Below are 115343 nucleotides of genomic sequence, written 5' to 3'. Positions count from 1 at the left end.
ATGGAAGTGGGTCCGGGCACGCTTGGTCTGAACTCGACCTTCAACTACCTGTTGAACCTGAAGTCGTCGCCGTTCTTCTCGAACGTGCCGGAAGCTTCGCAGACGCCGTTCCGCGATTTTGCGGGCACGTTTGCTGCTCCGGACGCTGGCTTGAATGCCAATGGTGCCTTCCGGTACAAGGCGCTGACCAATGTCAGCTACTCGCTTGACCAGTTCCGCCTTGGTCTTCAGTGGCAACACTTGCCCAGCATCAGGTCGGGAACGACCAACACTGGTTACGGTTCGTACAACCTGTTCAACCTGAACAGCTCGTTCGCGGCAACGGATAGCGTCACTTTCCGCTTCGGTGTGGACAACCTGTTCAACAAGGCTCCCCCGTTCGGCAACACCAACCCGCTTGCCAACGCGGCTGCATTCCAGCTGACTGGCGGTGGCTATAACGCTTCCAACTACGACATCGTTGGTCGCCGGGCCTACATTGGCGCGAACATGCAGTTCTGATCGCGCTACGTATGACAAGATCGGGGCCGTTCCTTCGGGAGCGGCCCCTTTCTTTTGTCTCTGGCACGCTGGACAGCGAGGCCCCGCGCGCGCAGGAATGCGTGGCAAAAGGGAGACTTGCGATGACCAGGGTAATACGATTCCACGAGACCGGCGGCCTCGAGAAGCTGGTGATCGAGGAACTGGACATCGGCCCGCCCGGCCCCGGCCATGTCCGCATCAAGGTGGAAGCCGTCGGTCTCAACCGCGCCGAGGCGATGTACCGCGCAGGCCACTATCCCACCCGGCCCCAGTTCCCCAGCCTCATCGGTTATGAAGGGGCCGGAACCATCGTGGCACTGGGCGACGGGGTGAGTGACTACGCCGTGGGCCAGCGAGTCTGCGTCCTACCGATGATTTCACAGGGCGATTACGGGATCTGGGCCGACGAAGCCATTGTTCCCACTCGCATACTACAACCCGCGCCCGATCACATGGACCCCGTAACCGCCGCAGCCATCTGGATGCAGTACATGACCGCCTATGCCGTCTATGAAGTGGCCGAAGTTGGTCCGAACGATGCGGTGATCATTCCCGCCGCCTCATCCAGCGTGGGCCTCGCCGCGATCCAGCTGTGCAACTGGGCGGGCGCCATCCCCATCGCCGCCACCCGAACCAGCACCAAGGCTGGCGCGCTGAAGGACCATGGCGCGGCCCACGTTATCGCCACCGAGGAGGAGGACCTGGTCGAACGGGTGATGGAGATCACCGGCGGAAAAGGCGCGCGCTGCGCGTTCGATCCGGTCGGCGGCTCCTATGTTGACACCCTGGCCCAGGCCCTCGCCCCGCGCGGCATCCTGTTCGTCTATGGCGGCCTCAGCGGCCAGCCCACGCCCTATCCGCACTGGCCGATGGCATTCAAGGGCGCGTCGATGCGCGGTTGGGTGGCCAGTGAGATATGGAACCACCCCCACCGCTTCGCCGCCGCGCGCGAGAAGGTACTGGCCGGCCTCGCCCTGGGCAAGCTCGATCCGGTAATAGCAAAGGTCTTCAACGGTCTGGAATCCCTGCCGGAAGCGAACGCCTATCTCGAATCGAACCAGCAGATCGGCAAGGTCGTCGTGCGGTTCTGATCTAAGTCGTGTCAATCGCAGGCGCAGCAGGCCGGGGCACGCGCTTGCCCTTGGTGCGGCTGGTCAGGTGGAACCGCCCGCACCGGTCACAGCGGTAGGTCCGCAGCTCCCAACCCGATAGCTCGATCGCCGCCGCCGCTTCGTCCTGTGCGGCATAGCGTGCCTTTTTCACGCAGATGCTCAGCCGTGTACGCACGAACCGCTCAGCGCTGCTTCTTGGTGATCGTGGCGGTAAAATCGGGATCCTTCTTCGCTACCCAGTCCACGAACTTGCGCACGTTGGGATTGTCCAGCAGCGCCGCCACGTCGGTGCCGTGGCGCTGCAATTCGGAATTGGTGAAATTGGCGATCACCGTCTGCTGGCAGATCGGATGCATCGGCACGACATCGCGCCCGCCCCGGCTTTTGGGGACCGGGTGGTGCCAGACAATCGTCTTGCCGGTCGGCCGTCCGCACAGCCAGCAAGTGACCGGTTCGGTCGGCGTTTCATCGCTCTCGGGGTAAAGGTCTTCGCCGCGACCGCTTTTCGAATGCTTCCTGGCCATGCGCCCTGCCCTTTCGGTGTGTGCCTCCCGCTTAGGGCCACGCGATCCACTTTGCTACCTCTGCCTCAGGCCGACGCTGCGCGGCCAATGCGCTGTTTGACGTATTCCCTCCGCGCCCGTTGAGGCGCTGTTTCCGGGGGCCTTCCGGCTGGAGCGGAGTACCTCATGGAACAACCAAGCCCCTCGCGTCGCCAATTCCTGATAGCAGTCGGCAACCTCGCCAGCGCGAGCTGGATCGCCGTCAACTGGCCGCAGATTGCCAGCGCCGCCGAACATGGGCATCACGGGGATGGCGCCGGACATGCCAGCCTGACACGGCTCACTGTGCCGCAGGCCGCCGAGGTGGACGCCATCATGAACCTGATCGTGCCCGGGGGCGCCAAGCCCGGGGCGCGTGATGCGCAGGTGCTCTACTTCATCGACAATGCCCTGGGCAGCTTCTTCGCCGCCCAGTGGCCCGAATTCGAGCTGGGCCTGGCCGAATTCCAGAGCGCTTTCGCAGCGCACACGGGCTCGGCAACGCCGTTTTCCGCCGCACCCGAAGCGCAGCAGGTCGAATGGCTGCACGAGGTGGATGAGACTCCGTTCTTCCTGGCTATCCGCCGCCTCACCGTCCTCGGTCTGATTGCCCTGCCCAAATATGGCGGCAACCACGAATACAAGGGATGGGACCTGATCGGCGTGGAGAACCGCCACTTCTGGACCTCGCCCTTCGGATTCTACGACCGGGATTACCCCGGGTTTGTCCCCTACCCCGGCACCCAGCCCTTCACCGCCTGACGGAGCGCGATCATGGAACGCAAGACATTTCCGACCAGCGAGACGGTCGATTTCATCGTGGTCGGGTCCGGATCGGCAGGCGGCATCGTGGCGCGGGAGCTGGCCCTGGCCGGCCACAGCGTGGTCATCATGGAGCAGGGGCCGCGGCTCGATGCCTGGGAGTTCGAGCACGACGAACTGAAATACCGCCACCTCTCGGGCATCACGAACAACCCGGCCACCAATCCGCAGACCTTCCGCCGCGACGAAAGCGAGGTGGCGGTGCGGCGCAATTCGATGACCTATGCCCGCGTCGTGGGTGGGAGCAGTTCACACTTCAATGCCAACTTCTGGCGGCTCCACGAGATCGACTTCATCGAACGCAGCGTCCTCGGCCCGATCGAGGGCGCGGACCTGGTGGACTGGCCGATCACATATGCCGAGCTGGAACCCTATTACTGCAAGGTGGAATGGGAAGTCGGCGTATCGGGCCTGGCGGGCGCCAGCCCCTTCGCCTCGTTCCACTCTAGGCCCTACCCGATGCCGCACCTGCCGATCAAATCGTCCGGCGTGCTGTTCGAACGCGGTGCGCGGGCGCTGGGGCTGCACCCCTTCCCTTCGCCGATGGCAATCAATTCGACCGTTTACCGGGGTCGCCCGGCCTGCGTGCAATGCGGGCTGTGCGGCGGCTTTGCCTGCGAGGTGAAGGCCAAAAATTCGTCGGTCTGGACCGTCATCCCGGAAGCGGAAGAAAGCGGCAATTGCGAGGTCCGCTCCAACAGCTATGTGTTCCAGATCGGCATGAATGATGCCGGCCGCGCCACCGGCGTACACTATTTCGATGGTGATCGGGTGGAGCAGTTCCAGCACGCCCGCGCCGTGGTGGTCTGCGCCAATGGCTCCGAAACGCCCAAACTGCTACTCAATTCCGCCACCAACGCGCAACCCACGGGCCTTGCCAATTCCAGCGACATGGTGGGCCGCAACCTGATGCTCAACAAGGGCGGCGGCGCACAGGCGCGGTTCGAGGAGCCATTGAACGAGTACAAGGGTGCCAACGTCACCATGATGCTGCACGATTTCTACAATTCCGATCCGGCGCGCGGCTTCTATGGCGGTGGCGGCTTTACGGCGCGATCCGGCGGCCCGCTGACCTGGGGCCAGAACGTTCCGGAAGGCACGCCGACCTGGGGGCCGGAGTTCAAGGACTATCTCGAAAGCTACACCCACTGGATGAATTGCGCGGGCCACGGCACGTCGCTGGCGCAGCCGACCAACCGGATCGACATCGACCCCGACCTGAAGGACGACTGGGGTGTTTCGGCCATGCGGGTGACCTACAAGGACCATCCGGACGACATGAAGCACGCTCAGTTCATGGTCGATCGGGCGGTCGAGATCATGGATGCCGCCGGCGCAGTCCAGATCGTGCCAAGCGAGGTTGGCCCGGCCAATGGCGGTGTCCACCTGCTGGGCACATGCCGCATGGGCGACGACCCGACGACCTCGGTAATCGACAAGTACCATCGCACGCACGATGTGACGAACCTGTTCCTGTGCGACGGTTCCAGCCTGCCGACTTCCACACGCGGCCAGCCAACCCACACCATCGAAGCCCTTGCCTTCCGCGCTGCCGAGCACATCAACCGGTTCGCCGCGGCAAACGAGATTTGACGCATGCACTCAAGCAACCGGTGAAAGCAGCGCACAGAATTGGCGCACCCGACGGCATGAAGATGAGAACTGGGTGATTGTCTCGCCTGGGCCGGCATGATGGCGGCTTTTCACCCTCATTGCGGTTCTGCGAGCTGATCAGTCGACCTCCCGAATCCGGACAAAACGTGGATACTGCTTGAATGGGCGCAATGCCTGGCCTTGGCAGCTGGTAGGCTTCGACAGTAACGTGAGCGAATCTGCCCCTCACTAAGGGCCGTTTGCGGGTGGCAAGAAGCGATGGGGCCGCTAAGCATACAATGGCATGAGCGGTGGACTGACATTTGACAGCTCGCGGATAGGACGGGCCGCGCGACGCGGCGTTCCCCTCGCGGTGATCTGGCTCGTGCTCGCGGGGGGTGGCGGAGAGGCGCTGGTTGTCGGCGCGATCATCGTACCACTCGCAACCTGGCTCAGCCTCTTCCTGTTGCCGGGTGGTGTGCCGCTGCGGTTTGGCCCCCTTGCCGCCTTGTTCCCGCGATTTGTCTGGCAATCGCTCATCGGCGGGATCGACGTCGCACGGCGTGCCTTCCACCCGCAGCTCCCGATCCGGCCGGGCAGACTCCGGATCGCCGTCGCTCTTCCCGAGGGCGGCCGGGTGGCGCTTGGCGGTGAATTGTCGCTGATGCCCGGGACGCTTGCTGCGGGATGCGACGGTGATCACCTGCTGGTCCATGTGCTCGATCTCGATCATGATATCGAAGCTGCCGTGCGGGAGGAGGAGCGCCGCGTCCGGGGAACGATCAACCGGGCAAGGACCAGCGGAGGCGTTACATGACTGCCTGGCTGCTCGCGCTGGGAGCTTTGCTCCTGCTCAGCCTCGCGGGCGCGATGTGGCGCATCTGGCGCGGGCCACAGGCAGCCGACCGGATGATGGCGGCGCAACTGGTCGGCACGGGAGGCGTCGGCACGGTTCTGCTGCTGGCGGCGGCAACCGACTGGGCGATGGTTGATGTGGCGCTGGTTCTGGCGCTGCTCGCCGCCTTCGCTGCAATTGCTTTTGTGAAGGCACAGAGCAGCGACGGCAGCGGGGATCCCGAGGAAGGGCCCGAGGAAGAGGTAGCCGGCTTGTCTGACGGCGCGCGGCGCCCGAGTGTACGAGCAGCCGATGCTGGCTGACGCGCTGACGATAGTGCTTACGGGCACAGGAATGCTGTTCTTTTTTGCCGGGACTGCGGGGATCATCCGCTTTCCCGACACGCTCAGCCGGTTGCACGCGCTGACCAAGGCAGACAATGTCGGGCTTGGCCTGCTGATCCTGGGGCTGGCGTTCCAGGCACCCGACTTGCTGACACTTGGCAAACTGGCGCTTGTCTGGGCCCTGGCGCTTGTGGCTGCGGGCACAACCGCGCAGCTTGTCGCCCGCTCTGCCTGGCAAAGCGGCGAGCAATCCGCAGAACGTTCGGCCGATGCACATGACCCGGCGGAAAGCACTCTGCGGGGTGACCCTTGACCGGAATATCAGCCCTCGGCTTCGACCTGATCCTGGCCGCCCTGATCCTGGGGGCCGGACTGTTCGCGATCACCGTGCGCGATCTGTTCGGGGCGGTGGTGTTCTTCATTGTCTATGGCGTGTTCGTCGCCATCGCATGGTTGCGGCTGGGGGCGATCGATGTGGCACTGACCGAGGCCGCGCTCGGCGCCGGACTGACCGGAGTTCTGCTGATCGGGGCCGTTGCCCGGCTCTCAAGGGTCACTACGCCTGCCGGGAACAACACAAGCGACGAAATGCGCAGACCGCCCGCAGGCGCCCGGCTTGCGAGCATGGTCGTGGCAGGCTCAATCAGCGGCGTGCTTGGCTGGGCCTTTCTGTCGCTGCCGGACTCCACCGGCCTGCGTGATGCGGTGGCGGATAACCTGGCTGTATCGGGATCCGCCAACCCGGTGACCGCGGTGCTGATCAATTTCCGCGGCTGGGACACGTTGCTCGAAAGTGTGGTGCTGTTGGCGGCATTGGTCGGGCTGTGGTCACTGGCGCGCGATCGTGACTGGGGCCGCCGCGCAGGGTTGCGCCAACATGCGCGCCCAGGCGGGGTGATGGCCACTTTCGGACGGCTTTTGCCACCCTTCGGACTGCTGCTTGGGGTCTATCTGGTCTGGGCCGGCTCCTCCTATCCGGGCGGTGCCTTCCAGGGCGGAACCGTGCTTGCGGCGGTCTGGCTGCTGATCATGATGGCCGGGCTGATGCCCGTCCCGCGCATGGTTTCGGTTGGACTGCGGGCAGTGTTGGTCGCCGGGCCGCTGGTGTTCCTCGGCATCGGAATCGCCGGCGCGATGGCGGGCACATTTCTCGGCTTGCCGCCCACCTATGCCAAGCCGCTGATCCTTACCATCGAAGCTGCATTGACCCTGTCGATCGCTGCCACGCTGGCGCTGCTGGTGCTCGGTACTCCGGATCCTTCGCCATGATCGCCCCGTTATGATCACCTCTGCAACGATATTCGGGCTATGCGGCGCGGCGCTGATCGGCCTGGGGCTCTACGGCTTCGTCACGCAGGTGCACCTGCTGCGCCGCCTGCTGGCGTTCAATGTCATCGGATCGGGCATTTTCCTGCTGTTCGGAGCGACTGCCGCGCGTACGCCAACAGGGGCCACCGACCCGGTGCCGCAGGCGCTGATCATCACCGGCATCGTGGTCGCGCTGGCGGCTACCGCGCTCGGCGTCGGTCTGGTGCTGGCCTATGTGCGGATCAGCGGAAAGGCCTGCCTTCCTGAAGACGCCGATACGATTGATGGGGGTCCGCACCCGTCATCACACGAAGACCCGCCCGAATGATCCTCTCGCTCGCCCTTGTCGCACTGGTAGCAGTGCCGCTGCTTGCGGCACTGCTCGCGGTGGTGGTGCCCCGGCGCGGGGCGCTGATCGCGCTGCTGGGTGTGGCAGGGATCGCTACCGCGCTGGTGGTGCTGGTGCCCGCCCTGGTCCGGCAAGGCGTGCTCTCCCTGAGCATTGGCGGCTGGAATGCCCCGCTGGGGATCACCTTGCGCCTCGACGGGCTTGGACTGGCCTTCCTGTCCATGGTGGCGACAGTGATGGCGGCGGTGCTGGTCAGCGCGCGGCCGCAATTTGCCGCTCGGGCCGGTTCCGGGGAGACGCGCAGCCAATGGGCCTTCTGGCCTCTCGCCCTGCTCTTGTGGAGCGCGCTGAACGTGGCCTTCCTGTCGCGCGATCTGTTCAATCTCTACGTCGCGCTCGAACTGCTTACCGTCGCGGCGGTGGCCCTGGTGGCGATCGAGGGCAAGGCCGGCTCGCTTGCGGCGGGGCTGCGCTACATGATGTTCGCGCTGGCAGGATCGCTCGCTTACCTGCTCGGGGTCGCGCTGCTCTATGCCGGGCACGGAACGCTCGACCTGACGCTGCTGGCAGCCCAGGGGATCGGCTCCGGGCGTTCTGGCGGAACCGCTGCGGCGGATCTGATCGCGGCGGGCCTGATAACTGCCGGGCTGGCAGTGAAGACGGCGCTGTTCCCCTTTCACGCCTGGCTCCCGCCCGCCCATTCGGGTGCGCCTGCCCCGGCTTCGGCGATGCTTTCGGCGCTGGTGCCCAAGGCTTCGTTCCTGATCCTCATCCGGTTGTGGTTCGAAGCCCTGCCCGAACTGGCCTCGCCCGTTTTGCTGACGCTGCTCGGCGCGCTAGGTGCCGCTGCGGTGCTGTTCGGATCCGTTCTGGCGCTGCGCCAAAGCCGGCTCAAGCTGATTGTCGCCTATTCGACCGTGGCGCAGATCGGCTATCTTTTCCTGGTGTTTCCGCTGGCAGGGGGCGATTCATTCGCGCAGCCCTGGGCGGCAGGTGCGTGGACCGGGGCCGTGTTCCAGGCGCTCAGCCACGGACTGGCCAAGGCAGCGATGTTCCTGTGCGCAGGGGTGTGGATCATCGCGGTGGGGCACGATCGACTGGATGGCATGCGCGGGCTGGCGACAGCCACGCCGATGACCGCGTTTGCCTTTGCATTGGCCGCCGTATCGCTGGTCGGGCTACCACCTTCGGGTGGCTTTACCGCGAAATACCTGATGCTGACCTCCGCTTTTGCCTCGGGGCAGGTGGTTTGGGGGGCGGTGCTGGTTGTCGGGGGACTGCTGTCGGCAGCCTATCTCTACCGACCGCTCGCGCTGGCCTTTGCCAAAGCTGACACGCCGACTTTCGCCCCGGTTTCGCGCCGGCTGCAGTTGGTTCCGCTGCTGCTTGCGCTCGCCGCGATCACGCTCGGCCTGGCATCGCAGACTCCGTTCAGCCTGATCCAGATCGGGCGCCCGGCGAGCGCGGTCGAGGGCCTGGAATGAACGCCGCGCTGCCAGTCCTGCTCCTGCTGACCTCGCTGGTTGCAGCGACCGCTACCTTCTTCCTGCCACAAGAAAGCCATCGCTTGCGCAACCTGCTCAATCTGGGCGGGGCAGTGCTCAAGTTGGGGTTGATCGCGTTCATGCTCATCCAAGTGGTGCAAGGCACGATCTACGAAACGCGTCTGGAGTTTGCTCCGGGGCTATACCTGTTGCTGCGTGTCGATGCACTGTCGCTGCTGTTCGTTTCGCTGTCGGCGTTCCTGTGGCTGCTGACCACGATCTACGCCATCGCCTATCTTGGCAACAAACCCGACCTGTCGCGCTTTTTCGGCTTCTTCAGCCTGTGCGTGGCGGCCACGACAGGGATCGCGCTGTCGGGCACGCTGATCTCGTTCTTCATCTTCTTTGAATTGCTGACGCTCTCGACCTGGCCGCTGGTGGTCCACAAACAGGACGCCAAGTCGATCGCGGCAGGCCGCAGCTATCTGACCTATGCCCTGCCCGCCAGCGCGCTGCTGCTGATCGCCATAGTATGGCTGGAAAGCACGGTGGGCCCGGTCGAATTCGCCATGCCAGCCGATCTGCGGCAACTCGACGATACCAGCCTGAGGATCATCTTTGCGCTGTTCATCGCCGGACTGGGGGCCAAGGCTGCGCTGGTGCCGCTGCACGGCTGGCTACCCGCCGCAATGGCCGCGCCCGCACCGGTCAGCGCGCTGCTCCATGCCGTGGCAGTGGTCAAGGCGGGGGCCTTCGGGGTGATGCGGATTGTGCTCGACGTATTCGGGCTTGATCTGATGGCCGAGCTTGGGCTTGCCTTGCCTTTGGCGCTGCTTGCATCGGTCACCATCCTGTGGGGTTCGGCGCGCGCCTTGCAACAGACCGAAATCAAGAAGCGGCTGGCCTTCTCCACCGTCAGCCAGGTGTCGTATATCGTGCTTGGGATCGCGCTGGCATCACCCTTTGCAGTGATCGGCGGGCTGGCGCATCTGGTCCACCAGGGGTTGATGAAGATCACCCTGTTCTTCTGCGCCGGAATCTTTGACGAGCGGGCGGGCATTACCCGGGTCGATCAACTGGATGGCATCGGCGCGCGTATGCCCTGGGCATCGGTGTGCTTCTCGCTGGGCGCGATCGGGATGGTCGGCCTGCCGCCCACGGCCGGGTTCATAACCAAGATCTATCTCGGCATCGGGGCGGTGCAGGCCGGGGCACCGTGGGTGATCGCGGTGCTTGCCGCCTCGACCTTGCTCAACGCCGCCTATTTCCTGCCGCTGGTCTATCGCATCTGGTTTCTCGAACCAGGAGCAGCGATCACGGCTGGAGATGCTCCGACAGAACGCCCGCTGGGCCTGATTGCGCCTGCGGTGATCACCGCCTTCGCATCGGTGGCGGTTGGCCTGCTGGCGGCGGCGACATTCAGCCCGCTGGGTTGGGCGACGCTGATCGCCGAACGGGAATATCTGCGATGATCTGGGCGAGCGGCCCGCTGCTGCCGCTGGTGGCACTGATCTGGCCCCTGCTGTTGGGGGTGTTGGCATCGCTGCCTGCGATCCGTCCGCACGCCTTGCGGCTGCTGCCGCTCGCGCCGCTGCCCGCCCTGTGGCTTGCCCTTACCGGAGTGGAGGGCCTGACGCTGGCGCCCAATTTGCTGCTCGGCGTGATGCTGGCCGCCGGGCGGCCCGCTGCACTGCTGCTGGGGATGACTGCAGCCTTGTGGTTCGCGGCGGCGCTTCATGCTCAGGGCTCGATGGCCGGGACGCGCAAACCGGCGGTGTTCAGCGGGTTCTGGTGCCTGACGCTGGCGGGCAATCTCGGAGTGTTTCTGGCGCAGGACGTGGTGACCTTCTACGTCGCCTTTGCTGCCGTCTCGCTATCGGCCTATTTCCTTGTCGTCCACGAGGGAACGCCGGCAGCGCTGCGTGCGGGGCGGGTCTATGCCGCGCTGGCGATTGTCGGCGAAGTCTGTCTCCTGGCCGCCTTCGTGATCGGCGCGGCTTCTGCCAACGGGCTGCTGATTTCAGACATTCGCGCGGCGCTCCTGTCCGCCCCGCTCGGCGGAGTGGCAACGGTGCTGCTGATCGCAGGGTTCGGGATCAAGGCAGGGTTGATGCCGCTGCACCTGTGGTTGCCGCTGGCCCATCCTGCCGCCCCGACTCCTGCCTCGGCCGTGTTGTCCGGCGCTATCGTCAAGGCGGGGATCATCGGAATGATGATGTTCGTGCCGCTCGCCACCATGGCGGGATCGGTGTTGCTGGTGATCGGCCTTGGCACCGCATTTGTCGCAGCATTGACGGGGCTGCGAGTGCGCGCTCCCAAGGCCATCCTCGCCTATTCGACCATCAGTCAGATGGGGCTGGTGATCGCGCTGGTCGGTGCGGCAACCCAGGCAGATGGCTCGGACATGGCGCCCGCCGCATTTTACGCATTCCACCACGGCCTGGCCAAAGGCGCGCTGTTCCTGAGCGTCGCGCTCGTCGCGCTCTCGACCGGGCGCTGGCGGAACGCGGCCCTGGTGCTGGTTGTGTTGGTCGCACTTTCGGTCGCGGGTGGGCCGCTGACAGGAGGCGGACTGGCCAAGGCGATGGCAAAGAGCGGTCTCGGGTCATTGGCGGAATTCGCGTTGACCATCTCTGCCGCCACGACGACATTGCTGCTCGGCTGGTTTGTGCACCGTCTTTCCGCCAGCGCCGGGAAAGCCAAGGCTTCCGGGGGCGGTCGTCCGACGATGCTCGTGGTACTGCCGACCGTGGGGCTGGCCCTGGCAGCCTTGGTCATGCCCTGGTGGCTGTGGAGCGAATGGAGCACCCTCGCGCCCGACTACCCGCTTCGACTGGCGGCAGTCTGGTCCGCGCTGTGGCCGGTTGTGCTAGGCATGGGCCTGATCGGAGTCATGGCTGCGAACCGCTGGCCGGTCGGAACGCTCGACGAAGCAGACCCCCTGCCCGTTGCACGCTGGTTGGCACGCCAACTCAGCCCGCTCCGCGCCGTCCCCAAGCATCTGGCCAGGACCCGAAGTCTGGCGGCTGACCAGATCGTGGCGACAGTCCATAAAGGCTCGAGATGGCTGGCCCAGGAAACTGGCGCAATGGAAGGTGGATTTTTGCGTGGACAGATAAGCGGTCTGGCCTTCCTCACCTTCATCCTGCTTGTCGCGGCCGTTTCTGTCCCTTGAAGCAACTGTTCTACATCGGGGTTGAGTAGGGACAGATTGCGGCAGAAGCGCGCAATTCTCGAGGGCCTGATGGATACCACCGACGCCAACCTTCGCAAGCGCATGGTCAGTCTGAGGTTTCGTCGCGACGAATTGGGCGCTGAAACTTCTGTCCTCAGCCAGCGCCAGTCGGTCATCACCACGTTGAAGGTGGAACTGCTCGCTGTTGTGCTGCGTGATCGACTCCAGAATGGCTCACCTGACCTGCCTCAGTTCTACGCACGGCTCCTGCTCACTTAGGTGGCCGTAAGGGAAGATGATGAAGAGTGTCAGCCGATCGAAAGCCATCTGTCAGGGAGCGCCGTCGATAGGCCCAGCGACGCATCACCTGCAGTTCTCGCATCTGTTCGGCAGTGGTGCACCCGACAGGATTCGAACCTGTGGCCCCCGGATTAGGAATCCGATGCTCTATCCTGCTGAGCTACGGGTGCGCGCCGGTGGCTTTAGTCGGACGGCTTGGCGGGCGCAACTGCCTCGCGGCGATCAGTTGAGCGCCTTGGGCGGGGCGACGGGGAACGGCAGCGGGGCGATCTCGATGCCTTCGTCGAGCAGGCGCTGGGCCTCGGCTGGTGTCGCTTCGCCGTGGATCGGAGCGGCATCCTGCTCGCCGTAATGCATGGCCCGCGCATCGTCGGCGAATTTCTTGCCGACCCAGGTGCTGTCCTTCAGGGCGCGGGCCTGGACCTCGGCAAGCTTGGCCAGGGCCTGGGCAACTTCGGGTGGCATCGGGGCATTGCTGACACCCTGGACCGGCGGTGCTTGCCGGGCAGCCAAGGGGCGTTCGACCGAACGGTTACCCTTGCGTGGCACGGCCGGTGCCATGGGCGCCTTTTCCACATCGATGCAATCGCACTGCGGACAGGCGACGAGGTCGCGATCCTTCTGCTGCGCAAAGTCCTCCGACGAGGCAAACCAGCCTTCGAAGCGGTGTCCATTGGCGCAGGCGAGATCGAACACAATCATGATCGCGCCGACTTAGGCACTTCGCGGCGGTTGGCAAGGCTGGGCAACTGGCGGCGAACGGCCGCAATGCGCTCCATTTCGAGTTCGGCAAAGCCCAGCCCCGGCTCGTCGCCGCCCATGTCGAGCAGCACTTCACCCCAGGGATCGACTACCAGTGAGTGGCCATAGGTCTCGCGTCCGTCCTCGTGCCGCCCGACCTGCGCCGCGGCCACGACATAGGCGCTGGCCTCTACCGCGCGGGCGCGCTGCAACAGGTGCCAATGGGCTGCTCCGGTCGGTCGCGTGAAGGCGGCGGGAATAGCGATAACATCGCAGGAAAGGCGGCCAAGCTCCTCAAAAAGAGCTGGAAAACGGATGTCGTAGCAGATGGCAAGTCCCAGCCTGCCGAACCCCGGGAGGTCCACAGCCACCACCTGGTCACCAGGAGCATAGGCCGCGCTTTCGCGCCAGCTCTCTCCATTCTCCAGTGCAACGTCGAACATGTGGATCTTGTCGTAGGTAGCCAGCACTGAGCCATCTGTCCCGATCATTAAGCTGCGGTTGGCCCATCGCCCGTCCTCCCGCGCCACGGCCAGCGACCCGAGCGCCACGGCCACGCCATGACGCGCCGCCGCCTCGCGCGTGGCGGCGAGCACGGGACTATCCTCGGGCAGAACGATATGCCTGGCCCCGCGCGTCCGGTCGCGATCGAGCAAGCCGCTCGTCTCGGGTGTGAACAGCACCTGCGCCCCGCCCTCCCCCGCCCGCGCCACGGCATCCACGATGGTCGCGGCATTGGCGGCGGGATCGATCCCGCTGGTCATCTGAAGAACGGCGATGCGCATTGTTGCCACTAGAGGCCGAGCAAAGCGTCGAGTTTGCCTTCGCGCTCGAGCCGGGCAAGATCGTCCGACCCGCCTATCGCCTGGTCGTTGATGAAGATCTGCGGCACGGTGCGCGCATCGGGCTTGCGTTCAAGCATCTCGCGCTTGTCCGGCCCCCCCATGGTGATGTCGAATTCGGTATAATCCACGCCCTTTGCGTCCAACAGGCTCTTGGCGCGGGTGCAATAGCCGCAGAACATCTTGGTGTAGATTTCGACTTTCGCAGTGCTCACGTGTAGAAATCCTTCTTTTTTAATGACTTGTAGCCAAATTGCCAAACCTTGACAGGGCAAGCCGACAACCTATCTGAATTGCACCTGCTGCACGAGGTGCAACAGGTCAACGGCGGGGCGCCAGAATTGGGCCCGGCCAGGTGTCAAATTGCTCAAATGAGGATTTGTGAGACATGAACCGAGTTGACCTTACCCCTTATCGCCGCTCCACCGTGGGCTTTGACCGGTTGTTCGACCTGCTGGAAAAGCAGGCCCGCGGCCAGGCCGGCGACAACTACCCCCCCTTCAATATCGAGCGACGCAGCGCCGACGAATACCGCATCACGCTGGCCGTGGCGGGGTTCCGCGCAGGCGATCTCGATATCACCGCCCAGGCCAACATGCTGGTCGTCCAGGGCCGCAAGCGCGACGAGGAAGCCGATGGCGAGCTGCTCCACGTGGGCATCGCCAACCGCGGCTTCGAACGGCGCTTCGAACTGGCCGACTATGTTCGCGTACAGAACGCAGACCTTGCCGATGGCCTGCTTGTGATCGACCTGGTGCGCGAAGTGCCCGAAGCCATGAAGCCGCGCAAGATTGCCATTGGCGGCCAGACCAAGCTGGAAGTGGTGAAGGACGAGGCTGACGAGAAATCGGCCGACGCGGCTTGAGCCTGCACCAGGCACGGGCGTTAATGGGGACGGCACCGTTGCCGGTGCCGTCCCCTCGACGCAGAGCGCCGACAAGCCTGGATGACGGCCCTTCGGGTCGCAGAGAAGGGCTACCAGTCCCGACAAGTCCTGGGTGGAATGACAGCGTCGCCGCACCTTAACTTACATCATCGTTAGTCGGAGCGCCGTCGGGAAAGCAAGGGATTTTTCCTACGCTTTAGGGCCCATATTAACCAACGGTACGAGCCGCACCCAAACCAGTCAGACGAGGCGTGACTGCTTCACGGCAGCAGCGATGAAACCGGCGAATAGCGGATGCGGATCGAACGGCTTGCTCTTCAATTCCGGATGGAACTGCACACCGACGAACCAGGGATGATCAGGCCGCTCGACAATCTCGGGCAGCAGACCATCGGGTGACATCCCGGAGAATACCAGGCCGCCCTGTTCGAGCGGCTCCTTGTAGGCCGAATTGACCTCGTAGCGATGGCGGTGACGTTCGGAAATCAGCGTCGCCCCGCCGTAGATCTGCGAGACATGGCTGTTGCCCGACAGCACCGCGTCGTAGGCGCCGAGCCGCATCGTGCCTCCAAGGTCGGTATCGGCCGACCGCTGCTGCAAGCCTTCAGCGCTCATCCATTCGGTGATGATGCCAACCACCGGCTCGTTCGTCGCGCCAAATTCGGTCGAGGAGGCGTCGGCAATGCCTGCCGTGTTGCGCGCCCCTTCGATGCAGGCCATCTGCATACCGAGGCAAATGCCGAAGAACGGTACCCCGCGTTCCCGCGCGAACCGGACACTGGCGATCTTGCCTTCCGATCCGCGCGTGCCGAAGCCGCCAGGCACCAGTATCCCGTGCATCGGTTCTAGATGGGCGGCGATGTCGTTATCCGGCAACTCGAATATCTCGGCGTCGATCCAGCGGATCCGCACCTTGACCCGGTTGGCCATGCCGCCGTGGACCAGCGCCTCGTTCAGGCTCTTGTAGGCGTCGAGCAGGCCGACATATTTGCCGACAACACCGATTGTCACTTCGCCCTCGGGGTTCTCGTAGCGATCGGTGATGTCGTCCCATACCGACAGGTCGGGCGCGCGCGACTGGTCGAGCATGCCGAAATGGCGCAGCACCTCGGCATCGAGACCCTCGCCGTGATATTGCAGCGGTACGGCATAGATGCTGGAGGCATCAAGCGCCTGGATCACCGCTTCCTTGCGCACGTTGCAGAACAGCGCGATCTTGGCGCGCTCGGTCTCGGGCAAGGGATGTTCGCAGCGACACAAGAGCAGGTTGGGCTGCACGCCAAGGCTGGTCAGTTCGCGCACCGAGTGCTGCGTGGGCTTGGTCTTCAGCTCACCCGCTGCGCTAATGTAGGGCACTAGCGTGACGTGGATCAGGCAGGAGTGGTCGGCCGGCAAGTCGTTGCGCAACTGGCGGATCGCTTCGATGAACGGCAAGCTCTCGATATCGCCGACCGTTCCGCCTATCTCGCACAGGATGAAATCGTGGTCGCCCTGGTCGTCCAGCGCGAACTGCTTGATTGCATCGGTCACGTGCGGGATCACCTGGACCGTGGCGCCGAGGTAATCCCCGCGGCGCTCACGCGTGATGATGTCGCGATAAACCCGGCCCGAGGTGATGTTGTCGCTCTGCCGCGCGGATACGCCGGTGAAGCGTTCGTAATGGCCCAGGTCGAGGTCGGTCTCGGCACCGTCGTCGGTCACATAGACCTCGCCGTGCTGGTACGGACTCATCGTGCCGGGATCGACATTGAGATAGGGATCGAACTTCCGGATGCGGACTTTGTAGCCACGCGCCTGGAGGAGGGCAGCGAGGCTCGCTGCCATCAGTCCCTTGCCAAGCGATGAGACCACGCCGCCGGTGATGAATATGTACCGCGCCATGGGATTAGAGCCGTAGGGTCCAAACCGGATTCGTGGCAAGCCACGAATTGCCGATATTCACGATTGATCCACCGATCCCGCATCGCGGCAGGATCGGACTGCGGAATTTATGGGTGGAGTTACTCGGCTACGCCGCTCAGCGCGCCATCATCGGCCGGGGCCTGTTCTGCCGGAGCAGCGCCGACACCTTCGACCGGCTGCGATGCCGGAACGACCGTGCGATCGAGGCTGTCATCGATCGACCGGCCGGACGTTGCCCCGATTGCCACGGCGGCCAGGGCAATCGACAGGCCGACGAACAGGACGGCGAGCCACTTTGTGGTGCGGGTCAAGAAATCCGCCGCGCCGCGTGCGGACATCAGGCCGCCAGGGCTGCCGCCACCACCAATTCCCAGTCCGCCACCTTCCGAGCGCTGCATCAGCACGACGACCACCAGCGCAAAAGCGACGATGGCCTGGACGACGGTCAGGAAGAGGAAAAGGCTCATGTGGTATTATCCGGCAAATTGAAGCGACTATCTAGGGACTGCGCGCGCCCGAGGCAAGGTTGCCCCGGGTTTGCGCAAGGCCGATCAGTTTTCCTGCATCTCCGCTGCCACGGCGATGATGCCGAGGAAGGCTTCAGCGGTAAGACTCGCTCCGCCTACCAGCGCCCCGCCCACATCGTCGGCCGCGAGCAGCTCGGCAGCGTTTTCGGCCTTGACCGAACCGCCATAGAGGATGCGCACTTTGGCACCGGCTTCGTCGCCGAACAGGTCCACCAGCACCTGGCGGATCGAACGGTGCATCGCACTGACATCGTCCACCGTGGGGGTGCGGCCGGTGCCGATGGCCCAGACCGGCTCGTAAGCTACGGTCAGCTTTTCGGCAGCGCCGTCACCAGCAGGCAGCGAGCCCTTGAGCTGGCGGGCGACAACGCTTTCAGCCTTGCCCGCATCGCGCTGTTCCTCGGTCTCGCCCACGCAGACGATCACGCTCATGCCGACAGCCAGGACCGATTCGGCCTTGGCCCTGACATCGGCATCCTTCTCGCCGTGGTCGGCGCGGCGTTCCGAGTGGCCGACAATCACGAAACCGGCGCCCGAATCCTTGAGCATCGCGGCAGAGATATCACCGGTATGCGCGCCACCTTCGGCAGCATGGCAATCCTGCGAGCCGACGCCGATCAGGCCGGCTTCCTTGCGGGTGGCGTGGATCAGGGTGAAGGGCGGCGCCAGGGCCACTTCCACCTTCATCAGCCGTTCGGCCGCACGGTCGATCGCCCGCGCCTCCGACAGCATCGCACGGGTTCCGTGCATCTTCCAGTTACCGACAATGTAGGGGCGCACGGCCATCATGTTACCTGACAACATCCAATAAAAACGAATTGCGAGGGGGATATCCCGCGCAGCGCGGAAATGTCCTTGCCCGCTAAAGCGCCCTGTCCCGCTTGTCAAAGCCGCTTTTGCCGCCGGTCCCCGGTGAAGCGACAATCAGCCATCACCTGTTGCGGGCGCGCCGCAGGGGCGATAAAGCGCGGTCGCTGACGCCATCCTGAACCGCGGCTGCGCCCTCTTCGGGCATAGTGGCACACCCCTATTTCGAGAACCCGCTTCACCATGATCCAGTTCTTCCGCAGATTCTTCCAGTCGAAGGTTGGTGTCGCCATCACGCTGGCATTCCTTGGCCTGATCGCCTTCGCCTTTGCCAGCTCGGATGTGGCCAACACCGGTACTTTCGGCGGTGTGGCCGGGGGCGACCGGGTAGCGGTGGTTGGGGATACGCGGATCGACGCGATCGACCTGTCGTCCCGCACCAGCGATGTCCTTAACAATGTCCGCCAGCAGAATCCCACGCTGACGATGGAAGCCTTCATCGCCAACGGCGGTCTGGCCGATGTGCTGGAGGAGATGATCAGCCGCACTGCCCTGGCCGACCTGGGCCAACGTTTCGGCCTGCGCGCGGGCAGCCGGCTGGTGGACAGCGAGATCGTTGGCATGGCCAATATGCGGACGATCACCGGGGAATTCGATACCGAGGCGTTCCGCGCCGTCCTGCGCCAGCAGGGTATCAGTGAGGACATGTTCCGCGACGATCTGGCCATGGGCCTGTTTGCGCGCCAGATGGCTGGCCCTGTGCAACTTGTCCCTCGCATGCCGCAGTCGGTTGCCGCACGCTATACCCGGCTGCGCCTCGAAACCCGCCGGGGTGAAGTGGCGGAACTGCTCGCCAGCAGGTTTGCCCCAACTGGCGCGCCAAGCAACGCGCAGCTGCAGGCCTATTTCGACGCCAACCGCGACGACTATATCCGCCCTGAACGCCGCGTTGTGCGCTATGCCGTGTTCGGTGAAGATGCCTTCGGTGCCCGGTCAACCCCCACGCCGGACCAGATCGCCGAGCGGTACGAGCGTGATGCCGAGCTTTATGCCGCGCGCGAAAGCCGCAGCTTTACCCAGCTTGTCGCCCCCACCCAGGCGGCTGCACAGGCTATCGTGGAAGAAGTGCGCGGCGGCATGACCATGGAAGCCTCTGCCCGCAGCAAGGGTCTGGTTACCACCAATATTCCCGCAACGACCGAGGCCGACCTTGGCCGCCAGGCGAGCGCGGCCGTGGCCACTGCTGCCTTCGCTGCCAATGAAGGCGCCGTGACCGCCCCCGCACAGGGCGGCCTTGGCTGGTATGTGTTGCGGGTCGATAACATTGACCGCCAGCCTGCCCGCACCCTGGCACAGGCAACCCCGGAGATTACCGAGGCCCTCGGGGCCGAATTGCGCCGCGCAGCGCTGAGCGAGGCAATCGGCTCTATCGAGGACCAGTTCGCCGAAGGGCGCAGCCTTGCCGATGTAGCGGGCGAGCTGGGCGTGGAACTTTTGTCCACCCGGCCGATCACGGCCGCAGGACAGGTTTACGGAACGCCGGAGCCGGCCCCGGAAGCCATAGCCCCGGTGCTAGCCGTGGCCTTCGAAATGGACGAGGGCGAACCACAGCTGGCCGAGGCTGTGGCGGGCGAAAGCTTCATCGTGTTCGACGTAGCCGATATCACCGCTTCTGCCGTGGCGCCGCTGGCCGAAATCCGCGACCAGGTGGTGACGGCATGGCGCCGCGATGAAGGCATGAAGGCAGCCGGTGCAGCAGCCGAGCGGATCCTGGCCCGGATCGACGCCGGGTCAACCCTGGCCCAGGCCGTAGCCGCCGAGCAGGTTTCCCTGCCCGCACCGGCCGCGCTTGTCCTCAACCGCGCCGAAGTGGAGCGCACCGGGCAGATCACCCGCCCGGTTGCCCTGTTCTTCTCGATGGCTTCGGGCACGACCAAGACGCTGGAAACGCCCGAGTCGGAGGCCTGGTACCTGTTGGCCCTGAACGAGGTGACCGCGCCAGAAGTGGAAGCCGACGACCCCCTGGTTGCCACCACGGCGAGCCAGCTCCTGCCGTTCGTCCCCGAGGAATACACCGCGCAATTCGTCTCGGCAGTGCGCAGCGAAGTGGACATCGACATCAACCAGGTGGCGGTGGACGCTGTAGCGGCCCAGCTGACCGGGCGGACCCGCTAGGAACAGTCCGCTGACCGTCGTCGCAATCCTTGCTTCCGCGCCCGAGAACGCCGCCGAAGCCCGCGCCAGCCTGGCCGCGGGCAGGCACGCGCTTGTCTGGCGCAAGCTGGTGGCTGACACAGAAACGCCGGTCGGTGCGGCACTCAAGCTGATCGAGCCTGGACGCGGTGATTTCCTGCTCGAATCAGTGGAAGGCGGCGAAGTTCGCGGGCGCCATTCGCTGCTCGGGATCGATCCCGACCTGATGTTCCGCGCCACCGGCGCTACGTGCGAGGTCAACCGCAAGTGGCAGCACGATCGCGATGCGTTCGAGCCGCTGGCGGGCAACAGCCTGGAAGAGTTGCGCAACCTGGCCGAAGCCTGCAGGATTGACGTGCCCAAGGCCCTGCCATCAGCTCTGGCCTGCCTGGTCGGCTATTTCGGTTATGAGACCATCGGCCTTGTCGAGAGGCTGCCGCGCGCCCCGCAGAGCGAACTCGCCCTGCCCGACATGCTGTTCGCCCGCCCCACCCTGGTGCTGGTGTTCGACAACCTGACTGACAGCCTGTTCTGTATCGCGCCTCTGTGGGCGGATGGCAGCGATGCCGACCGTGCGATCGAGCGCGCGGGCGAGCGGATCGACGAGGCCTTGCGCAAGCTGGGCCATGCAGTCCCGCCACAGCAGCGCGCCAACGACTTGCCGGAAATGGACCTCAACGCCGTGATGGACCCGGCGGATTACGAGGCCATGGTGCTTAAGGCGAAAGACTACATAACCGCAGGCGACATTTTCCAGGTGGTGCTGGCCCAGCGCTTCACCTGCCCCTTCCCGCTACCGCCGTTCGATCTTTACCGCGCGCTGCGGCGGGTAAACCCCTCGCCGTTCCTCTATTTCCTCGACCTTCCGGGCTTTGCCGTGGTGGGGTCCAGCCCCGAGATTCTCGTCCGCGTCCGTCCCGATGGCAAAGGGGAGCGCGAGGTGACGATCCGGCCCATCGCCGGTACCCGCCCTCGCGGCAAAACGGACGAAGAGGACCGCGAGAACGAGCGCAGCCTGCTCGATGATCCGAAGGAATGCGCAGAACACCTGATGCTGCTGGACCTTGGCCGCAACGATGTCGGCCGCGTGGCGTCTGCCGGATCGGTCAACGTCACTGCCAGCTTCACGGTGGAACGCTACAGCCACGTGATGCACATCGTCAGTAACGTCGTGGGCAAGCTGGCGGCCGGCAAGGATGCGATTGACGCGCTGTTCGCCGGCTTCCCGGCCGGCACGGTCAGCGGGGCGCCCAAGGTGCGGGCCTGCGAAGTGATTGCCGAACTCGAACCGGAAACGCGCGGGCCTTACGCCGGCGGCGTCGGCTATTTCGCGCCCGATGGCTCGGTTGATAGCTGCATCGTTTTGCGCACCGCCGTCGTCAAGGACGGGGTCATGCACGTCCAGGCAGGTGCCGGGATCGTGGCTGATTCCGTGCCGGAATACGAAGCGGCCGAATGCCGCCACAAGGCCAGCGCCCTGGTCGCCGCCGCCCGCGAAGCCGCGCGGGTTGCGGGTGAAGCCGGTTTCGGCCAGTGAGCAGCGCCATGATCGCCCAACCCTTCATCCTTGTCATCGACAACTATGACAGCTTCACTTTCAACCTGGTCCATTACGTGATGGAACTGGGGGCCGAGGTGAAAGTGGTGCGCAACGATGCCCTCACCGTGGCCGAGGCAATGGCCATGCAGCCTGCGGGCGTGTTGCTTTCGCCCGGACCTTGCACGCCCAACGATGCGGGCATCTGCCTCGATCTGGTGGCCGCCTGCGCGGAAGCGAAAATGCCCTTGCTCGGCGTGTGCCTAGGCCACCAGTCGATCGGCCAGCATTTCGGCGGCAAGGTCGTGCGCGGCGGACTGATGCACGGCAAGACTTCACCGGTCGATCACGATGGCACCGGCGTGTTTGCCGGCCTGCCCTCGCCCTATACCGCAACCCGCTATCACTCACTGATCGTGGAACAGATTCCCTATTGCCTGGTGGTCAACGCCAGCAGCGAGACACCGGGCCTCGATGGCACCGCCGTGATGGGCTTCCGCCACCGCGACCTGCCTATCCACGGCGTGCAGTTCCATCCGGAAAGCATCGCCACCGAACACGGCCACGCCCTGCTGGCGAACTTCCTCAAGATCTGCGGGATCGAGACGAAGGTGCCCGAAAGGGCTGTGGCATGAGCCTGTCGTTTTCCGAAGCCGAGGCGCTGTTCGCTCGCATGCTGGATGGCGGCATGGCGGAAGACGAAATCCGCGACCTGTTGATTACGCTGACGGAACGCGGCGAGACCGCGCAGGAAATCGCCGGGGCGGCCAAGGCCATGCGCGAACGGATGATCCGCATTGCCGCGCCTCCCAATGCCATCGACGTCTGCGGCACTGGCGGAGACGGGCAGCACAGCCTCAACATCTCCACCGCCGTGGCGCTGGTCGTGGCGGCCTGCGGGGTGCCTGTGGCCAAGCACGGCAACCGCGCTGCGAGTTCCAAGGCCGGTGCGGCCGATACGCTCGAAGCACTCGGCCTCGACCTGGTGAAGGCGGGAGAGCTGGCCGAACAGACCCTGCCCGACCTCGGCATCGCCTTCCTGTTTGCCCAGGCGCATCATCCCGCACTCAAATGGGTCATGCCGATCCGCCGGGCCATCGGTCGCCGCACGATCTTCAACCTGCTGGGCCCCATTGCAAACCCCGCCGGGGTGAACCGCCAACTCATCGGCATCGCCAGCCCGGACTATGTGCCGATCTACCGCGATGCGATGAAGCTGCTGGGCATGGAGCGGGTGATGATCGTGGCGGGCATGGAAGGGCTGGACGAGCTGTCCATCGCCGGTCCGTCGCGGGTGGCGACCATCGGGCTCGACGGTATCGGCGAGGAGGTTTCGCCCGAGGATGCCGGCCTGCAACGCCATCCGCTGGAAGCGATCCGCGGCGGCGATCCCGCTTTCAACGCCGCAGCGCTCCGCCGCCTGCTCGATGGTGAGCGCGGTGCCTATCGCGATGCCGTGCTGCTCAATGCAGCAGGCGCGCTGATCGTGGCGGGCGAGGCGACCAACTGGGCCGAAGGTGCCGAGGAAGCGGCCGAAGCGATCGACAAGGGCCTGGCCAAAGCCCTGCTCGATTGCTGGGTGACAGCCACGAAATGAGCAACAAGCTGATCGAAATCTGCGCCACCAAGCGCCTCGAAGTGGCGGACCGCAAGGCCCTTGCCACGCTGGACGATCTCGATCGCGCCGCCGCCACGCAAACCGCCCCGCGCGGGTTCGAGGCGGCCCTGCGTGCCAGGGCAGCCAGCGGATTTGCCCTCATCGCCGAAATCAAGAAGGCCAGTCCTTCCAAGGGCCTGATCCGCCCGGATTTCCGCCCCGCCGAACATGCCCTGGCATACCAGCAAGGCGGCGCCGCCTGCCTGTCGGTCCTCACCGATGCGCCCTATTTCCAGGGACACGAGGACTACCTGATGGATGCCCGCGCCGCCTGCGACCTGCCGGTTCTGCGCAAGGATTTCATGGTCGATCCATGGCAGGTGGCCGAAGCTCGCGCCATCGGGGCCGATGCCATCCTCATCATTGTCGCCGCGCTGCAGGACAGCGAAATGGCCGAGATCGAGGCGGCAGCGCTGGAGCGCGGGATGGACGTGCTGGTCGAAGTCCACGACGAGGCCGAGATGGAGCGCGCGGCGCGCCTCAAGTCCCGCCTCATCGGGGTCAACAACCGCGACCTGCGCACATTCGTCACCGACCTGGGCACGACCACCCGCCTCGCCCCGCTCGCGCCCGAAGGCACCCTGCTGGTGGGCGAAAGCGGGATCAACAGCCATACCGACTGCCTCGTGCTGGCGGAAGCAGGCGTGCGCACCTTCCTGGTGGGCGAAAGCCTGATGCGGCAGGACGATGTCGCCGAGGCCACGCGGAAGCTTCTCCAGGGCTGATCGCCCGCACAGTCTGTCCAATCGCCCGCCGTTCTGGCATGGGCGGGGCATGAGCAAACTGACACATCTCGATGAACACGGCGCCGCCCGCATGGTCGATGTCGGCGGCAAGAACGCCACCCGGCGCAGCGCCACGGCCGCAGGCTTCATCCGCATGGCACCTGACACACTTGCCGCCGTGCGCGACGGTTCCGGCCCCAAGGGCGATGTCCTGGCCGCCGCCCGCATCGCCGGGATCATGGCCGCCAAGAAAACCGGCGACCTCATCCCGCTGTGCCATCCGCTGGCGCTCGACACGGTGAGCGTGGACTTTGCATTCGAGGACCATGGCATAGCCGTGACCGCCCGCGCCGCCCTATCGGGCAAGACCGGGGTGGAAATGGAAGCCCTTGTCGCTGCCTCGATGGCGCTGCTCACCGTCTATGACATGGCCAAGGCGCTGGAAAAGGGCATGGTCATCGAACAGGTCCGCCTGCTCGAAAAGACCGGCGGCAAGAGCGGGGACTGGCGCGCGGAATGAGCCTGCCGCAGCCAATCCCGCTCGACGAGGCCCAGGCGCGGCTGCTGTCCGGTGTCGTGCCGCTCCCGCCCGAGGAACTGCCGGTCGCCACGGCCAGCAGGCGCTATCTGGCGCAGGACCTTGCCGCCCGCCGCACCCAGCCTGCCGCCGATCTTTCGGCGATGGATGGTTATGCCATGCTGGCCGACGATAGTGTTGGGCCGTGGCAAGTTGTTGGTGAGAGCGCGGCGGGCCATCCCTTTACCGGTAACCTTGCGCCGGGCCAGGCCATCCGCATTTCCACCGGCGCGCACATGCCGCCGGAATCCTGCACAGTCCTCCTACAAGAGAATGTGAGGCGCGAAGGCAACCGGCTGGAAATGGCCCGCGATGACGGCCCCACCCCCCGCCATATCCGCCGTGCCGGGTTCGATTTCTCGAGCGGAGACATCCTGCTGGCAAAGGGCGTGGCGATGGACCCGGCACGTATCGCGCTGGCCATATCCGGGGGGCACGGCTCTGCCCTGTTCGGGCGGATGCCCCGGGTAGGCGTGATCGACAGCGGCGATGAACTGGCGGCAGACCCGGTAAATGTCCTGCCCCACCAGATTCCCGCCAGCAACGGCGCAATGCTCGCCGCAATGGCCGTACCTTTTGCCGCAGATGTGCGCCGGGCCGGTCCGATTGGGGACGAGCTGGAGGCGTTGGTCGCCGCCTTCGAATCGCTCTCCGATGCCGATGTCATCATCACCAGCGGCGGGGCATCGGTCGGCGACCACGACCTGATGCGCCCGGCGCTGGAGGCATGGGGCGCGGACCTTGATTTCTGGCGCATCGCCATGAAGCCCGGCAAGCCGCTGATGGTGGCGCGCAAGGGCGCGACGACCGTGCTCGGCCTGCCCGGCAATCCGGTGTCGAGCCACGTCACCGCTTTCCTCTTTGCCCTGCCGCTGCTGCGTGCGCTGGCAGGTGCGGCCCGCCCCCTGCCCCGCGCGATCACCCTGCCACTGGCGGGCGAATTGCCCGAAGTCGGCGGTCGCACGGAATTCGTCCGCGCGGTGCTGGCAGATGACGGTGCACGCCCGGTCAGCCAGCAGGATTCCAGCGCACAGGTCGCCTTGTCGGGTGCCGACGCACTGATCCGCCGCGAGATCGGTGCCCCGGCTGCCAGGAAGGGCGACCTCCTGCCGGTCTATCTGCTCCGAAATGGCGGTATCGCTTGACTTAAACGAATCTGTTTCATAATTGTTCTTTGTTCGTTCCCGTATTGGAACGGAAGACAATTAGGGGAACATACCCATGCTTACCGCCAAACAGCGCGAATTGCTGGTGTTCATCGATCGTCGGCTGGAAGAAAGCGGCATCTCGCCCTCGTTCGAGGAGATGAAGGATGCGCTTGATCTCAAGTCCAAGTCCGGTGTCCACCGGCTGATTTCCGCGCTGGAAGAACGCGGCTTCATCCGCCGCCTGGCCAATCGCGCCCGCGCCCTCGAAGTGCTCAAACAGCCTGACGACGTTTCGGCATCACGCGCGGCGGCCCCGGCCAATGACGCGGTCGGCGGCGTGGTCACCCCGCCCCGCGCCGTGCCTGCTCCTGCGAATGACATAATCGACGTGCCGCTTCACGGCCGCATTGCCGCCGGTGCCCCGATCGAGGCTTTCGAAGGCCACCAGTCCATGCCCGTTCCTGCCGCACTGCTCGGCTCGGGCGAACATTATGCGCTGGAAGTTTCAGGCGATTCGATGCTCGAGGCCGGTATCCTCGATGGCGACTATGCCCTGGTGAAGAAGACCGATACCGCCCGAGACGGCGAGATCGTGGTCGCCCTGATCCGCAACGAGGAAGCGACTCTGAAGTACCTGCGGCACGAACACGGCAAGATCCGCCTCGATCCGGCCAACGGCGCTTATGATCCGCAGATCTACGATGAAAGCGATGTCGTGGTGCAAGGCAAGCTTGCCGGGCTGCTGCGCCGCTACCACTGATCCGGTTTGCGCGGGCGGGTGGATCAGTCTCCCGCCCGCCCGCGCCACCAGCCATGTTTACCCTGCTCATGGGCCACGCTGTCGATTCTTTGGCCATCCAGCACGATAGCCAAACCCCCGCTTTCCTCCAGGTATCGCCGGTCAGCCTTCAGCCAGCGGGGTCGGCATGATTGCGGCAGCCAGCGTTCGGACACCACGATATCGACCCGCTCGCAGGCGGCAGCCAGATCGCGCTCGGCCACCAGGGCGCGGCTCCTGCTCATCAACACGTGCCAGTCACGCCCTCCACGGTAGAGTGTCAGCACGCAGAAATCGGGGTTGCAGACGGCACCCGGCCAGTTTTGCAGCGAGACTTGCTCTCCTGTCACCCCGGCCAGTTCCATCAGATTGTCGGTCACATAACTGCTGCGGCTCTCGCGCAGGACCAGCAAGCCTGGGGCCTCCCCGGTTACGCCAACATGGCGGCCGTCGCTCGAAATTAGGATGTCGGGCACTGGTGTTGCGGCAAGCAGGAAACAACCCAGCGCAACCGGGACGAAACCCAGTAGCCGCGAGCGCCCCTTCCACAACGCCAGCCAGAGTCCGCCGAACAGGAACAGCGCATAGGTCCCCTGCCCCATCTGCGGCATGAGCTTCACCGCGCCCGGCTGGCTGGCGGTGAAGTGGGCGATCCAGAGCAACAGGTCGAGTGACTTGCCGGCCAGCCACCAGGTTGGCCCCCCAAGGCCCACGATGTCGAGAAACAGGCTGATCGCGATCAGCGGCATCGATATGAATGTAACCAGTGGAATTCCCACGACATTGGCCAGGGCGCCATAGAACCCGCCGCGATGGAAATGGTACAACACGGTTGGCATCAGGGCCATTTCGATCACGAAGCCTGTCAGCAATAGCACCAGAGTGCGCCGCCCGTAGCGGTGCAGCAAGCTCTCCTCGCGCGGAGCAAGGAACCGTCGGACAGGTTCGGCCCCGCTCAGGGCGATGATGGCAATGACTGCTGAAAAGCTCATCTGGAAGCTCGGCCCGGCCAGCGATTCGGGCCACAGGAGCAAGACTGCTACGGCTGCCACTGCCACCATCCGCAGGGACAGCGGCTCGCGTCCCATGGCCAATGCGCCCAGCACCAGCAGGGCGGCCAGACAACTACGTACGGTGGGCACCTCGGCCCCCGTCAAAAGTGTGTAGCCGATCCCGGCCGCCGCACCCATCACCGCCGCGAGCAACGGCAGGCGGACCCGCAGGACTAGCCAGGGCCAAAAAGCCAGCAGGCGCAAGGTCAGCAGGTAAGTCGCGCCGATCAGCGCGCTGACATGCAGTCCGCTGATCGACAGCAGGTGGGTCAATCCCGAATCACGCATCGCGTCCTCGTCCGCTGCGCTGATTGCGCCGCGATCGCCGCTGGCCAGTGTTGCCGCGATCGAGCCGCCCGCCCCTTGAACCTGGCTGCGCACATGGGCCGAAAGCCGCCGCTGGGCCTCTGCCAGCAACGGCTCGCCCTCACTCGGCTGGATAAGGACCGGTTGGTCTGTCACCGATCCTGTTGCAGCCAGCCCGTTGAACCAGGCCGTGCGGGCGAAGTTGTAGCTGCCCGGCAGCATGGGCGGCGCAGGGGGCATCAATCGGGCGGACAGGCGGATCACCGCTCCGGTGGAGAACTCCTGGTCATCCGACTCAATCGGCAGGTTGACACGCACCCGCATCGCCTCTCCCGTTTCTGGGTGGCGCATCGCCAGCACCAGGCGGGTTCGAGCTTCGGCTGGCTGTTCGATGCGGTCCAGTATTCGCGCGTCGAACTCTCCGTAAAATGGACGTTCGATCCCTGGCACACCCACGAGGGTGGATCTCGCCCAGATCACGCCCACCCCGGCGGCAAAGACGAATGCCAGTGACAGGCAAGCGACCATCAACCGCCCGCGATCATCCCGCCCTTTCCACAGCGCCACCGCACCCAGGCCCACGAACAGTGCGCCTGCCAGTGCTGTTACCCACCAGATCGGATCGGCGAGCACGAACCATGCTGCAATTCCTGCAACCAGCGCCACCACCAGCCATGGTCCGCGATCAAACCCGGCCTGCTCGAGAAATCGTTCTGCCGCGTCCGCCATGCTGGACAAAGAGGCGCGCTTTCGCCAAGGCGATTGCCGCAGTGCAGCATCACCGGTCTCCTCCCCCAGCGGGACCAATGGCGTCAGGCGTGTTGCCATAAGTGGACAGGACAGGAATTTCAGACCCATGGCAAGCCGCAGCGGATCAGCACCTGGCATTGCAGGCCCGAGCGCCGGTCAGGTCGTCACGCGCTTCGCCCCGTCGCCGACCGGCTACCTGCACATTGGCGGCGCGCGCACAGCGCTGTTCAACTGGCTCTATGCCCGCCACAATGGCGGCAAGTACCTGCTCCGCATCGAAGATACCGACCGCGCCCGCTCCACCGAACCAGCCATTGCCGCGATCTTCGACGGGCTCGACTGGCTGGGCCTGGGCGGCGACGAGGAGCCCGTATTCCAGGCCGCGCGCACCCCACGCCATGCCGAAGTGGCCTATGCCCTGCTGGAAAGCGGCCACGCCTACCGCTGCTACCTAACGCAGGAAGAACTCGCCGCCCGCCGCGAAAAGGCCCAGGCCGAGCGCAAGCCCTTCCGCATCGACAGCGAATGGCGCGATGCCGGACCGGATACCTGGCCCGCCGACCAGCCCTATGTCGTGCGGATCAAGTCCCCCAAGGCCGGCCAGACCATGATCGCCGACCAGGTGCAGGGCGATGTCACAGTCAGCAATGCCGAACTCGACGATTTCATCCTGCTGCGGTCCGACGGCACGCCGACCTACATGCTGGCCGTGGTGGTGGACGATTACGACATGGGCGTAACCCATGTGATCCGCGGCGACGACCACCTCAACAACGCCTTCCGCCAGCTCGTCATCATTCGCGGCATGGGCTGGCCGGAGCCGGTCTATGCCCACGTCCCGCTGATCCACGGCAACGATGGCGCCAAGCTGTCGAAGCGGCACGGCGCGCTGGGCGTGGACGCCTATCGGGACGAGCTGGGCATCCTGCCCGAAGCCCTGTTCAACTACCTGCTGCGCCTTGGCTGGGGCCACGGCGACAAGGAAGAATTCACCCGGGACGAGGCGGTCGCACTGTTCGACATCGCCAATGTCAACAAGGGGCCAAGCCGCTTCGACATGAAGAAGCTGCTCAACATGAACGGCCACTACATCCGCGCGGCGGACGATGCGCGGTTGGCGGAAATTGCCGCCCGGCGCATCGGTCCAAGCGCGGACGTTGCCCTGCTGACCCAGGCCATGCCCGTACTCAAGACCCGTGCGCGTGACATGAACGAGCTGGCCGATGGCGCCACCTTCCTGTTCCGCCAGCGCCCGCTCGATCTGACCCCCGAAGCCGCCGCCCTGCTCGATGGCGATGCACGGGCCCGTCTGGCAACCATTAGCGCCCGCCTGCGGGATGAATCGGACTGGACAATCCCCGCGCTGGAGGCCAATCTGAAAGCCTATGCAGAGGGGCTCGGGCTCGGCTTGGGGAAGCTGGCACAGCCGCTTCGCGCAGCATTGACGGGGCAGACCACCTCACCGGGGATTTTCGATGTTCTGGCCCTTCTCGGCCGCGTGGAAAGCCTGGCGCGTATCGACGCGCAGGCAGCGGACTGACCGGAACAGGATTTCGCGCACGATTGCTTATTTAGGAGACAGGATTTGACGGACAAGAAAGCGCAGCTGACCGTCGGCGGCCAGGATCACGGATTCCCCGTCATGGCGGGAACCACCGGGCCTGACGTGGTGGATATCCGCAAGCTCTATGCCCAGACGGGCATGTTCACCTATGATCCGGGCTTCACTTCCACTGCCAGCTGCGAGAGCGCGCTTACCTTCATCGATGGCGAGGAAGGCGTGCTGCTGCACCGTGGCTATCCCATCGGCCAGCTGGCCGAGCATTCCAGCTTTATGGAAACAGCCTACCTGCTGCTGAACGGCGAACTGCCCGATGCCGCCACGCTCGAGAATTTCGAGACCACGATCACCCGCCATACCATGCTGCACGAGCAGCTGGCCCAGTTCTATCGCGGTTTCCGGCGCGATGCGCACCCGATGGCGATCATGTGCGGCGTGGTTGGCGCGCTGTCGGCCTTCTACCATGACAGCACCGACATTTCCGATCCGGTCCAGCGCAAGATCGCCAGCCACAGGTTGATCGCCAAGATGCCGACGATCGCGGCCATGGCCTATAAGTATTCGGTCGGCCAGCCCTTCATCTATCCCGATAACTCGCTGAGCTACACCGGCAATTTCCTCAAGATGACCTTCGGCGTCCCGGCCGAGCCTTACGAGGTGATCCCGGCAGTGGAAAAGGCGATGGACCGGATTTTCATCCTCCACGCCGACCACGAACAGAATGCCTCGACCAGCACCGTGCGTCTTGCAGGGTCCTCGGGTGCAAATCCGTTTGCCTGCATCGCGGCGGGCATTGCCTGCCTGTGGGGTCCGGCCCACGGTGGCGCCAACGAAGCGGCGCTAAACATGCTGCAGGAGATCGGCACGCCCGACCGCATCCCGCACTATATCGAGCGCGCCAAGGACAAGAATGACCCGTTCCGCCTGATGGGTTTCGGCCACCGCGTGTACAAGAACTACGATCCGCGGGCCACGGTGATGCAGAAGACCGTGCGCGAAGTGTTCGACGCGCTGAAGGTCAGCGATCCGGTGTTCGAGACCGCGCTGCGGCTGGAGGAACTGGCCCTGTCGGACGACTATTTCGCCGAGAAGAAGCTGTTCCCCAACGTCGATTTCTATTCAGGCATCATCCTGTCGGCCATCGGCTTCCCGACCACCATGTTCACCGCCCTGTTCGCCCTGGCGCGCACGGTGGGTTGGGTGGCACAGTGGAACGAGATGATCTCGGATCCCGGCCAGAAGATCGGCCGCCCGCGCCAGCTCTACACCGGGCCGACCCAGCGCGATTACTTGCCCGTGGGCAAGCGCTAGGCGCTCACCGCCTGTCTCCGTTCGCATCGAGCGAAGTCGAGATGCCACTCAAGGGTGTCTCGACTTCGCTCGACACGAATGGCCCAGGGTGAGAGATGAAGAGTTACTCGTTCGCCCCGCTGTCCGCCGGCAGTTCGAGAATGAACCGCGCGCCATGGCCGCGTGCGCTTTCCACCGTCAAGCTGCCCTGCATGGCTTCGGCTAGGCGGCGGCTTATATATAGACCAAGGCCTGAGCCCCCATCGCCGCTGCGGCCGAGCCGTTCGAACTTGCCGAACACGCGCTCCTGCTGCGCCTGGTCGAGCCCTTCGCCCTGGTCGGCCACGATCACTCGCGCCCGCGCGCCGTCATGCTCCACTCGCAGCCACACACTTGAACCTTCGGGTGAATAGCGGATGGCATTACCCAGCAGGTTGAGCAGCACCTGCAGTACCCGGCGGAACTCGCCGATGGCCGGAGCGCTCTCGCCGTCCTTGGGTGCATCGACCACGATGCCCCGTTCGCGTGCCCGCACACCCAGGATTCCGGCAGCGCGGCGCGCAAGGTCAGCCAGGTCGATCTTGTCTGGCGCGGGGCTGAATTCCTCATCTTCGACCATTTCCAGCGTGGTCAGATCGTCAATCAGCGCCAGCAGGTGCTCGCCCGCGCTGGCGATATCGGCGGCATAGGTGGCATATTCGTCGGCCAGCGGCCCTGCCATCTGCGTGCGGATAGTCTCGGCATTGGCGATGATGCGCGAGACCGGCTGGCGCAGGACCGGAGCGATCTCCAGTCCGATGCCCGGACCTCGCTGGCGAGGGGGATGAGCCTCGGGGATAACCCGCTCATCACTGTCGGGCATCGGCTGTTCGGCACATAGCAGCAGTTCGAAGCCGCTGTTGCCCACCGGTTCGCGACCTTGTGGAACCAGAGCAGCTCGCCATGTGCGCGAAGATCCCGCCAGCTTCAGCCGCGCTCCATCGAGCAGGCGCCAATGGACCGGCTGGTGATGTTGTGTACCGTCCAGCGTTACAAAATCGATCCACGGCTTGCCGACCCCTGCACGCATTGTGGCAACCACGCCCTGCAATTCGGGGCAATCACTATCCGCACTGAGCAATTCCTGTTTCGGACCGAGGCGGGCGGTCAGTTCGGCAAGCTGGCGGGCCATGGCGACCTGACGATCACGCTCTGCCTGCGGGCCGGGATCGCCTGCTGTCTCGACAAGCCAGTCGGACATGGCGACACGGCAGCCCTCGCCGTCCTCGTCGGGGACGACTTCGACCCAGGCTGTCACCCTGTCCCCCTCGTCGCGCGCCTCGATCGCGCGGGCCACCTTGAACCGATAGGCGCGCGCCTTGCGCACCAGTTCCAGCAGCGCCGGGGTGACAATCGCGCCCGGCATCTCGCCGCCGTTGCGCATCTGCAGGCCCACGATCGGCTCGTCGGCCTCGACCAGCCAGTCGCGGGCGTCCGTTCGCGCCAGGGCCTTGAGAGGAGCGCCCCCGGCCATCGGTCAGTTCGCCTGACCAGCCAACAGGGCGGAAGCGCGGTCGGCCGTCACGCGATCGAACCCTTCGGGCAGCACTGCATCGGGATGGAGATAGACGAACTGTTCCTCGACCGCATCCTGGGCAAGGCCCGCTGCCCGCAAGGACAGCGCCAGTCGAGCGAGCTGGTTTTCGCCGAAAGAGAGCACCGTCGTGTCGCGATCCTGCCCGGCGGCCATGGCCAGTGCCGTGGCAAACAGGGCAAGGCCCGCATGGTCAATCGCCAGCGCGCGCGGTGCCTTGCGGCCCATGGCCATGACCAGGCGGGTCATCTGGCCAAGACGGCCCTGGCTTTCATCGAACTGCGAGCGCAAGCGGGCTTCGGCCTTTTGCGCCCCGGGGTTGTCATCGGCGTGGCGGCGCATGGCCAGCAGGGCCTTGTGGAACAGATCCGCTGGCAGTTCTGCCAGCGGCAGCTCCATCCGCCGCTGCGCCTGGAGGAAGCGCGCCTGCACCGCGATCACGCGCATTGCGGCAGCGGCCAGTTCTCCGTCTGCCGAGGCGGTCAGTTCCTGCAGCAGTGGGGACAGGACGCCGTCAAACCCGCTGCGGCGCTGCAACTGCGCCGCCAGTTGAGCTTCCAGCGTGAGCACATGGGCATGGGCAAGGAAGGCCGCATCGTCGATCAGCAGCGCCGCCAGCGCATCCTGTTGCCGGTCGGCAAAGGCGGCGGGGTTGGCCAGGCCATCTGCCTCGGCGCGGGCGAACAGCAACTGTCGGGCGACGTGGACATTCATCCCCCGCACCCGCGCAATCACTTCATCACTGAACAGCGCCTGGTCGCGGTTGGCGAGCAGGTGACACAGGATCGTGCGGGTCGAGGCCAGTACCATGTCGCCACCCGCCAGTCTCTCGCGCAGCACCTGTTCGACCGCCTGCGGGCGGAAAGCCGTCTTGATCTCGTCGCTCATAGGCCTGCCATAGCCACTTGTGGTTAAGCCCGCGTTATCCGCCACCCTTGCGTGATTGCGCGATATTCAGCAGCAAAAGTCCCAGCGCCGCCACCATTACCCCCACCTGAGCGGAATGGGCCAAGGCTCCCGCGGCAATGATCGCTGCCACCAGCCCGCGGTCGCGCAAGGTCGCCCAGCGTGCTTTCTCGGCGAAAGACCCGGCGTAAAGGGCGGCGAGCAGAACCAGTGGGGCGAACAGGCGTTCGCTCCAGGCGCCGTCGATTGCCAGCACTCCGCAGACAAGTATCGCCAGATCGATCAGCCAACGCAGAGGTGCGAGCTTCTCACGAACTTTGAACGCGCCACTGCGTGCGCGCTGCAACCGTCCTAGCCCCAAACCCAGTTCGAGCATTGGCGCGGCAATCGCCAGGGCCAGGAACCCCGCAGCGTCAAAATCTGCCCGGCACAATGCGATTGCGCCGATTGCAAGCAACAGCGCCAGCCCCAGCACCAGAGGCCGCGCTTCGCGCCGCTCGAGCAATTTGCCGCCTCCGCGCCGCAGGACTGCCCCTGCAAGGCGCTGCGATAGCGGTTCCCCCGGCTCGCCGCCGACCTGTCGCGCCAACCACTTGTCTTCGGCGAGGCGCGCATCCTCGACCCCGTGCGGCAATGTCCATGTCGCATCGGCCAGCGCGGCAGGATCGAGATCGGCTTCGGGCAGGCTTGCTTGCAGGGCAATACGCAGCAGGGCCGATGGCGCCTCGATATCCTCCGGCAGAGCCAGCAGGCGCGGCAACAGCGCGCCCGGCAGAACCAGTGCGCCGGCCCAGGCCCGCGTCAGGTCGATCCGCTCGAACCCGGCCTCCACGCCCACGCTCGACGGCAGGGTCAGCACGATGCCACGTTCGCTGTCGGCACCGCGCGGCCAGGCCGATGGATCGGGCAGCAGTCCCGGCTCCAGCACCAGCAGCCGCTCGCCCGGCTGGCCGGACCGGGCCAGCGCATGGGGGCCCGACACTTCGCGGAATTTCATGCCCAGGCTCTCGGCCAGGTGACGCAGGGCAACGGCCTGGGCCCCGCCACCGCCGCCCAAGGCGATAACCTCCGAACAGCCGCAGGCGGCGGCAAATTCCACCTGCCGTTCGGGCGCGGTTCGGCCGAGCACGCGCGGCCCCGATGCGGTCCAGGCGGGGATGGTGACGAGGACGCCGGTGGCAAGGGGGTGGGATGCAATCACGCCGCGCTTCTAGGGCGGGCGCGACCTTGTGCCAAGCGCGCTTGGTGACAGATCAGCCCTGTCGGGCGACCTCGTCGGCAAACTGCGCAAGTTTGCGCAGGACGACCGGATCACCCGGGGCGGTATCGAGCGCTTCCTGCGCCAGATCGACCAGTTGCCGCGAATGGAAACTGGCCCCGAGGCCGCGCAGCCTGAGCGCAGAGACCTCCCAGTTTCCGTCGCACCGGGCGCGGGCCAGCAAGTCGCGCTGGGTTTCAAGGCTGGCACAGAAGCACGCCAGGAGTTCCGCGCGCAAGGACATGTCATGACCCGCGGCAGCCGCCAGGTTGGCTTCAAAATCCGCCTTGTCGAGTGTCATGTCCAGCATCATCCGCCTCCCTTACCACTAAAGCGGTTAAGGTGGCTTTAAACGCGGCTTTCAACCCCAGCCCAGTCCTGATATCCAGCGGGGATGACCAGGCGGAAGAATTTGGTGGCGCTGGGCTCTCCCGGGGGAGAAGGCCACGACCATGAGGAGGGCACGCAGAACGTGACCCAGACACAATCGCATGTGGAGGCGCAGGGCGAAGCCGGGCACGCCTTTGCCCAGGATTGGGAGGACGAGGAAGAGCAGCCCCGCCACCGCGCCGCTTTCGCCCTGCCTGCGATCGCCATCATGGCAATAGTCGGTTGGACCGGCTTTTTCGGCTGGGCCATGCAGCGCGAGATCATGGCTGACGGCACTCCGCAACAGTGGATCGGGTGGATCGGCAGCTGGTCCCTGCCTGTGCTCCTGGTTGTTGCCCTATGGCTGCTTGCCATGCGCAACTCCGCCCGCGAAGCGGCGCGTTTCGGCGATGCTGCGCGCCTGCTGTCCGCCGAATCGATTGCCCTTGAACAGCGGCTGTCGGTGGTCAACCGCGAGCTCAGCCTGGCGCGCGACTTCATTGCCGACCAATCCCGCGACCTTGAATCGCTCGGTCGCCTGGCGGCGGAACGCCTGTCGCAGAATGCGGCAGAACTGCAGCAACTCATCATCGACAACAGTGCGCAGGTCAGCACCATTGGCTCGGTCAGTGACAGTGCAGTGGCAAACATGGATCGCCTGCGCGACCAGATGCCGGTGATTTCCAACTCCGCGCGTGACCTTGCCAACAGGATCGGAAACGTGGGTCATTCCGCGCAATGCCAGCTCGATGCGATGGTTGCGGCATTCCAGCGGCTCAACGAATTCGGCGAAGTCAGCGAAAAGCAGGTGGAAGCCCTGAGGGTCCGTGTCGGTGCCATTCTCGATGATTTCGACAGCCACCTGGCGCGCCTGCGCGATGAAGGCGATAGCCTTACCGCGAGCCTGTCCGAAGGGCACGACAATGCCCGCAACCGGTGGGAAGAAGCCATCGCGGGCTTCCAGCAGAACATGGCCGATGCCATCACCCGCGTCAGCCAGCTTGACGAGGCCGCCATCGGCAATGCCCGCAAGCGGATGGATGCGCTGCACGAAGCCGGCTCGCGGGTTGACCAGTCGATCATCGACAGCGCCAACGCCTTCGAAGCCGAAGTTGCCCGTCGACGGGAGCAAGCAGCCGAAGCGGAGGCGGAAGCCCTCGCCGCCCTGCAAAGCCGCCTTGCCGCATTCGACGAACAGTCCCGCGAACGGCAGGAAGCGCACCTTGCCCACCTTGCCGCAGTCGCTGAGCGCGGTGACCAGCTGGCCCAGCGCATTGCCGCTTTCGATGCCGACATGAGCAGGCTGGCGGGTCAGGGCCGCGAAGAAGGCGAACGCCTTGGCGAAACGGTCGAAATGCTGGCCGAGAAGCTCTCGCAAAGCCGCGTGATCATGGAAGAAAGCGGCATCTTCGTATCGCGGCTGACCAATGACAGCGTGCGGCTGCTGGAAATCATCCGCGCCAGTTCAGATCATTCCGAAGGGGCACTGTCGGATTCCATCGGCAAGGCCGAGGCACGCCTCGCGCAGTTCGAAACGCGCGCCAATGCCCTGCGCGAGACGATCGCCGAGGCAGAAAGCCGTGGCGGCATGCTGGCCGAACACGTCAACCAGGCGACCGACCAGTCGGCCGCCTCGCTCGAAACGCTTTCCTCGCTCGAAGCGCGACTGGCGGCTATCGCGGAACAGGCCAGCGCCCTTGCGCTGCAGGCGCAGGAGGAGCTTCAATCCGCTCTCGGCCTGCTCGAACAGGCCTCGACCGAAGCCGTGGGCAAGCTGCGCGCCGAACAGGCCGAGGCAGTGGGCGATATCGCGCGGTCAATCGGCAGCGATGCCAGCAAGACTATCGAGGCGGCCCTGCGCGACAACACCCGCGAAGCCATCGACGAATTGGAAGAAGCCGCGCGCAATGCCGGTGAGCGGGGACGCGACGCAGCGGCCCAGTTGCGCGACCAGCTGGCCAAGGTGAACCAGTTGGCCGGAAACCTGGAAAGCCGGGTGGCCCAGGCCCGCACCAGGGCGGAAGAACAGGTCAACAACGATTTCACCCGTCGCATGGCACTGATCACCGAGAGCCTTAATTCCAGCTCGATCGATATCGCCCGCGCGCTCGACGCCGAGGTGACCGACACCTCGTGGGCCAGCTACCTGCGCGGCGACCGCGGCATCTTCACCCGCCGCGCCGTGCGGCTGCTCGACAATGCCGAGGCGCGCGCAGTGAGCGAGGTGTACGAACAGGATCCCGAAGTGCGCGAGGCGATCAACCGCTACATCCACGACTTCGAGGCGATGCTGCGTACGATCCTTTCCACCCGCGACGGCAATGCCCTGGCGGTGACAATCCTGTCGTCGGATATCGGCAAGCTCTATGTCGCCATGGCCCAGGCTATCGAGCGGCTGCGGGACTAGGGTTCTAGTCCTCGAACCCCTAATCCTCAAATCCAGGCGGAGTGCCGAACAGGTTGATGTCGTCCACCGTGATCCAGCCCTGGAAGTAATTGGCGATATAGAGCGCGGTCAGAACGGCAGAGATACCGGTCGCGCGCAATGCCAGCCTGCCTGGGCGGAAATCGGCCGGCGCGCTGTCAGCCTGGCCGGGGACTTTCTCCAGTCCTGCCTCCTCATGGGTTTTCACGCCGAAAGGCAGCAGCAGGAAAGCCGAAATCACCCAGAACAGGGCATAAATGGCGATGATGGAAGTGATCTTCATCGGACAGGCTGCTCCAGTGGGAGAATCACGCGGGTCTGTGGCTTCTTGCCCGACCAGCGCTGCGCCGCGCGGCGGGCGGCGAGGCGGGCAGCTTCGGTGATGGCCTCGCGGTCACGCGCTGCCGGGCCGCGCAGGGCCGACAGCGCCTTCTTCACATCCTCCACCGCTTCGGCCACGAATGCCGGATAATCCTCATCCAGCGGCAGGCCGATCCCTTCAACCTGCACCGCCCCGCCCTTTTCCAGCACGACCAGCAACAGCCCATCGCGCGCCAGGCGGCGGCGCATGACAATGGCCTCGCCATCGGCAGGCACGATGATGTCCCCATCCAGTACCAGGCGGCCATTGGTCACTTCGGCGATCTTGCCGGGAGCGCCGGGCGCGAGGCGAACGATATCGCCGTTCTTCTGCACCACGCTTTTGGGAATGCCGCAGGCCTTTCCCAGCCTGCCCTGCTCCATCATGTGACGTATCTCGCCGTGAACCGGCACGAGGATCTCGGGCCGGAGCCACGAATAGAGCGCTTCCAGCTCGGGTCGGCCGGGGTGCCCGGATACGTGGATGAAGCTCTGCTTGTCGCTCACCATCACCACGCCGCGATGGGCCAGGATGTTCTGGATGCGGCCGATGGCAAGGTCGTTGCCGGGAATCACCCGGCTGGAAAACAGCACCACATCGCCTTCCACCAGCGACAGCGGGTGGTTGTCCTCGGCAATGCGGGCCAGCGCAGCACGCGGCTCACCCTGCCCGCCGGTGGCGATGATCATCACCTGCCCGCGCGGCAATTGCATGGCTGTGTCGAAATCCACCGTGTCAGGGAAATGTTCGAGATAGCCGCTATCCTTGGCAACCTCGATAATGCGGTCGAGCGAGCGGCCCGCCACGCACAGGCGCCGCCCGGTTTCCTCGGCCACTTCGCCCAGCGTCTGCAATCGCGCCACGTTGGAGGCAAAAGTGGTGACCAGCACCCGCTTGCCCTTGTGCTTGTGCACTTCCTCCAGCAGCCCGCGGAACACCGCGCCTTCCGAACCGGAGGCCGAGGCGTTGAACACGTTGGTGGAATCGCACACCAGTGCCAGCACGCCTTCGTCGCCGATCTCGCGCAGTTCTTCCTCGGTGGTGGGCTCGCCGATGATCGGCTCCTCGTCCAGCTTCCAGTCACCGGTGTGGAACACGCGGCCGTGCGGGGTTTCGATGAGCAGCGCATTGCCCTCTGCAATCGAGTGGGCGAGCGGAAGGTAGGTAATGTCGAACGGACCGATCTGGATCGATCCGTGATCCTCCTCGATCACGATCAGTTCGATCTGGTCGGTAATGCCCGCTTCTTGCAGCTTGCGCATGATGAGATCGGCGGTGAACGGCGTGGCATAGAGCGGCACGTCGAACTCGGCGGCGAAATAGGGGATCGCGCCGATGTGATCCTCGTGCGCGTGGGTCAGCACGATGCCGATCAGGTCGTCGCGGCGGTCCTCGATGAACTGCAGGTCGGCGAACATCAGCTCGGTGCCGGGATATTCCTGCGCCCCGAAACTCATCCCCAAGTCCACCATCAGCCACTGGCCCTGGCAACCGTAGAGGTTGACGTTCATTCCGATCTCGCCCGATCCTCCGAGCGCGAGGAACAGCAATTCGTCTTCGGGGGTGAAATCCTTCTTCATGCCGCTCCTGCCCGCCGGGCGAGCATGGCCAGGCCCTGAAGGGTCAGGTCACCGTCAACTTCGTCGAAAATGTCGCTGTGGGCACCGAACAGCACGGCCAGGCCCCCTGTAGCAATGACCCGCGCGGGGCGGCCGATTTCGGCCTTGAGGCGGGCGACCAGCCCTTCCATCATGGCGACATAGCCCCAGAACACACCTATCAACATCTGATCCTCGGTATTGCGGCCTGTCACGCTGTTACTGCGCGGAGCCTCGATGGCGATACGCGGGAGTTTGGCCGTATTGTTGACCAGCGCATCGAGCGACAGGTTGATGCCCGGCGCGATGATGCCTCCCTTATAGGCCCCGCCCGAATCCACCACGTCAAAAGTGGTCGCCGTGCCGAAATCGATAACGATCAGGTCGCCCGGATACTTGGCATGGGCGGCCAGTGCATTGACCGCCCGGTCCGCGCCGAGCGAGCGTGGTTCGTCCACATCGATCTCGAAATCCCACGCCGCCGCTCCCTCGCCCGCGAACAGCGGCGTTACGCCGAAATACTTCTGCGCCAGCACTTCCAGGTTGTGCCGCGTGCGCGGGACGACGCTGGAGACGATCATGGCAGTCACGTCGGCCCGCTCGATCCCTTCGATCTGCATCAGCTGGATCAACCAGACGGCATATTCATCGCCCGTGCGGCGCGGATCGGTGGCGATGCGCCAGCGGGTGCGCATGTTCTCACCATCGAACATGGCGAAGACTACGTTGGTATTGCCGACATCGATCGCGAGCAGCATCAGCCTGCCTCCAGCATTACATCGCCTGCATGGATGACACGGGTCGATCCGTCATCCAAGCGCAAGGATAGCGCTCCATCATCGGCCAGGCCGGTGTAAGTGCCGGTTAGCCGCTCGCCAGATCCATTATGGACACTGAGCAGCGCGCCGGGTTGGTGGGCTGCGGCCTGCCAGCGGCTGAACATCGGACCCACACCGTAAATTCGCCAGCGTTCCAGTTCTTGGGCAAAGCACTGCGCGAGATCGGCGGCGAACAGGTCGCGATCGGGCGCGCTGCCGAAGTCTGCCAGGGCCAGTGTCTCGCGATCCGCCAGCTTCGGCGCGCCCGCCAGGTTTACGCCCACCCCGATCACCGCGTGCCTGCCTTCGCGTTCGAGCAGGATGCCGCAGAACTTGGCACCGGACAGCAGCACGTCGTTCGGCCATTTGAGCTGCAGGGCAGCAGGCTGCGCGATCCTGCCTGCGGTAGCGCCATAGACAGCCAGTGCGGTAAGGAACGACAAGCTGGCGGGTGGCGGATCGGATGCGCCGAGAGTGACCACGGTGGAGCCCATGAAGTTGCCCGGCCCGTCGAGCCATTGGCGCCCCTGCCGCCCGCGCCCGGCGTTCTGCCGGTCCGCGACCAGCCAGTATCCCTCGGCAATCACCTCGCCTGCGGCAAGCCGGGCAAGCAGGTCTGCATTGGTCGAGCCGGTCTCGGCGACAGTGTCGATCCGGCCCGCCAAGTCAGGCAGCGAAGAACAGCGCGGCTGCGGCCCCGTCAGCCAGCGATGCAAGCCAGCCCGTCAGCAGCCAGGCGAACGGGGAGATCGCCAAGGTTGCGAGCGCCAGGAGCGCCCACTGCGCCTTGTCGGCCTTACCCTGCACACGGTCCACCGCTTCGTCGAAGAACATCACCTTGATGAACTTGAGGTAGTAGAACGCGCCGATCACGCTGGCGGCGATACCGATGGCGGCCAGCGCGATCAGGTCCGCTTCGACTGCGGCCTGGAACACCACCAGCTTGCCGTAAAAGCCCATCAGCGGCGGGATACCGGCCAGGCTGAACATGATCAGCAGCAGGCACCAGGCGAGCGCCGGGCGCGTGGTGGAAAGGCCCTTGATGTCGGCGAAAGTCTCCAGCGGCTTGCCCTCGGCATCGGTCAGCATCAGCAGGGCGACGAAGCTGCCCACAGTCATGGCAACGTAGAACACGAGGTACAGCAGCATCGAGCTGGCACCGGCGACCGTCGCTGTAGCGAGGCCGATCAGGATGAAGCCGACGTTGTTGATCGACGAGAATGCGAGAAGTCGCTTGAGGTTCTCCTGCCCGATCGCCCCAAGCGCGCCGACTACGATAGAGGCGATGGCGGCAAAGGTGACGATCTGCTGCCATGCGTCGGGCTGGCTGCCGAAGGCCTCCAGCGAGACCCGGGCAAGCAGGGCCACGGCGGCCACCTTGGGCGCGCTGGCGAAGAACATGGTGACGGGCGTCGGCGCGCCTTCATAGACATCCGGCGTCCACATGTGGAACGGCACGGCACTGATCTTGAAGGCGAGGCCCGCCATCACGAAGATCAGGCCGAACAGCATGCCGCCCGACAATCCGCCCGCCATGCCTGCGCTGATCCCGGCAAAGCTGGTCGATCCGGTAAATCCGTAGATCAGGCTGGAACCGAACAGCAGGATGCCGGAGGCAAGCGCGCCCAGCACGAAGTACTTGAGGCCCGCTTCGGCCGACTTGTCATCATCACGCAGGAAGGATGCCAGCACGTAGGAGGCAAGGCTGGTCAGTTCGAGGCCGATATAAAGCGAGATCAGGTCCGCTGCCGAAACCATGATGCTCATGCCCAGAGCCGAAAAGATCACCAGCACGGCGAATTCCGGCTTCATGGCGTTCAAGCGGTCGAAATAGCGCGGCGCGACGACAAGGGCGGCACCGGCCGAGGCATAGATCATCAGCTTGGCGAAACCGGCAAAGGCATCGATCCGGAGCTGGCCATAGAACGCCAGGGTGCCGGGCCCGGAATATCCGCCGCAGACCGACGGCGCGACCAGGGCAAAAGCCCCGCCCAGCGCCACGCAACAGGCGATGGACACAGGCTTGCTCGCCTCGTTGCCGCCCCATGCGGCGAACAGCAGCATGATGAGGCCGGATACGGCAAGGACCAGTTCGGGAACGATCAGCCCGAGGGAGGTGGTGAGTTCCATCAGTGCGCTCCCCCGTGCGCTTCTTCTTCAACTACGGGTGCCGGCTCGCCAATCCATAACCGCGCGTCGCCTTCGGGGCGGGCGCTGGCAAGGCGGGCGTCGAGCGCAGCAATATCGGCACGCATCGGGGCCATGAAGCTTTCCGGATAGACGCCCATCCACAGCACGGCAGCGGCTATCGGGCCAAGCATGACCCATTCGCGCACCGACAGGTCGGGCATGGCGGCGGCATCGGCATTCTTCTGTTCGCCAAAGGCCACGCGGCGGTAGAGGTAGAGCATGTAGGCCGCGCCAAGAATGATGCCGGTGGTGCAGACAAACGCGACCCAGCTCGACGCTTGGTAGATACCCGCAAGGCTGAGGAACTCGCCAACGAAGCCGCTGGTGCCCGGCAGACCGATGCTCGCCATGGTGAAGAGCAGGAAGAACAGCGCATATTTGGGCATGTTGATCGACAGGCCGCCATAGCGGTCAATCTCGCGGGTGTGCAGCCGGTCGTAGATCACCCCGACGCAGAGGAACAACGCGCCCGATACCAGTCCGTGGCTCAGCATCACGATCATCGCGCCTTCGAGGCCCTGCACGTTGAAGGCAAACAGGCCCGCAGTCACGATCGCCATGTGGGCGACCGAGCTATAGGCGATCAGCTTCTTCATGTCGTGCTGGACCAGCGCGATCAGGCTGGTGACGACCACGGCCACCATCGACAGCGCAAACACCAGCCAAGCCAGCTGCGCGCTCGCTTCGGGGAACATCGGCAGGCTGAAACGGATGAAGCCATAGCCGCCCAGCTTCAGCAGCACGCCCGCCAGGATCACCGAACCGGCGGTCGGCGCCTGCACGTGGGCAGCGGGCAGCCAGGTGTGGACCGGCCACATCGGCATCTTCACCGCAAAGCTGGCGAAGAAGGCGAGCCACAGCCATGTCTGCGCATCAACCGGGAAATCGTACTGCATCAGCGTGGGGATGTCGCTCGTGCCTGCGACATTCACCATCCACAGCATGGCGATGAACATCAGCACCGAGCCGAGCAGCGTATAGAGGAAGAATTTGTAGCTGGCGTAGATCCGGTCTGCGCCGCCCCAGATGCCGATGATCAGGTACATCGGGATCAGGCCGGCCTCGAAGAAGATGTAGAACAGGAACAGGTCCTGCGCGGCAAAGGTGCCGACCATCAGCACTTCCATGAACAGGAAGGCCGCCATGTATTCGCCGACGCGCTTTTCGATGCTGGCGCTCGCGAGGATGCAGATCGGCATGAGGAATACGCTGAGCATGATCAGCATCAGGGCGATGCCATCGATGCCCAATGCCCACTGGAAGCTGCCGAACAGGTCCGCCCGCTCGGTAAACTGCCACTGCGCGCCGCCCACGTCGAAACTCGCCCACATGGCAATGCCAAGCGCCAGGTTCACCAGCGTCGCGACCAGCGCAATGGTGCGCGCCAGCTTTGCCTCGGCGAAGAAGCAGGCAACCGCGCCCAGCAGCGGGACGAGCAGCATCAGCGAGAGAATGGGAACACCGCTCATCGGAAGATCACCCAGCTGATCGCCGCGACAAGGCCAAGCAGCATCACCAGCGCATAGGAATAGAGGTAGCCCGACTGGACCTTCTTGGCGAAGAGAGCCCCCTTCTCGACCACCAAGGCAGAGCCATCGGGGCCGAACCGGTCGATCAGCCCGATATCACCGCGCTGCCAGAACACCCGGCCGAGCCAGAAGGACGGCTTTACGAACACATAGTTGTAAAGCTCGTCGAAGTACCACTTGTTGAACACGAACTTGTAGATCGGGCCAAGCTGGTCGGCCACCTGCGCTGGGAAGCGCGTGTTGCGGATATAGCCGTACCATGCGGTCAACAGGCCGAGCAGCATCACCAGCAGCGCCACGTTCTTCACCCACCACGGCACTTCGTGCATCGCGTGCATCAGCGCTTCGTTATAGGCGATCGAACCGTTCCAGAAGGCCGCTTCATCGAGGAAGGCCTCCTTGAACACATAGCCTGCTGCCACAGCGCCGATGGACAGGATCACCAGCGGAATCAGCATGACCCACGGGCTCTCATGCGGGTGATAGCCGCCGGTGCCTTCGCCGTGGTCCGGATCCGGCGCATGGTGATGCGCGTCCTCGCCGGCGTGTTCCTGCGCAGGGGCATTGTCTTCCTCGTGGCCGTGGCCGTGGGTGTCATGAACCCCGTCATGGCCGTGGGCGTCATGAATGGCGTGCTGGATATGCTCGCTCGCCGCCCAGCGGGGCTTGCCCCAGAAGGTGAGGAACATCAGCCGCCACGAATAGAAGCTGGTCAGCAGCGCCGCGAACACGCCCACCCAGAAGGCGAACAGGCCCATTTCGGATCCGCTGGCAAAGGCAACCTCGATGATCGCATCCTTGGAGAAGAAGCCCGCGAAGCCCACGCCAAGGTCGTAAACGCCCACGCCGGTGATCGCCAGGGTGCCGGCCATCATCGCCCAGAAGGTGATCGGAATCTTCTTCCTCAGGCCGCCATAGAACCGCATGTCCTGTTCGTGGTGCATGGCATGGATCACCGCGCCCGCGCCAAGGAACAGCAGCGCCTTGAAGAAGGCGTGGGTGAACAAGTGGAACATCGCCGCGCCATAGGCACCGACGCCGGCGGCGAAGAACATGTAGCCGAGCTGCGAACAGGTCGAATAGGCGATGACCCGCTTGATATCCCACTGCGTGGTGCCGACCGTGGCGGCAAACAGGCAGGTGGCAGCGCCGACGAATGTCACGACGTACAGCGCAATCGGCGCGGCTTCGAACATCGGCGACAGGCGGCAGACCATGAACACGCCCGCGGTCACCATGGTGGCGGCGTGGATCAGCGCGGAGACCGGCGTCGGCCCTTCCATCGCGTCGGGCAGCCAGGTATGCAGGCCAAGCTGCGCCGACTTGCCCATCGCGCCGACGAACAGCAGCAGGCACAGGATGGTCATCGTATCGAGCCGCATCGACATGAAGGTGATGTGCGATACGCCAGCCATGGCCGGGGAAGCGGCGAGAATTTCGGGGATGCTTGTCGTCTGGAACACCAGGAAGGTGCCGAAGATGCCGAGCATGAAGCCAAGGTCGCCCACGCGGTTGACCACGAAGGCCTTGATCGCAGCGGCATTGGCGCTTGGCTTCTTGAACCAGAAACCGATGAGGAGGTAGGAAGCGAGGCCCACGCCTTCCCACCCGAAGAACATCTGCACCAGGTTGTCCGCCGTCACCAGCATCAGCATGGCGAAGGTGAACAGCGACAGGTAGGCGAAGAAGCGCGGCTGGTCCGGATCCTCGTCCATATAGCCCCAGCTGTAGAGGTGGACGAGCGCCGAGACGCTGGTGATAACCACCAGCATGACGGCGGTCAGCGTATCGACCCGCAGCGCCCAGTCGAACTCCATCGTGCCCGAACGCACCCAGTCGAGCACGGGAACGACCGTGGCTGTCTCGGTCCCTGCGACGAAGCCGAGGAAGATCGGCCACGACAGCGCGCAGGCGATGAACAGCCCGGCCGTGGTCACCAGCTTGGCCGGCAGATTGCCGATCATGCGGTTGCCGAGCCCGGCGATGAGCGCAGCCACCAGCGGCGCAAAGACGATGATCAGGATGGAGGTGGACACCGGCTCAGCCCTTCATCCGGTTGATGTCATCGACGGCAATCGTGCCGCGGCGACGGAAATAGGTGACGAGAATGGCAAGCCCGATGGCCGCCTCTGCCGCAGCAACGGTCAGCACGAACATGGCGAAGACCTGACCCGTCAGATCGCCGAGGAAAGCGCTGAAGGCCACCAGATTGATGTTCACCGACAGCAGGATCAGCTCGATCGCCATCAGGATCACGATCACGTTCTTGCGGTTGAGGAAGATGCCCAGCACGCCCAGCACGAACAGGATCGAGCTGACGACGATATAATGTTCGATGCCGATCACAGCTCAACCCCCTGCCCGACTTCGGGACGCTTCATCTCGGTCGCATCCTCCGGCCGGCGCATGTTCTGCTTGGTGATGTCCTGGTGCGCGCGGACCGCGCGGCTCTCGCGGTGGGTCAGCACGATCGCGCCAATCATGGCGACCAGCAGGATGATGCCCGCCATTTCGAACAGGAACAGGTAGCGGCTGTAGAGCAGGATGCCGATGTTCTCGATATTGCTCTCGCCCAGGATCGGAGCGGCCGTGCCATCGGGCGTGCCGAGCTCGATCAGGCCCACGCGATAGGCACCGATGCCGAGCACGATCTCGGCCAGCAGGATCACCGCCACGGCCACGGACAGCGGAGCGTTCTTGACGAAGCCCGCGCGCAGTTCGGCGAAATCGATGTTGAGCATCATGACGACGAACAGGAACAGCACCGCCACCGCGCCGACATAGACGATCACCAGCAACATGGCGATGAACTCCGCCCCCACCAGGATCATCAGGCCCGCGGCGTTGAAGAAGGCCAGGATGAGCCACAGCACCGAATGCACGGGATTGCGCGCCAGCACGACCAGCGCGCCGGAGGCAATCACCATGATGGCGAAGAGATAAAAGGCGAGTACCTGAATCATGATGCCCCGTTCACTTGCCCGCGCGCTTAACGATAGGGCGCATCGGCTTCAAGGTTCGCGGCAATCGCCCGCTCCCACTTGTCCCCGTTCGCCAGCAGTTTTGCCTTGTCATAGAGCAGTTCCTCGCGCGTTTCGGTCGCGTATTCGAAGTTCGGCCCTTCGACCACGGCATCCACCGGACAGGCTTCCTGGCAGAAACCGCAGTAGATGCACTTGGTCATGTCGATGTCATAGCGTGTGGTGCGGCGGCTGCCGTCCTCGCGCGGTTCGGCCTCGATGGTGATCGCCTGGGCCGGACACACCGCCTCGCACAGCTTGCAGGCAATGCACCGCTCCTCACCATTGGCATAGCGACGCAGCGCATGCTCGCCGCGGAAGCGCGGGCTGAGCGGGTTCTTCTCGAACGGATAGTTGATCGTCACCTTGGGCTTGAAAAAATACTTCAGCGTGAGGGCATGCGCCTTCACGAACTCCCACAGGGTGAACGACTTGATGAGGTGTGCGACGGAGGTCATGCGGAATACCTCGTGATCATCAGCCAGAGCGATACCGCGAACACGAAGAACAGGCTCAGCGGCAGGAATACCTTCCAGCCCAGGCGCATCAGCTGGTCATACCGGTACCGCGGCACGGTCGCCATGACCCAGCTGAAGCAGAAGAAGAAGAACAGCATCTTGGCCAGCAGCCACACGATCCCCGGCACGTAGTACAGCGGTGCCCAGTCCACCGGCGGCAGCCAGCCCCCGAAGAACAGGATCGAGGTGAGCGCGCACATCAGCAGGATGTTGGCATATTCGCCCAGCCAGAACAGCGCGAAGCTCATCGAGGAATATTCGGTCTGGTAACCGGCGACGAGCTCGCTTTCGGCTTCGGTCAGGTCGAACGGCACGCGCTGGGTTTCGGCGAGCGCCGAGATGAAGAACATCACCATGATCGGGAACAGCAGCGGGTTGAAGAAGAAGCCGTTGATGAAGCCGAGGCCATGGCCCTTCTGGGCCAGGATGATGTCGTTCAGGTTGAACGTGCCCGCCCACAGCACCACGCAGACGATGATGAAGCCGATAGACACTTCATAGGAAATCATCTGCGCCGAAGCACGCATGGCCGAGAAGAACGGGTACTTCGAATTGGATGCCCAGCCCGAGATCACCACCCCGTAAACGCCCAGCGACGAGACCGCGAAGATATAGAGCAGGCCCACGTTGATATCGGCCAGCACCGCATCCGGCCCGAACGGGATCACCGCCCAGCTCAGCAGCGCCACCGTGAAAGTGAGGATAGGGGCGAGGATGAACAGCCCCTTGTTGGCCGCGCTGGGGATGATGGTTTCCTGCAGGAACACCTTCAACCCGTCCGCAAAGCTCTGCAGCAGGCCGAAAGGACCCACCACATTGGGGCCGCGCCTGAGGTTGATCGCCGCCCAGACCTTGCGGTCCATGTAGATGATCATCGCCACGCCCAGCATCAGCGGGAGAGCGATCAGCAGGATCCCGGACATGGTCGCGATGAACCACGCCCATTCGTAGGTCATGCCGAGGTCTTGGAAAAAGGCGGTCATTCCGCAGCCTCCGCCAGGTCCGCGCCGTGGAGCAGTTCGTCCGAACAGCGCTGCATCACCGCGCTGGCGCGGGCGATCGGGTTGGTGAGGTAGAAGTCCTTGATCGGATAGGCGGCGATGCGGCCTTCAGGCTTGTCGCTGCCCGACACGCTGGCGGGCAGCGCGCCGTAATCGGCAATCTCGCCCTCGTTACCCAGCGCGGGCACTTCGGCCACCATCGCAGCGCGCAACTCGTGAAAGCTGTCGAAGCCGACCGAAACGCCCAGCGCATCGGCCAGCGCGCGCAGGATGGTCCAGTCCTCGCGGGCCTCGCCCGGCGCAAACACAGCCTTGTCGCTGCGTTGAACGCGGCCTTCCGTGTTCACATAGGTGCCGGGCTTTTCGGTATAGGCGCTGGCGGGCAGCACGATGTCGGCCGCGTGGGCGCCCTTGTCACCGTGGTGGCCGATATAGACCTTCAGGCTGTCCGGGAACTTCGCAAAGTCCACCTCGTCCGCCCCCAACGCCAGCAGCACCTTGGGTTTGGCGGCGGCAAGTTCGGCAATGCCGCCCTTTTGCGCGAAGCCGAGCATCACCGCACCCATCCGGGCAGCGGCCATGTGCAGCGCGTTGAAGCCGTTCCAGCCGTCTTTAACCATGCCAAACTGCTGCGCCAGCTTGAGCGCGGCAGCATGGGCACCGGCGGCAAAGCCTGCCCCGCCAAGGATGATCGCCGGACGTTCCGCATTCTTGAATGCGTCGGCCACATCAGTCGGCAGCTTGCCCAGCACCGAGACATCCTCGCCCAGGAAAGTCGCCGGATAGGTCGTTTCCCATTCCGGCCCGACCACGAACACCTTGGCCCCGCGCTTGGCCGCCTTGCGCAGCCGCACGTTGACCAGCGGCGCTTCCCAGCGGACATGGCTGCCCACGATCAGCACGGCGTCGGCGGTTTCTATCCCGTTGAAACCACTGTTGAAATTGATCGCGGCAAGGCTGGACACGTCATAGTCCATGCCGGTCTGGCGGCTTTCGACCAGCGACGAACCGCAGGCCTTGAGCAGCGCCTTGGCGGCAAACATGGTCTCGCAATCGAGCAGGTCGCCCGCCACGGCGGCGATGCTGGCCCCCGGCTTGGCCTTGGCGATCTTGGCAAAGGCATCGGCCCAGCTTGCCTCGGCCAGCTTGCCGTTCTTCCTGATCCACACTTTGTCCAGGCGGCGGCGCGTCAGGCCATCGACCTGGTAGCGCGCCTTGTCGGAGATCCACTCCTCGTTCACGTCATCGTTGTTGCGCGGCAGCACGCGCAGCACTTCGCGGCCCCGGCTATCGATGCGGATGTTGGAGCCCATCGCGTCTGACACGTCGATGCCGATGGTTTTCTTCAGCTCCCACGGACGCGCCTCGAAGGCATAGGGATTGCTGGTGAGCGCGCCGACCGGGCACAGGTCGATCACATTGGCCGACAGCTCGTGCCTGGCGGCCTTTTCCAGATAGGTGGTGATCTGCATGTCCTCGCCGCGATAAAGCGCGCCGATTTCGTCCACCCCGGCGATTTCTTCGGAGAACCGCACGCAGCGGGTGCAGTGGATGCAGCGCGTCATCGTGGTCTTGATGAGCGGCCCCATGTACTTCTCGGTTACCGCGCGCTTATTCTCGTCATAGCGGCTGGCACCGCGACCATAGGCGATGGACTGGTCCTGCAGGTCGCATTCGCCGCCCTGGTCGCAGATCGGGCAATCGAGCGGGTGGTTGATGAGCAGGAATTCCATCACGCCCTCTCGGGCCTTCTTCACCATCTCGGTGGCGGTGAAGATTTCCTGGCCTTCGGTCGCTGGCAGCGCGCAGCTCGCCTGCGGCTTGGGCGGCCCGGGCTTCACTTCGACCAGGCACATGCGGCAGTTGCCCGCGATGCTGAGGCGCTCGTGATAGCAGAAGCGCGGGATTTCCTTGCCCGCCAGCTCGCACGCCTGCAGCACGGTGGCGCCGGCGGGAACCTCGATTTCCTGTCCGTCTACGGTGACTTTGGGCATTACTCGTTATTCCCCAGTGGGCGCTGCTGCGCCATATTCGCTGCGCGACCAAAGTCCATCGGCCACCATTTCGCGGATGCCGCGAGACGTCAGGTTCGCCTCCTGCCCTTCGGCAAGGCATTGCGAGATAGCCGGAACCATCGCCCGGGCGCCGGCCCGCTCGTCATCGCTACCCACACCAGTCCGTAACAGCGCATCGGCCTCTGCCGGGGCGTGATAGATCACGCAATCGGCAAAAGCCGCTAGCCCTCGAGCTTGTGCCTCACCGGTAGAAGTAGCGATTGGCCTGTTAGTCAGAATTTCAGGGGCATTCGCTGCCAACACAAGCGGACTTGCGTGTCGCGCGAGGTAGGATTCCTCGGCCAGCGAAGCACGCAAGACTTGTGCTGGAAGCCCCATCTGGGCTTGCGTCCCTTCAAGCGCGATGGCTTCTCCCATGCAGGCGCCCAGGTTGAGCCTTCCCTCGATTTCATCGGAAGAACTGCCGAGCACTTCGTACCCAGCCGTCACTGCATCCGTCTGCCGTAGAAACGCCAGGGCAGCCGCCTCGTTGCGCCGATAGACGCACCGCGCCGTGACCTTCATCAGGCGACGAGCCATGTTAGGATCAACACTCTCCTGCGCCTGCGCGATGCGCGTGCCGGTGGGGCGATAGGGACGCTCTTGCGCCATCGCCGGCATCGCGACCGCCGCAAGAGAGGCAATCATAAGCCCAGCAGGAAGCGCGCGTACCATCATTGGGCGGCACTCGCTCCCGCCAAGGCCTCGCTGCGCGCCCACAGCCCATCGGCGACAAAATCGCGGATGGCATTGGGCGAGAAGTTGGCGGCCTGGCCGTCGTTCAAGCATTGCGAGATCGCGGGCATCAGCGCGCGGGCATTGTCGAGTTCGGTACCACCGCCCACCGGACCACGGAGCAGGCGGTCGGCCTCGACTGGAGCGTTAAATACCAAACAATCGGCAAAAATGCCCCGCGCTTGCGATTCCTCCGCCGTATCACCGCCGATCACGATTCGCCCTTCCAGCACCTGCGGGGAGCCGGGGGCGATGGTAAGCGGCGCAGTGTGCCGATTTAGGTAAGCCTGCTCGGCCAGAACGGTGCGCAGGGCGGCAGGGGGAATGCGCATGTGCACAACCAATTGCGCTCCGTTCAAGGCTTCGTGCAGGCATTCACTGATTTTCAGCGGCGAGTTCCGATCCTCGTTGCGAATCCCACCCGCAGCGTAATCAAGCGCAGCCTGGTTCCCTCCGCGCAGCAGCCCCACAACACCAGAGGAGTCGTAGCGGTTGACGCAGGCAGCGGTCTCCTTGAGCAGGCGCCGGGAATAGTCCGGATCGGCCTCTTCCTGCTGCGAGATGATCCGCGTGCCGGTGGGCCGATAGGAGTTCTGCGTGTTCTGCGCCTCAGCAGGAATCGCGGTACTCACGACCAAGGCGGCCAGGGCGGCAAGGGAGAGCGAACGGATCATTCGGCTGCCACCTGCAAGGCTCTGGCACGCTCGGCAATCCGCCGCTCGATCTCCGGACGGAAGTGCTTGATCAGGCCCTGGATCGGCCATGCGGCGGCATCGCCCAGCGCGCAGATGGTGTGGCCTTCGACCTGCTTGGTCACCTGGTGCAGCATGTCAATTTCCTCGACATTGGCATCGCCGGTTTCGAGCCGGGTCATCACGCGCCACATCCAGCCCGTGCCTTCGCGGCAGGGGGTGCACTGGCCGCAGCTCTCGTGCTTGTAGAAATAGGACAGGCGGCTGATCGCACGGACGATGTCGGTGGACTTGTCCATCACGATAACGCCCGCCGTGCCGAGGCCGCTTCCCAACGCCTTCAGGCCGTCGAAATCCATCGGCGCATCCCAGATCTCCGCTGCCGGAACGAGGGGAACCGAGGAACCGCCGGGGATCACCGCCAGCAGGTTGTCCTTGCCGCCGCGAATGCCGCCGCAGTGCTTCTCGATCAGTTCGCTGAACGGGATGCTCATGGCTTCCTCGACTACGCAGGGCTTGTTCACGTGGCCCGAGATCTGGAACAGCTTGGTGCCCTTGTTGCCCTCGCGCCCAAACGAGCTGAACCAGCCCGCCCCGCGCCGCAGGATGGTGGGGACCACCGCAATGCTCTCGACATTGTTGACCGTGGTCGGGCAGCCATAGAGGCCCGCGCCGGCCGGGAACGGCGGCTTGAGGCGCGGCTGGCCCTTCTTGCCTTCCAGGCTTTCGATCATCGCGGTTTCTTCGCCGCAGATATATGCGCCCGCGCCGCGATGGACGAAGACGTCGAAATCGTAACCCGATCCCGCCGCGTTCTTGCCCAGCAGGCCCGCCGCATAGGCTTCGGCCACGGCGGCAAACAGCGTTTCGGCCTCGCGGATATATTCGCCGCGGATGTAGATGTAGGCCGCGCGCGCGCGCATGGCGAAACCGGCCACCAGCGCGCCTTCGATCAGCTTGTGCGGATCGTGGCGGATGATCTCGCGGTCCTTGCAGCTACCCGGCTCGGACTCGTCGGCGTTGATGACGAGGAAGCTTGGCCGCCCATCCTTCGATTCCTTGGGCATGAAGGACCACTTCATGCCGGTGGGGAACCCTGCCCCACCCCGCCCGCGCAGGCCTGAAGCCTTGATCTCGTCGATGATGGCATCCTGCCCGACGAGCATCAACGCCTTGGTATTATCCCAGTCGCCACGCTTCTCGGCCGCCTTCAGGCCCCAATCCTGGAAGCCGTAGACGTTGGTGAAGATGCGATCCTTGTCAGCGAGGCTCATGCCATACCCCCGGTACCGAAAACGAACCACGCTGCCGTAGCCGCGAGCACTACCAGCACGACCGTCTTGGCCAGGCCTGCCAGCACCTTCCAGGCGATAAACACCAGGACCAATGCGATGATGAGGGGGACTGCGAGTTCCATCACCATTGACCCCGGTAATCGTGGTTCTCGCTGACCATGTCCTTGAGGCTGGACAAGGCGTTGGCCGGTTCGCTGGTGTGGCGCCCCGGCTCCTGCGTGCCGGTCTTCGGCTGCTGACCGGCGGCCAGCGCATCGAGCACGGCGTCGAGCCGATCCGGCGTCAGGTCTTCGTAGTTGTCGTCGTTGATCTGGACCATCGGAGCGGTGGCGCAATTGCCCATGCATTCGACCTCGGTCAGCGTCCACATGCCATCCGCCGTGGTGTGGCCCTTGGCCATGCCGCGCTTCTTGCAGGCGGAGATGATATCGTCCGACCCGCGCAGCATGCACGGCGTGGTGCCGCAGACCTGCACGTGGAATTTGCCGACCGGCACCAGGTTGTACATGAAATAGAACGTGGCGACCTCGACCACGCGGATCACCGGCATGTCCAGTTCGCGGGCGACGAATTCCATCACCGGAATGGGCAGCCAGCCCTGCGTGTTCGTTTCCGCGCCGACCTGACGCTGCGCCAGATCGAGCAACGGCATCACTGCCGAACGCTGGCGCCCTTCGGGATAGCGGGCGATGATCTCCTTCACCTTGTCCGCATTCTCGGGCGTCCAGGCGAAGCTGCCCCAGCGGGCGCGCAGTTCGGGGGTATCAGGGGCAAGGTGACGATCAGCCACGGGTGAGCCTCCGTTCGAGGTAGCGGCCCGCATAGAGCCCGATCACGGCGGCAAAGGCCGTGGAGAGCACTTCCTTGAGGCTCGCCTCGCCATGGAACGCGACCGAATAGGCCGCGACGGCAGAAGCGAACATCGCGAAGGCGGCGATGATGATGAACAGTTCGCGCAAGATCACCGGATGAACTCCACGCGGGCGCACTTGTCGCCAGCAAAGCTGTAGACCGCGACCACGTCGAACGGTTCGACCAGCGCCGAGCCATCGGTGGCCGGCCCGCGCGTCACGTGTTCGCGCATCAGCACGTAGTTGCCGATCGCCTGCTTCTCGACGATCTCGGCGCGGTTCTGCGGCCAGCGGGCGAAAGCGGCGGCGAGGCCGGAACGCGTGCCTTCCTTGCCCTCGCGCACGACATCGCCGCGATAGTTCGCCTCGCAGGCGTCATCGGTCATGTACGAGACATAGAGGTTCACGTCCTGCGCGTTATAGGCCGCGATCATGGCTTCGGCGGTGGCGAGGTTCCTAAGCAAGCGCCTTCTCCCGCTTGAAAAGCAACAACCAGAGCGCGATGAGGCCGACCACCGTGCCAGCGGCAAAGCCGAAATCACGACCACCACCGACGATTCCTGCGCCTAGAACAAAGGCAAAACCAGCGATCCTCGCTTTGCCCTCAGTAAGCCAGATCTTGGCGACAGCCATCGCGATGAGGCCATTGATGACAACAACCAAAACCGCGACCATGAAGCCGAAAAGGGACCCGCTCACCGGTCACACTCCCCGAACACCACATCGATCGCGCCGAGGATGGCGGTGGCGTCCGGTAGCATGTGGCCTTTGCACATGAAGTCCATCGCCTGGAGGTGGCTGAAGGCGGTCGGGCGGATCTTGCAGCGGTAGGGTTTGTTTGACCCGTCGCTCACGAGGTAGACGCCGAACTCGCCCTTGGGGCTCTCGGTTGCCACGTAAACCTCGCCCGCAGGCACATGGAAGCCTTCGGTGTAGAGCTTGAAGTGGTGGATCAGCGCTTCCATGCTCTGCTTCATCTCGCCGCGCTTCGGCGGCACGACCTTGCGATCAAGGCTGGCAATCGGGCCTTCGGGGATTTCCGCGATGCACTGCTTGATGATCTTGGCGCTCTCGTAAACTTCCTTCACGCGCACCATGAACCGGTCATAGCAGTCCGAATTGGTGCCGACCGGAATCTCGAAATCCATCCGGTCGTACACGTCATAGGGCTGGCTCTTGCGCAGGTCCCACGGAATGCCGGCGGCGCGGATCATCGGGCCGGAGAAGCCCCAGCGCACGGCGTCTTCCTTGCTGACAATGGCAATATCGACGTTGCGCTGCTTGAAGATGCGGTTGTCCACCACCAGGCTCATCGCGTCGCCGAACAGTTCGGGGAGACGGGTATCGACCCAGTCGCCGATGTCGGCCAGCAGCTTGAGCGGAACGTCCTGGTGGACGCCGCCCGGGCGCAGGTAGGCGTGATGCATCCGCGCGCCGCTCATGCGTTCAAAGAAGTTGAGGCAATCCTCGCGCAGTTCGAACACCCACAGGTTGGGCGTCATCGCGCCCACGTCCATCACGTGCGCGCCGATGTTGAGCATGTGGTTGCAGATGCGGGTCAGCTCGGCGAACAGCACGCGCAGGTACTGGGCGCGGATCGGCACATCGATGTTGAGCAGCTTCTCGATCGCCAGCACATAAGAATGCTCCATGGCGAGCGGCGAGCAGTAATCCAGCCGGTCGAAATAGGGCAGCGCCTGGAGATAGGTCTTGTGCTCGATCAGCTTCTCGGTGCCGCGGTGGAGCAGGCCCACATGGCAGTCGATCCGTTCGATGATCTCGCCGTCCAGCTCCATCACCATGCGCAGCACGCCGTGCGCGGCGGGGTGCTGGGGGCCGAAGTTGATCGTGTAGTTGGTGATTTCCTCGCCAGTGGTGGTCGGCGACTGGTCGAGCATCATGCCGCTCATTTACCGTCCTCCTTCTTGGCGCGGGGCTTGCGGGGTTTGGCCGGAGCCTTGGCCTGCGCTGCAGGTTCGGTCGCGCCGCTGGTCTCGCGTCCAGCGGTCTTGCGGGGCTTGCGTTCCGGGCGGCTTTCGGTGGCATCGGGAGCGCCGGGCTCTTCCCCGCCGGACTTCTTGCCGGTCGATTTCTCCGCCGCCTTGGCGTCAGTTTTCGCCCCTGCCCCGGTCTGGGAGGGCTTTTCCGTGGTCTTGGGTTCATCCACCTTGGGAGCCGCAGGATGCTCGGCAGCCTTCTCGTCACCCGGCAGGATGTAATCCGCGCCTTCCCACGGGCTCATGAAATCGAACTGCCGCAGGTCCTGCGCCAGCTCGACCGGCTCATAGACGACGCGCTTCTCTTCTTCCGAGTACCGCAGTTCCTGGTAGCCGGTCAGCGGGAAGTCCTTGCGGAACGGGAACCCTTCAAAGCCGTAGTCGGTGAGGATGCGGCGCAGGTCGGTGTTGTCGGCGAACAACACGCCATACATGTCGAACACCTCGCGCTCCAGCCACCCGGCATTGGGCCACAGGGTGGTGACCGTGGGCACCGGATGGGCCTCGTCTGTGCAGACTTTCAGCATGATGCGGTGGTTCTTGGTGAGCGAAAGCAGCATGTAGACCACTTCGAACCGCTCGGCCCGGTCAGGGTAATCGACCCCGGCCATTTCCATCAGCTGCTGGTATTCGTGATTGTCGCGCAGCAGTCGCAGCGCATCCTCGATGCTTTCGCGCCGGATGGTGAGCAGGATCTCGCCATGCTCCTCATGCGCGGACAGCAGCATATCGCCCAGCGCAGCGCCAAGCGTGGCGGCTACGCCATCATTTGATCCGTAACGCGGTGCGGAGTGAAGTACCGTAGCCATTACCGTTCAATCGTCCCCACGCGGCGGATCTTGCGCTGCAACTGCATCACGCCATAGAGCAGCGCCTCTGCCGTGGGCGGACAGCCAGGCACATAGATATCCACCGGCACGATCCGGTCGCAGCCGCGCACCACCGAATAGCTGTAATGGTAGTAGCCGCCGCCGTTGGCGCAGCTGCCCATCGAGATCACGTACTTCGGCTCACTCATCTGGTCATAGACCTTGCGCAGCGCCGGAGCCATCTTGTTGCACAGCGTTCCGGCCACGATCATCACGTCCGACTGGCGCGGGCTGGCGCGCGGCGCCACGCCGAACCGTTCCATGTCATAGCGCGGCATGTTGACGTGGATCATCTCCACCGCACAGCAGGCCAGGCCAAAGGTCATCCACCACAGGCTGCCGGTGCGGGCCCACTGGAACAGGTCCTCGGTGCTGGTGACGAGGAAGCCCTTGTCATTCACTTCGGACTGCATGGCCTTGAAGTAATCGGCATCGGGCAGGCGAACCTCGCCGCCCTGTGCGGTGGGAAGGCCTGCGGCGCTGGATCCGATCACAGGCGAGTTGCTCAATCCCATTCCAGCGCTCCCTTCTTCCATTCATAGGCCAGGCCAATTGCCAGGATCGCCAGGAAGATCATCATCCCTATCCAGCCCGGCCAGCCGGTTTCATCCAGCGTCACGGCCCAGGGAAACAGGAACGAGGCTTCGAGGTCGAACAGGATGAAGCTGATGGCCACGAGGTAGAAGCGCACGTCGAACCGGTCGCGCGGCTCCTCGAAAGCGGGGAAGCCGCATTCGTATTCGCTGTTCTTTTCCGTGTCGGGCTGGTGCGTGCCGGTCAGGCGCGAGACGCCCATCGGCAGGAACACGAACAGCGTCGAAAGGCCGAGTGCCACGCCGAGAAACAGCAGGATCGGCAGATATTGGGTCAGATCGATCAAGACAGACTCGATTGCATGAGGGTTGCGTTGCTCACTGTTGCGGCGCGTCTAGGCAATGGCTTGCCATACTGCAAGGCCGTTACGGGCTGAATTCCGGGTCAATCCCTGCCTTTTTCCCAAGCTTGGGGCAACACGGCACAAGGTGCGCCCCGCAATCTTGCGCCTGCCATAATCCTTGCCTAGGACTCCAGCCCGTCGCACCCTCCCCGCAGCAAGCCAAGGGCAGTTTCACACATGACCACGTTCAACTCCGCCGATCCGATCGTCATCCTCTCGGTTGCCCGCACCCCGATGGGCTCGATGCAGGGCGCGCTGGCCGATGTGGCCGCCACCGATCTTGGTGCCACGGCGATCAGGGCGGCGGTCGAGCGGGCCGGTGTTTCGGGTGAGGATGTGGACCGCGTCTATATGGGCTGCGTGCTTCCCGCCGGGCTTGGCCAGGCCCCTGCCCGCCAGGCAGCGTTGAAAGCCGGCCTGCCGAAAAGCGCCCAAGCGACCACGGTCAACAAGGTCTGCGGTTCGGGCATGCAAACCGTCATCATGGGTGCCGAGGCGCTAGCAAGCGGCGGGGCGGACCTAGTGGTGGCCGGCGGCATGGAGAGCATGACCAACGCGCCCTACCTCCTCAAGAAGCATCGCTCCGGCGCGCGGCTGGGGCATGACACGGCCTATGACCACATGTTCCTCGACGGGCTGGAAGATGCCTATGAGGCGGGGGCCGCCATGGGCGCCTTCGCGCAGGAAACCGCCAACGAATATGCCCTGACGCGCGAGGACATGGACAGCTATGCCGTCGCCTCGCTCGAACGAGCCAATGCCGCGATCGCCAGCGGGGCCTTCGCCGCCGAGATCGCGCCGGTAACCTACAAGTCCCGAGCGGGCGACGTGACGGTCGATACCGACGAGGCGCCTGGCAAGGGCAAGCCCGACAAGATCCCGACCCTGCGCCCAGCTTTCGCCAAGGATGGCACGATCACGGCGGCAACCTCGTCGTCCATCTCCGATGGTGCCGCCGCAGTGATCCTGACCCGCGCCAGCGTGGCCGAGGCCAAGGGCCTGTCGCCGGTCGCCAAGCTGGTCGGCATGACAGCCCATGCGCACGAGCCCCGGGCTTTCACCACGGCCCCTGTCGGCGCGATCCAGAAGCTGCTCGAAAAAACCGGGTGGAGCGTTGGCGATGTGGATCTGTGGGAAGTGAATGAAGCCTTCGCCTGTGTCGCCATGTTCGCCATGCGCGACATCGGGATCGCGCACGACAAGATCAATGTCAACGGCGGCGGCACTGCGCTGGGCCACCCCATCGGGGCCAGCGGCACGCGCATCATCGTGACGCTGGTGGCAGCCCTCCAGGCCCGCGGCTTGAAGCGCGGCATTGCCTCGCTGTGCATCGGCGGCGGAGAAGCCACGGCGGTTGCTGTCGAACTTGTGTGACATTTCAGCCTGACCGCGCATGAAAATGTGACGGCTTTTCAATAGGCGGCTTGCGCCAATACTTTCATGTGTTACCTGATAGTCGCATCTGACTTGGGGGACGGAAGCATGAAACGTATAATCGCGCTGGCGGGTGCTGTGGCACTCGCCTCTTGCGGAGGTGGGGACGACACCGCCGAGACGACCGATACCGTGGCCACCGCGCCATCGCCAGATAGCCCCCTGATCGGGGTTTACGGTGGGACCGACATGGATGGCGGCACATGGTCCTCGGCGATGAACGCCGATGGCACCTATGAAGACCGCCAGGGCGGCGAGGTTAGCGAGACCGGAACCTGGACGCATGAAGGCGACCAGGTCTGCTTCACCCCGGCCATGGTCGAAGGTTCGGCGGCCAGCCCCACCTGCCTCACCCTGATCAACGTGAACGACGATGGCTCGCTGCTGATGGCCGATGGCCAGGGCGAGGAACGCACGGTGCCCCGGCTCGAGCAATAGGCCGGAAGTGGCAAAACCAGAAGTAAGGGGCGGTCCGCGTGGCCGCCCTTTTGCTGTCTAGGGCCAGAGCTAAGGCTCGCCCGCGCCCCACAGCCGGTCGCGCGCGATCCAGCCGCGATGGCCGTCGACATCGAATTCGCACCACCGCTCCTCGCACGCACCCAGAAGGCCGATCACGCCCGCCTCGACATTCCACCGCAGCGCCGATCCCGCTTCGGGCAGCTCCCGTATCGGCGTCACGCCATCACCGGTGACGATCGCCGTGCGCTGGCGCGAAAGCAGCTGGTTGAACACCCAGCCCCTCGTGCCATCGGGCTCCTCGATCAGGCGCCAGCCCTGTTGCAGGCGGATCACTTTCACCGGCAACCCTTCGCGCTGATAGACCCAGGCAATGGCAAACCGCTCGCTCGGTCCCACGCGCATGTTGACTTCGGGCGAGGACAGGCTGGCCCAGTAAGGCACGTCGCTGTTCTGCGCAGCAGCGCCCTGCACCCCGCAGCAAAGTGCCGCAAAAACGATAAGAATGCGCCGAAGTGGTCCCTGCATGACCGGTTCCTATACGACCCGGCAGATTCGCCGCAAGCGCGAGCAGAGCCTCTTGCCCGATTGCCTGTTCCTGTCCTAACAGCATGGCAGAGGAGCAATCCGCCGGCAGAGCGGGCTAGAGGGGAAATCACCATGTTTCGCAGGATCACGGCCGTCGCCGCGCTGGTTGGCGTACCCGCTTTCGTGCCCGCTGTGGCCTGGGCCCAGGCGACGGGCGAGGTGGTGGAAAACTCGGGCGACACAGCCTGGATCCTGATGGCCTCGGCGCTGGTCCTGCTGATGACGCTGCCGGGCCTCGGCCTGTTCTATGGCGGACTGGTGCGGGCCAAGAACTTCCTGTCGGTCTTCATCCAGGTCGGCGCGATCGCTGCGGTCGCCTCCGTGCTGTGGGTGGTGGTGGGCTATACCCTCGCCTTCGGGGATACCAGCATGAACGGCTGGCTCGGCGGCGGGCAGCACTGGATGCTGTACAACCTCGACGTGGTCTATCCCGCGCTGGAGATCCCGGAGAGCACTTTCGCCCTGTTCCAGATGACCTTTGCCGCCATCACGCCTGCCCTGATGGTCGGAGCCTGGGTGGACCGGGCACGGTTCAGCTGGGTGGTGCTGTTCTGCGCCATATGGGGCCTCGTGGTCTATGCGCCGGTGGCCCACTGGGTCTGGGGCGGGGGCTGGCTTTCGGCCCTGGGCGTGCTCGACTTTGCCGGCGGGCTGGTGGTCCACACCACGGCTGGCGTTTCGGCGCTGGTGATCGCGGTGCTGCTGGGCAGGCGGCAGGGCTGGCCCAAGACGGCCATCCTCCCCCACGCCCCGGGCATCACCATGCTGGGCGCGGTGCTGCTGTGGGTCGGCTGGTTCGGCTTCAACGGCGGCTCTGCCCTCGGCGCCACTGCCAGCGCCAGCAATGCGATCATCAACACCCACCTCGCCGCCTCCATGGCCGCGCTGATGTGGATCTTCATCGAGCGGGTGGTCTTCGGCAAGCCGACCACGGTGGGCTTTGCGACCGGCGCTATCGCCGGCCTCGCCACGATTACGCCTGCCGCAGGCTTCGTCTCACCCGGCATGGCCATCCTGATCGGCGCTGTCGCCGCGCCAGTCTGCTACTACGCAATCCAGCTGTTCAAGATGAAGATGCATATAGACGATTCACTTGACGTATTTGCAGTACACGGCGTGGGCGGGATGCTCGGCACTCTGCTGCTGGGCCTCGGCCTGTCCGCCGGATTGGGCGGCGCGGGCTACGACACGATCGGAGCAGGCTCGATGGGCGGGCAACTTGGCGTGCAGGCGCTGGCCGTGGCAGTAATCGCCGTCTTCTCCGCCGTCGCCACGGCACTGATCGCGGTGGCCCTCAACCTGTTCGTGCCGATGCGCGTGAGCGAGGATGAGGAAGTCCAGGGCCTCGACATCACCAGCCACGGCGAACGCGGCTGGGAATTCGACTAAGGCCACTGCGCCCGGCGGAACAAAGGTGACACAAGTGACAGGGTGTCACCTTTGATTTGCGGGCGATTTTGCTGTGTTTCCAGTGGGTTGAGGTGTCGCGGACAAAGTGACACCCGCCCGGGAGAAGCTGCATCTCCCCCTTCTCTAAACGTCATCCTGAACTCGTTTCAGGATCCATCGGGCAACAGGCGCGGTGCTGTTCGCAAGAAGGGCAATGGGCGCGGTTTGGTCTCCTGCCGCCATGCTCCGCGCACGCGGAGAAATGAATCCTGAAACGAGTTCAGGATGACGGGGAAAGTGCGAGCGCGTGGTCGCAACGCCTCAGGGTCTGGACGATGTCAAAAGAGCAATCGCCCCTCTGCATGGAATGTCGACCTGTAGGAAAGCCTATTCCCCCGTCAGAATCCTGTCCACCAGCTCCTTCACCGTGGGCGTGAAGTTGTTGGAATAGAACGGGTCCTGCTTGAAGCGGTAGGCGGCGTGGCCCGCGAAGACGAGGTTTTCGTCCAGCGGTGCCCCATGGACCGCGCCCTGCAGGCCCTTCTGGATGCAGAAGCTGCGCGGATCGGCCAGGCGGCCGGTGGTGAAGTCGTCGTGGTCCTTCCAGCTGGAAAAACCGCAGTGCGACAGGCAGCCCATGCAATCAGTCTGGTCCTTGCGGATCACGTCGCGTTCCGGCGGGGTGACGAATACCACGGTATCGTCGGGCGTCTTCAGCGCCTCGGTATAGCCCGCAGCATTCCACGCCCGGGCGCGCTCCAGGTCCTTGGGCGCAACCCAGAAATTCCTGCCCTTCACGCCGACATCGAGCTGCACCGTATGCTCGCCCGCCTCGACGCGGCTGTAAGGGATCTGCCGCTCGCTGCGGGCTTCAAGCTCGCGCAGGAAAGGATTGCGGATGGCGCTGGAATAAAAGCCGGTGGGGCTGAACTTGTGCAGCAGCACCTCGCCCGGTTCCACCGTGCGCAGCAGGTCTTTCCATGCCTGCGGGATCGGGCTTTCCACCGTCAGCAGCGGGCGGGTGCCGAACTGGAACACGATGGAACCCAGCTCTGGATTGTCGATCCAGTCGTTCCATTCACGCAAGGCCCAGACACCGCCGGCCATCACGATGTGAACATCTTCCGACACGCCTTCGGCCCGCATCGTTTCGCGCAAGGCTTTCACGCGGGGATAGGGGTCTTCCGGCTTGGTTGGGTCTTCGGCATTCGACAGGCCGTTGTGCCCGCCTGCCAGCCACGGATCTTCATAGACCACGGCGGCCAATAGGTCCGGCACCTTGTGATAGGAGCGCTTCCACAGCGCGCGGAAGGCACGGGCTGAACTGACGATGGGCAGGTAGCAGACGTTGTAGCGCTGGGCGATTTCGGCCAGTTTATATGGCATGCCCGCGCCGCAGGTGACGCCTGTCACCATGCCAGGGGTCTGCTGCAGGATACCTTCGAGCACTTCCTGCGCGCCGCCCATTTCCCACAGCACGTTGATGTTGATCGCGCCGTGTCCGCCCGCAATGGCATGGGCGCGCTTCACCTGTTCGACCCCGCCAGCGATGGCATAGCGGATCAGCTCCTGGTGCCGTTCCTTGCGGGTGGCACCGTGATAGACCTGCGGAATCGGGTCTCCATTGGCATCGTAGCTGTCGGCATTGACCGCGCTGACCGTGCCGATCCCGCCCGCAGCGGCCCATGCGCCCGAGCTGGCGTGGTTGGTTGCCGCCACGCCCTTGCCGCCTTCAACCAGAGGCCATACTTCACGGCCACCGTAAACAATCGGCTTCAGTCCCTTGAAATCCATGTATTTCCTCAGCAGGTCCGCCCCATCAGGGGGTGGCCTCTTCTTGTCAGCCGGGCTGCTTGCACGGCACGATGTCCTGTGGCTCGGGGCGCGGGCCCCGCGCTTCGAACTGCGCATAATAACCGGCAATCTCCGGTTTAAGATCAAATTCCACCAGGCGAAAGCCCATGCGTTCGAATTCGCAGAATAGCAACTGCGGGGCGATGCCGTTCTGGTCGGTCGGGCGGTCGGCATCGACCACGATCACCTGCCCGCCTTCGCGCAAGGCCGGGCGCATGCGCCACAGGAAGGCATAGGGCTCAGTTATCTCGTGGTACATGTGGACCATGAAAATGCGGTCGAAACTGGCCGATGGCAGGCGCGGATCGTCCGCCGCGCCCAGCGCGATCGAGACATTGTCGAGCCGTTCGGCCTCGACCCGCGCGCCAAGGCGGCGCAGCGCATCCTCGTCGATATCCTGCGCCAGCACCCGGCCCTGGTCGCCCACGCGGGCCGCCAGACGCACGGTATAGTAGCCCTCGCCCGCACCGATATCGGCCACGGTCATGCCCGGCACGATCATCGCCTTGTCCATCACCGTTTCCGCCTCGCGCCGGTCATCGCGTAGCTCTTCGGTGGAAAAGGCATTGGAGCCCAGTTCGGACACCGGCCGGTGCGGCTGCGGGAAAGCGCGCGCGGTTTCCGGGCGGCCATCGTCAACCGGCTGGTCGCAGGACACAAGCGCGAACATGGTCGCCGAGGCGACAGCCCACGCGAAAGGTGTCTTTATCCTGCTCCCGCTTATCATGCTGTCAGGCTTTAGCGGTGGACATGCCCGATGGCAAAACAAGCCTAGTCCACATCGGCCACATCGACCTTCTCGCCCGTCACCCGCTGGGCGAGCGCGGCGGCGATGAACTGGTCGATGTCGCCATCGAGCACGTCGCCGGGAGCGGTCGAGACGACGCCGGTGCGCAGGTCCTTGACCATCTGGTAGGGCTGGAGGACGTAGGAGCGGATCTGGTGGCCCCAGCCGATTTCGGTCTTGGCCTCGTATTCGCTGCCTGCCGCCGCTTCGCGGATCGCCAGTTCGCGCTCGTAGAGGCGCGCCTTCAGCATGTTCATCGCCGTGGCGCGGTTCTTGTGCTGGCTGCGGTCGTGCTGGCTGGCCACCACCACGCCGGTGGGCATGTGGGTGATGCGCACGGCGCTGTCGGTGGTGTTGATGTGCTGCCCGCCCGCACCCGATGCGCGATAGGTGTCGATCTTGAGGTCGCCCTCGTTGATCTCGATCTCGATGTTGTCGTCGATTACCGGATAGACCCAGACCGAGCTGAAACTGGTGTGCCGCCGCGCGCTGCTGTCATAGGGGCTGATGCGGACCAGGCGGTGGACGCCGCTTTCGGTCTTGGCATAGCCATAGGCGCCCTCGCCCTTGATCTGCAGCGTGGCAGACTTGATGCCCGCCTGCTCGCCGGCCTGGTATTCGACCGTTTCTACCTTGAAGCCGCGCTTTTCGGCCCAGCGGGCATACATGCGGAACAGCATTTCGGCCCAGTCCTGGCTTTCGGTGCCGCCTGCGCCGGCGTGGATTTCGAGGTAGGTGTCATTGCTGTCCGCCTCGCCCGAGAGGAGCGCGGTGACCTTGTCGGCGTCGGCGCGGTCGGCCAGGCCCTTCAGGGAGGCGAGCCCTTCGGCCACGACGCCGGCATCGTCCTCCATCTCGCCCAGTTCGATGAATTCGACCGCATCGGCCATCTGGCTCTCGATCTCGCGCACGGTGCCGCTGGCGCTTTCGAGCCGCCGCCGCTCGCGCATCACCTCTTCCGCCGACTTGGGATTGTCCCACAGCGTGGGGTCTTCCACCCGCGCGTTGAGTTCGTCGAGGCGGCGCAGCGCGCGCTCCCAGTCGAGCGACTTGCGCACCAGCGCCAGCGCCGCGTCGATCCGGTCGATATGGGCCTGCCCTTCGGCACGCATGGGACTTCTCCGTGAATGTGTTGTCGCGCCGCCTAGCGCAGGCCTCATGAAAACGAAAGGGGCCGGCCCCGCAGGCCCGGCCCCCGAATGTAATCCAGCTTCGTCAGCGCGCGAGCGTGCGCACCGCTGCCAGGGTCTGGGAAACGTGCTCACGCCAGTCCATGTCGGAATGGACATGGACGATCCGTCCGTCCGCCGCGATGACATAGGAGGTGCGGCTGGTCATGCCCTGGCCAAAGGCCACGTCATAATCCGAGATGATACCCGGGCTGGCGCGGCCTACGGGAAACGCATCGCGGCATTCCTCGCGGCTGAAGCGCTGGAGCGTGGGGATATCGTCAGCCGACAGGCCGATCACCTGGGCGCCCGCCGCGCGGAAATCGTCCATCGCCTCGGCAAAGGCATTGGCTTCCAGCGTGCAGCCTTGCGTGAAGGCGCGCGGGAAGAAGTACAGCACGACCGGGCCCTTACGCAGTTCGGCAGCAAGGTCGAAGGCGTAGGTCTGTCCCGCAAGCGCGCCGGTGGTGGTGAAGGCAGGTGCGCGCGTGCCTTCGGTCAGGGCAGCCTGGGCGGGAACCGAATGACCCGCCATCGCCAGGGCGGCGAGCAGGGGAACAATGAGCTTCTTGATGGCCATTCTACGTGATCCTCTATGCAGGTAACACCCTTAGTAGATGCCGCCCTGTTCCTCGACAAAATTCTCCGGACTGTTGGAATTGGCCGAAGACGATGCCGCAGACGGTCCTTCCTCGCGGCGGCGCAACTGGGCCAGGATCATCTCGCGCATCTGGTCGATATCGTCCTGCCGGCTGGTGCGGCGCGGTTCGGTATCGGGCTTGAAGGCCTCCCAGATCACCGCGCTTTGCGGTTCATCGGTCGGCCAGCCATCGAATACCCGGCGGCCGCTGCGCCGGTCGATCCGCACCATGCGCACCCCTTCGGATGCCAGGAACGGCCTTCCGTTCCACCGCTCGCGCGTTTCATTCACGAATTCCAGAAAGATCGGCGCGCCCGTGTTGCCGCCCTGGACATAGCCGCCAAGGTTGCGTGGCTGGTCGAACCCGACATAGGCCCCGGCCACGATATCGGGCGATCCGCCGACGAACCACGCGTTGGTCGGCCCGCTGGAGGTGCCGGTCTTGCCGAACAGCGGGATGTCCAGCACGCGCAGGCGGGTGGCCGTGCCGCGCTCAATCACGCCGGTCAGCATGTTGACCACCTGAAACGCGGTGCGCGGATCCATCGCCTGCTGCCCGCGCGGGGCGAGGCGCGGCATGGCCGAGCCATCCCATTCGGCCATATTGCAGCCCACGCATTCGCGGTTGTCGCTGCGGTAGATCACCTTGCCGTCGCGGTCCTGGACATAGTCGATCACCGAAGGCTGGTTGATCCGTCCGTGGTTGACCAGCGCGCCATAGGCATTGACCATGCGCAGCACCGTGGTGTCGCCTGCGCCAAGGGCAAAGGCGGGATAGGGATCATAGGCACCCTCGTCGGCAATGCCCATCGCCTCGAAAGTGTCGATCACCTGTTCCATGCCGGTGTCCATGGCGATGTGCACCGTCATCAGGTTCTTCGACTGTTCGAGGCCATAACGCATCGGATATTCGCCGCCGCCACGGCTGCCGCCGAAGTTGGTGAAGCACTTCTCGCCCAGGTTCGCGCCCTGGTAATAGCAGTACTGGCTGTCGGGGATCATCGAGGCGGGCGTCATCCCGGCATCGAGCCCGGCGGCATAGACGAACGGCTTGATCGTCGATCCGGGCTGGCGCATCGCCTGGGTTGCACGGTTGAAATCGCTGAGGCGGGAATCGAAACCGCCCTGCATGGCCAGCACGCGCCCGGTGTGCGCATCCTGGGCAACGAAGCCGCCCGACACTTCGGGGACATAGCGCATGCGCCAGCCATTGCCCTCGGGCGAAACGGTGATCACGTCGCCCGCCTTCATGTCGTTGGGAACGGCGCCGCTTATCTGGGCCGGCGATCCGCTGGCGAAGGCGATGGTGGCCGATTGCGCCGCGCGATCGGTTACCACGGCCACGCGCCAGTCCTGGTAGCTGATGGAAATGTTGGAACTGAGCAATTGCGCCTGCAGGTCGCCATGGTCGGGGTTCAGCGTGGCAATGGGGCCGGTCCAGCCACGGTTGCCGTGATAGCGCAGCAAGGCGCTGCGCAGGCTATCGCGCGCCGCTTCCTGCAATTCGGTATCAAGCGAGGTGCGCACCCACAGGCCGCCCGCATAGACGCTGTTGCGCCCGTCCTCGGACGTTTCGCCGAAACGCTGGATCAACTGGCGGCGCACTTCCTCGAGGAAATACCCGGCATCGGCCGAGCGCTCGGCCCGCTGGCCGGTCACGATGCCCAGCGGCATGGCCCTCGCCGCATCGCGCTGGGCAGCCGAAATATGACCGTTGCTCTCCATCTGGCTGAGAACGATGTTGCGGCGCACGGTTGCCTCATCGTAATTGCGTTCGCGGCTGTATGTTTCGGGCGCCTTGGGCAGGATCGCCAGGTAGGCCATCTCGTGCAGTTCGAGATCGTCCACATCCTTGTCGAAATAGGCCCGCGCCGCGGCCTGCACGCCGAAGCTGCGGCGACCGAGCGCGATTTCGTTGAGGTAGAGCGTAATGATCTCTTCCTTGCTCAACACTCCCTCGATGCGGGTGGCGAGCAGCATTTCCTTCAGCTTGCGGGTGATCGAGTATTCGTCGCCGATCATGATGTTCTTGGCGACCTGCTGGGTGATGGTGGAACCGCCCACCGCCCGCTCGCCCGAACCGATCTTGCTGACATAGTCGATCACCGCACCGACAAAACCGCCCGCGTCGATGCCGTTGTGGCTCCAGAAGGTCTTGTCCTCGGCGCTGGTATAGGCGTTGACGAGCTGGGTCGGCAGGTCCTTGAACTGCAGCTCCACCCGCCGCTCGCGCTCGTACCGGTGGGCGATCTCCCCATCGGCGCCGCGTACCACCGAAGGCAGGTTGGTCTCGTACTCCAGCAGCATCTCGGCATCGGGCAGGTCACGCGCGAGGATTGCCCAGCCCGCCACCATGACCAGCAGCCCGGCCGCTACCAGCCCGCTGGCCCAGCGGAACCAGCGCTTGCCCTGCCAATTGCGGCGGAACCAGGCGGTGAAGCGGATCCACGCCCCGCCCGCTTCGCGGCGAATGCGGTAGTGCAGCGGCTCTGCTGCGGCAGCATCATGATAGTCGGACATGCCCGCCCTTTAGCATGGCGAGTGGCGCAGATGCCAGATTGAATGCGACGGGCGGATTACCCGGCAACCAATTTGTCAGGGGGAATCGCTAGCGCGGGCCAGTTGCACCCTGATGGCGCGGGCCATGGCTTCGGCAAAGGCCCGCTGGCCTTCGGCAGAGGCGAGCCGCCGGGCCTCCTCGCGATTGGTGATGAAGCCCGCTTCGAACAGGACCGAGGGCACATCGGGCGCGCGCAGCACGGCCAGTCCGGCGGAGCGGACCGCCTGCGGATGGAAATTGAGCGCTCCCTCGCCCTCGCGCACGATCAGTTCGGCAAATTCCACCGACTGGGCCGAAGTGCGGCGCTGCGACAGTTCGACCAGGATGGCGTTGACGTTGGCGTTTTCGCCCGACAGCTCCATGCCGTTGATCCGGTCGGCCCGGTTCTCGCGCTCGGCAAAGCGGGCTGCTGCCTCGGACGATGCCTGGTCTGACAGGGTGTAGATACTGGCGCCCGTCACCCCTTCCTGCTCGCCCGCGCTGTCGGCATGGATCGACAGGAAGAGGTCGGCACCCAGCGTGCGGGCGATCTGCACCCGCTCGGCAAGGGCGAGATAGCGGTCATCCTCGCGCGTCAGGGCCACCCGCACACCGCCGCCGGCCAGCAGTTCATCACGCAGGGCGCGCGCCAGGCCGAGCACCACGGTTTTCTCGCGTATGTCGAGGCCGCTGGCACCCGGATCGTGCCCGCCATGCCCGGCATCGATCACCACCAATGGGCGCGAAGGGTCGTCCGGCCCCAGCACATCGGGCAGGCCTACCGTGGTGCCGGGTTCGGGCAGTTCGATCCGGATCACATAGTCACGGCCCAGGTGCGGCACCGGGATCGCCCGGCCGAGCACATAGAGCGCCGCCACGGCAAGCACCGGCGCAAGGAACAGCAGCACGATCTGGATGCGGTACGCTGCCAAGTACTTTTCCCTGCCCTGCCCCATCTGCGCGCAGCCCGGCCCGATAGGCCCCGAACCGCCCGCGCCACAAAACGTTGAACCAATATGGCCTTAAGACAGGAAATTTACCAATCCACGCAATAAGGTTGCCGAGGCTTTCCCCAAATGCTAGCCGAGCAAATCCCCGGACCAAACTGTTCTTTGGCAGTTCCGGGGCAATTCCGGCACCGCGATCATCTCGGTTACGGTCAAGAATTACAGGTTGATGTCACGATGAAAAGCAGGAGCACCATGGTCAGCCGGCGGTCGAAAGACCGCACTGCGGCTGGCCCGGCTCTCGCGCAGAAAGAAATCCTGCGCCTTTCCATCATGGCAGACACGTTCCGCAGCGCCACCAGCCGGCTTTCCGGTGGCAGCGCTTATCAAATCCTCCCTGCACCGCTCCGGTCTGGCACTCTGCCGGATCGACCGGCCTTGCGGGGAATCCACACAAATCGGCGTGCTCTGACGGCGCTCGGCCAATTTCGGCCAGGCGCAAGTCGAGGATCACATGCCCGGAGAATATTTAATGGCAACCCGCATGCTTATCGATGCGCGCCACCCGGAAGAAACGCGGGTGGCAGTCCTCAAGGGAAACCGGATTGAGGAGTTCGACTTTGAATCTGCCGAACACAAGCAGATCAAGGGCAACATCTATCTCGCCAAGGTAACCCGCGTTGAACCTTCGCTCCAGGCGGCCTTCGTGGACTTTGGCGGCAATCGCCACGGGTTCCTCGCCTTCAGCGAAATCCATCCCGACTATTACCAGATCCCCTCCGAGGATCGCGCCCGCCTGCTGGCGGAAGAACAGGCCGCTGCCGACGAGGAAGCCGCCCTGCGCGCCGAGGAAGACGACGACGAGGACGGCTACTCCGACGAGGACTATCGCGGAGACGACCACGACGATGATGATGACGACGACGACCACGACGGGGTCGAGGAAATCGACACATCCGAAAAGGACGAAGTCGCCACGATCGAGGACGGCCAGGTCGCCAATGGCGATGACGACTCGGACGAAAACGGCGACGACGAAATCGACGGCGATAACGACGCCGGCTCCGAAGACGATTCGGACGAGGAAACCGGCGATGCCAATGGCCGCTCGCGCGGTGGTCGTGGGCGTGGTGGTGATCGGGGCCGCGGCGGCCGTGGCCGCCCGCAGGGTCGCCGTCAGGGTGGCGGATCGAACCGTGCCAAGGAAATCGACGACGTGCGCGCCAAGCGCCAGGCTCTGCGTCGCCGCTACAAGATCCAGGACGTCATCCAGCGCCGCCAGGTGCTGCTGGTCCAGGTGGTCAAGGAAGAACGCGGCAACAAGGGCGCCGCACTCACCACATACCTCAGCCTGGCAGGCCGCTATTGCGTGCTCATGCCCAATTCCAGCCACGGCGGCGGCATCAGCCGCAAGATCTCCAGCGGCTCGGATCGCAAGCGGCTGAAGCAGATCGTCAACGAACTGACCCTGCCCAAATCGATGGGCCTGATCGTTCGCACCGCGGGCCTCCAGCGCAACAAGACCGAGATCAAGCGCGATTTCGACTATCTCGCCCGCCTGTGGGACGAGATCCGCGAACGCACACTGTCGTCTAGCGCACCGGCCGCGATCCATTCGGATTCCGACCTCATCAAGCGCGCCATCCGCGACATCTACAACCGCGAGATCGAAGAAGTGGTGGTCGAAGGGGCCGAAGGCTACCGCGCCGCCCGCGATTTCATGAAATTGTTGATGCCCAGCCACGTGCGACGGGTGAAGGCCTATTCCGATCCGGTCCCGCTGTTCCAGCGATACGGCGCGGAAGACCAGCTTTCGGCGATGTACGATCCGGTGGTCCAGCTGAAAAGCGGCGGCTACCTCGTCATCAACCCGACAGAAGCGCTGGTCTCGATCGACATCAACTCGGGCCGTTCCACCAAGGAACACGGCATCGAGGCGACCGCGCTCAACACCAACCTTGAAGCCGCGCGCGAAATCGCCCGTCAGCTGCGCCTGCGCGACATGGCCGGCCTGGTGGTGATCGACTTCATAGACATGGAGCACTCCGGAAACACCCGCAAGGTCGAGCGGTGCATGAAGGACTCGCTCAAGAACGACCGCGCGCGCATCCAGGTGGGCCGTATCTCGGGCTTCGGCCTGATGGAGATGAGCCGCCAGCGCCTGCGCACCGGCGTGCTGGAGGCCACCACCCGCCAGTGCCCGCACTGCGATGGCACGGGCCTCGTCCGCACCGCCAGCTCCGCTGGTCTTTCAGCCCTGCGCCTGATCGAGGACGAAGCCGCCAAGGGCAAGGGCACAGTGATCACGCTCTATGCTTCCACCGAAGCGGCCGTTTACCTGCTCAACGCCAAGCGCGCCGACCTCGCCGAGATCGAGCATCGCTATCACGTGATGGTGCAGGTCGTGCCCGAAGGCGAGAACGAGGGCGCCAAGATGCGCGTCGCCTCGTCCGGCCCGCGCCCGACCGAAATGCCCGCGTTTGAGCCCATCGCGCTCGAAGTCGAAGACCTCGAGGACTATCCCGAGGAGGACGAGGAAGAGGAAGAGTTCGAAGCGGATCGTTCCGAGGACGACAGCGATCGCGAATCCGGTCGTGAACGCGGCCGTGGCCGTGGCCGCAGCCGTGGTGGCCGTGGCCGCTCGCGCGATAGTTCGCGCGATGTCGCTCCCGCAAGCGACACCGATCGCGAAGAGGAAGCCCGCGAAGTCCCGCGCGAAGGCGAGACCGAGGAAGAGGCCGATGCCCGCCGCAAGCGTCGCCGCCGCCGCCGTGGTGGCCGTGGCCGTGGCCGCGACCGTGACGAGAACGGCGCGGAACAGGCCGAAGGCGCCGAGGGCAATGCTGCCGAAGGCGAGGAAGCCGGTTCGGACGATATTTCGGATGACCGCGAACCGCGTGAAGGCGAGGATGCCGAGAACGGCGAAGGTCGTCCCAAGCGTCGCCGTCGCGGTGGTCGTGGCCGTGGTCGTCGGCGTGACGAAGCTGGCAACGAAGCCGAAAGCGATGGTAGTGACGAGCAGACAGCTTCGGATGAGGCCGCCGAGGAAGCCGCTCCCGTCGAAGCCGCAGCCGAACCCGCTCCGGTAGAACCCGAGGTGGCGGAAAAGCCCAAGCGCACCCGCCGCAAGAAGGCCGATGCAGTGGAAGCCGCGCCGGAAGAAGTAGCGGCCGAAGTGGCAGCGCCGGAGGCGGCAGAGGAAGCCCCGGCCAAGCCCGCCCGTCGCAGCCGCAAGAAGGCCGAGACGGTGGAAGCTCCGGCAGCGGCCCCCGCACCGGCCGACGTGCCCGCCGTGACCGATGCGCCGGAAGAAGCAGCCAAGCCCAAGCGCGCGCCGCGTCGCAAGAAGGCTGAAGCTGCCGGTGACACTCCTGCCCCGGAGCCTGCCCCGGCAGCGGAACCGGCACCTGAAGCGGCAGCCGAACCGGCCAATGATGCCAACGGTGAAACCGAAGCCGGCAGCCAGCCCCGCCGCGGTGGCTGGTGGCAGCGGACCTTCGGGCAGTAATCGCACTATCGCGCACATGCGTGACTGACATGAAAAACCCCGGCGAAGCATCACGCTTCGCCGGGGTTTTTCTTTCGCCGGATAGATTGCGTGCTGACTAGTCGCCGGCCTTCCGCGCCACGCCCCATTCCATCCAGCCGGCCCACTTGGGCACGCCGTCGAAATACTCCTGGCCTACCGGTTCCAGCACGAAGCCTGCGGGCGCGATAACCGGGCCGATCTCGCGGGTGAGGTGGCAATTGCCCATCAGGCGCTTCCACACAGGCTCCAGCCGCCGCTGCCACTTCTGCTGCGCCAGATCGGGTGCCTTGCCATGTTCAAGATAGAGCAGCGTGCCGCCGGGCTTCAGCACCCGGCGCATCTCGCTCACCACCTTGGCCGGATCGTCCACCGAACACAGGGTATAGGTGCAGACCACCGTATCGAAACTGGCATCGTCAAACGGGATCGCCTCGCCCACGCCCTGGCGGATATCGGCCTCCCAGCCGGACTCCTTCGCCCGCGCCCGCGCTGCATCCAGCAAGGCGCCGTTGGGATCGATCCCGGCAAAGCTGGTGACCGCGGAATGGTCATAGAGCGGCTGGTTATAGCCCCCGCCCACGCCCATCTCGAACACGTCGCCGCGCGCCAGCGGCACGACCTGGCGTCGCAGTTCGGTCACTTCGGGCGTGCCGCAACCGGCGGCCACGCATTTGGGCAGGATTTTCTCGTTATACCAATGGCCAAGGCCCATGGCGCTTGCTCCCCCTGTTATTGTTTTTCTTTCTTGGTCAGGCCGACAACCCTCAGGAAGAAATCCCTCAGGACGACAGGCCACCGACCAAACGATATTTCAGCTCGAGGTATTCGTCCATACCGTGGCGCGATCCTTCGCGGCCAAGGCCCGATTCCTTCACCCCGCCGAACGGCGCGACCTCGGTGCCGAGCAGCCCTTCGTTGAGCGCAACCATGCCGTATTCCAGCCCGTCCATCACCCGCCACGCGCGGCCGATATCGCGGGTGTAGAGATAGGAGGCGAGGCCATACCGGGTGTCGTTGGCGATGCGCAGCGCTTCGTCCTCGCCGCTGAACTTCATAACCGAGGCGACCGGCCCGAAGATTTCCTGCTGGGCGATCTCCATGTCCTGCGTCACGCCGGTCAGGACGGTGGGGGTATAGAACTGCGCGCCGGCATTGTGCCGGTTGCCGCCACAGGCGAGGCTCGCGCCCTGCCCGCGTGCGTGATCGACCTTGGATTCCACCCCTTGCAAGGCGCGATCGTTGATCAGCGGGCCGACCTGGCTGGCGGGATCGAGGCCATTTCCGGTCACCAGCGCAGAGGCCCGCGCCACATAGCGATCGACGAATTCGTCGTGCACGCTGTCTTCCACCAGAAGGCGGTTGAGGCCGATGCAGGCCTGCCCGGCGTTGCGGAACTTGGCCACCAGCGCGCCTTCCACGGCAGCTTCCATGTCGGCATCGGCAAACACGATGAACGGCGCGTTCCCGCCCAGTTCCATGCTCGCGCGCTTCACCGTGCTGCCCGCCTGGGTCAGCAGCAGCTTGCCGATGGCGGTGGAGCCGGTGAAACTGATCTTGCGCACAGTGGGATGGGTGCAGAACACCTTGCCGACCATCGCCGCATCGGCACTAGGGAGGATGCGGAAAATGTCCGCCGGAATACACGCCTTCCGTGCCAGGGCCTCCAGCGCCAAAGCGCTAAGCGGTGTGCTTTCGGAAGGCTTCATCACCATGGCACAGCCCGCCGCCAGCGCCGGGGCGGCCTTGCGGGTGATCATGGTCAGGGGGAAATTCCATGGGGTTATCGCGGCGCAGGTGCCGACCGGCTCCTTGGTCACGATCACGTCCTTGCCGTGGCCGAAGCTGGGAATCGTCTCGCCATAGGCGCGGCGCGATTCCTCGCTGAACCATTCGACGAAGCTGGCGGCGTAATCCAGTTCGCCACGCGATTCTGCCAATGGCTTGCCCGCTTCCAGAGTGCAGATCAGCGCCAGCTCTTCGCGGTGGGCGACGATCAGGTTGAACCAGTCGCGCAGCGCATAGGCGCGGGTCTTGGCCAGTTCGCCCGCCCAGGCCTTGCGCGCCGCCTCGGCAGTGCGGATCACAACGTCGATCCCGGCCTCGTCATAGGTCCGCACCCTGCACAGGACCTCGCCGGTGGCCGGATTGGTCACCTCCATGCCCGTGTCGTCCAGCCCGTGGGCGAGGAGTGCGGTGGGAAGTTGGGTCATGATCAATTCCTGCTGGCGGGATGGCTCTTGGATGGCCGGGCCGACTTGCCCATTTGTGTCCGCTTTGCCAAGGGCCGCAGGCCGCATCCGCCGCGTTTCGGTTGACATTTTGCCCCCGGCGGACCTAAGGGGCCGCGCGCTCGCGGGCACCCTCCGCCCCGACCCGCTCATGCCACGGAGAACCTTTGACGGCGCTCTACGCCCTGCCGGACCATGAAGTGGTCATGGCCCTTGTCCCCCATGTGGGCAGCACCCGCCTGTCGAACGACGCGGCGGTAGAGCGCATCCGCGCGGTCCCGGGCATGGTGCCGCTGGCGATCGATCCCGGCACAAACGGGGCGGACGCGACAGTGCTGTGGGCCGATATCGGCGACCACCCGTTCCGCGAATGGCAGTACATGTTCACCGTCGAGGCGCTGGCGAAAGCAGGCAGCATCGGCGAGGCCTTTGCGACTTCGCTCGACGTGCTGCTGGATGACCGGATCCTGGCCGATCCGATCGAACCAAGCGGCTTCATGTTCCACATCTCGCGCTGCGGCTCGACGCTGACAGGCAAGGCCATTGCCCGCTCTCCGCGCAATCTGGTGATCAACCAGGGCGGTCCGCTGCAACGCGGCTTCTGGGCCGCGATCACCCGCGATTTCAGCCAGCCTGCCGCGCCGTCGGAGGAAAACCTCCACATGTTCCGCAACCTGGTGCTGGCGATGACCCGGCGGCGGCGGCCGGAGCAGGTGCACAGCTTCGTCAAGTTCATCAGCTGGAATACGCTCTATATCGACTTCGCCATGCAGGCCTTTCCCCAGGTGCCCGCGCTATTCCTCTATCGCGACCCGGTGGAAGTGGTCGCCTCGGTCCTGCGCGAGACCAGCGCGGTCCTGTGGGCCAAGGGACGGCGGCAGGCGGGCTTCCTGGCGGGCGTGGACTGGCAGGATACGCAGGCCATGGACGAGATCGAATACCTCGCCCGCTGCTTTGCGCGCTATCTGGAAGTGGCGGAGCAGGCCGAAGGCCGCGTCGCCCACGTGAACTACCGCGATATCAACCCGGCCAATTTCCCCGCCATGCTGGCGCGCGGGTTCCACTTCGACCCGGGGGCGGACGAGCTGGCCCTGATGGCCGAGCAGTTCGCCTTCCATTCCAAGGATGACAGCGACAGCCGCAAGTTCACTTCCGACAGCGCGCAAAAGCAGTCGGAAATCTCCGACGCGGACAAGGCACTGGTCGCCAGTTTCTGCGCGCCGGCGATGGAGCGGCTGGACACATCGCCCGCCAATCTCTTCGCCCGCGCCAGCCGCTCTGTGGGATAACAGCCAACTGGCTCTTGCCGCAATTTCTGCGGACACTACTTTGGAAGCCTACCGATGGAGACCAATTTGACCGACGCTACCGAAAAACTGCTGAGTGTCGTCATCCCCAACTACAACTACGGCCGCTTCTTGAGCGAGGCGATCGCCAGCGTGGCGGCGCAGACCTATGGGCCGATCCAGTTGATCGTGGTGGACGATGCCAGCACCGACAATTCGGTGGAAGAAGCACACCGCGCGCTCGATCAGGCAGATAGCCTGGACAGCACCATGCTGATCGCGCTGGAAAGCAATGTCGGCAAGCTGGGCGCGCTCAACCGGGCGCTGGAGCATGTCACCGGCCACTATTTCATCATCCTGGATTCCGACGATATCCTGCTGCCCGACTATGCGGAGCGCACCATCGCCGAACTGGAGAAGGCCCGCGCCGAGGACCCGTCGATCGCCTTCCTCTATACCGATTGCATGCTGATCAACCAGGCGGGCGAACAGCTCGACCGGGGCAAGTCCACCGCGTGGGACCCCGCCCTGCTCGATCGCTATTCCTTCGTACCCGAGCCTGCCACCTGCCTGGCCGCGCCGGTGCTGGAATCGGCGCCCTATGACGAGGCGATCCGCAAGGGTACCAAGCACCACAAGTGGAAGCGCATCGTTGCCAAGGGCTGGAACGGCCGCCACCTGCCCGAGCCTCTGTTCTGTTATCGCATGCACGATGCCAACCTGTCGGGCATCGGCAAGCGCGTGACCGCCGAAGTCGAAAGCGGCATCGGCGGCGAGCGCATCCTGTCCGGCTACTGGCCGCTGCAGACGACCGAGCGCTGAATGACCCAGGTGGCGAGCAAGCAGGCAACCGCGCCCTTCCCGCTGGCGCTGGAAGACGTGCGCATCGGCGTGGTGGGCCTTGGCTATGTCGGCCTGCCGGTGGCCGTGGCTTTCGGCCGCCAGTTTCCCACCGTAGGCATCGACATCAAGCCTGCGAGGATCGCCAACCTGAAGGCCGGGCATGACGAGACCAAGGAAGCGACGCCCGCCGAACTGGCCGAAGCGACCCAGCTCACCTTCACCGGTGAATGGGACGAGGTGGCGCAGTGCAATGTGTTCATCGTTACCGTGCCCACCCCGCTCGATGGTCACAACCATCCGGACCTGAAGCCGCTGGAAAGCGCCACCCGCGCCATCGGCAAGGTGCTGAAGCGCGGCGATATCGTGATCTATGAAAGCACGGTCTATCCCGGCTGCACCGACGAGTTCTGCGTACCGATCCTGGAAGAGCTGTCGGGCCTCGTCTATAATGCCGACTTCTTCTGCGGCTACAGCCCGGAACGGATCAACCCGGGCGACAAGCTGCGCAAGCTGCCCGATATCCTCAAGATCACCAGCGGCTCCACGACCGAAGCGGCCGATTTCGTCGATGCGCTCTATCGCCGTGTCGTGACCGCGGGCACCCACCGCACCAGTTCGATCCGCGTAGCCGAAGCCGCAAAGGTGATGGAAAACACCCAGCGCGACCTCAACATCGCGCTCGCCAACGAACTTGCGATGATCTGCAACTCGCTCGGCATCGACACATTGGAAGTGCTGGAAGCAGCAGGCACCAAGTGGAACTTCATGGCGGTGCGTCCCGGCCTTGTCGGCGGGCACTGCATCGGTGTCGATCCCTATTACCTCACCCACAAGGCCGAGGCGATCGGGCACCATCCCGAGGTTATCCTGGCCGGCCGCCGGATCAACGACCGCGTTGGCAAGTACGTGGTGAACCAGTTCGTCCGCCTGATGGGCCGCAAGGGCCTGCTCAAGGGTGACCTGCGGGTGCTGGTGCTGGGTTTTGCCTTCAAGGAAAACTGCCCCGACCATCGCAACACCAAGGTCGCCTCCATCGTCGAGCACCTGCACGAATTCGACATCGCGGTGGATGTCTATGACCAGTGGGTCGATGCCGATGAATGCGCGCTCGAATACGGCATCCGCCCGGTCAGCGTGCTGGAAACCGGCAAGTACGACGGCATCATCCTGGCCGTGGCGCACGACGATATCGTCGCCATGGGCGCCGACGGCATCCGCGCTTTGGGCAAGCCCGGTGCGGCGCTGTACGACGTGAAAAGCGTGCTGCCGGTCGATGCGGTGGACCAGCGGCTCTAGGCCGCCGCTCCTGCCCTAGTTCCCCGCCGCTTCCCGCCGCTTGATCAGCGTGGCTTCTGTCAGGTCGAAGCTGTGCTTGTGGTCAACGTCGATCGGGCCATAGGAATAGTCCAGCATGATCGGCGCGATGGTGACGCCCATCCGCCGCCCGATCGATGCCACCAGCCCGCGCATGTCGGACAGCTTCAGCTTGTAGAGCACGAAGGGCACCAGCCCGAAGGCCTTGAGGATGCGCATGTGACGCTTGCCGAACTGGCCGCCGCTCTCGAACACCTTCACGGCTTTCAATGACCGCCGGTTGCGCAGGGCATAGAGGTTGCAGGACGAATAGCCGCCGTCCTTCAACTGGTGGAACGCCAGGCCCGAATCGGCATAGTCGCGCAGCACCACTTCCTCGCTGCTGAAGGCGACTGCGCCATCTTCGGTCGTGGCCCAGAACTGGCGCATGAAATCCTGCAGCAGCTCCGGAGTATGCAGCGCGTTGTCGCCGGTGGTGATGATGAGCGGAAGCGGATCGGGCATCTGCTCCACCGCGTAGAGCACGCTGTCGGCCAGGTTTCCGCGCGAAGGCACGCAAACCACCCGGCCTTCGTCCAGCCAGCCGCTCATCTTCGGCGTGGCGCGCAGGATGTCTTCGCCTTCGACCGAAACGTGGATCGTGGCGAAACAGCCACTGTCCACCAGCGCTTCCAGCACGCGCTCCAGCATGACCTGGCCGTCGATCTCGACAAGGCACTTGTGCGACTTGTCCTGTAACTTGGCGACAGGATCATCAACGCCCCGGCGGCTGGCAGCCATAACCAGAACGGCAGCGTGGGGGAAGATTTCGCCGGTATGCGGATTGGTATGGGATTGCATCGGGTTGGTCATCCGGCTGGAGTATCAGTGAGCCGCGCCAGGCGCAAAGGCCGCGTGGCGCATCAGGTCGTCGGCATTGGCCAGCGCAGGAAAGTGGGCCAGCTTTTCGCGCAAGGCGGCGCGCGCCGGGCCATCGAGCACGCCGGTGCAGCATTCATCGAACTTGGCCCAGTATTCGTCCCAGGTGAACGGCGCGGCCTTGCTGCCCTTGGGCCATTCGTGCACCGACTTGAGCTGGCGGCCATCCTTGAGCGTGATGTGGACCTCGGTCGGGAATTCGCCTTCCAGCTTGTCCACGGGATGGCGGTGGATCAGTGGGAAGAGGCGGCGCACGTCGTCGCCCCAGATCGCTTCCTCGGTGAAATCCACCAGCGAGCAGCGGCCTCGCGCCAGCACGCAGCCGACCGCATATTCGGCGGAAAACTTGGCTTCCAGCGGGCTTTGCGGATCATTGTAGAACACGTTGTTGAAGTGGACGCGCGGCATATGCAGGTCCACGCTGGCCACTTCGGTGGCGGTGAATTGGTGTGCCGCCATCAGGTCCAGCACGCCATCCATCGCGCGGTGAATCGCACCGCAGGTTGGGAAACGCTTCACGCGGAACTTGTGTTCGGTAATCAGCAGAGGCTGCCCCACGCTCTCCAGTTCGAAGCGCAGGTTCTGGCCATGCTCGACATGGGTTATGCTGTCACGCAAGTCCTCGTAATCCGGCCCTACCATCAACCGGTTCATGCCCGTCCGTCCGTCCAGGGTGTCGCGCCCAGCGGTGATCCCGGCCTCGGCCATATGGGCGGCCATGATCCCACCCTTGGCAGCAAGCCCGGCGTGGACCGGCTTCATCTCGGTGCCGAACTGGCTCATGAAACCGGCCGACATGCTGGTGGCGATGGACAGCGCGCGAGTGCAGGCTTCGGCGTCCAGCTGCAGCAGCCGGCAGACCGCCGCCGTCGCGCCCATCACACCCACAGTGGCAGTGGCGTGCCAGCCGCGGTTGCGGTGCGTGGGGTTGAGGCCCTGCCCGATCCGGCCAAGGATCTGCAGGCCGACGATATAGGCATCGATGCAGGCCGCGCCGGAAAGCGCGCGTTCCTCGGCCACGGCCATGATGGCGGGCAGCAGGACGGTGGTGGGGTGCGCCTTGGGCGGATCAAAATTGTCATCGAAATCAAGCGCGTGGGCGATTGTGCCGTTGACCAGCGCGGCCCAGGGCGCGGCGAGGCGCTGCTGCTGGCCGAACACTGTACAGGGCCCCAGCCCCCACGCCGCGACAGTGGCGAACAGCTTTTGGGCCACCGGCTCGACCGCGCCGGGCACCATGACCGCCACGGTATCGACCCATTCGCGATGAGCCCAGTCGCGCGCATCATCTGGCCACGCATCGGGGACCCCGGCGATCCATGCACCGTAGACGTCGAGGGGGTTGTTGTTCACGGGTATCCTGTTCAAACCGCAGCCCCTCTAGACCCCGGCATTTGGCGACGCAAGGCAGCGGTTTCCCATGCACAGGCTAGGGCGCGATTTCGCTGCCATCCCAGCTCAGCAACTTGCCGCTGTCCGCCGAAGTCACTTCTCCTGCCACCCGCACCAGGCCGACTGCAGCGTCGCGCCGGGTGAACAGCTTGCCGGGTGCGACGTTGGCCTGGAACGGTTGCGACAGAGGGGTATCGACCGTGCCGGGATGGAGCGCGACGACCGCGCCCTGCGGATGCGTCCGCGCCATTTCCAGCGCGAAATTCCGCACCAGCATGTTCAGCGCCGCCTTGCTCGCGCGATAGGAATGCCATCCGCCCAGCCCATTGTCGCTGATCGATCCGACCTTGGCGGACAACACGGCGAAGACCCAGCGCCGGTCACGCGGCATCAGGGGCAGCATATGGCGCGCGATCATGGCCGGCCCGATGGTGTTGACTGCCATTGAGCGGGCCATCGCGGCGGGATCGAGTGCCTTGAGGCTGCGTTCGGGGCCGGTGCCGTCTTCCAGCGTCAGGGTGCCGGTAGCGACAAGGATGAAATCGGGCGGGCTATCCGCCATGGACGCCGCTGCCGCTGCAATGCTGGCTTCGTCTGTCAGGTCGAAGCGGAACGGCTCGATCAGGTGGTGCTTGGGCGCCTCGCCACTGCGCGATCCGGCCTGAACCTTCACGCCGCCATCGGCCAGCACGCGGCACACGGCCGCGCCGATACCGCCGGTTGCGCCGAACACGGCGGCCCTGGTCGGCCAGCCGTCGGTCCTCACTGCTCCACTCCCAATTCCATCACGATCATCATATCGCCGGAATGTGGTTTGGGAACACGGCCTTTCCGCCTATATCCCCCGTTAGCCTCTATACATCCAAGGTCCACCTTGCCCTTGCCGCACGATTGTCTAGATAGGGCGCGTCCAGTCGAACAGCGGGAACATCATGGCGACATTCACCCTGCCCAAGAACAGCAAGATCAATGGCCAGGGCCAGGCGTACAAGTCTGCTACCGGCACGCGCATCAAGCAGTTCCGCATCTATCGCTGGGATCCCGACAGCGGGCAGAACCCGCGGTATGACACGTTCGAGATCGATCTCGACAACTGCGGCCCCATGGTGCTGGACGCGCTGATCAAGATCAAGAACGAGATCGACCCCACACTGACCTTCCGTCGGTCGTGCCGCGAGGGCATCTGCGGATCGTGCTCGATGAACATGAACGGCAAGAACGGCCTCGCCTGCACTTCCGCGATCGAGGATCTGTCGGGCGAAATCCGCATCACCCCGCTGCCGCACATGGAAGTGATCAAGGACCTGGTCCCCGATTTCACGCATTTCTATGCTCAATATGCCTCGATCCGTCCATGGTTGCAGACGGTTTCGACCACGCCCAGCGGCAAGGAGCGCCTGCAATCACCCGAACAGCGCGAAAAGCTGGACGGCCTGTACGAATGCATCCTGTGCGCCTGCTGCTCCACTGCCTGCCCCAGCTACTGGTGGAATTCCGACAAGTTCCTCGGCCCCGCCATCCTGCTCCAGGCCTATCGCTGGCTTGCCGACAGCCGCGACGAGATGACGGGCGAGCGGCTGGACGAGCTGGAAGATCCCTTCCGCCTCTACCGCTGCCACACGATCATGAACTGCTCGAACGTGTGCCCCAAGGGTCTCAGCCCCGCACGCGCCATTGCCGAAATCAAGAAGATGCAGGCGGAACGGCAGGTCTGACCTGTCCGGATTGATTGCCCGTTACGAAGCACTGCTGGCATCGGGCGAACTGCGCCCCGATGCGGAGCAGCGCGGCGCGGTAGAAGTGCTGGCGCGGGTGCAGCAGGGACTTGAAAGCGGCAAGTCCACCGGCTTCTTCCAGCGTCTGATCGGCAGGCCCGAACCCGTTCGCGGGGCCTACCTGTGGGGCGGCGTCGGGCGCGGCAAGTCGATGCTGATGGACCTGTTCCACGAAACCCTGGCCATCGATCAAAAACGCCGCGCCCATTTCCACGCCTTCATGCTGGAAGTCCACCAGCGCCTGCGCGCCGAGCGGGCGAAGGAACTGGGCGACCCCATCGCACCGGTGGCAGCGGACCTTGCGGCTGACCTCAAGTGCCTCGCCTTTGACGAGATGGTGGTCAATAACAGCGCCGATGCGATGATCATGAGCCGCCTGTTCCGCGCCCTGATCGTGGATCATGGCGTCTGCGTGGTCACCACCAGCAACCGCCCACCGCGCGATCTCTACAAGGACGGCCTCAACCGCGAGCATTTCCTGCCATTCATCGACCTCATCTCGGCACAACTTGACGTGGTGGAACTGAACGGGCCGGTCGATTACCGGCTGGAACGGATCGGCGGCATGGCAAGCTGGCACTGCCCGCTGGGCGACCACGCCACGGCGCAGGTGCGCGAGCTGTTCTTCCGCCTGACCGACTTTGCACCGGAAGATGCCGCCCATGTCCCCTCGGCCGATCTCGACCTTGGCGGCGGGCGCAAGCTGCACGTGCCCAAAAGCCTGAAGGGCGTTGCCGTGTTCAGCTTCAAGCGGCTGTGCGGCGAAGCGCGCGGGGCGGCGGATTACCTCGCCATTGCCCAGGCCTATCACACCGTTATCGTGGTCGGCATTCCACAGATGGACCGCGACATGCGCAACGAGGCCGCGCGCTTCGTAACGCTGGTCGATGCGCTCTACGAGAACCGCGTGAAGCTGTTCGCCACGGCGGCGGTCGAGCCGGAAGACCTTTATCCTTCGGGCGACGGAGCCTTCGAATTCGAACGCACGGTCAGCCGCCTGAAGGAAATGCAGAGCGCCGCCTACATGGCGCTGGGGCATGGCGAGGCGGGTTAGGGCGAGGCAGGCTAAGCGACGATCCCCAGCCGCGCCAGCGAGCGGTCGAGCATGATCAACTGCCACAACAGTCGCGAATGGTCGCTGCGGCCGGAGATGTGCGCCTCGGCCAGCCGCGCCACCTGGGCCTTGTCGAACCACCCGGTGCGCGCCAGCATCGAACTTGCCGCAATGCCCCGCGTCTGCGCCTGCAACGGCCCGCGCAGCCACTGAGCAATCGGCGTGACGAACCCCTGCTTGGGGCGGTAGAGAATGTCCCTCGGCAGATAGCGCTCCATCGCCTTCTTCAGCAGCCACTTGCCCTGCCCGCCCTTCACCCGCAGCCCTTCGGGCAAGCTCGCGGCGAATTCGACCAGGCGATGATCGAGCAACGGCTCACGCGCTTCCAGGCCCACCGCCATCGATGTGCGATCCACCTTGGTCAGGATATCACCCGGCAGCCAGAACTTGAGGTCGGCATATTGCGCAGCATCGAGGCCGGAGCGCGCCGGTGCACCCTCCATCATCGCCACCAGCGGCTGCTCCGCCCGGTAGCCGCGCAGCTCGCCGAACAAGTCTTCGCCATAGAGGCCAAGCCGCACTTCGGGCGGCACGGCGGACAAGGCGCGGGCATAGCCCTCGGCCCCGGTTCCCGCGAGCGATTGCAGCGTGGACTTGGCGCGCAGCGGTTGCGGCAGCCAGTCGCCCTTGGGCCAATGGCGGCCCAGCGGCCCCAGCAGCTTCTGCCGTGCCGAGGCGGGGATGAGCGCGCGCACCTGGCTCTCGCGGTGATGGAACACCTGCCGCCGGTAGCCCGCCAGCGCCTCGTCAGCCCCGTCGCCCGACAGGGCCACGGTCACACTCTCGCGCGCCAGCTGGCACACCCGCCAGGTGGGCAAGGCAGAGCCATCAGCAAAGGGCTCGTCGAACATGGCGGCGATGGTGTCGATCGCGCCGAACTGGTCGGAACCGACGGTGCGGCTGGCATGATCGGTGCCGAACAGCTCGGCCACCCGCGCGGCGTAGCTGGTCTCGTCCACCGCCGCCACGTCGAACCCGATGGAGCAGGTGCGCACCGGCGCGGCGCTCGCCTCGGCCATCATGGCGACAACGCTGGAGCTGTCCACCCCGCCCGAGAGGAACGCGCCCAGTGGCACGTCTGCCACCATGCGCGACGTCACCGCCTCGCGCAGGTGGTGGAGCAGCTCGGCTTCCAGGTCGCGCGCCTTGCCCGGGCGGCGTTCGGCAAATGAAATGTCCCAGTACTGCTGCGGAGCCGCGGGCGTGGCATCGTGGCGGAGCAGGTGGAAATGACCGGCGGGCAGCTTCTCGACACCTTTCAGCATGGACCGGTGATCCGGCACATAGCCCCAGGTCATATAGTCTTCCACCGCCAGCGGATCGGCCTCGCGTCGCAGCAGGGGATGGGCGAGCAGGCCCTTCAGCTCGCTGGCAAAGGCCAGTGACCCGTCGCTGAGCATGGCGGTGTACAGCGGCTTCACCCCGAACCTGTCGCGAGCGAGGAACAGCGTGCGTTCGGCCTTGTCGTAGATGGCGAAGGCGAACATGCCGTTGAGGCGGTTGAGGCAGGCAGCCCCCCATTGCTGGTAGGCGGCCAGGATCACCTCGGTATCGCCGTGGGTGTTGAACTGCGCGCCCAGCCCCTCAAGCTCGCGGCGCAGTTCGGCAAAATTGTAGATCTCGCCGTTGAAGCTGATGACGTGGCGCTCGTCGGCCGAGACCATCGGCTGCGGCGATCCGGCAATGTCGATGATCGACAGGCGGCGATGGCCCAGCCCAACCCCCGGCGCGGTCCACACGCCTGATCCATCGGGACCGCGATGGGCCAGTACGTCGCACATCCGCTCGACCCGCGCCGGATCGACCGGCTTGATCGTGCCGCAATGGAAAATGCCCGCAATCCCGCACATATTCTGCCCCTTGTGGCCTGATCCTTAGGGCTGGAGTGCGATGCGGTCCATCCACGCGCCACTATCGTCGGTGGAGGCCAGGAAGCGGCGGAGGGATTCTTCGGCAGACACCGGCCCGCCCTCGCTGGCGGAGAGGATCAGCAGCATGGTGGGGTGCGGATCGAAAGCCAGCCGATCGTGCATGTTGGACAGTTTGAGCCGCACAAGACTGCCGCTCAGCATGTCGCGGTGGCGATAGAATGTCAGGGTCACGCGGTGAAAGTCCCCCGCGCGGATCCGCTCGCTGATACCGCCACCAAAGTCCGGTCCGGGCGAATGCCAGCGCCAGTCTGTGCCCGGCATCAGGGCACCCTCGCCAAAGGCCCCGGCCTCGCGCCCTTCGTCCTGCGCGGCGTAGAGCGCATAGAATACGTCCACCTGCGCGCCATCGGCATCACGGTAGAAGCCGAGCAGGCGATGATCCGCTCCGGCGGCGCGCGGCTCCCACCACAGGCCCGAAGGATCTGTCCACTCCCAACCTGCCACATCCGGCAGAGCGATTTCCTGCGGTAGCACCGCTTCCACCTGCCGCGCCTGGGCCGACCATGCGACAAAGCCCAACGCCAGCGCTGCACCTACTACCAGCAGGCGGGTGACGGGCGCGGAGAAGGCATCGAGCGCGGCCAGCAGCGGCGAGCGGGCGATCGCTTCGCCATCGATGAACGGATCGGCCTGCGGGCGGTCGAACCAGGGCCATGCCAGCGCCAGCAAAAGGCCCATGACCAGCGCAAAGAATACCCAGCCATAGAAGATGTGATCGAACCCCACGGCAAATTCGATGCCCTGCGATTGGGCGATGAAGATCGTGCCCCAGGCGCGAACGCCATTTGCGAAGATCGGCAGCACCACCGCTGCCACCATGAACAGGGTCCGCCGCTTCCAGCTGGTAAAGCACACATGGGTCGCCAGGGTGCCCAGCGCGACCATGGCGACAAGGAACTTCACGCCCGAACAGGCCTCGGCCACTTCGAACAGCCCCACCGGCGTATCGATGAACACGCCGTTGATTTCCGCCGGAATGCCGCTCCAGTGGGTGAAGGCGATGGTGATCGCCGCCGTGATCATCTGCAAAGTGGGGACCAGTTCGTCACCGAACGGAACGAGGAACAGCATATAGGCCAGCGGAAACAGCAGGGCGACGGACACGCGAACGCCCAGCATGGTCACGGCCATGGCCTGCAGGGCCACCACCAGCGCCAGATGCGTGGCCAGGGCCAGGCCGGTCACATCGCCCAGCAGCCACAGGAACAGCGCTCCCGCCAGCCCCAGCAGTCCCGGCCACCAGCCCCGCGGCGCCAGTTTCGCCAGTTCCGGCGCACGCACGCCGACCAGCCAGCCGAGTATCAGCGGCACGAACAGCACGTGGTTGTAGGTCGAGCTGTTCCAGTATTGCCCCACGATGTCGGCCACAACCGGAGCGAACAGCACCAGCAGCAGGGTCCAGCCCAGCGCCAGGTGGAGCAGGGGCTTGCGCCAGGTCTCGGGCAGGCGCTCGGTTAGCGTGGCACGGCGGGGGAGAGCAAGGTCAGGCAGCATCGCGCTGCTCCGGTGCAGGCTTGGCAAGGCCCAGCAAGCCCGCCAGCGGTGCAAGCATGGCCGGCCATGACTGCCGCTCGATCACGAAGCGGCGGGCAGCATCGCCCATCGCCTGGGCCATGCCGGGCATTGCGGCAAGGCGCAGGATCGTGGCCACGAAGGCGGCATCGTCAGGCGCGACGGAAAAATGCTCGCCATCGCGCGCGGCAATGCCGGTGGCGGCTTCTGGTGACAGGACAACCGGGCGGGCCATGGCCATCGCCTCCAGCACCTTGTTCTGCACCCCGCGCGCGATGGCCAGCGGGGCCACGACCATGTCGGCAGCGCCAAGGTATGGCCGCATATCGGCCACCGCCCCGTGCACCGTCGTCCCCTCGATCCCGTCGAGCGCACGTACTGCGCGGACAGGCGCACGGCCAACGATGTGGAAGCGGGCATAAGGCAGCACACGGCGCACTTCCGGCATCACCTGATGCACCATGCGTTCCACCGCCGCCACGTTAGGCGGATAGTCCATCTGGCCGGTGAACAGCAGGTGCGGTCCCTCGCCGGACATGGCCGCTGCCGGAAAGATACCCTGGGGCGAGAAATGGTCGGCGTCGATCCCGTTGCCCAGCGCCGTGATGTTGCGGGCGAGCGGCACACGGGCGCGCAGCAGGGCCGCTTCCTCCTCGCTCACCAGCAGGGTGTGGTCAGCGCGCCCGGCAAGGCGCGCTTCCTCAGCCGACAGCAACCGGCCCTCGCGCTGGTGGACCCACGCCTGCGGAAAGGCCGCGGTGGTCCCATAGGCTTCGAACTTGGCCGAATCGACATCGCACAGGTCGATCACCGTGCGACCGCTCCAGCTTGGCGGAACGAATTGCCCGATCTGGCCGGAGAATACATAGACCGCAGCGATGCGTCCGCTCGCCAGCAGGTCTGCCACCCAGCGCGCCAGCCGGGCCGAGCGATAGGCCGCAACACTCACCGCCTCGCCGCGCAGCAGCGCTTCGATCCCGGCGACTGGCAGCGGCTTGCCGCGCGTCACCACGCAGGTGCTGGCGGCGAGCATGTCGAGCGTGGGCTCATGCGCGCGGTCCGCCTCGCTATCGACGAAGCAGCCGACATGGACCGGGGCCAGCCGGGCCAGCGCCCGCAGCACATGGGCCGAACGGATGCGGTCGCCGCGATCGGGCGGAAACGGCAGGCGGTGCGCCAGGAACAGGATCTCTCCGCTCATCCCAGACCCCGCGCAATCAATGGTCCCAGCCGGTTGGCGACAGCGAGCGGCAGCTTCTTCCACAGCGCGATCTGCATGGCATGGGCGGCACTGGTGGGATCGGCATCGCGCGCCTCTGCACCCGGCGCAGTCCAGCTGGCATAGGCGAGCGGCTGCGGCTCGAACCCCCAGTTGCGCTTGAAATGGAACGCGCCGCTGCCGGTCTTGCTGCGCCCGAAATCGAACCGGTCGCAACCGCGCGCGCGGGCATGGTTCATCAGCGCATAGTACATCACGTCATTGGCCCGCCAATGCCGCGCCGCCGCCGTGCCGCCGCCCCAATAGGGCATCACCGCCCCATCGTGATAGAGCGACAGCACGCTGGCCAGCGGCTCGCCCTCATGGCGCACCGTGAGGATATCGGCATCGAGCGTGTCGAGCACGGCGTCGAACAGGCTGCGGGGAAAGACCGGCGTGCCGAGGTTGCGCACGCTTTGCGCATAAACGGCATAGTGCGCGGCGCGATCAGCCTCGCCCCGCCCTGTGCTGATTTCCATCGCATGGCCCAGCCCGCGCCGCACTTCGGCGCGCTGCTTGCGGGGGATTGCTAGCAATTGCGTCTCGTCATCGGCGGCGAGCGGGGCGACAAAACCGCAGTGGCTGTCGGTCCGCATGGTCCAGTCGGCGGGGACATGGCCGCCGCGCAGTTCGATGGTCGGGCAGGACAGGCGCAGCGCCAGTTCCTCCGCCGCGCGGCACAGCGCCTCGGCGGTTTGCGGCCGGTCGGCCAGCGCGCCGCCTTCCACCGCAAAGCCGCTGGAAGCGAGCATCCGGCCGAATATGGGCGAATGAATTTCGTTCAGGGGAAGCCAGCCGGTGATCGCCCCGCCCCGTTCGGCCAGCAACCCGCGCGCCTTGTTGCCGGTGCCGCTTTCGACCGCCAGCAACCATGCCGGGCGATGGAACACCGAGCCACCGGAAGCGGCGACAAAGCCTTCGATCAGCGCCAGTTCCGCCGCATCGGCAAGATTGGCGGCGCGCATGGCAAGCGTCCGTTCGATGGCGAAGGGCGCGTTCATGCGGCCTCGGCTTGCAGCAGCGCCTTCTCGCGGTGGGCCAACACGTCCATGCGGCCCCAGGCGAATTCGTGGATCAACTGGCGCAGCTTGGGCGCCATCTTGTGGAGGTTGGTATAGTGCCGCAGCCGCGATTTCAGCGGCGCACCCGCCACCCGCGGCTGGCCGGGATCAATTTCCCACGGATGGAAATAGAAAATCGCCGGGCGCTGGTCCGTGCGGTTGACCTGGCGGATGGCCCAGCGCGAAAAGGCATAGGGCAGCACGCGGAAGAACCCGCCGCCGCCCGCCGCCAGTCGCTTGCCGGCAAACATCGCGGTGGTGACGGGTATTTCGACCAGCCCTTCCCACGGCATCGGACGGAAGGCGAAACGCGGCGCATCGGCCCAGCCATAGTGGTCATGGGCCACCGGGGCCACGCTGGAGGAATAGTCATAACCCTGCGCAACCAGTTCGGCATAGGCCCAAGGCGTGCGGTGATCGATCGAGAAGCTGGGCGCGCGATAGCCGGTCACGCGGGCGCCGCTGGCATCCTCGATGGCCTTGCGGGCAGAGGAGATATCCTCGGCAAATTCGAACGGCGTCATGGTGTGGACCCGGCGATGGTCCCATCCGTGGCTGGCAATTTCGTGCCCGCGTGCCACGATCTCGCGCAGCAGGCCGCCGTGGCGCTGGGCGACCCAGCCAAGGGTGAAGAACGTGGCGCTGGCCCGCGCCTCGTCGAACAGGTCGAGGATTTCGCGCACGTTGCGATCGACCCGGTCATCGAGCCCCGCCCAGTCGCCGCGTTCGATCACGTCCTCGAACGCGCCGACCTGGAACCAGTCCTCTACATCGACCGACAGGCCGTTGACGATACGGCTGTCTGTTTCGATCGCTGGTTGCAGGCTGATCGCGTTCACTTTCCAAATCTCCGTGGCAGGCGGCCCATTCAGGCCGCCTTGCTCTCGTCCATTTCGCCTTCGATCCATTCGATCAGCATGGTCAACGTGTGGCGGATCGTGCGTTCCTGCTCGAAGGTCTTGGCATCGAGCCGGGCGATCTTTTCCTGCAGGGCCTGGATCTCGGGCTGCATGGCGGCGGCAACGGCCTGGTCCTGCTGTTCGGCCAGTTCGACCACGGCCTGCTGCAGTTCGGCGATCTGCGCATCGCGTTCGGCCAGCATGTCCTCAAACACCTGCGGATCAAGCATGGGGGCAGGCGCCGGTTCGGGCGCGGCGTGGTAATCCTGCGGCTCGGGGTTGACCATCGGCTTGGGCGCGGCGGCGGGGAAGGCCCGTTCGCCGGCCATCTCGTCCAGCACCGATTGCAGCATGGCGGCATCGATGCGGCTGCGTTCCTCGACTGCGCCCAGCAAAAGCAGACGGTTGGCGATCTGGTTGACCCGGCGCGGAATGCCGCCCGAAGCTTCGAACAGTTCGGTGAACACGCGCTGGTCGAAGGCGGGGTTGCCTTGCCAGCCGACCTTCTGCAGCCGGTGGACGATATAGGGCTCGATCTCGCCCTTCTGCATCGGCTCCAGGTGGTGCGCGGCGATCACCCGCTGGCGCAGCTGCTCCAGGTCCGGATGGCTTTGCAGCGTGGTGCGGAATTCCGGCTGGCCCAGCAGCAGGGTCTGCAACAGCGGATGGCTGCCAAGCTGGAAGTTCGACAGCATGCGCAGTTCTTCCAGCGCGGGCACGGCCAGGTTCTGCGATTCGTCCACCACCAGCAGGCAGCGGCGGCCGGCGCGGGCTTCTTCATGCAGGAAGCTCTCGATCGCGCCCAGGGCGCTCGCCTTGTCGTGGCCCTCGATGTCGAGGCCAAAGCTCTGCGCCACCACATGGACGATTTCCTCGCCATCCAGCTTGCTGGTGACGACCTGGGCCACGGTGACCTGCGACGGGTTGATGCTGGCCATCATGTGGGCGACCAGCGTGCTCTTGCCCGCGCCGACCTCGCCAGTGATGACAATGAAGCCCTCACCCTGCGCCAGGCCATAGCCGAGATAGGACAGCGCCTTGCGGTGCGTGACCGAGCGGAAATAGAATTCCGGATCGGGCGTAAGCTGGAAGGGCTTTCCGGTTAGGCCGTAGAAATCATCGAACATGGATCTGCTCCCCAGGGGTCAGGTCAGAAGGAATAACGCAGGCCGACAAGGGCCGAGGCATTGGTGTAATCGGGCAATTCTTCGCGGGTGACACCGTCGAGCCCGACGGCGGCGGTTCCGGTCAGGCCGCGGAACAGGTCGCGGTAATAGGCGATGGATGCACTATACCCCATGCCGCTACCAGAACTGTCGAATCCGCTATCGAACCAGTTGGCAGACGCATTGGCCGCGATGCCCGATGCCTGGTCCAGTTGCTGGCTGGCATAGGCACCGGCCCAGAACGTCTCGTCCAACAGGCCATCGACATTGGCCAGCGCCGTGCCGGCCGCGGCGATATAGCGCCGCTGGTCGTAACCACCGGCCAGGCCATAAGAGGTCCGTCCGGTGCTGCGTCCGACCGAGGCGGTCACCCCCCGGCTGCGGAATACCGCGCTGCGCAGCGAACCAAGGTTGCCTAGCGCACAGGATCCGCCCTCCAGCGCCGCGACGCAGCCGCCGAGGTCGCCGGTGAGGAGGTTGCGGAAGGCCTGGAATTCGGTCGGCAAGCCGGACAGGTTGTCCACCACCACGCCGCCGAAGCTGCTGATCGTGTTGTAAACGCCCACATTCACACTGGTGCGCGGATTGGGGGCATAGGAGAACGATCCGGTATAGCTCATCGAGCCATAGCGGCGGCCGACCGTGGCGGTCAGCGAGGTGCGGCGGCTGGGCCGCCACATCACGCCTGCATCCCAAATCAGGCCGTCTGTTTCATAGGCGATCTGGCGCGGCTGGCTATTATCGGTGACAAAGCGCCCGTCGGGGCCGATCACCGGATCGCCATCGACATCGCGCACCGCATCGCGGGACGACACCTGTACCTCTTCGTAGCCCACGCCGCCAACCAGTGCTAGGGTGGGCGACAGCGGCACGGTCACATCGCCGCGCACATGGCGGTCGTCCAGCCGTTGATCCAGATTGGACACATCCTGCCGGTTCCACCCGGCACCGACACCAACGCCGACCGGCAGGACCGCACCCGGCGCAAAGCCTGCGCGGACGGCGGCCATCTGGCTGAGGCTCTCGTCAAAGATATCGACCGGCTGGTCGCCCGGCGCCAACACCACGGCATCGGGCGCTTCCACCCGGGTATAGCCGATGCGGTAGGCGCCGGTTACTTCGAGCTGGTCGATGTTGGTCTGCAAGGTTGGGCCAGCATAGAGCGAATAGACCTGGCTGGTGGAGCTGTCATCGACATCGAACCCACCAATCGCCGTCGCGCCGCCACTTTCCACGCGGGTCCGGCTGGCGAGAGCGCCTGCCTCGAAAGTCAGCCTGCGCGGCACCAGCGCCAGCGAGGTGCGGGCAATGCCGCTGATCGCGTCGCCATCCTGCACATCGCCATAACCGATGCGGCGCTCGTAGCGCAGCGACAACGAACCGGCACTGTTGCGCCCGCCGAACCCGGCGTCGATGCCTGCGGCCAGCTGGGTGTAGGTCACCACATCGTTGCCCGGCGTCAGCTCGGCCGACAGCACCTGCGATGCCTCGATATAGGGCTGCACATCCACGTAGCGGCTGCGCTGGGGCAGGTCGCCCTCCTCGCCACCATTGCTTTGTGCAACAGAGGGCAGCGGCAGGCACAGCGCGCCCAGCGTGGTGCAGAAGGTCAGCTTGTGGCGGAGAGTATTGGCCATCTCCTAGCCTCCATATCCATAGTAGGCCCCGAAGCGGCGACCGCTGGGGCTGAAATGCGCGTCGTTGAGCAAGAGCTTGATGTCCGGGCAGTTCGACAGCAGCGTCAGCGCGTCTTCCAGCGCGCTTTGCCCGGTCTTGTCGGCGCGGGTGACGACCAGCGCCTGCCCCACGTGATGCGCCAGGTCGGCAGCGGGCGATGCGGCCAGCGCGGGCGGCGAATCGAACACCACCATGCGTTCGGGCGCACCCTGCATCAGCCGCGCCAGCACTTCGACCGTGCGTTCGCTGGCGAGGTATTCGCTGTCGGCATTGGTCTGGTGCCCGGCGGGCAGAACATAAAGCCCCGGAATGTCGGTCGCGATCACGCAGTCCTCGACCTGGATCGAGGGGTTGGCCAGCGCGTCCATCAGCCCCGGCCCCTTGGGCAGGCCGAGCAGCGACAGGAGTGAAGGCTTGGCCACGTCGGCATCGACCAGCACGACCTCGCAATCGCGCTCTGCCGCCATGGCGAGCGCAAGGTTGGTGGCGCAGAAGGTCTTGCCTTCATTCGGCAGCGGCGAACAGACCAGCACGCGCCGCGCCATGCCTGTCGCATCGGCCCGCGCCGACTTCAGCAGCGAGCGCTTCACGATGCGGAATTCTTCCAGCAGTGCGGTCACCGGGCCTTCGGGGTCGATCAGGCCGTGGCGTTCCAGCAGTGCCCGGTCGACCGGATGCTCGCGCGCGGAAAAGTCGATGCGCGGGGCATCGGGCGCGACTGGCGCGGGCGGCGCGACTGGCGCAGCGACAGCAGGAGCCGCCTGCACCGCGGGCACTACAACTTCCACCACTTGCGGCGGAGCGGATTCCGGCTGGGGTGCAGGTGCGCGCCTGGCGGACCTATCCACCGGCCGGTTTACCGGCGGGGCCAGATCAAGCGGGACCGGGGCAGGCGAATAGCCTTCCAGCCCGAACATGCCTTCGGCCCGCTCGAACAGCGACTTCTTCTCGCCCTTTGCGTCGGCAGGTTCGGCGCCGGGGACAGGGATCTTGCTGTGTTCGGTCATCGTGCCATCCTCACGCCAGCAAGCCGCGCTGGACGAATTCCACGCCCAACAGGATCACGAACAACACGCCCAACGCGCCCGATGCAGCGGCGAAATACCTGGTCTGGCGGGCGCGCAGCGCTTTCCCCGCTTCGGTCACCGTATGCGAGATCGTGCCGATCACCGGCAGGTCAAAGGTCCGCTCCAGCTGGCTGGCCGTGGCAAAGGTCGAACCCAGCTTGCTGAGGGCAAAGGCCGAACCTGCACCCGCGCCAAGACCCAGCAGTAGCACGCCGACCAGCAGCAGCGGACGGTTGGGCGCGGCAGGCGATCGCGGCGTGCTTGGCGGATCGACCACTTCGAATTGGATCGCACTGCGTTCCGATTCGACCTGGCCACGCAGGCGCAATTGTTCGCGATCGCGCAGCAGTTCTTCGTATTGCGTGCGCAGCACCTCGTAGTCGCGACTGATGCGCTGGGCCTCGGCCGACACGCCCGGTTCCTGCGACTGGCTCGACATGATGCTGGAGATTTCCGCGCGCAATGCGGCACTGCGCGACTCAAGCGCCTGGACATTCGCCAGTCGCTGCGAACGCATCGTGACGAGCGAGGAATAGACCGGGTTCTGCGTCCCTGTCTGCCCGTTGTCTGCCGCCGCGCGTTCCCGCAGGGTGGCAATCTGGCGGGTCATGGTGACGACATCGGGATGCTGGTCGGTCAGCCCTTGCGAGCGGTACTGCGCCAGCGTCGCTTCGGCCTGGGCCAGCGCCGCGCGCGGACCGCCGCCTTCGGCCGTGATAAGGGTACGCGGCGTGCCGGAAATCTGACCGTCAATCGCGGCCAACGCGCTCTCGGCAGCGGCGAGGTCGGCCTCGATGCTGCGCAATTCGGCCCGCGATCCGGCCAACTGCTGCTGCAGGCCTGCAGTCCCGCCGATCAATTCGGGATAGAGCGCTTCGAATTCCAGTCGGCGCTGTTCGGCTTCCTCCAGCTCGCGCTGGCGGGCGGCAAGCTGCTGGTTGATGAAGTCGATTGAAGAAGTCATGTCGCCGCGCGAACCGCCCAGGTTCTCCTCGCGGAAAATGTCGATCATCCGCTGGACCACGGTCTGGGCCAGCTGGGCATTCTCGCTGTCGCTCAGGTCGCTGCGGCCGCTGGTGGCAGTGATCTCGAACAGGTTCTCGCCCTCGCCCGCAACCTTGATTTCGTCAGCCAGATTGGCGACGGCGCGCTCCATGTCGCGCGCATCGGTAATGCCGTCACCCAGCTGGGTGGAGCGGACGACCTTTTCGAGGTTGACCGAGCTGACCAGGGTCTGGCGCACCCGGTCGATCGAGCGCTGGCGGCTCTGCGCGCCGATGCCGATCTGTTCGGCCAGTACATCGTCGAGCTGCACGAAGATGCGCGCTTCGCTTTCATAGGTGTTCGGGATCAGGGCCACGACCAGCCAGCCGGCCAGGCAGAGGGCCCAAGCCACGCCAAGCGCCAGCCACCGGCGGTTCCATACCGACCACAGCGCTGCGCGGACTTCTTCGAGGAGCTGGTTCAACCTGGCGCTCCTGTCAGAACATGCTTTCGGGGATGATGATCACATCGCCCGGCATCAGCATGACATTGGCCTGACTGTCACCCCGGCGCAGCAGGTCGCCCAGCCGCAGCGCATATTCGCGCTGGCCGCCGGTCGTGCGGTCGAAACGGATCAGCCGCGCGCGGTTGCCGCTGGCAAATTCGCTGAGGCCGCCGACCGAGATCATCGCGTCGAGCAGCGTCATGTTGGCGCGGTAGGGGATCGAGGCGGGCTGTTCGGTCGCACCGACAATCCGCACCTGCTGGCTGAAGGTGCCGGCAAATTCGTTGATGATCACCGTCACCAGCGGATCGGCGATGTACTGCGACAGCTGGAGTCGGATGTCCTCGGCCAGCATGGTCGGCGTCTTGCCCACGGCAGGCATGTCGGCCACCAGCGGCGTGGTGATGCGGCCATCGGGGCGCACCTGCACCTCGGCGCCGAGCTCGTCGTTCCGCCAGACGTGGATGGTCAGCTTGTCGAGCGGGCCGATGACATATTCCTCGCCCGGACCTTCCTGCATCGCCACGAAAGTGGCGGGTGCCAGCTGCGGCGCATTGGCCGTGGTGCTGCATCCCGACAGGGCGAACGACACCGTGGCACCGGCGGCTAGGAGGGGGGCAATTCTGTTCCGTCGCATCGATGCGTCCTCAAGGGTTCGGGCAATGGAGGACGCAGCGATGCCGTTCGCCGGTTTCCACAGCCCGTGGATCCAGCGTGCCTTGTCGCCAAAAAGGGTGAACATTGCGTTAGCCTAACGGCCAAAACGCCCTGATTTGCGGGATTTCGGGAGGCCTGTCCCGCATCGGGACGGCACGGAGGCAGAGTCCTAAACCAGTATTTCCCTGGCCGGTCCCTGCCCCAGGAAAGCGCTGGGGCTGGCGCTGGCGCCATAGGCTCCGGCGCAGAACACCGCGACCAGGTCGCCCGCATCGGCGCGGGGCAACAGGGCATTGTCGGCCAGCCGGTCGAGCGGGGTACACAGGCAGCCGACGACGTTTACCTCGTCGGTTGGCTCCGCATCGAAGCGGCCGGCGATCGCCACAGGATAATTGCGCCGCACCACGGTGCCGAAGTTGCCCGATGCGGCAAGCTGGTGGTGCATCCCTCCGTCGGTGATGAGGAAAGTCGTGCCGTGGCTCACCTTGCGTTCGATGATCCGCGTCAGGTAAACGCCCGCCTCGCCCACCAGGTAGCGGCCCAGTTCGATGGCGAATTCAGTGGCTTGCAGCCCATCCGGCAGCGTGTCGAACCGCTCGGCCAATGCCGCGCCAACCGCCGCGATATCGAGCGGTTGGTCCTTGTCGAAATAGGGAATGCCGAAACCGCCGCCCATGTTGAGATGCGGCAGTCCAGCCCCGATGGCATCGGCCAGCTCGGCCGCCACGGCCAGCACATTGCCCTGCATCTCGATCACGGCTGCGGCATCGAGCGCCTGGCTGCCGGTATAGATATGCAGGCCGCGCCACCTAGCCCCGGCGGCCACGATCTCGCGGCCAAGCGCGGGCACATCGGCCTGGTCCACCCCGAAAGGCTTGGCACCGCCGCCCATCTTCATGCCCGATCCGCGCAGCTCGAAATCGGGGTTCACCCGGATTGCGAGGCGCGGCGCCACACCCAACGTCTGGCCCCCATCCAGCGCACGGCGTGCCTCGGCAGCGGATTCGATATTCAGCGTCACGCCCGCGCGCACGGCGGCCAGCAGCTCGCGGTCGGTCTTGCCCGGACCGGCAAAGCTGATCTCGCCCGGCAGGAATCCCGCCTTGCGCGCCATGTCCAGCTCCCCGCCCGAAGCGATGTCGAGGCCATCGACGAGGTCGGCCATGTGTTCCAGCAGCGCGGCAAAGGGATTGGCCTTCATCGCATAGTGGATCTTGAGCCGTTGCGGCATGGCGGCGCGCAAGGCAGCCATGCGGGCATCAAGCAGGTCGCGTGAATAGACGAACAGCGGCGTGCCGCCCGCCTCCTTGACCAGCGCGCTGACAATCTTCCCGCCGATCACGAGTTCGCCGTTGCGGGCGGTAAAGCCGGGCGGGATCGGGCCGAGCGGCTTCATGCGGGAACCTGTTCAGCCAGCGCGGTGCGGTCGATCTTGCCGTTGGGGTTGAGCGGCATGGTGGCAACCCAGCGGATCACCGCCGGCTGCATGAAATTGGGCAGTTCGCGCCGCAAAGCCTCGCGCAGGCCCGCCTCGTCACGCGAGCCGCGCACCACCAGGTGGATCGCCTGGCCAAGCCGCTCGTCAGGCACACCCAGCGCAGCGGCTTCCACGGCATGGCCGCTGGCAATGGCTGCTTCCTCCACCTCTGCCGGACTGATCCGGTTGCCCGCGCTCTTGATCATCGCATCGCGCCTTCCGACGAAATAGTGCAGGCCAGCCTCGTCACGCACGACCCGGTCGCCCGACCATACCGCCATGCCGCCATAGTGCGACATCGGCGGCGCTGGCCTGAATCGCTCGTCCGTGCGCGCAGGGTCCTGCCAATAGCCCTGCGCCACCAGCGGCCCGCAGTGAACGAGTTCGCCCTCCTCGCCCGGTGCCGCGAGTTCTCCGGCATCGTTGATGACAAGGATCTCGGCAAAGGGGATGGCCTCGCCCATCGAAGTCGGATGGCTGTCCACCAGGTCCGGATCGAGAAAGGTCGAGCGGAAAGCCTCGGTCAGGCCATACATCGGAAAAAGGCGCGATTGCGGGAACATGGTGCGCAACTTTAACACCATGTCCGAAGTCAACGCCCCGCCGCTATTGGTCAGGCGGCGCATCGCGGACACGGCTTCTACCGGCCAGTCCTGTTCGACCAGTTGCACCCACAGCGGAGGAACAGCCGCCAGTGTGGTGACCGAATGACGGGCGCAGGCCTTGATGACATCGCGCGGGGCCAGGTAGTCCAGCGGGACCGCGCTGCCTCCGGCGTACCAGGTGCTCAAAAGCTGGTTCTGGCCATAGTCGAAGCTGAGCGGCAGCACCGCCAGCGTCACGTCATCCCGCTGCAGCCCCAGGTAATGCGCCACGCTGACCGCACCGAGCCACAGGTTGGCGTGGCTCAGCATCACGCCCTTGGGCCGTCCGGTGGAGCCACTGGTATAGAGGATCGCGGCAAGCGCAGCCGGGTCGGCAGTGGAGGGATCGACTGGATTATTCGCCGTTTCCACCACAGTCCAGGTGTCGCGTTCGCCCAGCAGCTTGCAATCGGCGGGGCAGTCGTCCGGTTCGAGGCTGGCGAGCCGCGCTTCGGTGCCGATCAGCAATCGCGCCCCGCTGTCGGTCACAATATGGCTAACCTGCGCCCGCTTGAGCAGCGGGTTGACGGGCACATGGACCAGCCCTGCCCGCGCCGCCGCGAGCGGTATCAGGCAGGTCAGCTCGCCCTTCGCCGCCCAGGTCGCCACCCGCGCGCCAGGCTCCAGGCCGAGCATTGCCAGCCAGCCCGCAAGCAGGGCGACACGGCTTCTTAAGTCCTTCCAGCTAAGCACTTGCCCGCGCAGGACCAGCGCCGCATCGTCATCCCGCCCGCGCAGGGCAAGGTGATCGAGCGGATAAGGCACGGGGTCGGGCGCATGGACAGGCACGGGCGGTATCAGGCTCCAGACGGGATCTATCGGTGACGGCAATCGCCTATCACGGCACGGTTAACGATCTGCCTTCCTGCGACCTTGCAGGCAAGGGCCCGTTCGTGCGCCCATCGTGGTTTGCACTGCTAGAACGGGCGGGGCAACGGCCCTTGCTGGCCACCGTGGCTGACGAGCGCGGCGCCATCGCCCTGCCGCTGGTCGAAAAGGCTGGCAGGCTCGACATCCTGAGTAACTGGTACGCCTTCACCTGGTCCCCTCTCGCCACGCCCGCACCGCCGACTTCCCTGTATGTCGATCTGGCATCGCAGCTTGGCGGCCATGCCGTGACCCTGTCCAAGCTGACCGAACAGGACGCCGACCGGCTGGAGGGCGCCTTCCGCAAGGCAGGCTGGCATGTCGCCCGCGATGTGTGCGACACCAACCACTACCTCCCGGTGGCGGGACGCAGCTATGCCGAATATCTCGCCGCCCGCCCCGGTCCCCTGCGCACCACGCTGAAGCGCAAGGCCAAGAAGGTGGAAGTGCGCCTCTCGCGCCAGTTCGACGCCGCTGACTGGTCCGCCTACGAACATATCTACGCCAACAGCTGGAAGCCCGAAGAAGGCGACCCTGCCCTCCTCCGCGCCTTTGCCCAGCAGGAAAGCGAAGCCGGGCATTACCTGTTCGGCATGGCCACGGCAGGGGGCGAGCCGGTGGCGGCGCAGTTCTGGACGGTGGAACAGGGCACGGCCTATATCCACAAGCTCGCCCATCTCGAAAGCGCGCAGCCGCTGTCGCCCGGCACCACCCTGACCGCCGCCCTGATGGAGCAGGTGATCGACCGCGATCATGTGGCCGAGGTCGATTTCGGCACCGGTAACGATGGCTACAAGGCCGACTGGATGGAAGCCACCCGCCCGCGCTTCCGCCTCACCTGCCTGCGCCCCGGCAACCCGCGCAACTGGCCTGCCCTGGCCAAACAGGCTCTGCGCAAGCTTGTCTCGCCCATTGGGGCTGGCTAGGAGGCGCCGATGACCGACACCGTTCCCGCCATGCATTCCGACCAATTCGAGGCCGAGCTGATCCTGCGCGGCGTGCTGGCAGATGTGCTGGGCCTCTCGCCAGAACGTGTTGCTGCTTTCGATGCGGACACCGGCCTGTTTGGCCACCTGCCGGAACTCGATTCGATGGCCGTGGCAGGCCTGCTGACCGAGATCGAGGATCGCCTTGACGTGCTGATCGAGGACGACGAGGTGGATGGCGACATGCTGGAAACTTTCGGCGCCCTGCTCGCCTTCGTCCTCGCCAAGCGCGCGGACGGCTGACAGCCGATGAAGCTGACCGGCTGGACTGCACCCGGCGGCAGCGAGGAACTGGCCCTGGCCTTCGGCGATGGCGGAACGCAGCGCCTGCTGGTGCTTCCCGCATGGTTCGACGAAGGCAACAAGCTGCGCCATGTGACGATCGAGACCATGCGCGCGCTCGAGCGGCTCGGCGTGGCGAGCATGCTGCCCGATCTGCCGGGCTGTAACGAAAGCCTCGCGCCACTGGACAAGCAGGATCTGCCAAGCTGGCGTGCCGCTGCGGTCGAGGCTGCGCGGCAACTGGGCTGCACCCATGTGCTGGCGGTGCGGGCAGCGACCAATATCGCGCCCGACCTGCCCGGCTGGGCCTGGGTCCCGCTGGCCGGAAAGTCTGCCCTGCGCGCAATGCTGCGGGCGCAGATTATTGCATCGAAAGAAGCAGGTAACGCTGAAACTTCGGATGGTTTGTGTGAACGGAGCAAGGCCGGTGGGCTGGTGCTTGCCGGATACCGGCTGGGGGCCGAGATGGTGGCAGGTCTGGCCGAAGCGGAACTGCCGCACAGCGCGTTGACCTCCGTTACCCAGGCCGAAATCGGCGGCCCCGGCCTGTGGCTGCGTGCCGAACCGGAACACGATCAGGCCCAGGCCGAAGCCCTTGCGCGGATCATCGCAGCAGGGTTGCTGGCGTGACCCGCCGCCATTTCACTTTCCCCTGTGCAGGCGACGAGCTTGCCGCCACGGTGGACGAGGCCTCCGGCACGGTCGGGCTGCTGATGGTGACAGGAGGCAACGAGACGCGCGCTGGGGCATTCTCGGGCCAGGCGCAGATGGCGGCACGGATCGCGGCGGCTGGCTACCCGGTGCTGCGGTTCGACCGGCGCGGCGTCGGCGACAGCAGCGGCGAGAACAGCGGCTTTACCGGCAGTGCAGAGGACATTGCGGCCGCCATCGCCGCTTTCCGCCACGAGCAACCGCAAATCACGCGCCTTGTCGGCTTCGGCAATTGCGATGCCGCTTCGGCACTGATGCTGACAGGAGGCGCAGGACTCGACGCCCTCGCCCTGGCCAACCCGTGGACCTTCGACACACCGGAAGAAGCGCCGCCACCCGAGGCGGTCCGCCACCGCTATGCCGAAAAGCTGAAGAATCCGCGTGAAGTGCTGCGGCTGATAACCGGAGGTGTGTCGCTGAAGAAGCTGGCGAGTGGAATCCGCCAGGCAATGCGTCCAGCTATTCCACCCAGTTCATTGGCCCGAAGGATGTCCGAAGGAATCGACTGGTTCGGAAAGCCCGATTATCGCTTTTTGCTGGCTGGAAGGGATCGTACCGCGCAAGCCTTCAGGTCGATCTGCCAGGACGATCCCGCAAAATCGCAAATCTGTGCCGAGGCAGACCACGCCTTCAGTTCGGATCTGGCACGAGAATGGCTTTTCAAGCAGTTATTCGCCATCCTTGATGAACAGGCTCGCCAGCTCGACATGGGTTGACCAGCGGAACTGGCCAACCGGTCGCACCTCTACCAGCCGGTATCCCGCCGCCACCAGCAAAGCCCCGTCGCGCGACCAGCTGAGCGGGTTGCAACTGACATAGGCCACGCGCTTCACCCCGCTTTGCGCCAGCTGCTCCACCTGCGAGCGCGCGCCTGCGCGTGGCGGATCGATCACCACTCCATCGAACTTCGCCAGCTCCTCAGGACGCAGAGGGCCGCGGAACAGGTCGCGGTGCAGGACTTCCACCGGCATGCGATAGCGCGCCGCCGCAGAACGGCAGGCCAGCGCCGCATCACGCGACGCCTCGGCCGCCGTCACCGGCACGCGGCCCGCCAGCGCAAAGGCAAAAGTGCCGAGGCCGGAGAACAGGTCGGCCACCGCAGTGCAATCGCCCAGCCATTCCACCACGGCGGAGGTCAGCGCATCCTCGCCATCCTGCGTCGCCTGGAGGAACGAGCCGCTCGGATAGGACACCGGTACGCCCCCAAGGGTTACCGTCACCGGCTCGGGCTCCCAGAACGTCTCGGGACCATAGCCCAGGTCGAGCGACAGCCGCGCCAGGCCATTGTCGCGACAGAAATCGAGCAGGTCCTCGGTCTGCTCCAGCCCTTCCAGCTTGAGATTGCGGATCGCGCAATCCACCCCGCGATCGGTCAGGGCAAGGTCGATCTCGGCAGAATATTTCTGTTTCCGTTTCGATAGATAGGCCTTCAATGGACCAACCAGTGCGAACAGTTCGGGCCGCAGGACATGGCATTCGCGCATGTCGATGACCTTGTGCGATGCCTTGCCATGGAAGCCGATCAGCGCGCGGCTCCCGCCGTTGACCGCGTGCAGCGTCGCCCGGCGGCGGCTGCGCGGGGGCGAGAGGTGTGCTGGTGTAACAGCCAGCGGATCGAGGCCCTGCTGCTGGGCGGCATAGGCGACGCGGCCATGGACGAGGTCGGCCAGCGCCGCATCGTCGCAGTGCTGCAACTCGCAGCCGCCGCAAGTGCCGAAGTGGGCACAGGGCGGCACTTGGTAGTGCGGACCGCGCTCGACGACACCTTCTTCGCCCACCGTGTCTCCCGGTGCAGCACCCGCCACATGGCGGCCCGACGCGGTGACGCCATCGCCCTTGGCGGCGATGCGGATGACCTGTTCGACTTCGCTCACAGGCATTCTCCGATGGCTTGCGGAATGGCGTCCACCAGATCACCCGGCAGGCAGGCAGGTCCGGCAATCTGTCCGGCGCGCGCGTGGAGCCAGACGGCCTGGCGCGCGCCCTCCTCCAGCGTCAGCCCGGTCGCCAGGCGGCTGGCGACAAGGCCTGCCAGCACGTCGCCGCTGCCTGCCACCGACAGCCAGCTTGGCGCCATGGCGCTTGCGCCCAGCGTCATGCCCCCGTCGGGCGCGGCGATGATCGTGTCCGGACCCTTGGCAATAACAACGCTGCCGGTATCGTGGGACAGGGCAAACAGGCGGCCGAACCGGCTGCCTGCCTCGATCTCGCAGGCCCGGTAGAGGGTTTCGAGTTCGCCTGCATGGGGCGTAAGGACCAGCCCCGCCCTCCGGCCCGACAGCATGGCCGGATCGAGCAGGGCCAGCGCGTCACCATCGATCACGGTCGGCAGTTCGCGGGCGAGGACCTGCTGCAGCTTCTCGCGCGCCAGAGCGTCACGGCCGAGGCCGGGGCCGACCACCAGCACGTCGAGCCGCTGGTCTGCCACCAGTTCATCAATGATGCCGCTTTCGGTGACGAGTTCAGGCATGGCGGGAAAGGCATCGTCGGCGAACAGCTTCACATAGCCCGCACCGCTGCGCATGGCCGCCATGGCAGCCAGCTCGCCCGCGCCGGGCATTGCGCCGCCGATCACGCCCACAAAGCCTCGGCTATACTTGTGGGCCGAGGCCACGGGCGGCGACAGGCGCGGCTTGGATAGCATCTGCGCCGCACCGCCTACCTGCTCCAGTCCGATTGGGACCAGCTTGCGCGTTCCCATCATGGGCATGGCAGGCATCAACCAGTGGGCAAACTTCCACGCGTCCAGCGCCACAGTTAGGTCGTAGTGCGGCAGCAGCGGATTGAGCGGTTCGCCGCTGTCGGCATTGATGCCGCTCGGTAGGTCCACAGCCACTCTCAGATCATGCGCCTGGGCGAGGCGGCGCAGCAGCGACAGCAGGTTATCGTCCAGCGCGCGCGCAAGACCGCTGCCGAACAGGCAATCGACGAAGACACCTCCGCGCGCATCAGCCACCGGCTCCCCGCCCCATGCCGCGCGGGCCGCACGGGCCGCATCGGTGCGCGGCTCGACCGGCGCGATCACCGAAACCTTGAGCCCACGCTCCTCCAAAATCCGGGCAATTACATAGCCATCGCCGCCATTGTTACCAGGTCCGCATAGGACCGTGACTGGCCGCCCTGCCGCCATGCGCCAGACCCATTGCGCCGCCCCTGCGCCAGCACGCTCCATCAGGCCGGAAATGGTCTCACCCCCGTCCACCAGCGCCTGTTCCGCCGCCTGCACTTGGGCGACGGTAAGTACCTGGTTACTCGGGTGCATGGGGACTGGCCGCCTCTCCGGCGATCGTGGCCGGGAGGAGGTAGCGGTCGCCATCGATGGCAACCTCGATCTCGCCGTCGAACACGGTGATGGTCGCCTGGTCGGCTCCGTCGGCGGCAGTCACGCCGCTGCCATCGTCCATCACGGTCAGCCGCCGGAATCCGCCGTCTTCGTGATTGATAACCAGCGTCAGCACGCCATCGATCACGGCGCGCTCGACCGAACAGTTGCGGGTGAATTCGGTCGCCGAGCCGATGGCGCAGGCGATCAGGCTGCCCTCATCGACTGAGGCTTCATCGGCAGGGGCGTCGCCCGAGCAGGCGGCCAGCAGCGCCACCCCCGCGACAGCGACGAGGCGCAGGTCAGCCACGCTTCAACTGGCTCACATCGCGCACCGCGCCCTTGGAGGCACTGGTGGTCATGGCGGCATAGGCCTGAAGCGCGGGCGATACCTTGCGCGGGCGGTCTTCGGCGGGATGCCAGGCGGCGTCGCCCCTCGCCTCCATTGCTGCGCGGCGGTGCGCCAGTTCCTCGTCGGCCACCTGCAGTTCGATCGTGCGTCCGGGGATGTCGATGGCGATCACGTCGCCATCCTCGACCAATGCGATCTCGCCGCCCTCGGCCGCTTCGGGCGAGGCGTGGCCGATCGATAGGCCCGAGGTGCCGCCAGAGAACCGCCCGTCGGTCAGCAAGGCGCAAGCCGCGCCCAGCCCCTTCGATTTCAGATAGCTGGTGGGATAGAGCATTTCCTGCATGCCCGGCCCGCCCTTGGGCCCTTCATAGCGGATCACCACCACGTCGCCCGCCTTGACCTGGTCGGTCAGGATCGCGGTGACGGCGGAATCCTGGCTCTCGAACACCCGCGCGGGGCCGGTGAACTTGAGGATGGACTCGTCCACGCCGGCAGTCTTCACGATGCAGCCTTCGCGGGCAATGTTGCCATAGAGCACGGCGAGGCCGCCATCCTGGCTGAAGGCATGTGCCTTCGACCGGATCACGCCATGCTCGCGGTCGGTATCGAGTTCTTCCCAGCGGCGGTTCTGGCTGAACGCGATCTGAGTGGGCACGCCGCCCGGGGCCGCCTTGTAGAAGGTCTGCACCATGGGGTTTTCGGTCTGGCAGATGTCCCAGTCTGCCAGGGCATCACCCATCGTGGGGCTGTGGACCGTGGGCAGGGCGGTGTGGAGCAGGCCCGCACGGTCAAGCTCGCCCAGGATCGCCATGATACCGCCAGCACGGTGGACATCCTCCATGTGAACGTCGCTCTTGGCCGGGGCGACCTTGGACAGGCACGGCACCTTGCGGCTGAGGCGGTCGATGTCCTTCATCGTGAAGTCGATCCCCGCCTCATGCGCCGCGGCAAGCAGGTGGAGCACGGTGTTGGTCGATCCGCCCATCGCGATATCGAGGCTGACCGCATTCTCGAACGCCTCGAAGCTGGCGATATTGCGCGGCAGGACTGAGGCATCGTCCTCCTCGTACCAGCGCTTGGCCAGCGTCACGACCAGCCGCCCTGCCCGCTCGAACAGGCCCTTGCGATCAAGGTGGGTGGCCAGCTGCGAGCCATTTCCGGGCAGCGACAGGCCGAGCGCCTCGGTCAGGCAGTTCATCGAGTTGGCGGTGAACATGCCGCTGCATGAACCGCAGGTAGGGCAGGCGCTGCGCTCGATCGCGGCCACGTCCTCGTCGCTCACGCTGTCATCGGCGGCAGCGACCATGGCATCGACCAGGTCGAGCGCCACTTCCTTGCCGTTGAGTACAACCTTGCCCGCTTCCATCGGCCCGCCAGACACGAACACGACCGGAATGTTGATCCGCAGCGCCGCCATCAGCATGCCGGGCGTGATCTTGTCGCAGTTGGAAATGCACACCATCGCATCGGCGCAGTGGGCGTTGACCATGTATTCCACGCTGTCGGCGATCAGTTCGCGGCTGGGCAGCGAATAGAGCATGCCATCGTGGCCCATGGCGATGCCATCATCCACCGCGATGGTGTTGAATTCCTTGGCAACCCCGCCGGCCGCCTCGACCTGGCGGGCGACCAGCTGGCCGAGATCCTTGAGATGGACGTGGCCCGGAACGAACTGGGTGAAGCTGTTGACGATCGCCACGATGGGCTTGCCGAAATCCTCGTCTTTCATGCCCGTGGCGCGCCACAGGCCGCGGGCGCCGGCCATGTTGCGGCCGTGGGTGGAAGTGCGCGAACGATAGACAGGCATGGTGGGGGCTCCGAGAGGTGTCTAGCTTATCGTGTGCGCCCTACACGGCTATGCGCCCAGCTTCAACGCAACTTGGTTGGCGATGCGCGTCAGCAATTCGGCATAGCGCAACTGACCGGCAGGATCGCCGATCTGGTCCTGCCGCACCTCGATGCCGACATAGGGCCGCCCGTCATCCTCGGCATGGCGGTTCATCGTGGCGTTGAGGAGCACGCCCGAGTACGGTTCCTGATCGCCCACCACCAGCCCTTCGGCCTCCAGCATGGCGATCGTGATGCGGGCGGCGCGGTCGTCCTTGTTGTAGAGTACGCCGACATGCCACGGGCGCGGCTTGCTGCAGGTGGCGAGCGCAGGGGTGAAGCTGTGCAGCGACACGATCAGCGCCTGGGGGGTGTCTTCCAGCATCTGGGCGAGCGCCGCGTGATAAGGATCGAAGAACCGCTCGATCCGTGCATGCCGCTGGCCCGCGTTGCCGGGAATGGCATGACCATCGCTGGTCAGCGGCACGACACCGTCGCTATCGGGATAGCGGTTGAAATCGCAGACGAGGCGGCTGACGTTGCCCTGGAAGGCAGCGATGCCGGGCCAGTGGGCCATCAGCTCGCCCACTGCGCCAACGCCGATATCCACGGCGATGTGCTGGTCCATCAGTTCCGGGGCAATGCCCAGGTCGATGTCCGCAGGCACGCGATTGCTGGCGTGGTCGGACACCACCAGGATGCCGCCGAAGCGGGGCGTGCCGATGATGCGGTAGGCTTCTTGGTAAGAGGCTGGGTGATCCATCCAGCCCTATTGCCGTTCGTGTCGAGCGAAGTCGAGACGCCCGGGCGGGTTCAGCGGAGCTTTCCGGCCATTGTCCACCATTGCTCAGGCATCGCCGCCGCCGCCGCATCGCGCGCGGCCTCGCTGTCGTAGAGCGCAAAGCATGTCGCGCCGGAGCCGGACATCTCGGCCTTCCACGCCCCTGTCGCTTCCAGCGCTTCGAGCACATCGGCAATCACCGGGCACAGGGATATGGCGGGCGCGCGCAGATCGTTGCGACCGGCCAGCGCGATTTCGCGGGCCGAGCCTATGGGCAAGGGCCCGCGATCCTTGCCATCCCACGCTTTGAACACCGGCCCGGTAGAGAGCGGCACGCGGGGGTTGACCAGCAGCACAGGCGTTCCGGCCAGATCGTCCACCACCTCCTCGCGCTCGGTCCCGGTGCCGCGCCCGACATGGGTGGTGGAATCGACGCAGGCCGGAACATCGGCGCCCAGCTTTGCCGCCCGGTCCCGCCAGTCATCGGGGAGGCCGTGGCTGTCGCAGATCATGCGGAAGACTGCGCCCGCATCGGCCGAACCGCCGCCCAGCCCTGCCGCAACCGGCAGGTTCTTCTCCAGCGTAATCGCCAGCCCGCCGCCATGCGGCAGCGCGCTGAGCGCCTTGGCGACAATGTTGTCGAACGGATTGTCCAGCCCGCCGGCGAATTCGCCCGTCACCGTCAGGCTATCCGCCTCGGCAGCACGCGCCACCAGCTCATCCCCCGCATCGACGAAGGCAAACAGCGTTTCCAGCTCGTGATAGCCGTCGTCCCGCCGCCGCCGCACATGCAGGGCGAGATTGATCTTGGCATAGGCGGTTTCGCGCATCAGGTCCTCCCCGGTACGGGGAGGGGGACCGCCCGAAGGGGGGTGGAGGGGCGCGCCGCCGCTCGCCCCTCCACCATGTTGCACATGGTCCCCCTCCCCATTCTGGGGAGGATACCCTCACATATTCGGATAGGTCGGGCCACCGCCGCCCTCCGGGGTGACCCAGGTGATGTTCTGGTTCGGGTCCTTGATGTCGCAGGTCTTGCAATGGACGCAGTTTTGCGAATTGATCACGTATTTTGGCTCGCCGCCATCCTCGACATGCCACTCATAGACCGCCGCCGGGCAATAGCGTGCCGATGGCCCGGCATAGACGCCCAGTTCGCTCGCCTTTTGCAGTTCCATGTCCGCCACTTTCAGGTGGCACGGCTGGTTTTCGGCATGGTTGGTGCCCGACAGGAACACCGAGGACAGGCGGTCGAAGGTGATCTTGCCATCGGGCTTGGGATACTTGATCGGCTGGTAGAGATCGGCGCGGCCGGTATTCTCCGCATCGGTGTGGTGCTTCATCGCGCCGGTGATGCGCAGGCCCAGCGTGCGCAGCCACATGTCCGCGCCCGCCAGCACAGTGCCCAGATCGCCACCGAACTTCGCCACCAGCGGCTGGGCGTTCTGCACCTTGACCAGTTCGTCCGCGATCCAGCTGGAACGCACCGCAGGGTCATAATCCGCCAGCGTGTCGTTGGCCCGGCCAGCCGCCGACGCCGCGACAATGCTCTCCGCCGCCAACATCCCGCTTTTCATCGCGGTGTGGGTGCCCTTGATGCGCGGCACGTTGACGAAGCCCGCCGCACAGCCGATCAGCGCGCCGCCGGGGAAGGCCAGCGTGGGGACCGACTGCCAGCCACCCTCGTTTATCGCCCGCGCGCCATAGGCCACGCGCTTGCCGCCTTCGATGACCTCGCGGATGGCCGGATGGGTCTTCCAGCGCTGGAACTCCTCGAACGGCGAGACATAGGGGTTGGCGTAATCGAGCGCGGTCACGAAGCCCAAGGCCACCTGCCCATCGGCCTGGTGGTAGAGGAACCCGCCGCCCCAGGTGTCGCTTTCGGACAGGGGCCAGCCCTGCGTGTGGATCACCCGGCCGGGTTCATGCCGGTCGGCAGGAATGTCCCACAACTCCTTGATACCAAGCCCATAGACCTGCGGCTGACAGTCAGTATCGAGGCCAAACTTCGCCTTCATCTGTTTGGTCAGGCTGCCCCGCGCGCCCTCGGCGAACAGGGTGTACTTCGCGTGCAGTTCCATGCCCGGCTGGTAATCGGGCTTGTGGCTGCCATCGGCCGCCACGCCCATGTCCTGCGTGGCCACGCCGATGACGTTGCCCGCATCGTCGAACAGCACTTCGCTCGCCGGGAAGCCAGGGAACACCTGCACGCCCAGTCCTTCGGCCTGTTCGGCCAGCCAGCGGCAGAGGTTGCCGAGCGAGCCGGTGTAGTTGCCCTTGTTGCTCATCAGCGGGGGCATGAACAGGTGTGGCAGGCTCCACTTGCCGCCGCGCGTCAGCACCCAGTGGTGGTTCTCGGTCACCGGCACCTGCGCCAGCGGACAGGTATCGCGCCAGTCGGGCAGCAGCTCGTCCAGCGCGCGCGGATCGATCACCGCGCCCGACAGGATATGCGCGCCGACCTCCGCGCCCTTTTCCAGCACGACCACTTCCAGCGCAGCATCGAGCTGCTTCAGCCGGATCGCCGCCGCCAGCCCCGCCGGGCCAGCACCGACAATCACAACATCGACCGGCATGGATTCGCGCTCGCTCATGCTCCGGCCCTCTTCATAACAGTGTTCATCATGGCATCAGGACTTGATCGCTGACCGGCAGGAGGTCAAGAGCAGGCAATGGAAAGCCGCGCCTCTCCGGACCTTGCCCAGACCTATGCCGCCGCTATCGAGTGGTGGCGCGAGGCGGGCGTGGACATGGACTATGCCGAAGAACCCGCGCCCTGGCTGCCCGATCCCGAAAGCGAAACTGCCACGCCCGCGCCAAAGGTGGAGCGCAAGGTCGCAGCACCGGTCATTCCCGCAAAGCCGCGCATCGGCGGTGATCCCGCATCCTGGCCCGCCTCGCTGGAAGAGTTTGCGGCCTGGTGGCTGGCAGAACCCTCGCTCGCCCCCGGCGGCACCCGCATTGCCCCGGGCGGGAGCGCCAAGGCCGAACTGATGGTGGTGGTCCCCATGCCCGAGGCGGACGACACCGGCACCCTGCTGGCAGGCCCCCACGGCAAGCTGGTGGCCAACATGTTGCGCGCCATGCAGATCGCGCCCGACGCGGCTTATCTGGCCTCGGCCCTCCCCGCCCACCTGCCCCATGCCGACTGGTCGGGCCTGCAGGCCGAAGGCATGGGCGCCGTGCTCGCCCATCACATCCAGCTTGCCGCCCCGCGCCGCCTGCTGGTGCTGGGAAATGACATTCTCCCGCTGCTCGGCCTCGAAAAGCGGCGGGGCGTGCATCAGGTGCCGCTGAGCGGAACGGCAATGGAATTGCTGTCCAGCCTTGCACCGGACAATCTGCTGGCCAATGCAAAGGCCCGCGCCAGTCTCTGGCGGCGGTGGCTCGAATGGACGGAAAACACATGAAAATCCTGGCTTCGGCCTTTACCGGCCTGCTTCTCGCCGCCCTGCCCGCAACGGTCCAGGCGCAGGGATCGCGCGAATATTTCATCGCCCATGTCGAGCGGCCTGATTCCCCGCGCCAATTGTCGGAGGGCGATGCCGCCTATTACCGCAGCGTGTTCCGCGCGATTGACGGCGAGAACTGGGCCGAGGTCCAGCGCCTGTTCGCCGAACGCAGCGATGGGCCGCTCCACGCCGTAGCCCAGGCGACCTACTACACCCATGCCCGCTCGCCGCGGGTCGAAGCCTCGCAGATCGAGCAATGGTTGCAGGTCGGGCACGAGCTGCCCCAGGCCGCACAACTGGTCCGGCTGGGGCAAACCCGTGGGCTGGCAGAGGCACCGCGCCTGCCGACGCAAAACCAGTTCCGTTCGGTCGGCAGCTTCCCGCGCAGGGTGCGTCCGTCGTCGATCCAGGACACTACCATGCCGGATGAGGTAGCCGCCGGCATCAACCGCGCGATCACCAACGACGATCCAGATGGCGCCCGCCAGTTGCTCGACGGGGTCGATGCCAATCTCAGCCCCGAGGCACGGGCCGAATGGCGCACGCGGGTGGCCTGGTCCTACTTCATCGAGAACATGGACCCGCAGTCGCTCGCCCTGGCCCGCATCGCCAGCGAAGGGCGCGGACCGTGGGTGGCAGAGGGCGAATGGACGCGCGGCCTCGCCGCCTGGCGGCTGAACGATTGCGACGAGGCGCAGACGGCTTTCCGCAGTTCGGCCAACCAGGCGCAGAACATCGAACTGCGTGCCGCCGCGCTCTACTGGGCGCACCGCGCCGCCCTGCGCTGCCGCCAGCCGGGCGAGGCGAGCGCGCTGCTGGCGCTGGCAGCAGGCGAGGACCAGACGATGTATGGCATGCTGGCTGCCGAACAGCTTGGCCGCCGCCTGCCCGACCGCGTCAACCGCGCCGACCTTTCGGCTGATGACCTTGCCCGCCTGACCCGGCTGCCCAATGTCCGCACAGCCATTGCCCTGGCCGAGATCGGGCAGGATATTCTGGCGAGTGAAGTGCTGCTGCACCAGGCGCGGATCGGCGATGCATCGGACTATGCCGCACTCTCTCGCCTCGCCCGCGATCTGGGCTTCGTACAGACGCAGCTTTACATGGCCTACAACGCGCCTTCCGGCGGGCAGGCCGATCCGGCGAGCTATTACCCCACCCCGCGTTGGACTCCGCTGAACGGCTGGCGGGTCGATCCGGCACTGGCCTATGCCCATATCCTGCAGGAATCGAACTTCCGCGCCTCTGCCCGCAGCCCCGCCGATGCCATGGGACTGATGCAGATCACGCCGATCACCGTGCGCCAGCACGCGCCCCGGCTGGAACTGTGGCCGGACCAGGTCGATATCTACGAGCCGCGCACCAACCTTGCTTTCGGCCAACGCAACCTTGAAATGCTGCAGGAAGACCCGGTTACCCGCGACAAGCTGCCCAAGATCATGGCAGCCTACAACGCCGGTCTCACTCCTGTGCGGCGGTGGGAAAGCGATATCCGCGATCTGGGCGATCCGCTGCTCTACATGGAAGCGATCCCCTATTGGGAAACGCGAAGCTATGTCGCCATCGTGATGCGCAACTACTGGATGTACGAGCGTCAGGCCGATGCCCCCTCGCCGAGCCGCATCGCCCTGGCGCAAAACGCCTGGCCGGCCTTCCCGGGCTCGGGCGCGGGTGACGGGCGAGTTTATATGACGGCAGGTGGAAACTGATGGCGATTGACGAGAGCCGCACCTTCAGGCCGATCAACATCGCGCTGCTCACCGTGTCCGACACGCGCGGGCCCGATGAGGACACCTCGGGCGATATCCTCGCACAGCGGATTACCGGCAGCGGCCACGCGCTGGTCGCCCGGACGATCCTGAAAGACGATGCCACGCTGATCGCTGACCAGTTGCGCCGGTGGATTGCCGATCCGGGCGTGGACGCGGTGGTCTCCACCGGTGGCACGGGGCTGACCGGGCGCGACGTGACGCCCGAAGCGCTCGACCGGGTGAAGACGCGCGATATCCCGGGTTTCGGCGAGCTGTTCCGCATGCTCAGTTACCAGACCATCGGCACCAGCACCGTGCAATCGCGCGCCTGCGCGGTGGTGGCGGACGGAACCTATATCTTTGCCCTCCCCGGCTCCAACGGCGCGGTGCGAGACGGGTGGGACATGATCCTGGCCGAACAGCTCGATGCGCGGAACCGGCCGTGCAATTTCGTCGAACTGATGCCCAGGTTGAAAGAAGTCTGATTCCCCCTCCCCGCGTCTCCTGATTGTCGCAAACCGGACCTAGGAACGGTTGTGTCGTGCGACTTTGCGCACGGTTGACGAAAAGGGAATTCGCATGAGGAAATGCGCAACCGGCCTGTTGCTGGCAACCAGCATTCTGGCAGCCCCCGCCATGGCCCGCGACGGGCAGGTCTATCTCGGCATCGAAGGCGGCGTGGTACGCGCCGACGATATCACCTTTGCGGTAACGGGTGCACCGCTTACCGTTACGGCCGAGCCCAAGGACATCGGCTGGGAAGCCGGTGCCGTGCTCGGCTATGATTTCGGCATGGTGCGGCTTGAAGGCGAAGCTGCCTACAAGCGGTTCGGTATCGACACCATCACCGGCCCCGTCGGCCCCATCCCCACCGGCGGCACCTATTTCGCCAGCGGCACCTATGCCGCCAATGGTGATGTCCGCGTGGGCAGCGGCATGGCCAACCTGCTGCTCGACTTTGGCGGCAACGATGGCATCGGCTTCTCGATCGGCGGCGGCGTGGGCATTGCCGATGTCGACATCAAGGACATTGCCGTCCCCGGCCGCGTGGCGCTGGACGACAATGACATGCGCTTTGCCTGGCAGGGCATCGCGCGGCTCTATGCTCCGCTGTCGGACACTATCGAACTGGGGCTGAAGTACCGCTATTTCCGGGTGGACGATGCCACGCTGAACGACCGTTATGACGTGAACGAGGCAACCGTACTGGGGGCCAATGCGCGCAACCTGGGCTATGACCTGGTTACCCATTCGCTGTTGGCGAGCCTGACCGTGGGCTTCGGCGGGAGGCAGGTTGCTCCGCCACCGCCTCCG

Annotated in this window: 110 protein-coding genes and 1 tRNA gene (1 of these 111 running past the window's edge); 42 read left to right on the top strand and 69 right to left on the bottom strand. The window is 65.1% G+C overall.

The annotated features are described in order from the left end of the window. Both M3P36_RS13030 and M3P36_RS13025 read left to right on the top strand, forming a co-directional pair. Positions 1-501, top strand: the 3' portion of a protein-coding gene (locus M3P36_RS13030; RefSeq protein WP_249704120.1) for a TonB-dependent receptor domain-containing protein. 2787 nt of this gene lie to the left of the window's left edge; the window shows 501 of its 3288 coding nt (coding positions 2788-3288); its start codon lies off the left edge, out of view; it ends in the stop codon at positions 499-501. Between the two features lie 122 nt (positions 502-623). Further along, positions 624-1613, top strand: coding sequence for a zinc-dependent alcohol dehydrogenase family protein (locus M3P36_RS13025; protein ID WP_249704119.1), 990 nt, complete (start codon positions 624-626; stop codon positions 1611-1613). A gap of 1 nt (position 1614) precedes the next feature. On the opposite strand, the gene M3P36_RS13020 is transcribed toward M3P36_RS13025, so the two are convergent. Together M3P36_RS13020 and M3P36_RS13015 are read right to left on the bottom strand one after the other, a co-directional pair. Then, a complete protein-coding gene (locus M3P36_RS13020) occupies positions 1615-1785 on the bottom strand; it encodes a hypothetical protein (RefSeq protein WP_249704118.1) in 171 nt (56 codons plus the stop codon). A 31-nt stretch (positions 1786-1816) separates the two neighbouring features. After that, positions 1817-2158, bottom strand: coding sequence for a hypothetical protein (locus M3P36_RS13015; protein WP_249704117.1), 342 nt, complete (start codon positions 2156-2158; stop codon positions 1817-1819). 165 nt (positions 2159-2323) lie between these two features. Here M3P36_RS13015 and M3P36_RS13010 point away from each other — a divergent pair, with 165 nt between their 5' ends. The 11 genes from M3P36_RS13010 (at position 2324) to M3P36_RS12960 (ending at position 12365) form a co-directional block, all read left to right on the top strand. Next, the gene (locus tag M3P36_RS13010; protein WP_249704116.1) at positions 2324-2938 is read left to right on the top strand and encodes a gluconate 2-dehydrogenase subunit 3 family protein; all 615 of its coding nucleotides are present in this window, start codon (positions 2324-2326) and stop codon (positions 2936-2938) included. A gap of 12 nt (positions 2939-2950) precedes the next feature. Further along, a complete protein-coding gene (locus M3P36_RS13005; protein WP_249704115.1) occupies positions 2951-4591 on the top strand; it encodes a GMC family oxidoreductase in 1641 nt (546 codons plus the stop codon). A gap of 304 nt (positions 4592-4895) precedes the next feature. Next, on the top strand, positions 4896-5408 hold the full coding sequence (locus M3P36_RS13000) for a Na+/H+ antiporter subunit E (RefSeq protein WP_249704114.1): 513 nt from the start codon (positions 4896-4898) through the stop codon (positions 5406-5408). After that, positions 5405-5749 carry an MrpF/PhaF family protein gene (locus tag M3P36_RS12995; protein ID WP_249704113.1) on the top strand — a complete coding sequence of 115 codons (345 nt, stop codon included), beginning with the start codon at positions 5405-5407 and terminating at the stop codon, positions 5747-5749. Before M3P36_RS13000 ends, M3P36_RS12995 begins: the two co-directional genes overlap by 4 nt. Next, positions 5739-6083: a monovalent cation/H(+) antiporter subunit G gene (locus M3P36_RS12990; protein WP_249704112.1), complete on the top strand. Its 345-nt coding sequence runs from the start codon at positions 5739-5741 to the stop codon at positions 6081-6083. The genes M3P36_RS12995 and M3P36_RS12990 overlap by 11 nt, the downstream gene beginning before the upstream one ends. Beyond that, on the top strand, positions 6080-7039 hold the full coding sequence (locus M3P36_RS12985; RefSeq protein WP_249704111.1) for a hydrogenase subunit MbhD domain-containing protein: 960 nt from the start codon (positions 6080-6082) through the stop codon (positions 7037-7039). Before M3P36_RS12990 ends, M3P36_RS12985 begins: the two co-directional genes overlap by 4 nt. 10 nt (positions 7040-7049) lie before the next feature. Then, a complete protein-coding gene (locus M3P36_RS12980) occupies positions 7050-7406 on the top strand; it encodes an NADH-quinone oxidoreductase subunit K (protein WP_249704110.1) in 357 nt (118 codons plus the stop codon). Beyond that, the gene (locus M3P36_RS12975) at positions 7403-8911 is read left to right on the top strand and encodes a complex I subunit 5 family protein (protein WP_249704109.1); all 1509 of its coding nucleotides are present in this window, start codon (positions 7403-7405) and stop codon (positions 8909-8911) included. The genes M3P36_RS12980 and M3P36_RS12975 overlap by 4 nt, the downstream gene beginning before the upstream one ends. Next, entirely contained in the window at positions 8908-10383 is a 1476-nt protein-coding gene (locus tag M3P36_RS12970) for a proton-conducting transporter transmembrane domain-containing protein (protein WP_249704108.1), read from the top strand. Before M3P36_RS12975 ends, M3P36_RS12970 begins: the two co-directional genes overlap by 4 nt. Then, positions 10380-12086: a complex I subunit 5 family protein gene (locus M3P36_RS12965; RefSeq protein WP_249704107.1), complete on the top strand. Its 1707-nt coding sequence runs from the start codon at positions 10380-10382 to the stop codon at positions 12084-12086. Before M3P36_RS12970 ends, M3P36_RS12965 begins: the two co-directional genes overlap by 4 nt. 69 nt (positions 12087-12155) lie before the next feature. Beyond that, positions 12156-12365 carry a hypothetical protein gene (locus tag M3P36_RS12960; protein ID WP_249704106.1) on the top strand — a complete coding sequence of 70 codons (210 nt, stop codon included), beginning with the start codon at positions 12156-12158 and terminating at the stop codon, positions 12363-12365. 114 nt (positions 12366-12479) lie between these two features. On the opposite strand, the gene M3P36_RS12955 is transcribed toward M3P36_RS12960, so the two are convergent. The 4 genes from M3P36_RS12955 to grxC form a co-directional block, all read right to left on the bottom strand. Beyond that, positions 12480-12556 (bottom strand) — tRNA-Arg (locus tag M3P36_RS12955). Between the two features lie 52 nt (positions 12557-12608). Beyond that, positions 12609-13088, bottom strand: coding sequence for a DUF1178 family protein (locus tag M3P36_RS12950; RefSeq protein WP_249704105.1), 480 nt, complete (start codon positions 13086-13088; stop codon positions 12609-12611). Then, on the bottom strand, positions 13085-13912 hold the full coding sequence (locus tag M3P36_RS12945; protein ID WP_249704104.1) for a carbon-nitrogen hydrolase family protein: 828 nt from the start codon (positions 13910-13912) through the stop codon (positions 13085-13087). Before M3P36_RS12945 ends, M3P36_RS12950 begins: the two co-directional genes overlap by 4 nt. Before the next feature lie 8 nt (positions 13913-13920). Continuing rightward, on the bottom strand, positions 13921-14184 hold the full coding sequence (grxC, locus tag M3P36_RS12940) for a glutaredoxin 3 (protein ID WP_349630574.1): 264 nt from the start codon (positions 14182-14184) through the stop codon (positions 13921-13923). Between the two features lie 173 nt (positions 14185-14357). On the opposite strand from grxC, the gene M3P36_RS12935 reads away from it, so the two are divergent. Beyond that, a complete protein-coding gene (locus M3P36_RS12935; protein ID WP_249704103.1) occupies positions 14358-14834 on the top strand; it encodes an Hsp20 family protein in 477 nt (158 codons plus the stop codon). Between the two features lie 261 nt (positions 14835-15095). Here M3P36_RS12935 and pyrG read toward each other — a convergent pair whose 3' ends face one another. The 3 genes from pyrG to tpiA all read right to left on the bottom strand — a co-directional run bounded on the left by pyrG (position 15096) and on the right by tpiA (position 18070). Beyond that, entirely contained in the window at positions 15096-16736 is a 1641-nt protein-coding gene (gene pyrG / locus M3P36_RS12930) for a CTP synthase (protein WP_249704102.1), read from the bottom strand. 119 nt (positions 16737-16855) lie between these two features. Continuing rightward, the gene (gene secG / locus M3P36_RS12925) at positions 16856-17224 is read right to left on the bottom strand and encodes a preprotein translocase subunit SecG (RefSeq protein WP_249704101.1); all 369 of its coding nucleotides are present in this window, start codon (positions 17222-17224) and stop codon (positions 16856-16858) included. Positions 17225-17308: 84 nt separating this feature from the next. Then, positions 17309-18070, bottom strand: coding sequence for a triose-phosphate isomerase (tpiA, locus tag M3P36_RS12920; RefSeq protein ID WP_249704150.1), 762 nt, complete (start codon positions 18068-18070; stop codon positions 17309-17311). Between the two features lie 264 nt (positions 18071-18334). On the opposite strand from tpiA, the gene M3P36_RS12915 reads away from it, so the two are divergent. From M3P36_RS12915 to lexA, 8 genes are all read left to right on the top strand, one after another. After that, positions 18335-20266, top strand: coding sequence for a peptidylprolyl isomerase (locus tag M3P36_RS12915; protein WP_249704100.1), 1932 nt, complete (start codon positions 18335-18337; stop codon positions 20264-20266). 70 nt (positions 20267-20336) lie between these two features. After that, complete coding sequence (gene trpE, locus M3P36_RS12910) at positions 20337-21821, top strand: anthranilate synthase component I (RefSeq protein ID WP_249704149.1); 1485 nt, start codon at positions 20337-20339, stop codon at positions 21819-21821. An 8-nt stretch (positions 21822-21829) separates the two neighbouring features. Continuing rightward, positions 21830-22456 carry an anthranilate synthase component II gene (locus M3P36_RS12905; RefSeq protein ID WP_249704099.1) on the top strand — a complete coding sequence of 209 codons (627 nt, stop codon included), beginning with the start codon at positions 21830-21832 and terminating at the stop codon, positions 22454-22456. Beyond that, positions 22453-23418 carry an anthranilate phosphoribosyltransferase gene (trpD, locus tag M3P36_RS12900; RefSeq protein ID WP_249704098.1) on the top strand — a complete coding sequence of 322 codons (966 nt, stop codon included), beginning with the start codon at positions 22453-22455 and terminating at the stop codon, positions 23416-23418. The genes M3P36_RS12905 and trpD overlap by 4 nt, the downstream gene beginning before the upstream one ends. Then, a complete protein-coding gene (gene trpC, locus M3P36_RS12895; RefSeq protein ID WP_249704097.1) occupies positions 23415-24203 on the top strand; it encodes an indole-3-glycerol phosphate synthase TrpC in 789 nt (262 codons plus the stop codon). Before trpD ends, trpC begins: the two co-directional genes overlap by 4 nt. Before the next feature lie 49 nt (positions 24204-24252). Next, positions 24253-24723 (top strand): cyclic pyranopterin monophosphate synthase MoaC, encoded by a 471-nt coding sequence (gene moaC, locus M3P36_RS12890; RefSeq protein ID WP_249704096.1) that lies wholly within the window; start codon positions 24253-24255, stop codon positions 24721-24723. Then, positions 24720-25925: a molybdopterin molybdotransferase MoeA gene (locus M3P36_RS12885; protein ID WP_249704095.1), complete on the top strand. Its 1206-nt coding sequence runs from the start codon at positions 24720-24722 to the stop codon at positions 25923-25925. The genes moaC and M3P36_RS12885 overlap by 4 nt, the downstream gene beginning before the upstream one ends. A gap of 76 nt (positions 25926-26001) precedes the next feature. Then, the gene (lexA, locus tag M3P36_RS12880; protein WP_249704094.1) at positions 26002-26688 is read left to right on the top strand and encodes a transcriptional repressor LexA; all 687 of its coding nucleotides are present in this window, start codon (positions 26002-26004) and stop codon (positions 26686-26688) included. 23 nt (positions 26689-26711) lie between these two features. Here lexA and M3P36_RS12875 read toward each other — a convergent pair whose 3' ends face one another. Further along, positions 26712-28892, bottom strand: coding sequence for a ComEC/Rec2 family competence protein (locus M3P36_RS12875; RefSeq protein ID WP_249704093.1), 2181 nt, complete (start codon positions 28890-28892; stop codon positions 26712-26714). Between the two features lie 28 nt (positions 28893-28920). Here M3P36_RS12875 and gltX point away from each other — a divergent pair, with 28 nt between their 5' ends. Both gltX and M3P36_RS12865 read left to right on the top strand, forming a co-directional pair. Continuing rightward, a complete protein-coding gene (gltX, locus tag M3P36_RS12870) occupies positions 28921-30354 on the top strand; it encodes a glutamate--tRNA ligase (RefSeq protein ID WP_249704092.1) in 1434 nt (477 codons plus the stop codon). A 45-nt stretch (positions 30355-30399) separates the two neighbouring features. Continuing rightward, entirely contained in the window at positions 30400-31686 is a 1287-nt protein-coding gene (locus M3P36_RS12865) for a citrate synthase (protein WP_249704091.1), read from the top strand. A gap of 103 nt (positions 31687-31789) precedes the next feature. Here M3P36_RS12865 and M3P36_RS12860 read toward each other — a convergent pair whose 3' ends face one another. From M3P36_RS12860 to M3P36_RS12845, 4 genes are read right to left on the bottom strand one after another with little or no spacing between them, the layout of a single operon-like run. Then, complete coding sequence (locus M3P36_RS12860) at positions 31790-33178, bottom strand: sensor histidine kinase (RefSeq protein ID WP_249704090.1); 1389 nt, start codon at positions 33176-33178, stop codon at positions 31790-31792. 3 nt (positions 33179-33181) lie between these two features. Then, positions 33182-34126, bottom strand: a complete 945-nt coding sequence (locus M3P36_RS12855; protein ID WP_249704089.1) for a hypothetical protein — start codon at positions 34124-34126, stop codon at positions 33182-33184. A 34-nt stretch (positions 34127-34160) separates the two neighbouring features. Beyond that, a complete protein-coding gene (locus tag M3P36_RS12850; protein ID WP_249704088.1) occupies positions 34161-35345 on the bottom strand; it encodes a hypothetical protein in 1185 nt (394 codons plus the stop codon). Between the two features lie 52 nt (positions 35346-35397). After that, positions 35398-35712 carry an Hpt domain-containing protein gene (locus M3P36_RS12845; RefSeq protein ID WP_502798382.1) on the bottom strand — a complete coding sequence of 105 codons (315 nt, stop codon included), beginning with the start codon at positions 35710-35712 and terminating at the stop codon, positions 35398-35400. An 84-nt stretch (positions 35713-35796) separates the two neighbouring features. Between M3P36_RS12845 and M3P36_RS12840 the strand changes: the two genes are divergently transcribed. After that, positions 35797-38178, top strand: coding sequence for a coiled-coil domain-containing protein (locus tag M3P36_RS12840; RefSeq protein ID WP_249704087.1), 2382 nt, complete (start codon positions 35797-35799; stop codon positions 38176-38178). Between the two features lie 19 nt (positions 38179-38197). On the opposite strand, the gene M3P36_RS12835 is transcribed toward M3P36_RS12840, so the two are convergent. Genes M3P36_RS12835 through M3P36_RS12720 form a run of 24 tightly spaced genes read right to left on the bottom strand, consistent with a single transcriptional unit; the run spans position 38198 to position 58604 of the window. Beyond that, on the bottom strand, positions 38198-38479 hold the full coding sequence (locus M3P36_RS12835) for a DUF1467 family protein (protein WP_249704086.1): 282 nt from the start codon (positions 38477-38479) through the stop codon (positions 38198-38200). Next, entirely contained in the window at positions 38476-40137 is a 1662-nt protein-coding gene (locus M3P36_RS12830; RefSeq protein WP_249704085.1) for a ribonuclease J, read from the bottom strand. The genes M3P36_RS12835 and M3P36_RS12830 overlap by 4 nt, the downstream gene beginning before the upstream one ends. Further along, positions 40134-40913: a type III pantothenate kinase gene (locus M3P36_RS12825; protein ID WP_249704084.1), complete on the bottom strand. Its 780-nt coding sequence runs from the start codon at positions 40911-40913 to the stop codon at positions 40134-40136. The genes M3P36_RS12830 and M3P36_RS12825 overlap by 4 nt, the downstream gene beginning before the upstream one ends. Next, the gene (locus M3P36_RS12820) at positions 40913-41638 is read right to left on the bottom strand and encodes a biotin--[acetyl-CoA-carboxylase] ligase (protein ID WP_249704083.1); all 726 of its coding nucleotides are present in this window, start codon (positions 41636-41638) and stop codon (positions 40913-40915) included. Before M3P36_RS12820 ends, M3P36_RS12825 begins: the two co-directional genes overlap by 1 nt. Position 41639: 1 nt before the next feature. Beyond that, positions 41640-43103, bottom strand: a complete 1464-nt coding sequence (nuoN, locus tag M3P36_RS12815; RefSeq protein ID WP_249704082.1) for an NADH-quinone oxidoreductase subunit NuoN — start codon at positions 43101-43103, stop codon at positions 41640-41642. Then, positions 43103-44632: an NADH-quinone oxidoreductase subunit M gene (locus tag M3P36_RS12810; protein WP_249704081.1), complete on the bottom strand. Its 1530-nt coding sequence runs from the start codon at positions 44630-44632 to the stop codon at positions 43103-43105. Before M3P36_RS12810 ends, nuoN begins: the two co-directional genes overlap by 1 nt. Continuing rightward, complete coding sequence (gene nuoL / locus M3P36_RS12805) at positions 44629-46728, bottom strand: NADH-quinone oxidoreductase subunit L (protein ID WP_249704080.1); 2100 nt, start codon at positions 46726-46728, stop codon at positions 44629-44631. Before nuoL ends, M3P36_RS12810 begins: the two co-directional genes overlap by 4 nt. A 4-nt stretch (positions 46729-46732) precedes the next feature. Next, on the bottom strand, positions 46733-47038 hold the full coding sequence (gene nuoK / locus M3P36_RS12800) for an NADH-quinone oxidoreductase subunit NuoK (protein ID WP_249704079.1): 306 nt from the start codon (positions 47036-47038) through the stop codon (positions 46733-46735). Beyond that, positions 47035-47655 (bottom strand): NADH-quinone oxidoreductase subunit J, encoded by a 621-nt coding sequence (locus tag M3P36_RS12795; RefSeq protein WP_249704078.1) that lies wholly within the window; start codon positions 47653-47655, stop codon positions 47035-47037. The genes nuoK and M3P36_RS12795 overlap by 4 nt, the downstream gene beginning before the upstream one ends. Positions 47656-47681: 26 nt before the next feature. Further along, positions 47682-48170 carry an NADH-quinone oxidoreductase subunit NuoI gene (gene nuoI / locus M3P36_RS12790; protein WP_249704077.1) on the bottom strand — a complete coding sequence of 163 codons (489 nt, stop codon included), beginning with the start codon at positions 48168-48170 and terminating at the stop codon, positions 47682-47684. Next, positions 48167-49213: an NADH-quinone oxidoreductase subunit NuoH gene (nuoH, locus tag M3P36_RS12785; RefSeq protein ID WP_249704076.1), complete on the bottom strand. Its 1047-nt coding sequence runs from the start codon at positions 49211-49213 to the stop codon at positions 48167-48169. The genes nuoI and nuoH overlap by 4 nt, the downstream gene beginning before the upstream one ends. After that, entirely contained in the window at positions 49210-51225 is a 2016-nt protein-coding gene (gene nuoG / locus M3P36_RS12780) for an NADH-quinone oxidoreductase subunit NuoG (protein WP_249704075.1), read from the bottom strand. Before nuoG ends, nuoH begins: the two co-directional genes overlap by 4 nt. Before the next feature lie 6 nt (positions 51226-51231). Further along, on the bottom strand, positions 51232-51933 hold the full coding sequence (locus tag M3P36_RS12775) for a hypothetical protein (RefSeq protein WP_249704074.1): 702 nt from the start codon (positions 51931-51933) through the stop codon (positions 51232-51234). A 26-nt stretch (positions 51934-51959) separates the two neighbouring features. Next, entirely contained in the window at positions 51960-52694 is a 735-nt protein-coding gene (locus tag M3P36_RS12770) for a hypothetical protein (RefSeq protein WP_249704073.1), read from the bottom strand. Then, positions 52691-53986: an NADH-quinone oxidoreductase subunit NuoF gene (gene nuoF, locus M3P36_RS12765; RefSeq protein WP_249704072.1), complete on the bottom strand. Its 1296-nt coding sequence runs from the start codon at positions 53984-53986 to the stop codon at positions 52691-52693. The genes M3P36_RS12770 and nuoF overlap by 4 nt, the downstream gene beginning before the upstream one ends. Then, the gene (locus tag M3P36_RS12760) at positions 53983-54129 is read right to left on the bottom strand and encodes a hypothetical protein (protein WP_249704071.1); all 147 of its coding nucleotides are present in this window, start codon (positions 54127-54129) and stop codon (positions 53983-53985) included. The genes nuoF and M3P36_RS12760 overlap by 4 nt, the downstream gene beginning before the upstream one ends. Further along, positions 54129-54797: a complex I 24 kDa subunit family protein gene (locus M3P36_RS12755; RefSeq protein ID WP_249704070.1), complete on the bottom strand. Its 669-nt coding sequence runs from the start codon at positions 54795-54797 to the stop codon at positions 54129-54131. The genes M3P36_RS12760 and M3P36_RS12755 overlap by 1 nt, the downstream gene beginning before the upstream one ends. Next, on the bottom strand, positions 54790-54972 hold the full coding sequence (locus M3P36_RS12750; RefSeq protein ID WP_249704069.1) for a hypothetical protein: 183 nt from the start codon (positions 54970-54972) through the stop codon (positions 54790-54792). Before M3P36_RS12750 ends, M3P36_RS12755 begins: the two co-directional genes overlap by 8 nt. Next, entirely contained in the window at positions 54969-55292 is a 324-nt protein-coding gene (locus tag M3P36_RS12745; RefSeq protein WP_249704147.1) for a nuclear transport factor 2 family protein, read from the bottom strand. Before M3P36_RS12745 ends, M3P36_RS12750 begins: the two co-directional genes overlap by 4 nt. Before the next feature lie 22 nt (positions 55293-55314). Beyond that, positions 55315-55557 (bottom strand): hypothetical protein, encoded by a 243-nt coding sequence (locus M3P36_RS12740; RefSeq protein WP_249704068.1) that lies wholly within the window; start codon positions 55555-55557, stop codon positions 55315-55317. After that, positions 55554-56759: an NADH-quinone oxidoreductase subunit D gene (locus M3P36_RS12735; RefSeq protein ID WP_502798383.1), complete on the bottom strand. Its 1206-nt coding sequence runs from the start codon at positions 56757-56759 to the stop codon at positions 55554-55556. Before M3P36_RS12735 ends, M3P36_RS12740 begins: the two co-directional genes overlap by 4 nt. A gap of 5 nt (positions 56760-56764) precedes the next feature. After that, positions 56765-57664 carry an NADH-quinone oxidoreductase subunit C gene (locus M3P36_RS12730; RefSeq protein WP_249704066.1) on the bottom strand — a complete coding sequence of 300 codons (900 nt, stop codon included), beginning with the start codon at positions 57662-57664 and terminating at the stop codon, positions 56765-56767. Beyond that, a complete protein-coding gene (locus M3P36_RS12725; RefSeq protein ID WP_283773476.1) occupies positions 57664-58239 on the bottom strand; it encodes a NuoB/complex I 20 kDa subunit family protein in 576 nt (191 codons plus the stop codon). The genes M3P36_RS12730 and M3P36_RS12725 overlap by 1 nt, the downstream gene beginning before the upstream one ends. Beyond that, entirely contained in the window at positions 58230-58604 is a 375-nt protein-coding gene (locus M3P36_RS12720) for an NADH-quinone oxidoreductase subunit A (RefSeq protein ID WP_249704065.1), read from the bottom strand. The genes M3P36_RS12725 and M3P36_RS12720 overlap by 10 nt, the downstream gene beginning before the upstream one ends. 234 nt (positions 58605-58838) lie before the next feature. Between M3P36_RS12720 and M3P36_RS12715 the strand changes: the two genes are divergently transcribed. Together M3P36_RS12715 and M3P36_RS12710 are read left to right on the top strand one after the other, a co-directional pair. After that, a complete protein-coding gene (locus M3P36_RS12715; protein WP_249704064.1) occupies positions 58839-60035 on the top strand; it encodes an acetyl-CoA C-acyltransferase in 1197 nt (398 codons plus the stop codon). 108 nt (positions 60036-60143) lie between these two features. Beyond that, positions 60144-60533: a hypothetical protein gene (locus tag M3P36_RS12710; protein ID WP_249704063.1), complete on the top strand. Its 390-nt coding sequence runs from the start codon at positions 60144-60146 to the stop codon at positions 60531-60533. A gap of 69 nt (positions 60534-60602) precedes the next feature. Here M3P36_RS12710 and M3P36_RS12705 read toward each other — a convergent pair whose 3' ends face one another. Continuing rightward, positions 60603-61079: an SH3 domain-containing protein gene (locus M3P36_RS12705; RefSeq protein WP_249704062.1), complete on the bottom strand. Its 477-nt coding sequence runs from the start codon at positions 61077-61079 to the stop codon at positions 60603-60605. Between the two features lie 132 nt (positions 61080-61211). Between M3P36_RS12705 and M3P36_RS12700 the strand changes: the two genes are divergently transcribed. Next, positions 61212-62528: an ammonium transporter gene (locus M3P36_RS12700; RefSeq protein WP_249704061.1), complete on the top strand. Its 1317-nt coding sequence runs from the start codon at positions 61212-61214 to the stop codon at positions 62526-62528. Between the two features lie 387 nt (positions 62529-62915). On the opposite strand, the gene M3P36_RS12695 is transcribed toward M3P36_RS12700, so the two are convergent. From M3P36_RS12695 to M3P36_RS12670, 6 genes are all read right to left on the bottom strand, one after another. Further along, positions 62916-64322: an NAD(P)H-dependent flavin oxidoreductase gene (locus M3P36_RS12695; RefSeq protein WP_249704060.1), complete on the bottom strand. Its 1407-nt coding sequence runs from the start codon at positions 64320-64322 to the stop codon at positions 62916-62918. 46 nt (positions 64323-64368) lie between these two features. Next, entirely contained in the window at positions 64369-65052 is a 684-nt protein-coding gene (locus M3P36_RS12690; protein ID WP_249704058.1) for a class I SAM-dependent methyltransferase, read from the bottom strand. A gap of 101 nt (positions 65053-65153) precedes the next feature. Continuing rightward, positions 65154-66281 (bottom strand): peptide chain release factor 2, encoded by a 1128-nt coding sequence (gene prfB, locus M3P36_RS12685; RefSeq protein WP_249704057.1) that lies wholly within the window; start codon positions 66279-66281, stop codon positions 65154-65156. Between the two features lie 103 nt (positions 66282-66384). After that, the gene (locus M3P36_RS12680) at positions 66385-66918 is read right to left on the bottom strand and encodes a peroxiredoxin (RefSeq protein WP_249704055.1); all 534 of its coding nucleotides are present in this window, start codon (positions 66916-66918) and stop codon (positions 66385-66387) included. A gap of 30 nt (positions 66919-66948) precedes the next feature. Then, entirely contained in the window at positions 66949-69498 is a 2550-nt protein-coding gene (locus M3P36_RS12675) for a penicillin-binding protein 1A (protein WP_249704052.1), read from the bottom strand. Between the two features lie 75 nt (positions 69499-69573). Then, positions 69574-70449: an N-acetylmuramoyl-L-alanine amidase family protein gene (locus M3P36_RS12670; protein ID WP_249704051.1), complete on the bottom strand. Its 876-nt coding sequence runs from the start codon at positions 70447-70449 to the stop codon at positions 69574-69576. 547 nt (positions 70450-70996) lie between these two features. Here M3P36_RS12670 and M3P36_RS12665 point away from each other — a divergent pair. After that, on the top strand, positions 70997-73972 hold the full coding sequence (locus tag M3P36_RS12665; protein WP_249704050.1) for an Rne/Rng family ribonuclease: 2976 nt from the start codon (positions 70997-70999) through the stop codon (positions 73970-73972). A 97-nt stretch (positions 73973-74069) separates the two neighbouring features. Here M3P36_RS12665 and M3P36_RS12660 read toward each other — a convergent pair whose 3' ends face one another. Then, complete coding sequence (locus M3P36_RS12660) at positions 74070-74705, bottom strand: class I SAM-dependent methyltransferase (protein ID WP_249704049.1); 636 nt, start codon at positions 74703-74705, stop codon at positions 74070-74072. Positions 74706-74772: 67 nt separating this feature from the next. Next, positions 74773-76203, bottom strand: coding sequence for an NAD-dependent succinate-semialdehyde dehydrogenase (locus tag M3P36_RS12655; RefSeq protein WP_249704048.1), 1431 nt, complete (start codon positions 76201-76203; stop codon positions 74773-74775). A gap of 185 nt (positions 76204-76388) precedes the next feature. Here M3P36_RS12655 and M3P36_RS12650 point away from each other — a divergent pair, with 185 nt between their 5' ends. The 3 genes from M3P36_RS12650 to M3P36_RS12640 all read left to right on the top strand — a co-directional run bounded on the left by M3P36_RS12650 (position 76389) and on the right by M3P36_RS12640 (position 79646). Beyond that, a complete protein-coding gene (locus M3P36_RS12650; protein ID WP_249704047.1) occupies positions 76389-77510 on the top strand; it encodes a sulfotransferase family protein in 1122 nt (373 codons plus the stop codon). Between the two features lie 66 nt (positions 77511-77576). Beyond that, positions 77577-78329, top strand: a complete 753-nt coding sequence (locus M3P36_RS12645; protein ID WP_249704046.1) for a glycosyltransferase family 2 protein — start codon at positions 77577-77579, stop codon at positions 78327-78329. Next, positions 78330-79646 carry a nucleotide sugar dehydrogenase gene (locus tag M3P36_RS12640; protein WP_249704045.1) on the top strand — a complete coding sequence of 439 codons (1317 nt, stop codon included), beginning with the start codon at positions 78330-78332 and terminating at the stop codon, positions 79644-79646. Positions 79647-79661: 15 nt separating this feature from the next. Here M3P36_RS12640 and M3P36_RS12635 read toward each other — a convergent pair whose 3' ends face one another. The 3 genes from M3P36_RS12635 to M3P36_RS12625 form a co-directional block, all read right to left on the bottom strand. Continuing rightward, positions 79662-80516 (bottom strand): nucleotidyltransferase family protein, encoded by an 855-nt coding sequence (locus M3P36_RS12635; RefSeq protein WP_249704044.1) that lies wholly within the window; start codon positions 80514-80516, stop codon positions 79662-79664. 12 nt (positions 80517-80528) lie between these two features. Next, a complete protein-coding gene (locus M3P36_RS12630; RefSeq protein WP_249704043.1) occupies positions 80529-81935 on the bottom strand; it encodes an MmgE/PrpD family protein in 1407 nt (468 codons plus the stop codon). A 76-nt stretch (positions 81936-82011) separates the two neighbouring features. Next, the gene (locus M3P36_RS12625) at positions 82012-82740 is read right to left on the bottom strand and encodes an SDR family NAD(P)-dependent oxidoreductase (protein WP_249704042.1); all 729 of its coding nucleotides are present in this window, start codon (positions 82738-82740) and stop codon (positions 82012-82014) included. A 166-nt stretch (positions 82741-82906) separates the two neighbouring features. Here M3P36_RS12625 and M3P36_RS12620 point away from each other — a divergent pair, with 166 nt between their 5' ends. Beyond that, complete coding sequence (locus M3P36_RS12620; RefSeq protein ID WP_249704041.1) at positions 82907-83689, top strand: succinate dehydrogenase iron-sulfur subunit; 783 nt, start codon at positions 82907-82909, stop codon at positions 83687-83689. A 1-nt stretch (position 83690) separates the two neighbouring features. Then, entirely contained in the window at positions 83691-84803 is a 1113-nt protein-coding gene (gene zapE / locus M3P36_RS12615; RefSeq protein ID WP_249704145.1) for a cell division protein ZapE, read from the top strand. An 11-nt stretch (positions 84804-84814) separates the two neighbouring features. Here the strand turns inward: zapE and M3P36_RS12610 are convergent, their stop codons facing one another. The 12 genes from M3P36_RS12610 to M3P36_RS12555 all read right to left on the bottom strand — a co-directional run bounded on the left by M3P36_RS12610 (position 84815) and on the right by M3P36_RS12555 (position 100466). After that, a complete protein-coding gene (locus tag M3P36_RS12610) occupies positions 84815-86713 on the bottom strand; it encodes an XrtA/PEP-CTERM system amidotransferase (protein ID WP_249704040.1) in 1899 nt (632 codons plus the stop codon). Positions 86714-86737: 24 nt separating this feature from the next. After that, entirely contained in the window at positions 86738-88288 is a 1551-nt protein-coding gene (gene xrtA / locus M3P36_RS12605) for an exosortase A (RefSeq protein ID WP_249704039.1), read from the bottom strand. Next, complete coding sequence (locus M3P36_RS12600) at positions 88278-89507, bottom strand: TIGR03087 family PEP-CTERM/XrtA system glycosyltransferase (protein WP_249704038.1); 1230 nt, start codon at positions 89505-89507, stop codon at positions 88278-88280. Before M3P36_RS12600 ends, xrtA begins: the two co-directional genes overlap by 11 nt. Next, positions 89504-90565: a FemAB family XrtA/PEP-CTERM system-associated protein gene (locus M3P36_RS12595; protein ID WP_249704037.1), complete on the bottom strand. Its 1062-nt coding sequence runs from the start codon at positions 90563-90565 to the stop codon at positions 89504-89506. The genes M3P36_RS12600 and M3P36_RS12595 overlap by 4 nt, the downstream gene beginning before the upstream one ends. Then, complete coding sequence (locus M3P36_RS12590) at positions 90562-91464, bottom strand: XrtA system polysaccharide deacetylase (RefSeq protein ID WP_249704036.1); 903 nt, start codon at positions 91462-91464, stop codon at positions 90562-90564. Before M3P36_RS12590 ends, M3P36_RS12595 begins: the two co-directional genes overlap by 4 nt. Before the next feature lie 29 nt (positions 91465-91493). After that, the gene (locus M3P36_RS12585) at positions 91494-92651 is read right to left on the bottom strand and encodes an XrtA/PEP-CTERM system-associated ATPase (protein WP_249704035.1); all 1158 of its coding nucleotides are present in this window, start codon (positions 92649-92651) and stop codon (positions 91494-91496) included. A gap of 23 nt (positions 92652-92674) precedes the next feature. After that, positions 92675-94327: a preprotein translocase subunit YajC gene (locus tag M3P36_RS12580; RefSeq protein WP_249704034.1), complete on the bottom strand. Its 1653-nt coding sequence runs from the start codon at positions 94325-94327 to the stop codon at positions 92675-92677. 3 nt (positions 94328-94330) lie between these two features. Then, positions 94331-95374 (bottom strand): P-loop NTPase family protein, encoded by a 1044-nt coding sequence (locus M3P36_RS12575; protein ID WP_249704033.1) that lies wholly within the window; start codon positions 95372-95374, stop codon positions 94331-94333. Positions 95375-95384: 10 nt separating this feature from the next. Beyond that, a complete protein-coding gene (locus tag M3P36_RS12570; RefSeq protein ID WP_249704032.1) occupies positions 95385-96902 on the bottom strand; it encodes an XrtA system polysaccharide chain length determinant in 1518 nt (505 codons plus the stop codon). Between the two features lie 13 nt (positions 96903-96915). After that, positions 96916-97560, bottom strand: a complete 645-nt coding sequence (locus M3P36_RS12565; RefSeq protein WP_249704031.1) for an XrtA/PEP-CTERM system exopolysaccharide export protein — start codon at positions 97558-97560, stop codon at positions 96916-96918. Positions 97561-97749: 189 nt separating this feature from the next. Further along, entirely contained in the window at positions 97750-98976 is a 1227-nt protein-coding gene (locus M3P36_RS12560) for a pyridoxal-dependent decarboxylase, exosortase A system-associated (RefSeq protein WP_249704030.1), read from the bottom strand. Continuing rightward, positions 98973-100466 (bottom strand): acyl-CoA ligase (AMP-forming), exosortase A system-associated, encoded by a 1494-nt coding sequence (locus M3P36_RS12555; RefSeq protein WP_249704029.1) that lies wholly within the window; start codon positions 100464-100466, stop codon positions 98973-98975. The genes M3P36_RS12560 and M3P36_RS12555 overlap by 4 nt, the downstream gene beginning before the upstream one ends. A gap of 56 nt (positions 100467-100522) precedes the next feature. Between M3P36_RS12555 and M3P36_RS12550 the strand changes: the two genes are divergently transcribed. The 4 genes from M3P36_RS12550 to M3P36_RS12535 are packed head-to-tail and all read left to right on the top strand — an operon-like array spanning position 100523 to position 103263. Continuing rightward, positions 100523-101494, top strand: a complete 972-nt coding sequence (locus tag M3P36_RS12550; protein ID WP_249704027.1) for a GNAT family N-acetyltransferase — start codon at positions 100523-100525, stop codon at positions 101492-101494. A gap of 9 nt (positions 101495-101503) precedes the next feature. Continuing rightward, positions 101504-101797: an acyl carrier protein gene (locus M3P36_RS12545; RefSeq protein ID WP_249704025.1), complete on the top strand. Its 294-nt coding sequence runs from the start codon at positions 101504-101506 to the stop codon at positions 101795-101797. Between the two features lie 6 nt (positions 101798-101803). Further along, positions 101804-102466 (top strand): alpha/beta hydrolase family protein, encoded by a 663-nt coding sequence (locus M3P36_RS12540; protein ID WP_249704023.1) that lies wholly within the window; start codon positions 101804-101806, stop codon positions 102464-102466. Continuing rightward, positions 102463-103263 carry a hydrolase 1, exosortase A system-associated gene (locus M3P36_RS12535; RefSeq protein ID WP_249704021.1) on the top strand — a complete coding sequence of 267 codons (801 nt, stop codon included), beginning with the start codon at positions 102463-102465 and terminating at the stop codon, positions 103261-103263. Before M3P36_RS12540 ends, M3P36_RS12535 begins: the two co-directional genes overlap by 4 nt. Here the strand turns inward: M3P36_RS12535 and M3P36_RS12530 are convergent. From M3P36_RS12530 to M3P36_RS12500, 7 genes are all read right to left on the bottom strand, one after another. Then, on the bottom strand, positions 103216-104421 hold the full coding sequence (locus M3P36_RS12530; protein ID WP_249704019.1) for a class I SAM-dependent RNA methyltransferase: 1206 nt from the start codon (positions 104419-104421) through the stop codon (positions 103216-103218). The genes M3P36_RS12535 and M3P36_RS12530 overlap by 48 nt on opposite strands. Continuing rightward, on the bottom strand, positions 104418-105809 hold the full coding sequence (locus tag M3P36_RS12525) for an NAD(P)H-hydrate epimerase (protein ID WP_249704016.1): 1392 nt from the start codon (positions 105807-105809) through the stop codon (positions 104418-104420). Before M3P36_RS12525 ends, M3P36_RS12530 begins: the two co-directional genes overlap by 4 nt. Next, positions 105796-106179, bottom strand: coding sequence for a hypothetical protein (locus M3P36_RS12520; RefSeq protein ID WP_249704013.1), 384 nt, complete (start codon positions 106177-106179; stop codon positions 105796-105798). The genes M3P36_RS12525 and M3P36_RS12520 overlap by 14 nt, the downstream gene beginning before the upstream one ends. Next, complete coding sequence (gene ilvD, locus M3P36_RS12515; RefSeq protein ID WP_249704011.1) at positions 106172-108028, bottom strand: dihydroxy-acid dehydratase; 1857 nt, start codon at positions 108026-108028, stop codon at positions 106172-106174. The genes M3P36_RS12520 and ilvD overlap by 8 nt, the downstream gene beginning before the upstream one ends. 48 nt (positions 108029-108076) lie before the next feature. Continuing rightward, the gene (locus M3P36_RS12510) at positions 108077-108811 is read right to left on the bottom strand and encodes an N-formylglutamate amidohydrolase (RefSeq protein ID WP_249704009.1); all 735 of its coding nucleotides are present in this window, start codon (positions 108809-108811) and stop codon (positions 108077-108079) included. 50 nt (positions 108812-108861) lie between these two features. Beyond that, complete coding sequence (locus M3P36_RS12505; protein WP_249704007.1) at positions 108862-109659, bottom strand: 4-(cytidine 5'-diphospho)-2-C-methyl-D-erythritol kinase; 798 nt, start codon at positions 109657-109659, stop codon at positions 108862-108864. A 117-nt stretch (positions 109660-109776) separates the two neighbouring features. Further along, complete coding sequence (locus M3P36_RS12500; protein ID WP_249704005.1) at positions 109777-111420, bottom strand: electron transfer flavoprotein-ubiquinone oxidoreductase; 1644 nt, start codon at positions 111418-111420, stop codon at positions 109777-109779. 78 nt (positions 111421-111498) lie between these two features. Here M3P36_RS12500 and M3P36_RS12495 point away from each other — a divergent pair, with 78 nt between their 5' ends. The 4 genes from M3P36_RS12495 to M3P36_RS12480 all read left to right on the top strand — a co-directional run. Then, a complete protein-coding gene (locus M3P36_RS12495) occupies positions 111499-112236 on the top strand; it encodes a uracil-DNA glycosylase family protein (protein WP_249704004.1) in 738 nt (245 codons plus the stop codon). Then, entirely contained in the window at positions 112233-113987 is a 1755-nt protein-coding gene (locus M3P36_RS12490) for a lytic transglycosylase domain-containing protein (protein WP_249704002.1), read from the top strand. Before M3P36_RS12495 ends, M3P36_RS12490 begins: the two co-directional genes overlap by 4 nt. Further along, the gene (moaB, locus tag M3P36_RS12485) at positions 113987-114514 is read left to right on the top strand and encodes a molybdenum cofactor biosynthesis protein B (RefSeq protein ID WP_249704000.1); all 528 of its coding nucleotides are present in this window, start codon (positions 113987-113989) and stop codon (positions 114512-114514) included. Before M3P36_RS12490 ends, moaB begins: the two co-directional genes overlap by 1 nt. Positions 114515-114608: 94 nt before the next feature. Then, positions 114609-115343 (top strand): outer membrane beta-barrel protein (locus tag M3P36_RS12480; protein ID WP_249703998.1); only part of this gene is annotated, 735 nt, incomplete at its 3' end.

It is taken from the genome of Altererythrobacter sp. KTW20L (assembly GCF_023501975.1).
GTDB lineage: Bacteria > Pseudomonadota > Alphaproteobacteria > Sphingomonadales > Sphingomonadaceae > Alteraurantiacibacter.
The sequence above is the reverse complement of the archived record's forward strand: the minus strand, read 5'-3'. Positions and strand labels throughout refer to the sequence as shown.

Coding starts and splice junctions, on each gene's coding strand:
- M3P36_RS13025 (WP_249704119.1), top strand. CDS start 624: ATGACCAGGGTAATACGATTCCACGAGACCGGCGGCCTCGAGAAGCTG.
- M3P36_RS13015 (WP_249704117.1), bottom strand. CDS start 2,158: ATGGCCAGGAAGCATTCGAAAAGCGGTCGCGGCGAAGACCTTTACCCC.
- M3P36_RS13010 (WP_249704116.1), top strand. CDS start 2,324: ATGGAACAACCAAGCCCCTCGCGTCGCCAATTCCTGATAGCAGTCGGC.
- M3P36_RS13005 (WP_249704115.1), top strand. CDS start 2,951: ATGGAACGCAAGACATTTCCGACCAGCGAGACGGTCGATTTCATCGTG.
- M3P36_RS13000 (WP_249704114.1), top strand. CDS start 4,896: ATGAGCGGTGGACTGACATTTGACAGCTCGCGGATAGGACGGGCCGCG.
- M3P36_RS12995 (WP_249704113.1), top strand. CDS start 5,405: ATGACTGCCTGGCTGCTCGCGCTGGGAGCTTTGCTCCTGCTCAGCCTC.
- M3P36_RS12990 (WP_249704112.1), top strand. CDS start 5,739: ATGCTGGCTGACGCGCTGACGATAGTGCTTACGGGCACAGGAATGCTG.
- M3P36_RS12980 (WP_249704110.1), top strand. CDS start 7,050: ATGATCACCTCTGCAACGATATTCGGGCTATGCGGCGCGGCGCTGATC.
- M3P36_RS12975 (WP_249704109.1), top strand. CDS start 7,403: ATGATCCTCTCGCTCGCCCTTGTCGCACTGGTAGCAGTGCCGCTGCTT.
- M3P36_RS12970 (WP_249704108.1), top strand. CDS start 8,908: ATGAACGCCGCGCTGCCAGTCCTGCTCCTGCTGACCTCGCTGGTTGCA.
- M3P36_RS12965 (WP_249704107.1), top strand. CDS start 10,380: ATGATCTGGGCGAGCGGCCCGCTGCTGCCGCTGGTGGCACTGATCTGG.
- M3P36_RS12960 (WP_249704106.1), top strand. CDS start 12,156: ATGGATACCACCGACGCCAACCTTCGCAAGCGCATGGTCAGTCTGAGG.
- M3P36_RS12950 (WP_249704105.1), bottom strand. CDS start 13,088: ATGATTGTGTTCGATCTCGCCTGCGCCAATGGACACCGCTTCGAAGGC.
- M3P36_RS12945 (WP_249704104.1), bottom strand. CDS start 13,912: ATGCGCATCGCCGTTCTTCAGATGACCAGCGGGATCGATCCCGCCGCC.
- M3P36_RS12935 (WP_249704103.1), top strand. CDS start 14,358: ATGAACCGAGTTGACCTTACCCCTTATCGCCGCTCCACCGTGGGCTTT.
- pyrG (WP_249704102.1), bottom strand. CDS start 16,736: ATGGCGCGGTACATATTCATCACCGGCGGCGTGGTCTCATCGCTTGGC.
- secG (WP_249704101.1), bottom strand. CDS start 17,224: ATGAGCCTTTTCCTCTTCCTGACCGTCGTCCAGGCCATCGTCGCTTTT.
- tpiA (WP_249704150.1), bottom strand. CDS start 18,070: ATGGCCGTGCGCCCCTACATTGTCGGTAACTGGAAGATGCACGGAACC.
- M3P36_RS12915 (WP_249704100.1), top strand. CDS start 18,335: ATGATCCAGTTCTTCCGCAGATTCTTCCAGTCGAAGGTTGGTGTCGCC.
- M3P36_RS12905 (WP_249704099.1), top strand. CDS start 21,830: ATGATCGCCCAACCCTTCATCCTTGTCATCGACAACTATGACAGCTTC.
- trpD (WP_249704098.1), top strand. CDS start 22,453: ATGAGCCTGTCGTTTTCCGAAGCCGAGGCGCTGTTCGCTCGCATGCTG.
- trpC (WP_249704097.1), top strand. CDS start 23,415: ATGAGCAACAAGCTGATCGAAATCTGCGCCACCAAGCGCCTCGAAGTG.
- moaC (WP_249704096.1), top strand. CDS start 24,253: ATGAGCAAACTGACACATCTCGATGAACACGGCGCCGCCCGCATGGTC.
- M3P36_RS12885 (WP_249704095.1), top strand. CDS start 24,720: ATGAGCCTGCCGCAGCCAATCCCGCTCGACGAGGCCCAGGCGCGGCTG.
- lexA (WP_249704094.1), top strand. CDS start 26,002: ATGCTTACCGCCAAACAGCGCGAATTGCTGGTGTTCATCGATCGTCGG.
- M3P36_RS12875 (WP_249704093.1), bottom strand. CDS start 28,892: ATGGCAACACGCCTGACGCCATTGGTCCCGCTGGGGGAGGAGACCGGT.
- gltX (WP_249704092.1), top strand. CDS start 28,921: ATGGCAAGCCGCAGCGGATCAGCACCTGGCATTGCAGGCCCGAGCGCC.
- M3P36_RS12860 (WP_249704090.1), bottom strand. CDS start 33,178: ATGGCCGGGGGCGCTCCTCTCAAGGCCCTGGCGCGAACGGACGCCCGC.
- M3P36_RS12855 (WP_249704089.1), bottom strand. CDS start 34,126: ATGAGCGACGAGATCAAGACGGCTTTCCGCCCGCAGGCGGTCGAACAG.
- M3P36_RS12845 (WP_502798382.1), bottom strand. CDS start 35,712: ATGCTGGACATGACACTCGACAAGGCGGATTTTGAAGCCAACCTGGCG.
- M3P36_RS12840 (WP_249704087.1), top strand. CDS start 35,797: ATGACCAGGCGGAAGAATTTGGTGGCGCTGGGCTCTCCCGGGGGAGAA.
- M3P36_RS12835 (WP_249704086.1), bottom strand. CDS start 38,479: ATGAAGATCACTTCCATCATCGCCATTTATGCCCTGTTCTGGGTGATT.
- M3P36_RS12830 (WP_249704085.1), bottom strand. CDS start 40,137: ATGAAGAAGGATTTCACCCCCGAAGACGAATTGCTGTTCCTCGCGCTC.
- M3P36_RS12825 (WP_249704084.1), bottom strand. CDS start 40,913: ATGCTGCTCGCGATCGATGTCGGCAATACCAACGTAGTCTTCGCCATG.
- nuoN (WP_249704082.1), bottom strand. CDS start 43,103: ATGGAACTCACCACCTCCCTCGGGCTGATCGTTCCCGAACTGGTCCTT.
- M3P36_RS12810 (WP_249704081.1), bottom strand. CDS start 44,632: ATGAGCGGTGTTCCCATTCTCTCGCTGATGCTGCTCGTCCCGCTGCTG.
- M3P36_RS12795 (WP_249704078.1), bottom strand. CDS start 47,655: ATGATTCAGGTACTCGCCTTTTATCTCTTCGCCATCATGGTGATTGCC.
- nuoI (WP_249704077.1), bottom strand. CDS start 48,170: ATGACCTCCGTCGCACACCTCATCAAGTCGTTCACCCTGTGGGAGTTC.
- nuoH (WP_249704076.1), bottom strand. CDS start 49,213: ATGACCGCCTTTTTCCAAGACCTCGGCATGACCTACGAATGGGCGTGG.
- nuoG (WP_249704075.1), bottom strand. CDS start 51,225: ATGCCCAAAGTCACCGTAGACGGACAGGAAATCGAGGTTCCCGCCGGC.
- M3P36_RS12775 (WP_249704074.1), bottom strand. CDS start 51,933: ATGATTGCCTCTCTTGCGGCGGTCGCGATGCCGGCGATGGCGCAAGAG.
- M3P36_RS12770 (WP_249704073.1), bottom strand. CDS start 52,694: ATGATCCGTTCGCTCTCCCTTGCCGCCCTGGCCGCCTTGGTCGTGAGT.
- nuoF (WP_249704072.1), bottom strand. CDS start 53,986: ATGAGCCTCGCTGACAAGGATCGCATCTTCACCAACGTCTACGGCTTC.
- M3P36_RS12760 (WP_249704071.1), bottom strand. CDS start 54,129: ATGGAACTCGCAGTCCCCCTCATCATCGCATTGGTCCTGGTGTTTATC.
- M3P36_RS12745 (WP_249704147.1), bottom strand. CDS start 55,292: ATGATCGCGGCCTATAACGCGCAGGACGTGAACCTCTATGTCTCGTAC.
- M3P36_RS12735 (WP_502798383.1), bottom strand. CDS start 56,759: ATGATGCTCGACCAGTCGCCGACCACCACTGGCGAGGAAATCACCAAC.
- M3P36_RS12730 (WP_249704066.1), bottom strand. CDS start 57,664: ATGGCTACGGTACTTCACTCCGCACCGCGTTACGGATCAAATGATGGC.
- M3P36_RS12725 (WP_283773476.1), bottom strand. CDS start 58,239: ATGGGATTGAGCAACTCGCCTGTGATCGGATCCAGCGCCGCAGGCCTT.
- M3P36_RS12715 (WP_249704064.1), top strand. CDS start 58,839: ATGACCACGTTCAACTCCGCCGATCCGATCGTCATCCTCTCGGTTGCC.
- M3P36_RS12710 (WP_249704063.1), top strand. CDS start 60,144: ATGAAACGTATAATCGCGCTGGCGGGTGCTGTGGCACTCGCCTCTTGC.
- M3P36_RS12705 (WP_249704062.1), bottom strand. CDS start 61,079: ATGCAGGGACCACTTCGGCGCATTCTTATCGTTTTTGCGGCACTTTGC.
- M3P36_RS12700 (WP_249704061.1), top strand. CDS start 61,212: ATGTTTCGCAGGATCACGGCCGTCGCCGCGCTGGTTGGCGTACCCGCT.
- M3P36_RS12695 (WP_249704060.1), bottom strand. CDS start 64,322: ATGGATTTCAAGGGACTGAAGCCGATTGTTTACGGTGGCCGTGAAGTA.
- M3P36_RS12690 (WP_249704058.1), bottom strand. CDS start 65,052: ATGTTCGCGCTTGTGTCCTGCGACCAGCCGGTTGACGATGGCCGCCCG.
- prfB (WP_249704057.1), bottom strand. CDS start 66,281: ATGCGTGCCGAAGGGCAGGCCCATATCGACCGGATCGACGCGGCGCTG.
- M3P36_RS12680 (WP_249704055.1), bottom strand. CDS start 66,918: ATGGCCATCAAGAAGCTCATTGTTCCCCTGCTCGCCGCCCTGGCGATG.
- M3P36_RS12675 (WP_249704052.1), bottom strand. CDS start 69,498: ATGTCCGACTATCATGATGCTGCCGCAGCAGAGCCGCTGCACTACCGC.
- M3P36_RS12665 (WP_249704050.1), top strand. CDS start 70,997: ATGGCAACCCGCATGCTTATCGATGCGCGCCACCCGGAAGAAACGCGG.
- M3P36_RS12660 (WP_249704049.1), bottom strand. CDS start 74,705: ATGGGCCTTGGCCATTGGTATAACGAGAAAATCCTGCCCAAATGCGTG.
- M3P36_RS12655 (WP_249704048.1), bottom strand. CDS start 76,203: ATGACCCAACTTCCCACCGCACTCCTCGCCCACGGGCTGGACGACACG.
- M3P36_RS12640 (WP_249704045.1), top strand. CDS start 78,330: ATGACCCAGGTGGCGAGCAAGCAGGCAACCGCGCCCTTCCCGCTGGCG.
- M3P36_RS12635 (WP_249704044.1), bottom strand. CDS start 80,516: ATGACCAACCCGATGCAATCCCATACCAATCCGCATACCGGCGAAATC.
- M3P36_RS12620 (WP_249704041.1), top strand. CDS start 82,907: ATGGCGACATTCACCCTGCCCAAGAACAGCAAGATCAATGGCCAGGGC.
- M3P36_RS12610 (WP_249704040.1), bottom strand. CDS start 86,713: ATGTGCGGGATTGCGGGCATTTTCCATTGCGGCACGATCAAGCCGGTC.
- xrtA (WP_249704039.1), bottom strand. CDS start 88,288: ATGCTGCCTGACCTTGCTCTCCCCCGCCGTGCCACGCTAACCGAGCGC.
- M3P36_RS12600 (WP_249704038.1), bottom strand. CDS start 89,507: ATGAGCGGAGAGATCCTGTTCCTGGCGCACCGCCTGCCGTTTCCGCCC.
- M3P36_RS12595 (WP_249704037.1), bottom strand. CDS start 90,565: ATGAACGCGCCCTTCGCCATCGAACGGACGCTTGCCATGCGCGCCGCC.
- M3P36_RS12585 (WP_249704035.1), bottom strand. CDS start 92,651: ATGTTCGATGATTTCTACGGCCTAACCGGAAAGCCCTTCCAGCTTACG.
- M3P36_RS12580 (WP_249704034.1), bottom strand. CDS start 94,327: ATGGCCAATACTCTCCGCCACAAGCTGACCTTCTGCACCACGCTGGGC.
- M3P36_RS12575 (WP_249704033.1), bottom strand. CDS start 95,374: ATGACCGAACACAGCAAGATCCCTGTCCCCGGCGCCGAACCTGCCGAC.
- M3P36_RS12565 (WP_249704031.1), bottom strand. CDS start 97,560: ATGCGACGGAACAGAATTGCCCCCCTCCTAGCCGCCGGTGCCACGGTG.
- M3P36_RS12560 (WP_249704030.1), bottom strand. CDS start 98,976: ATGAAGCCGCTCGGCCCGATCCCGCCCGGCTTTACCGCCCGCAACGGC.
- M3P36_RS12545 (WP_249704025.1), top strand. CDS start 101,504: ATGACCGACACCGTTCCCGCCATGCATTCCGACCAATTCGAGGCCGAG.
- M3P36_RS12540 (WP_249704023.1), top strand. CDS start 101,804: ATGAAGCTGACCGGCTGGACTGCACCCGGCGGCAGCGAGGAACTGGCC.
- M3P36_RS12525 (WP_249704016.1), bottom strand. CDS start 105,809: ATGCACCCGAGTAACCAGGTACTTACCGTCGCCCAAGTGCAGGCGGCG.
- ilvD (WP_249704011.1), bottom strand. CDS start 108,028: ATGCCTGTCTATCGTTCGCGCACTTCCACCCACGGCCGCAACATGGCC.
- M3P36_RS12510 (WP_249704009.1), bottom strand. CDS start 108,811: ATGGATCACCCAGCCTCTTACCAAGAAGCCTACCGCATCATCGGCACG.
- M3P36_RS12505 (WP_249704007.1), bottom strand. CDS start 109,659: ATGCGCGAAACCGCCTATGCCAAGATCAATCTCGCCCTGCATGTGCGG.
- M3P36_RS12500 (WP_249704005.1), bottom strand. CDS start 111,420: ATGAGCGAGCGCGAATCCATGCCGGTCGATGTTGTGATTGTCGGTGCT.
- M3P36_RS12495 (WP_249704004.1), top strand. CDS start 111,499: ATGGAAAGCCGCGCCTCTCCGGACCTTGCCCAGACCTATGCCGCCGCT.
- M3P36_RS12490 (WP_249704002.1), top strand. CDS start 112,233: ATGAAAATCCTGGCTTCGGCCTTTACCGGCCTGCTTCTCGCCGCCCTG.
- moaB (WP_249704000.1), top strand. CDS start 113,987: ATGGCGATTGACGAGAGCCGCACCTTCAGGCCGATCAACATCGCGCTG.